Origin of the sequence: Allobosea sp. UC22_33 (genome assembly GCF_042700715.1) — a bacterium.
Lineage (GTDB): Bacteria > Pseudomonadota > Alphaproteobacteria > Rhizobiales > Beijerinckiaceae > Allobosea.
In genome coordinates this window covers 2,817,841-2,928,370 of record NZ_CP170556.1, presented here as the reverse complement: position 1 = coordinate 2,928,370, position 110,530 = coordinate 2,817,841, and the positions used below count along the sequence as shown (strand labels likewise).

Genomic DNA, 110,530 nt, shown 5'->3' with positions numbered 1-110,530 from the left:
GCGCGGCGCATCACCTCGCGCGGATAGACCGGGGTGTGATCGACCGTGCCGGTCTGCTGGACCTCGTCGGCGATCAGGATGTTCTTCTTGTCGAGGAAGAGGATGCGGAACTGCTCGCGCTCCGCGAAGGCCATTGCCATCCGGCAATAGTCGAGCACCGAGGACCAGGAGGAGAGGACCGGCCGCTTGCCGACCGCGCCCTTGGCCATGCGCTTCAGGGCGGCTTCGACGATCTTGAGATCGAGTGCGACGCTTTCGCTGACGCCATCGACCTCCGCGAGACGCGCAGCGGGGGCACCGAGCACTTCAGCGAAGGAGCCGAAGCGCTGGATCAGTTCCTTGGCGAGCGGCTTGACGTCGCGCCGCGGGATCGAGCGAAAGAGCAGCAGCTCCAGCAATTCGTAGTCCGGCAGCGTCTCGGCACCGGCTTCCTCGAAGCGGGTGCGCAGGCGCTCGCGATGCCCGTGATAATGGGGCACCTCGGCAGAAGCGGCAGGCGAGGGCGCTTTGCGCGATCCCTTGCCTGTCCCCTTGCCGATGCCGACGCTCATTTTGCGGCGAGCGGATTGCCGAGGCCGGCGGGCGAGAGCGTGAAGATCTCGCAGCCCTGCTCGGTGACGCCGATCTGGTGCTCGAACTGGGCCGAGAGCGAGCGATCGCGGGTCACGGCGGTCCAGCCGTCCGAGAGCACCTTCACCCCCGACTTGCCAAGATTGATCATCGGCTCGATGGTGAAGACCATGCCGGGCTTCAGCAGCACGCCTTCGCCGGGGCTGCCGTAATGCAGGATGTTCGGCGCATCGTGGAAGAGCTGGCCGATGCCGTGGCCGCAGAAATCACGCACTACCGAGCAGCGCTCGGCCTCGGCATAGCGCTGGATGGCGAAGCCGATATCGCCGGTGGTGGCGCCGGCGCGCACCGCCTTGATGCCGCGCTGCAGGCTCTCATAGGTGATCTCGATCAGGCGCTCGGACTTCCGCGAGATTTCGCCGACGCCGTACATGCGGCTCGAATCGCCGTGCCAGCCATCGACGATCAGCGTGTAGTCGATATTGAGGATATCGCCCTCGCGCAGCGGCTTGTCGTCGGGGATGCCGTGACAGACGACATGGTTGATCGAGGTGCAGATCGACTTGGTGTAACCGCGATAGAACAAAGTCGCCGGATAGGCGCCGTTATCCATGGCGAACTGGAAGGCGAGATCATCGAGGCGCTGCGTGGTGACGCCGGGCTTGACGTAGGAGCCGAGCATGTCGAGGCCCGCAGCCGTCAGCCGGCCGGCCTTGTGCATGGCGGCGAAGGCTTCGGGGCCGTGAATCTTGATGGCGGGCTCGCGCGAACGCGAGCGGCCGATGGTGTCTTCGAAGGTCATTGCGCGCGGAAAACTCCTTGCCCTCTTATCTATTGCGTTTGATGGCGCACGCAAGCCGGTTACCGCGCGGGAGGCCGGCGCGGCGCGTGCATTGCCGCTGGGTCAGCGATGCACGGGTGGTCGTTGCCTCGATGTTGGCGGAATTGTAACTTTTTCGTGGCAACGTATTCGCCGCACCTTTCGTCCGCCCGGCATGCTTCCTCTTGGACATATGAAAGCGTCAGTTTCCCAGGCTCCGGCCGATTCCTCCGATCCGACGCTTAGCGCGCTCGACCAGCTGCTGCTCGATCTCGCGATGGCGCGCGGCATCGACGAGGTGATGGCCGTCGTGCGCCGCAATGCGCGCGGACTGACCGGCGCCGACGGCATCAGCTTCATCCTGCGCGACAACGGCCGCTGCTACTATGCCGACGAGGATGCGGTCGCGCCGCTCTGGAAGGGCCAGCGTTTCCCGATGGATAGCTGCATCTCCGGCTGGGCGATGCGGCATGGCGAGGTCGTCGTCATCGAGGACATCGACGAGGACGAACGGATTCCCCACGAAGCCTACCGCCCGACCTTCGTGCGTAGTCTGGTGATGGTGCCGGTCCGGCAGGACGACCCCGTCGCCGCGATCGGCGCCTATTGGGCGCATCGCCACCGGCCGGCGCCGGAGGTGATCCGGGCGCTCAGGCGGATCGCCAACAGCGCTGCGGTTGCCATGACGAACATCGCGCTGGTGAACTCGCTCTCGGCGGCGCTGGAGGAGGCGGAGCGCGCCAAGGACGCGGTCATCCTGGCCATGGCCTCGCTCGCCGAGACGCGCGACAACGAGACGGCCAACCATGTCCGACGCACGCAGCATTATCTGCGGGTGCTGGCCGAGGGCGCCCGCGAGCGCGGGCTTTTCGTGGGAGAGCTCGACGATGCGACGCTCGACCTCTTGTTCAAGTCGGCGCCGCTGCACGATATCGGCAAGGTCGGCATTCCCGACAGCATTCTGCTCAAGCCCGGCCGGCTCGACGAGGACGAGCGGGCGACGATGCAGACCCATGCCGAGCTCGGGCGCGTCGCCATCGCCGATGCCGAGCGCCATCTCGGCGGCTCCAGCTCCTTCCTGAGGCTCGCCAAGGAGATCGCCCATACGCATCATGAGCGTTGGGACGGGGCCGGTTACCCGCAAGGGCTTGCCGGTCAGGCCATTCCGCTGTCCGGGCGCCTGATGGCGATCGCCGACGTCTACGACGCGCTGGTCACGAAGCGGGTCTACAAGGAGGCGATGACGCATGAGGAGGCGGTCGCGGTGGTGGTGAGCGAGCGCGGCCGGCAGTTCGACCCGCAGCTCGTCGATGTCTTCCAGGACGTCGCGCCCCGGTTCGGCGAGATTCACGCCCGTTTCGCCGACGGCGGCTGATCACGGTCCCGCTCGAAACCGTCCGGCGCCTCTTTCCGTCCAATGACTGGCGCGCGGATGCGCCGAGGTGTATCAGGCTGGCGCAATGGCCATCATCGAACAGAACCTGGGGGAAGAGCGGCCTTTCGGCACCTTCGCTCCCAAAGCCTATCTCGCCCGCATCATCGCCCGGACGCGCGCGGCTTCCGATAGCTTCCTCGGGCGCAAGATCGCCTATGCGCTGCGGCGCCTCGGCCTGCGCTCGCTCGACGGTGCGCCGGTGGACATCGAGTCGCTGGGGGCGAAGATGCGCCTCTATCCGAGCGGCAACGTCTGCGAGAAGCGCGTGCTGTTCACGCCGCAATATTTCGATGCAGTCGAGCGCGAATTGCTGGCCTCGCGGTTGCGCGACGGTTTCACCTTCATCGATATCGGCGCGAATATCGGCGCTTACTCGCTCTTCGTCGCGGCGAGGGCCGGGCGGAGCGCCCGCATCCTCGCGGTGGAACCGCAGCCCGAGATCTTCGCGCGGCTCACCTTCAACATCGCGCAGAACCCGTTCGGGACCGTCAAGGCGGTGGCCTGCGCACTCGCGGACAAGCCGGGCGAGCTGACCCTGTTCATCGACCCGACCAATCGCGGCGAGTCGAGCGTCCGCATCCTCAATTCGAGCGCCGGGACCTCGGTCAGGGTGCCGGCGATGACGCTGCTCTCGCTGGTCGAGGGCGAGGGTTACGAGCGCATCGATGCGATCAAGCTCGATGTCGAAGGTGCCGAGGACCTGATTCTCGAACCCTTCCTGCGCGATGCGCCGCAGGCGCTCTGGCCTGGCTTCATCATCATCGAGGATTCGCGCCAGCGTTGGCAGAGCGACCTTGCAGGCCTGCTCGAGCGCAGCGGCTACAAGCTCATCGCCCAGACACGGCTCAACCTCGTGTTCCAGCGCAATCCGGCCTGAGCGCGCGCCTGCGGCATGGCCGGCGCGCCCACCGCGGCGCTTGAGCGCTTCGCGGGGAAAGCCTAGCTCTTGGCTGAAAGCCAGGAGCGCCGCCATGTCCGCCAACGAATCCAATTCCTCCGCCACCATCGTCACGGCCGCGATCCTGGTGATCGGCGACGAGATCCTGTCCGGGCGGACGAAGGACAAGAATATCGGCTATATCGCCGAATATCTCACCAATATCGGCGTCGAGCTGCGCGAAGTCCGCGTCGTGCCTGATGTTTCCGATGAAATCGTCGCGGCGCTGAACGCGCTGCGCCATCGCTACACCTATGTCTTCACGACCGGCGGGATCGGGCCGACCCATGACGACATCACGGCGGACGCAGTTGCCGCCGCATTCGGCGTGACGATCGACCATGACCCGCGCGCCGTCGCCATGCTGTCCGAGCGGTTCTCGCCGGCGGAGCTCAACGAGGCCCGGATGCGGATGGCGCGCATTCCCGCTGGGGCCGATCTGGTCGCGAATGCGATTTCGAAGGCGCCGGGCTTCCACATCGGTAACGTTTACGTGATGGCCGGTGTGCCGTCGATCATGCAGGCGATGCTCGACGTCATCGGCCCGACATTGCGGACCGGGGCGAAAATGCTGTCCGAGACGGTGCAGACCGGGCTGCGCGAGGGTGATATCGGCGGACCACTTGCCGAGATCGCAAAGGCCCATCCGGCGGTCTCGATCGGCTCCTATCCGTTCTGGTCGGAAACCGGCCCCGATACGAATATCGTCGTCAGGTCCCGCGATGCCGAGAAGCTGCTGGCTGCGATGGCTGCCGTGAAGGCCATGGTGGCCTCGGAAAAGCAAAGGGCGGTTTCCTGATCGTAGTTTATACAACTTATACGATTTTTTATACAACTTCATGGAGAGTTTTTGTTTTCGTTCTTAGGATTATACTCTTCGTTTGATTTTGCGGCGTATTGCCTCGAGGCCATATATCGTTGCTAGAAGATTTTTCTACTATAAGTTGAGTTAAATTCTATATAGCAACCATTCATAAACCGATTGATGCGATATTCGAGGGGTGGCCGGACAGCATTCGGCCTCTCCTGCTGCGCTTCCGCGTCGCGGGCATCCAAAGACGGCTTTCAGGATGACGCCGGCCCGATGACGCCTCATGCGCGGGCCGCGCCGAGGGGGATCTCAGATGCCGCTTTTCTCCGGCCTTTTCTCGAATCGGCACGCTGCGGGGCAGCTCGATGCGATCAACCGCTCGCAGGCGCGGATCGAATTCGATCTCGACGGCAAGATCCTGGACGCCAACGAGAACTTCCTGTCGGCGATGGGTTACACGCTGGCGGAGGTGAAGGGCCAGCATCACAGCCTGTTCGTGACGCCTGAGGAGAAGGCCAGTCCCGCCTACAAGCAATTCTGGGCCGATCTTGGCCGCGGCGAATTCTCGCGAGGGCAGTATCTGCGGCTCGGCAAGGGCGGCAAGGAGATCTGGATCCAGGCGAGCTACAACCCGATCCTGGGTGCGGGTGGCAAGCCGGTCGGCGTCATCAAATACGCCTTCGACGTCACCGAGCAGAAGAACCGTCTGGCCGATCTCGAAGGGCAGCGCGCCGCGATCGACAAGGCGCAGGCGGTGATCGAGTTCGATCTCACCGGCAAGATCCTGACGGCGAACCAGAATTTCCTGAGCGTGCTCGGCTACTCGCTGGCCGAGATCGCCGGGCAGCACCATCGCCTGTTCGTCGATCCGGCAGAGCGCGAGACGCCGGCCTATCGGGCCTTCTGGGAACGCCTCGGCAAGGGCGAATACGATGCCGGCCAGTATCGGCGCATCGGCAAGGGCGGCAAGGAAGTCTGGATCCAGGCAAGCTACAACCCGATCCTCGATGCGCAGGGACGGCCCTACAAGGTCGTCAAGTTCGCCTCCGACATCACCGCCACCTTCAAGGGCAAGCAGCTCGAAGCGGCCGTGCAGGAGACGAGCGCGGTGATCGACCGGGCCAAGGGCAAGGACCTGACCGGGCGCGTGCCGCTCGACGGCAAGACCGGAGAGGTCGCCACGCTCTGTGCCGGCGTCAACGACCTGCTGGATACGCTGGCGGAGGTGGTCGGCAGCGTGCGCGACATCTCGGCGCGCATCGACAATGCCTCGCTCAAGATCACCTCCGACAGCCAGCAACTGGCCGAGCGGACGGAGGCGAACGCTGCGAGCCTGCAGGAGACGGCAGCGACGACCGAAGAGCTCGCCGCATCGGTCAAGCATAGCGCCGGCAATTCGAAGATGGCGGTTCAGCTCGGCAACGAGGCGAGCGAGGTCGCGTCCCGCGGCGGCGCCATCGTGACCGAGGCGGTCGCGGCGATGGGGCGGATCGAGCAGGCCTCGTCGGGAATTTCCGAGATCATCTCGATGATCGACGAGATCGCCTTCCAGACCAACCTGCTGGCGCTCAACGCCGCGGTCGAGGCGGCGCGGGCGGGCGATGCCGGGCGCGGCTTCGCGGTGGTCGCGACCGAGGTGCGTGCGCTTGCCGCCCGCTGCAGCGAATCCGCCAATGGCGTCAAGACGTTGATCGCGAATTCTGCGCAACAGATTCAAGCCGGTGTCGGCCTGGTCAAGGACGCTGGAACGACGCTGGGCGAGATCGTCGGCGCCGCGTCCAAGGTCGCATCGACCGTCAGCGAAATCTCGCAGGCGACGACCGAGCAGGCCAACGGCATCGACGAGATGGCCCGCACCGTCGCCCATATGGACGAGATCACGCAGCAGAATTCGCTGCTCGCCGAGCAGAGCGCCAAGGTCGCCCGCGATCTCCAGCAGGAGACCGCGGCGCTGAGCACGATGGTCTCCGCCTTCCAGCTCGGCGGCGAAGGACACAGGCCGGTGCCGCAGCTCGTCCATTCGGCGCCCGCGGCACCACGGGCGGCGGCGCCGGTGATGCGCGGCCGGCGCGTGGCCGGCGGCGGCACGGCGGATGGCTGGGCGGAATTCTGACGCGCTTTATCGACGTTGAATTGGGGATGTTCGGCGCGTGCCTCTTGTCAGGCGCGCGCCGATAGGCTTTTCGGTCGGAAACGGCGCCTGTCGCGTCGGGCAAGTCCGGAGCGCTGTCCATGGCCGAACCGTCCTCGAACAAGGCTTTCCCGGTTTCCTGGGATCAGTTCCATCGCGATGCCCGAGCGCTGGCGTGGCGCCTCGCCGAGAAGGGGCCGTTCGAGGCGATGGTCTGCATCACCCGCGGCGGGCTGGTGCCGGCGGCGATCATCTGCCGCGAGCTCGGCCTGCGCATGATCGAGACGGTCTGCGTCGCGAGCTATCACGACTACAAGAACCAGACCGAGCTCCAGGTGCTCAAGGACATCGCCCCGAACATCAAGGCGATCGGCGACGGCACCGGCAAGGGCGTGCTGGTGGTCGACGACCTCACCGATACCGGCAAGACGGCGCGCGTCGTGCGCGAGATGCTGCCGAACGCGCATTTCGCCACGGTCTACGCCAAGCCGGCCGGCGTGCCGACGGTCGACACCTTCATCACCGAGGTGAGCCAGGACACCTGGATCTATTTCCCCTGGGATCTCGGGCTCTCCTATGTCGAGCCGATCGCCAAGGGGCACAAGGGCTGAACAGGCGCGTATCCGCCTCAGCCCGTCGAGGGTGAGCGGAACGCGACCAGCATGCCGCTGACGACGATCGCCATGCCGACGAGTTCTATGGGCGAAGGCGTCTCCGCCAGCAGCAGGGCGCTGGCGGCGGCCGTCGCGACCGGGACCAGCGGCAGGAACAGCGTCGCCCTGGCCGCGCCGAGCGTTGCGACCGAGCGGGCGTAGAGATAGAGCGCGATGACGCCGACCAGGACGCCCTGATAAAGCGCCTGGAGCAGGAGTTCGGCGAAGGGCGCCTGCGCCATGTGGATCGGCAGCACCAGCGCCACGATCACGAGCAGCGGCACCGAAAGCAGGCACGAGGCCGCGGTGACCTCGAGCGAGCTCACGCCCCAGCGTCGGGCGAGCAGGCCGAAGATCGCCCATAGGAAGGCGATCAGCACGAAGAGCAGGTCGCCGATCCAGGCATCCGGCCGCGATGGTGCCAGCGCGAGCGCATCGCGCGAGAAGATGCCGATGCCGAGCACGATGATGCCGAGGCCGGCAAGCCGCATCCGTCCGGCGCGTTCGCCGGTGACGAGGAAGATCAGCAGCGCCGTGAAGACCGGGATCAGTCCGGGCGAGATGATCGACGAATGCAGCGCCGGCGCGAAGGAGGCGCCGGCCACCAGGATCAGGCTGTAGAGCGGGCCGATCAGCAGGGCCATCACCCAGGCGCGGGGCCAGCCGAGAGAGCCGACCGGGAAGGGGCGCATATGCCGGAGCGCCCAGGGCAGCAGTACCGCGGCGGCCGAGACGAAGCGCAGGATCGTGACGTCGGCCGGCGTCAGGTCGATCAGCATCGCGTGCCGCGAGACGACCGACTGGACGCCCCAGATGATCGCTGTCAGCAGGCCGCAGAGGATGCCGAGCCATTGTGCGCGGGAGGTCATGAACGGGCGGCTTTCGGCAGGCGCTGCAGGCGGCGGGTGTCGCGGCGCTGCTATGCCCTTCGCGCGCGCGGCCAGCAACCCGCTGCGGTTGCGCTGCCGGAATGCTTCCAGGGCAGGCTGCACGCCTTCCGCCGGCCGCTCTCAGCCCATCGCCGGGTCGTCGCCGGCCAGCAACCGCTCCGCATGGTCGCGGATATCCCCCGGCCATGTCCGGCTGTGTTCGGTGAAGCGCTCGCGGTCTCCGGCGAAGAGGGCGCGCGAGGCTTCCTCGAAGCCTTCGCGGTCGCCCGCCATGGTCGCGATGAAGGCATAAGCGCGTTCTTGTGAAGCCCGCGTCCGGCTGCGGCCACCATCCGCCTTGCGGGCTTCGTCGACAAGGCGACGCAGGGCCTGCGAGGCGCCTCCCGGCTGCAGGGCGAGCCAATCCCAATGGCGCGGCAGCAAGGTGACCTCGCGCGCGACGACGCCGAGCTTGGGGCGGCCCCGGCCGCGTGGTGTATCGTCGGCTGCCGGGGTCGCGTCATCGCTACGAGGCGCATAGCGCGCCGCGATCTCGGCGTCGCTGCCGCGCAGGTCGAGGTCGACAACCTTTCCCGTCGCATCGTCGAAGACGAGGACTTGGGCGGTTGGATCGGCCGCGAGTGCAGTCTGCACGGCGAGCGCGACGGTAGGGAGCGGCCCGCCGGCAATGCGGGTCGCGCCCTGGAACGCAGTATGGGAGGTGGACTCGGACATGGGGGCTCCTTGATCGCGGGCTTATTATCCGGATGAATGACTCAAAGCAATATAATCCGGGTAAAAATATGTAATCCTCCCTTAGGCCTGGAAACGACGCCGTGGCGAATTGGGCCGACTTTGAAACCTGGACCGATCCCACTAGTTTGACCGGCAGAGGAAACGCCGACGGGAGACGCGCCAGACATGGCCGCCACCAGCTTCGACGCCGCGGGCGCGCGGATCACCATCTTCCGCGCCCTGCTTCAGACTATCGCCCACCACGGCAAGGGCCGCATCGCGCTCGAAGACCCCGAGCGCCAGCCGATCACCTATGGCCGGCTCGTGCTCGGCGCGCTGGTGCTGGGGCGCAAGCTCGCGGCGCTGACGGCGCCGAAGGAACAGGTCGGCGTGCTCCTGCCGAACATGCAGGGCATGGCGGTGACGCTGTTCTCGCTTTTCGCCTATGGCAGGGTGCCGGCGCTGCTGAACTTCACGGCCGGCGTCCGCAACCTCGGCGCGGCGGCTGAACTGGCGCAGCTCAAGACCATCGTCACCTCGCGCCGCTTCATCGACCAGGGCAAGCTCGACGACGAGATCGCCGCGCTCGGCGAGGGGCGGCGGGTCGTCTATCTCGAAGATGTCCGCAAGGAGATCACCAGCTTCGACAAGGCGCTCGGCGCCTTGCAGAGCCTCGCGCCGGGGCTGGTCCATCGCTCGTACGAAGCGCAGCCCGACGATATCGCGGTTGTCCTCTTCACCTCCGGCACCGAGGGCAAGCCGAAGGGCGTAGCGCTCAGCCATGCCAATATCGTTTCGAATGCAAGGCAGGTCTTCGCCCATGCCACCGGGGCGATCTCCGAGCGGGACGTGTTCATGAACCCGCTGCCGGCGTTCCATTCCTTCGGACTGACGGCCGGACTGATGGTGCCGCTGCTGCACGGCATGAAGGTCGTGCTCTATCCGAGCCCGCTGCATTACAAGCAGGTGCCGAAGCTGATCGGCGACATGAAGGCGACCTTCCTGCTCGCCACCGACACGTTCCTGCAAGGCTATGCCCGCGCTGCGGAGAAGGATGATCTCGGTAGCGTGCGCTATGTCGTGGCCGGTGCCGAGCGCGTGAAGGCCGAGACCAAGCGGATGTGGGAGCCCTACGGCACCACCATCCTCGAAGGCTATGGCTGCACGGAGTGCTCGCCGGTGCTGGCCGTCAACACGCCCTCTGCGATCCGCGAGGGGACGGTCGGCAAGCTTCTGCCCGGCATCGAGGCGAAGCTGGAGCCGGTCGAAGGCATCCATGAGGGCGGGCGGCTCACCGTGCGCGGACCCAACGTCATGGCCGGCTATCTCGATCCCGAGCAGCCCGGCCGCATCGTCCCGCCGGAGGGTGGCTGGCATGATACCGGTGACATTGTCGTGATCGAGGATGGCTTCGTCGCGATCCGCGGCCGGGCCAAGCGCTTCGCCAAGCTCGGCGGCGAGATGGTCTCGCTCGCGGCGGTCGAGACGATGGTCGCCAAGGTCTGGCCGGACCAGAACCATGTCGTCGTCGCGCTGCCCGATGCGCGCAAGGGCGAGCAACTCGTTCTCGTCACCGAGACACCGCATGCCGATCGCGCCGCACTGCAGGAGGCTGCGAAGCAGCAGGGCTTTCCGGAATTGTGGGTGCCCCGCGCGATCCTGGTGACGCAGGCCATTCCGGTGCTCGGCAACGGCAAGATCGACTATGGGTCGACGCGGGAGCTTGCGGCGTCACGGCGGTCGCTGCTGTGAGACCGCTCCGCTGCCTTGTGGCCACAATCGTCATTCTATTACGCCGGATGATGATTCCGGGTTCCGCCCTGGCGCTGCTGCGCGTCGCCACCCTTGCTCCCGCCCTGTCGCTGACCGGACCTTCCGATCTGGCCGCACAGGCGCAGGCCGCGCTCTATGTGCGCCGCGACGAATGCGTCGAGGCGGGCAAGCTCACGGCGGAGCAATGCGAGTTCGCCTATCGCAACGCCCGTGCCGAGTTCGAGCAGGCGGCCCCCCGCTATGGCTCTCGCGCGGCCTGCGAGCGCAATCACAAGCGCTGCGGCGCGCAGATGATCTCGGCCGGCGGCTGGGAATCCTTCGGCAAGGGCGGAGCGAGCTATGTGCCGCGTTTCATCGGTGTCCGGGTGGCGGGCGAGGGCGCGGCGCGCCGGGCGTTGCCGGTGGTCGAGGGCACGGCCAAGGTCGCTTTCGCCGGGCGCTCCGTGACGGAATTGCAGGACAAGGTCGCAGGACGGCGCGGCATCATTGGCCAGGCCAGCAGCGCCGGTCGCGGTGCGTATGGCCAGGCGGGCTCGGCTCCTTATGTCAAGCGCGGCGACCGTGACGACACGGTGCGCGTGCCGATGGAAGAGAAGGCGATCGGCTCGGATGTGAAGCCTGGGCTCTATGTCGATCCCGACGGCGTCGAATGGTACAAGCCCGCCCGTCGGCATTGAGCGCCAGGGCGGTTGGAACGCGATCCCCAGGCTTGCGCCGGCCGCGCCCGCCCGCTATCGCTGTGCGGCTCGCGGACGTGGCGAAACTGGTAGACGCACGAGACTTAAAATCTTGCGCCTTCAAAGGCTTGCGGGTTCGAGTCCCGCCGTCCGCACCACCTCGGCCACTATGATTCGCGCGTGCGAGATTATGCGCCAGTCGGCGCTCAAGTCTTCCTGAAGATCAGGCTCAGATTGTTCGCGGGCATTTCGACGATCTCCGGCGCGCCGAATCCGCTGGCTGTACCTAGCCCTGCCACAGCGTCGAGCTCGCGCAGGCCCCAGGCCGGGTCGCGGCTGCGCAGGCTTTCGTCGAAGGCGGCGTTGCCCGGTTCCAGCGGCCGGCCCGGCCGGCGATAGGGGCCGTAGAGATAGAGTGGTTGCCCTTGTTTCAGGAGGCGCCCCGCCTGCCGGAACAGCCCCTCCGCCGCTGGCCAGGGTGCGATGTGGATCATGTTGATGCAGAGGATTGCGTCGATTGCTTCGAGCGGCCAATCCGGCGCTGTCGCGTCGATGACAAGCGGCGAGAGGATGTTGCCGAGGCCGGATTCCGCGGTCCAGGCTGCGATGCTGGCGACCGCGTCCGGCGAGGGATCGCTCGGCTGGAAAGTCAGGCCGGGCAGGGCGCCGGCGAAGTGCACGGCATGTTCGCCGGAGCCGGAGGCGATCTCCAGCACGCGCCCGGATGGCGGCAGGACATCGGCCAGGACGGCGAGGATCGCATCGCGGTTGCGCTGGGCCGAAGGCGCGCGCAGGCGAGGATCGGCACCGGCCTGTGCGTCGGCGGTCGGCTGCCAGAAATTGGGCTTGCTCATTATCCGCTCACGAATCTTTCGTCCGGCCCATCGCGTTGGGGCGATGATCCGCTATAAGGGGGCTGGAAGCGGGCCACCAGATGTCGTGGCTTCGCAGCAAGCAGGCTGGTTTTGTTAACCGAAATCCTGATCGTCGTGGCGCTGACGATCGTCAATGGACTCCTCGCCATGTCGGAACTCGCCGTGGTTTCGTCCCGCACGGCGCGCCTCAAGGTTCTCAGCGATCAGGGCAACAAGGGCGCCGCAACCGCGATGCGCCTGGCGGAAGATCCCGGTCGCTTTCTCTCCACCGTCCAGATCGGCATCACCCTCGTCGGCGTGCTCTCGGGCGCCTTTTCGGGTGCGACGCTCGGCGCGCGCCTGTCGGAATGGCTGGGCACGCAAGGCTTCTCCCAATCAGTTTCGGACACGCTCGGCGTCGGCCTCGTCGTCGTTGCGATCACCTATCTCTCCCTGATCCTCGGCGAGCTCGTGCCGAAGCAGGTCGCCCTGCGCGATCCCGAGCGGGTGGCGGCGCGGGTCGCCCCGGCGATGTCGCTGCTTTCCAAGGTCGGCGCGCCGCTCGTGTTCCTGCTCGACATCTCCGGCAAGGCCGTGCTGCGCCTGCTCGGCCAGAAGGGCGAATCGGAGGAGAGGGTCACCGAGGAGGAAGTCCGCACCATCATCGCCGAGGCGGAGACCGCCGGCGTGCTGGAGCGCGACGAACGCGAGATGATCGCCGGCGTGATGCGCCTCGCCGACCGCTCGGCGCGGGCGCTGATGACGCCGCGCCGCGAGGTCGAAGTCATCGACCTCGAAGACAGCGCCGAGGAAATCCGCGAGCAACTGCGCGCGACGCGTCGTTCGCGCCTGCCCGTGCAGGACGGCGAGGCGGACTCGATCGTCGGCGTGGTCGTGGTCAAGGACCTGATCGAGTTCCTTCTGCTGGGAGATATCAAGAATCTGCGGGAGCTGGTGCAGGAAGCCCCGATCGTGATGGATACGGCCGGTTCGCTGCAGATCCTGCGCGAGATCCGTTCAAGCCGCGTGCATATGGCACTGGTCTTCGACGAGTACGGCCATTTCGAGGGTATCATCACGCCCGGCGACGTGCTGGAGGCGATCATCGGCGCCTTCCAGGAAGAGGAGGAGGATGAGCCGGCGATCGTGACGCGGGCCGACGGCTCCTATCTCGTCGCCGGCTGGATGCAGGTCGACGAATTCTCGCACGAGCTCGGCATCCCGATCCCGCGCGACGCCGACTTCCAGACGGTCGCCGGCTTCATCCTGGCCGAGCTGAACCATCTGCCGAATGTCGGCGAGAGCTTCGACAAGGGGCACTGGCGCTTCGAGGTCGTCGATCTCGACGGCCGCCGCATCGACAAGATCCTGGTCAGCCGGATCGAGTGAGGCCGGATATGGCGCGGGAGCCGGAGCATTCTGTACGGCTCCCGACGTTGGCTGAGGCGACCCGCATCTGGGCCAAGATCGGGTTTCTGTCCTTCGGCGGGCCGGCCGGCCAGATCGCCCTGATGCACAAGGAGCTGGTCGAGGAGCGTCGCTGGATCGGCGAGGAGCGCTTCCTGCATGCGCTGAACTACTGCATGCTCCTGCCCGGGCCGGAGGCCCAGCAACTCGCGGTCTATATCGGCTGGCTGATGCACCGGACGATCGGCGGGCTGATCGCCGGCCTGCTGTTCGTCCTGCCCGGCGCGCTGGTGATGCTGGGGCTCAGCATCCTCTATGTCACCTGGCGCCATGTGCCGCTGGTCGACGGCATCTTCTTCGGCGTGAAGGCGGCCGTGCTCGCCGTCGTGATCGAGGCGGGCTTGAGGATCAGCCGCCGGGCGTTGAAGACCGGGGCGATGGTCGGCGTCGCCATCGCGGCTTTCGTCGGCATCTTCCTGTTCAAGCTGCCGTTTCCGCTCATCGTGCTGCTGGCCGGGCTTACGGGCTGGGCCGGCAGCCGTATCCAGCCCGGCTGGTTCGGCAAGGCGAATGCGGGCGGCGCTGCGGATGCCGCGGGAGAGGGACTGCTAGATAGCCTGCTGGCGCGGGGCGAGCTCGACCATGTGAAGCCCTCAGCGAAGCGGGCTGTGAACGTGCTCGTCGTCTGGCTGCCGCTCTGGCTTGGGCCGGTCGCCTTGTTCTGGCTGGTCGCGGGCTCGGCCAGCGTCTGGACGCAGATCGGCGGTTTCTTCAGCGCGATGGCGGTCGTCACCTTCGGCGGGGCCTATGCGGTTCTGGCCTATGTCGCGCAGGCGGCTGTCGAGGGTTTCGGTTGGCTGGCGCCCGGCGAGATGCTCGACGGGCTCGGCCTCGCCGAGACGACGCCGGGACCACTTATCCTCGTGCTCGAATTCGTCGGCTTCCTCGCCGCCTTCCGGGCGCCGGGCGGCCTGCCGCCGCTGGTTGCCGGTGGGCTCGGAGCACTGCTGACCGTCTGGGTGACCTTCGCGCCGTGCTTCCTCTGGATCTTCCTCGGCGCGCCTTATGTCGAGGCTTTACGCGGCAACCGGGCGATTTCGGCTGCGCTCGGGGCGATCACCGCGGCGGTGGTCGGCGTCATCGCCAACCTGGCGCTCTGGTTCGGGCTGCATGTTCTCTTCCGAGAGGTCTCCAGCGTGCCCTTCCTCGGCATGCGCCCGGAGCTGCCGGTCCTGACCTCGCTGGACTGGCGCGCGGCCCTGCTGGCGGCCGGAGCCGCAATCGCGCTGCTGCGCTTCAAGCTCGGGATGATGCCGGTGCTGGCGATCTGTGCGGTCGCCGGCGTCCTGCTGAAGGGCGGGTTCTGAGGCTTAACGCCGCGGCTCGTCCGGCTCGATGATGCGGTACTCGGCGTCGATGACCTCGACGCGATCGGGCTGGCGCGGCTGGCCGGCGAAGGGATTGGCCGGATCGATGCCGGCTGCCTTCAGCTTGGCCCTGAGGCGCCAGACCGCGATCGCGCCGACGATCAGCACGACCGGGATCAGGATGAGCGCGAGGCTCGCGGCCAGCACGAAAAGCGCGATGCCGACGGTGAGGCTCGCCGCCATGGCGAGCCAGGCCTGCCAGCGCGGCATGGCGCGGGTGCGGCCGTTGAGCTGCTCGTAGAGATTGACGCGGATCATCTGGTGTCGGTCCCTTCCTCGGCACAGAGATAGGGAGCGATTGCGGCTTTGACGAGATCAGGCGCGTTCAGGCCGCATCCTGCCAGTCGTAGAGCCAGCCATAGCGATTGCGCAGACCCTCCGGCCCGAGCCGCTTCAGCGCGAAATCGCGGGCGATGCTGAGCGGCCAGCCCATATGGTAGTTGCGGCCATTGCCCCGGCTTTCCTCCTGCACGCGGGCGACGCGCTGGGCACGGGCAGCGGCATAGGCGGCGAAGGCCATCGGCACGCCGGCTGCGCCCTCGCGACTGAGCGTCTCGGCGAGCAGGCGGGCGAGCACCGCGGCATCCTCGATAGCGAGCGAGGCGCCCTGCGCAAGGAAGGGCAGGATCGGGTGCGCGGCGTCGCCGATCAGCGCGATCCGGCCTTTGGCCATGGCGGCGGGCTTGCGATCGAACAATGACCAGACCTGCCAGCTCTCCGCCGCACCGGTGAGCTCACGCAGGGCCGGCGAGGCGCCGGCCAGATGTTCGGTGAGAATGCTGAGGTCGCCATCGCGGGACCAGCCCTCGCGGGCCTCCTTCGCCTGGCGGACGACGACGATGTTGATCTCCTTGCCGCCCGCGACCGGGTAATGCACCGCATGGCGGCCGGAGCCCATGTGCAGCGTCACGCGCGGCTTGTCGCCGGCGCGGGCCGGCACCACGGCGCGCCAGGCCTCGTAGCCGGTGAAGACCGGCGGAGAGGCGTCGCCGGTGAGATCGCGGACGCGCGACCACAGGCCGTCGGCGCCGATCAGCCCGAGGGCGGAGAGCGTTCCGCCGACACCGTCGCGTGCGGCGAGCCCGATCGTGACGCCGTCGGCATCATGGCTGACCTCATCCACGCTGCGGCCGACCATCAGGCGGATATTCGGCATGGCGCGGGCGGCATCGAGCAGCACGGTATGGAGGTCGTTGCGCTTCATCATGCGGAACGGGGTCGGCATGCGCTCGGGGCTGGAAGGCATTTCCAGCACCGGCGCGCCATTCGCCCAGCGCCGGATCATCAAGCCGTGCGAGGTGACGCTGATGCGCTTCAGCGGCAAGGCGAGGTCGAGCGCATCGAGCACGCGGCCGGAATTGGAGGTGACCTGCAGGCCGGCCCCGGTCTCGCCGAAGCCGGTGCGCTTCTCGACGACGGTTGCGGCGATGCCGCGACGCGCCAGCGACAGGGCCATGGTCAGGCCGCCGATGCCGGCGCCGGCGATGACGAAATGAGGAGCGGACACGGGATCGGACGCCTTCAATGACAGAGCTGGAAGACGAGGCGCGGGTGCCCCTCAGAACCCGCGCGCCCGATGCAATCGAGCAGCCTCAGGCCGCCTTGGCCGGATCGGTATAGGCGCATTCCGGCGGGATGCAGGCGGCGCCCTTCAGCGATGGCTCGTATGTGAACAGCGTCGAGCAATAGGGGCAGATGATCTCGTGGTCCGCGCCCATGTCGAGGAAGACATGCGGATGGTCGAAGGGCGGCTTGGCGCCGATGCACATGAACTCATGGGCGCCGACCTTGATGACGGGGACGCCGGGGTCGTTGTGGAAATGCGGGATGCCGGTGGCGGCCATGGTCGTCGCTCTTCGAAGGTCTGGAATTCGGCCGCAACCTATCGCGTGAGCCGCCCCAGCGCCAGAGCCTTTCCGTATTTCTCCGAAACGCGAAAACGCTCTAGCCTTTTGTATTGTCGCATTTTCTTGACGCGAACCGGTGTCCACTTCGCTCGAAAATGCTCCAGTGCGCTGTTGCGCATCAGCGCCCGTCGCGCAGGCAGCCGCGCGCGAGCTCGGTCATCCGCGCGCTTTCCTGCGGCGAGAGCAGGTTGTCGAGCGCCTTCTGCCAGAGCTGCTCGCGCTTGAGCCCGTCGATGGTGCAGGCGCAGACCATCTTGCAGACCTGTTCGGGAACATTGGGGCCGGAGCAGCTGCGCTGGCATTCGTTCCTGAAGGCGCGCTCCTCCGGCGGAGGCGGAGCGATGACCTGAGTCGCCAGCATCAGCGCGCCAATGAAAAGCGGCTGATGGACGAGATAGACCAGCAGGCTGTGCCGCCCGCCCCAGGCGACGATTCGGGTCGCCTTGTTGCCCGGCCGCCAGCCGGCGATCGCGGTGCCCGTGAGGCGCGGCAAGATCAGGCGGGCCAGGACGATGCCGCTCAATACGCAGCCGAACCAGGGGAAGACCGGAACGAAATCGGCCGTGCGGAGCGGCGCCTGCGAGAAACCGAGCCAGGCCGCCCAGGGCTGGTCGAGCAGCGGATGGGCGACGAAGGAGGGCAGGGCGAATGCGACGACCGCGGCGAACGCGACGGCGATGACCGGCAGGCGCAGGAAGGGCAGGGCGAGCAGGCTCGCGACCGCGACATGGTGCAGGATGCCGAAGAAGATAAAATCGCCCGGCATGAACCGCCAGGTGCCGAGCGTGACCAGCGCGGCCGCGCCTGCGACCATGGCGAGGCGCTTGAGATAAGCCGTGCTGTCCAGGCCCTTGCGCGTGGCGAGGACGAGGCTGAAGCCGACGATGGTCAGGAAGGTGCCGGCGATGCCCCGGGCGAACAGCCGCCAGCCCGGCTCTGCCACGATATCGGTCTCGATCAGCCTGAAGGTCGAGAGATCATAGGCGAAATGGTAGACGAACATCGCCATGAGCGCGACGCCGCGGGCGATGTCGACGATGGCGAGGCGTGACGATTCGCGGGGCGTGGGCTGGGTCATGCGGCCATCGTTCATCATGGCGGGCGCTCATAAGCAAGCCGCGCGGTAGCGGGTACCCAAAGCCGCCCGGTCATGGCAGGGAAGGGCGACCGTTCCGATCTTGCGACCCGAGACCCGCATGCAGAGCTTTTCTTCCGACGGCGTGAAGATCGCCTTCATCGACATGGCGCCGACCAGCGACGTGCCGAAGCACCGCACCGTCGTGCTCGTCCACGGCTTCGCCTCCTCGCATGTGATCAACTGGGTCAACACCCAGTGGACGAAGACGCTGACTCATGCCGGCTACCGCGTCGTCGCGCTCGACGATCGCGGCCATGGCGAGAGCGAGAAGCTCTACGACCCCGCCGCCTATTCCTCGCAGGTCATGGCCGAGGATGTGCGCCGGCTGATGGACCATCTCGACATCCCGCGCGCGGCGGTGATGGGCTATTCGATGGGCGCCCGCATCTCGGCGCATCTGGCGCTGGCACATCCCCGCCGGCTGGAAGCGCTGCTGCTCGGCGGGCTCGGCATCCATCTCGTCGAGGGCGTCGGGCTGCCGCTGGGCATCGCCGACGCGATGGAGGCGCCCTCGCTCGATGGGCTGACCGATCCGATGCAGCGGATGTTCCGCGCCTTCGCCGAGCAGACCAAGAGTGATCTCAAGGCGCTTGCGGCTTGCATCCGTGGCTCGCGCCAGACCTTGACCGCCGAGCAGGTGGGCCAAATCGCCATGCCGACCCTGATCAGCGTCGGCACCAAGGACGATGTCTCCGGCTCCGGCCCGGAGCTGGCGAAGCTCATTCCCGGTGCGGAATCCTTCGACATCATCGGGCGCGACCACAATCTCGCCGTCGGCGACAAGAGCCATAAGCAGGCCGTCCTCGACTTCCTCGCGCGTTTGTGAGAACCTCCGCGATGAATAGAGGCAATCTGAAAAAGCGGGCGACGCCAATGTGTTGTCGATCTTCCCTGAAATTCTGATTCCGCTGCCTCGCTTTTCGATTCAACTTCGGTTCGGCTTGAGCTTTTGATACGGACGCCGGCTTCGGGCTAGGCTGTCCTCCCGCCGAACTATCCTTTTCGGAGAATGACCATGCCGTCAGGGCGCTCCGCCGTGGAAGCACGCGATTTCGCCACCGGGCTCGACCGGATCGACCCCGTCTGGACCCGCTTGCGCACCGAAGCGGAAACGGCCGTTGCCACCGAGCCGGCGCTCGGTACGCTGATCGTCGCTTCCGTCCTGAACCAGCCGAGCTTCGAAGCAGCGGTCGCTCATCGCGTTGCGGCGCGGCTCGGCCATCCCGCCGTGACCGCCGACCTGATCGAGCAGGGCTTCGCCGAGGCGATGGCCGGCGACGAGACGATCGGTGCCGGCATGCGCGCAGATGTGATGGCCGTGCTCGACCGCGACCCCGCCTGCTACCGCGTGCTCGAGCCGGTGCTGTTCTTCAAGGGCTTCCATGCCCTGCAATGCCACCGTCTGGCCCATTGGCTCTGGAAACAGGACCGTCGCGATTTCGCGCTCTACCTGCAGGCGCGGGCCTCCGAAGTGTTCCAGACCGACATCAATCCGGCGGCGCAGATCGGCAAGGGCATCTTCCTCGACCATGCGACGGGGCTCGTCGTCGGCGAGACCGCCGTCATCGAGGACGACGTCTCGATGCTGCACGGCGTCACGCTGGGCGGCACCGGCAAGCAGGGCGGCGATCGCCATCCGAAGATCCGCAAGGGCGTGCTGATCGGCGCCGGTGCCAAGATCCTCGGCAATATCGAGGTCGGCCAATGCAGCCGCATCGCGGCGGGCTCGGTCGTGCTCCAGCCCGTGCCGCGCAACAAGACCGTGGCGGGCGTGCCGGCCAAGGTGGTCGGGGAAGCGGGCTGTGCAGAGCCCTCGCGCTCGATGGACCAGACGCTCGCCGGCGATTGCGGCGCCTATATCTGAGCCGCGCCGCCGGCCGAGCCGGCGAGCCAGTCCATGATCTCGGCCCGGCGCGGATGCGCGCCGGCAGCCGTGGCTGTCGCAAGCGTCAGCCGGTCCGGCGTCGGCATCGCCTGCGGGAAGGGCGCGACCAGCCTGCCTGAGGCAAGGTGAGGGGCGACGAGGCTCATCCGCCCTATCAAGACGCCTGAACCGGACAGGCAGGCGTCCAGCGCCAGGCTATAGAGCGAGAAGGCCGGGCCGCGGCTCGGATCGACCTTGGTGCCCGGTGCGGCGAAGGCGAGCCAGCGCGCCCAATCGCTGCGCCAGACGGCATCGTGCAAGAGCGTCTGTGTGGCGAGATCGGCGGGGATCGTGAGCCTCGCGGCGAAAGCGGGCGCGCAGACCGGCTGGATTGCATCGGCGTCAAGCTGAACGGCGTCGCTGGCCGGCGCGCCCTCGCGATAGAACAGCGAGAGATCATAGGGATCGCGCTGCGGATCGGGCGGTTCCTCCATCGCCGAAATCGACATCTGCAAGTCTGGGAACGCGGCCTGCAATGCCGGCAGGCGCGGCGAGAGCCAGAGCTGCGCGACGCAGGGCAAGGCGGCGATGGCGAGCGGGCGATGCGGCTGCGCCTCACGCAGGGCCTGCACGGCCTGCCCTAACATATCGAAGCCGCGTGTCAGGCGCGGCAGGGCCTCGCGCGCCGCATCGGTCAGGGCGACGCCCTGCGGCAGGCGGCGGAACACGGCGAAGCCCAATGTCGCTTCGAGCTGCCTGATCTGCTGGGTGACGGCGCCGGCCGTGACCCCAATCTCGTCGGCCGCCTTGGCGAAACTCTCCAGTCGCGCCGCGGCCTCGAAGGCGCGCAGCGCATTGAGCGACGGCAGGCGCGGGCGCGGCGGCTTGACCGGCAAGGCAGGGCTCCAGGTCTAGGCTGAGAATTCCTCAGTCTGCGAGCGATGAATACTCGTTTGCGCGCGGGTCGGCAAACCGCTGTTATGGCGTCAATGAGGGATCGGACGGTTCGGGAGACGAGCGAGATGACGGCACTGGGCAGGCGCGACTGGGTTCCGCAAGCGAGCGAGGATTATGTACTCAAGGTCGCGGGTGAGACGGCCAACCAGCCGCTCGACGCGATCGCGGCGCGGATCGATGCGCTCGCCGCCGAGAACCGGACCATCCATGAGCGCGACTGCGTCAACCTCAACCCCGCCACCAATGTCATGAATCCGAAGGCCGAGGCGCTGCTCTCGGCAGGGATCGGGGCGCGGCCCTCGCTCGGCTATCCCGGCGACAAATACGAGATGGGGCTGGAGGCGATCGAGCAGATCGAGATCATCGCCGCCGAGCTCGCGGCCGAGGTGTTCGGCGCGACATATGCCGAGATCCGCGTGCCGTCCGGCGCCATTGCCAATCTCTATGCCTTCATGATCGTGGCCAAGGCCGGCGACTGCATCATCGCGCCGCCCGGCGAGATCGGCGGGCATGTCACCCATCACGGCGCCGGCGCGGCCGGGCTCTACGGCATCGTCACGCATCCGGCGCCGATCGATCCGGTGAATTACACCGTCGATGTCGCGAAGCTCAGGGCGGACGCGTTGCGCCTCAAGCCGAAGCTGATCTCGATCGGTGGCAGCCTCAACCTGTTCCCGCATCCGATCCGCGAGATCCGGGCCATCGCCGACGAGATCGGGGCGATCGTGCTGTTCGATGCGGCGCATATGTCCGGCATGATCGCCGGCCATGGCTGGCAGCAGCCGCTGGAGGAGGGCGCTCATCTGATGACGATGAGCACCTACAAGAGCCTTGGCGGGCCGCCTTCCGGCCTGATCGTGACCAACGATGCCGAGATCGCCCGGAAGCTCGACGCCATCGCCTATCCCGGCCTCACCGCCAATTTCGACGCGGCGAAATCGGCCTCGCTCGCCGTCTCGCTGCTCGACTGGAAGGCGCATGGCCGCGCCTATGCGCAGGAGATGGCGAAGACGGCGAAGGCGCTGGCAGAGGCCCTCAGCGAGCGGCAGGTGCCGGTCTTCGCCCGCGACCGGGGCATGACGACCTCGCACCAGTTCGCGATCGAGGCTGCCGCTTACGGCGGCGGGCAGGCGGCGGCGAAGAAGCTGCGCGCGGTCAATATCCTCTCCTGCGGCATCGGCCTGCCGTTGCCGGCGGTCGAGGGCGACGTGAACGGGCTCAGGTTCGGCACACCGGAGATCGTCCGCTTCGGCATGACGGGCGCGGATATGCCCGAACTTGCGGGCTATATCGCCGAAGGCTTGAACGGCTCGCGCCCGGCCAAGGCTGTGGCGAAGGACGTCACGGCTTTCCGGGGGCGGTTCCGGACGCTGCATTTCATGCGCTAGATCGCGACGTGCATCTCTCCCGCCGGTCCGTCACGCCGGAAGGAAGCGCCCCTTGCTCAGCTCGTAGGAACCGAGCGTGAAGCCCAGCGACCAGCTCCGCTGCAACAGGACATGGGCTTCAAAGCCCAGGAGCGTGATGTTCTGGCGGGGGGCGAAGTCGAGGGCAACCGTCGTCGGCTGTCCTAGGACATCGCGCGTTTCGACCCAGGCAATCAGGCCGCCGAACTTGTCGATCTCGAACAGACCGTCGCGCTCGAAGCTGACCTGTGCCCAGTCCGTCGCGGTCTGGCTGGGGCCGAGCAGGCCGGTCTGGGCGCTGTCGACAGCGGCGACGAGCATATCGATGAGCTTGTCGCCGAAGGCCTTGCGGGGGATGCTGCCCTTGGCGGTGAGTGCCTCGTAGATCTTCTTGGCATGTCCGGCATAGGTCTTGGCCGTCGAGATGAACTTCTTGATCGCGTCGATCTGCTGATGGGTCAGGTTGAGGTGCTTGCCGGCATCGGCGAGCTCGCGTTCGAGTTCCTGAAGGCCTTCCGGCAGGCGGGTCATCCATTTGATGATGCTGAGCAGCTCGCAGAAGACCTCGATCGCGCTGATGTCGATCTTGTTGGCGCTGCCCTCGAACTTGTACTTCCTGGTCTTGCCACGCGCGTCCTTGAACTCGAACATCAAGGCGATATCGCTCGGCACGATGAAGTCGATGCTCTTGAAGATAACGAACAGTTCCGGGGCCATGAACTCGGCTTCTCTGAGCGCGATTTCAGCGACCGTTTTGACGAGGCTTTTGACATTGTCGAAGAAGAAGCCGAGCGCGCCCTTCAGCTCCGGGGGAATCTTGGCTTCGATCTCGGATATCTTCTGCTCCAGCAGATTGGCGGGAACCTTGGTGACCTTCAGCTTCGCGTCGATCAGCTGACGGCACAGGATCACCTTGTCTTCCGGGACGACGGTGTGGCGGATCGACATCGACAGCAGTACCGCGCGGAACTGCGCCGACTTGTCTTCCAGCATCTTGGGCGGGATCTTATGAATGAGCGTTCCGAGGCGCCCGCGCTCATCAGCGTCGCCCTCGGCGATCGGAAAGACTTCCATCGTGACGTCGCGGGCAAGTTTCCCCGCTGATTTCTGGGAGTCGAAGGTGGCCTTGACGTAATTTCCGATAGCCTGGGCGCGGCCGGCGGAGAGGATCAGGTTCTTGTCGGCCGTGCCAGTCGCACTCGCCTTGCCGACGGGGCGAAGGTTTGCGCGCTTGTCCTGGAAACCGAGATTTTCGATCTGCTGGATGTAGTAGGGAACAAGAAAATTCTCGATGAATCCAGTGTGCTCGCGATGAAGGTTGGTCTTGCCCACCTCGAAGTTCATGAAGAGCACGGCCTCGTCATTGGACGAGATATAGGCGGTTTCCATTGCCGGCGGCGGCTTGACGCCCTTGGGGATGACGACACCACCCATTACTCGCCTCCATCGTCCATGTGGGATCGAGACCCGCAGCCGGCGATTGCCGGGCTACGGGGCGAGTGAACATCGCGGCATTGCTACCGGCGTCCCCAATCTGGATGAGGCGGAGAAAAAGCTTCGCCGTGCGGGTGAGGCATCTTCAGGAATCGTTGCCGGGCGCGAAGAAGCAGAGCAACTCGCCGGAATCGTCGATGCAGAGATGCCAGCGGCCATCCGGCGATTGCTTGGCCTTGTCCTTCGGGATCTCGAGCCTGAGCGGCTGCTTGCGTTCGCTGGACCACATCGGATGCTTGCCGGGCGCGATCGTGACGACGAAGCCGCCGGTGATTTCCCGCACGGCTTCCGCCTCGATCTGGGCGCAGTCGGAATCGAGGCAGCAATAGAACGGGTAATCCCAGCCGCTCGGAGCCTGATGGGCGAGCGCAACCGGCGCTCCCCCGATCAGGACGGCCGCGATCATCGAGGCAACAACACGCATCGGCCAGCCCTCGGCAGGAAAGCTGCGACCGGAAGGCGGCGAATGCGTGGCGGAGGCCCTGGACGCCTGAACGGAACGGGTTAGGCGCCCGATCCGTCGCCGTAGCGCTGCTCCATCTCCGCGCGCATGGCATCCGCATCGAGCAGCCGCGAGCCGGCCAGCCTGACCGACCGGACCTTCCCGCCTTGACGTTCCAGCGTGACTGTCTCGCCGGGGCTGTGGAAGCCGGAGGCACGGACGATGCGGCCGGTGTCGGGCGCTTCGATGGCGATTTCGGCGGCATCGAGGAAGGGCGTCAGCAAGGCCGGGGCGGCGCAGAGCACGCGATCGGCGACGGGAACGAGATCGGTCGCGCCCCAGAGCGTCCACCAGCGCCCGGCCCAGTCGCGCGTCCCGGCAGAGGGGCCGCCACGCTCGGCGAAGACCTTCAGGATATGGGCGACGCCGTCGAGCCAGGGATGGGCGAGGCCGTCGATCGCATTGGTCAGGACGGAGATCGTCAGGCCCTGCTTCGGGACGATGGCGGTGCGGGTGATGAAGCCCTGGAAGCCGCCGGAATGGCCGACCCAGCGCCAATCGCCTTCGCCACCGGAAATCGTGCCGAGGCCGTAATGGCGGCCGAGGCTGGATTCGTCGTCCGGCCAGAGCCGGCGCGTCATCTCGCGGCGGCTTTTGGCCGAGAGGATGCTGCGCTCGGCATGGGGCGAGAGCTGCGCGAAATAGCGGGCGAGATCGGCGGCGGTCCCGACGAAGCCGGTGGCGGACGCCATGGCATGGCAGTGATTATCGGCCGGGATGATTGCGCGCCGGCCGAGCAATTGTTTGCCGGTATGGCCCTTCGCCATCGGCCGCTGGCCCCAGAATTCGATATCGGCCGCGGTTTCGGCGAGGCCGACCTTGGCGACGACCTCATCGGTGATCCATGTGTTGTAGCTCTGGCCGGTCACGGCCTCGATTACGAGGCCGAGCAGGGCAAAGCCGTGGTTCGAGTACTTGAAGCGCTGCGAGCTGGGGAGGACCGGCGGCTTCGCGAGATCGGCGAGCAGTTCCGCCTTGCTGCAAAAGGGCTTGCGGTCGAGGAACTGGCCGGCATCGGGGCCGTCGCGCGTCAGGCCGGCGCTGTTGGAGAGCACCTGGCCGACAGTGACCTTGGCGATTTCGGGGTGCAAGCCCTCGATCAGGCTGCCGACCTCGTCATCGAGCCGCAGGCGGCCCTCGTCGACGAGGCGCAGGATGCCGGCCGAGGTGAAGCTCTTGGAATGCGAGGCGATGCGGAAGCCGTGGCGCGGCGTCAAGGCTTCGCCGGTGGCGAGGTTCGCGCTGCCGAAGGCGGCCTCCAGAACGACCTTGTCGCCATCGGCGATCGCCACGGCGCAGCCCGGCTGGTCATGGAAGCGGCGCTGGAAATCGAGCCAGGACGCGACATAGTCGAGGGCGGGAGCAAGCCACGGCTTCATGATCTCAGGTCCGTCACGGTTCCAGAAGACCATGAGCATGGCACGATTCCGCCGGTCGCCGACAACCACCGGATGGATGAGGCCTGCCATGTCCGCAGCGGCTGCTTTCGCTTGCCCTTCGTGGCCTGCCGTGGCATCGCTCCCGGCCAATTCGAAAGGACCCAGGACCGTGGACAAGACAGAACTCGCCAAGCTGGAAGGCTTTCTGCGCCGTACCTTCAACAACCACGCGATCAGCGTGCGCGCCCGGATGAAGAAGAACGACTCGGCCGAGGTTTATCTGGGCGAGGAGTACATCGGCATCATCCACGTCGATGACGAGGACGGTGACCGCTCCTTCAACTTCACCATGGCGATCCTCGACGTCGATCTCGAGGACTGAGGTCGCCAAAGCCGCCATGCTCGGGCTTGACCCGAGCATCTCGTGAAAAGAGGTTCCGGCCCTCTTCCTGCCTGAGCTTCTCGGGTCTGCGCTCCGCTTCGCCCGGGAATGACGTTCAGCCCTGCCGGATCAGCCCATCGAGCGTCCGCCTGACGCCGCCGAGCATCACGGCCCAGTCGGCGATGATGGCGCGGGGGAAGCGGATGTTCACGTCCATGCCGCGATGCTGGAAGGTGATGCGGCAGGGTTCATCGAGGCCGGAGCCGGTTTCGACCGGGCAGCGCGCGGCAAAGCCCTTGCCGTCGGGGACGGAGACGTAGAACTCGTCGTTCTCGAAGGGCGAGCCCTTGCGGAAGCCGCGCACCACGAGGCCGCCCGGATTCGACCAGACGGTCGGCGTCAGGAAGCGGGCATAGGTCGCGAGCTGCCGGGCCGGTTCGTTGACCCGGTCGGGTGGGCTCAAGGTGACCAGAAGCCGTTTGCGGTTTTCCGGTACGGCCGGGCCGAGGCTCGGCCAGTCCAGGCGCAGGCGGACCATGCCGACGAGCCGGCTCGTATCGCCATCATCATCGATACCGGTGAGGTCCTTCGGGATCATCAGGGCGACGTCGCCGACGCGGGCCGGTTGCGGGCCGGTCGTGGGATCCTCGCGGCGATGGGTCAGATAGACCGCAAGGGCGGTCGCCAGCACGCCAGCCGTCAGGATCAGCAGCATCGCCTTCAGAAGAGCGCCATCCGCGCGCGGGAGCGGGGCGGCCTGCTGCTGCAGGCGCATGCGCACCATCGAGGTGATATGCGCGGCCTGGTGGCCGGGCCGGTGATAGGGCAGCGATGCGGTCATTCCGGTGCCTTGTGATCAACTGGCACCACTGAATCACCGACGGCTTAATGCGACGTAAACCATAACCGCGCCGGTACGGTTAACCATCGGTAAACTCCGTCCTTCACAGTTCGTAAACCATGCGGCAGGCTCGGGCGTCGTTCCGTCGAGAGTCTGCGTCCGTGGCCATCCAGCCTTCCGCCATCGAGGCGCTCCAGTCCCTGTTCCTCGGCTTTGCCTTCGCCGGGTTGCTGGCGAGCGCGTTCGAGCTGTTCACGGCGCGGCGGGCCGATTTCAAGCTTCTGCAGGCCGGCGGACTTGCCGCTGTCGCCAGCGTGCCGGTGGTGGTCTTTTCCGCGCCCTTCCTGATCCTGCGCAACACGATGCATGGCCGGCAGGGCGCCGGGCGGCCGTTCTCCTTCGTCATGCTCGCGAGCATGACCGCGGCAATCTGGAGCCTGGTCTCGGGCCGCGTCGTACTCGACCTGCTGCATCTGCTCGGCGCTTGACGGCAGGCGCTGCCGGCCTGCAATCCTGAGGGCTCGAACCGTCAGGACAAGCCGATGCCCCTTTATGCGCTCGATGGAACAAGGCCGGAAACCGCGAAGGCGGGGGACTGGTGGCTCGCGCCCGATGCGCATGTGATCGGCCGGGTCCGATTGGCGGCCGGGGTCGGGATCTGGTTCGGCGCGGTGCTGCGTGGCGACAACGAGTGGATCACGATCGGCGAGGGCAGCAATCTTCAGGAAGGCTGCGTGCTCCATACCGACATGGGCTTTCCGCTGACGGTCGGCGCGAATTGCACGATCGGCCATCGTGCCATCCTGCATGGCTGCACGATCGGCGAGAACAGCCTGGTCGGCATGGGCGCGACCGTTCTCAACGGCGCCAAGATCGGCCGCAACAGCCTCGTCGGCGCCAATGCGCTGGTGACGGAGGGCAAGGAATTCCCTGATAACTCGCTGATCGTCGGCTCGCCGGCGCGAGCGGTGCGGACGCTCGACGAGAAGGCGGCGGAGGGGATCACGGCTTCGGCGCGCGCCTATGTCCAGCGCTGGCGGCAGTTCGCTGCCGGGCTCGAACGGCTGGATTGAACCGTAAAAGAAGCGGGCCGGCTTTCCACGGAGGAAAGCCGGCCCCTGGCGAAACCCGATCCTTGGGGACGGGTGGGTGGGGACGTGACCGAGCCTCGCCGTCGTCGTTACCGCAGCCCGAACAGGGCAGCGGCAATCTTCATCAACGCTGCACCGAGGCGACCGTCGGGGTCTGCGCGCCGCCGAGCGAGGTCCAGCCCGTGCGGTACTGGGACTCGCGCTTGACGTAGACGTAGCCGGTCTGGCTCCAGGGCAGGATGGCATTGCGCTTGTTGTCGAGGACGAAGTCGCCGCGATCGGTGCGGATCATCAGCACGGCATGGCCGGCATTCTCCTCGTCGATCACGACGGTGACCAGCATGGCGCGGCGCGGCAGGCCGGCCTCGGCGAGGCGTTTGCGCTTCAGGAGGACATAGTCCTCGCAATCGCCCTTGCCGTCCGTCGGGATATCCCAGCGGTCGACGACGCCCCAGTGATCCTGGTCGGTGATCGCCTCGATTTCGCGATTGGCATTGTTGTTGACCGCGACGATCGTCTTCCAGATCTTCGAATTCAGCTCGATCCGCTCGGCCTCGCGGGTGTCGACGCGGCATTCGGACGGCGTGCGCTTGCAGAAATCCGTCCAGGCGTAGGGCGCACGGGCGTCGCCCGAGGCTTCGGCCGGGAGGCTCGCGACAGGAATGCCGGCGGAGCCTTGGGCCCGAGCCATGTCTGCGCCGGTCATCATGACCATGGCGGCAAGAGCAGTACCAATCAGATTGCGGTGGAGTGAGAGCATGTCGTCCCCTTTCTGTCCCGGGGAGACGATGCGCGGCGGCGAATGGATTCGAGCTGAAATGGAAAGGTGCAATTTTATGTATTCGGCCCCTGCGGTGGCCAAGTAAAGATCAGCCTCAACCTTGTTCGAAGCCGAAAGTAACGATTTGCGTCGATCGTAAAACGGATCGTTAACCCTTAATTGTTCGTTGTGCTGAAAGAACTGATTAACCTACGCATTCGTTGCCGCGCCGGAGGGACCGAAAGGGCGGCTGCAGGTGTCCGAAACGCCATTGCCGCCGGATCGGTGGAACGTTGGCGGCCGATGCGCGATTGTTCCCGATCGAACCATGCGCGGAGGGCTGCGTCGCGATGAGTGCACTGACCATCTGGGCCTATGACTGGGTGCCCGAAGGGCCGCGCGGCTTCGTGCGCGACCTGAGGCTGCGCTGGGCCTGCGAGGAGGCGGGGCTCGCCTACGACGTCCGCACGATTCCGTTCGACGGACGCGAGACCAATCATCTCGCGCGCCAGCCCTTCGGCCAGATTCCGTTCCTGGACGATGGCGCGGTGAAGCTGTTCGAAAGCGGGGCGGGGCTGCTGCATCTGGCGCGGAAGAGCGAGGTGCTGATGCCGCTCGATCCGGTCGGGGAGGCGGAGGCGCTGCAATGGACACTGGCCGCGCTCAACTCGATCGAGATGGTCTCCGTGCCCTGGTGGTTCCTGACGGTCACCGGCGCTGCGGATAATCCGTTGACAGCGTGGATGGGCATGCGCCTGGGCCAGCTCGAACAGGTGCTGAGCGCGCGCGAATGGCTCGCAGCCGGCCGCTTCACCGTCGCGGATCTGCTGATGGCGGATGTGCTGCGGGTCGAGAAGGTTCGCGCCTTCGGCGACCGCCCGGCGAGCGAGGCCTATGTTGCACGCGTCACCGGCCGCCCGGCCTTCCGGAAGGCGCAGGCCGATCAGATCGCCTTGTTCAAGGCCGCCGACGCGAAGCGGCGTGCAGCGACGTGACGCGGAAGACGGCTTGAGCTCGCGATGCGGTCCTCAGAGCTCCAGGTTCTCGTCGAGCAGATCGGCCGAGAGCGGGAAGCGGAACTCGGCGGCATAGCCGCCGTCGAAGCGGCGGACGACGCGGGCGGGCGTCGTGCCCAAGCGAACCGGCGTGTTGATCGGCAGGTCGAGATCGCTGGAGAAGGCGGCGCCCGAGAGCGAGATGTCGATGATGCGGACGATATGCTCGGTGCCGTCATCCATCATCAGGACCGAACGCGGATTGCGCGGCACGATGCGCTCGTGGCGGCGATCCTCGGGCAGGCCGAGCTCTTCGCGATTGGCGAGCCAGGTCAATTGCGCCGTGAATTTCTCGCGCTTGCGGCTGGTCGCGGTGATGGTCATCGCGAAGCCTTCGGCCGTGGTGCGCACGCAGGCGCCCTCGATGCGGCCGAGATGCTCGAGATAGACGATGACGCGCTCGCCGGGCTTGGCCTTGGCTGGCGCCGCGAGATGGACCCCGCCAGGAGAAATGTCGATCGACTGGCAGGGGTATTCCATGCGGTTCGGCAGCATGTAGCGGCCCAACAACACCACTTTCATACGGTAGTGCCGCCTGCGCTCGGCAGGGAAAGCAGCCGCACGGGGCGTTTTGAGGGCGTTCAACATCAATAACCGACCTAGATTCCCCGATGATCCTAGGCGGGTTTCGGTTAACGTAACGTTCCGATCAGGCCCGCCCGCCCGGTAATACCACGAGACGGGGCGGTTCGGCACGGCGTGGCGCGACAGGTGGGCGTGCGGCTGCCGCGGGCCAGAGCATCCTGAGCGAGATCATCCGCATCGATTCGATGGTGTCGAGGCCGAGCCAGTCCGGCGACAGGGCAGGCGAGAGCGCGCCCAGAACGCGGGCATGGGTGCGGCCCCGGTAGCGCAGCGGCAGCAGCAGCAGCTCGAGATAGATCGGCGCGCCGGTCACCGACTTGCCGGAGAGGCCGGCGACCGCACCGGCGCTCTCGTCCATCACCGTCTGGACGAGGCGGCGCATGTCGCCCTGGGCTTCGACATCGGCCCAGAGCGCCGTGAAGGCCCGCCCGCGAAGCTCTTGGCCGATCAGGGCGCAGAGCCGCGTCCCGGCGAGCCGGAAGACCGGGCCGATCGGCTCGTTCTCCAGCACGAAGGTATCGGCAAGGGCATGCCGCAAGGCGCCCGGCTCGATCTCGCCGCGCTCAGGCGCGGCCCGGTCGCCGCGCAACCCGTCCCAATATTCGAAAACCAGACGTGTGCTCGCGTTCTTCATCCTGTGCCCATATCGCCCGTCTGTCTCTCCCTGGAGCGGCCCTGCGTCCGAAGACGACGCGGATCCGTGCGAAAGGAGGACGAATCAATCTCTAGGAAGACCGCTGACGCATTCGCCGTGCCGTCTTGCCACCCCGGGGTGAGTCGGGGGAGGCGGCAGGGCCGTTAGGGTTAATCAAGTGTTGAGATTGTGGATGATCGTTAAAATGCGCATGAATTGGCGCGAAATTCGCCGATGCGCGCAGCATCCGCAGCACGAGGTGGAGGGGGGCGTGAGCCAGCCGTCCGGCACGAACGGGCGGCCTCACAGCCGGCGGAAAAGGGGACGGCGCGAGCCGCTCCCCTTTTCGTTGAGTCGGGCCGGCCTTCCGCTTGCGCCGTGCCGGTGCTTCGGCAAGTGTGACGGCCGCATGGCTTCCCAATATTCTCCCCCGCCGGGGCGCGAGCCCGTCTTCAACCTGCCGTCGGTCGTCGTCTGGCTGCTGGCCGTCCTGGTCCTGATCCAGGCCGGCCGCTCGCTGCTGTCGGATTATGACGACTACGTGCTGATGTCCTGGCTCGCCTTCGTGCCGGCGCGGCTGACGCTGTGGCTCTCGCCGGGGCGGATCGACGATGTCGTCGGTGCGATGGCGCAGCTCACGAGCGGGCAGGACGTGGTCGAGCGCCTGCAACTCGTCAGGCTGCTGCTGGCCGATGGCGGGGTCCGGCTCTGGACCGTCCTGAGCTACGGCTTCCTGCACGGCTCCTGGCTGCATCTTGTTTCCAACGCGGTCTGGCTCGCCGCTTTCGGCAGCCCCGTCGCGCGGCGACTCGGGCCGGGGCGCTTCCTCAACCTGATGGCCCTGGCGACCATTGGCGGCGCGCTGCTGCACTGGTGGTCGCGCGATCTCGACGTTCTGCCGCTTGTCGGCGCGTCTGCCGGTATCTCGGGGGCGACGGCGGCCGCGATCCGCTTCGTCTTCGCGCCGGGCCTGCGCTTCGGAGAGCTGGGCGACGACGCGGTCGTCCGGGCGATCCCGGCCGAGCCATTCGGCCAGCTCTGGCGCAATTCCCGCGCCCTGCTGTTCATAGCGGTCTGGTTCGTGACGAACATCCTGTTCGGCGCCGGCCTCGTGCCGATCTTCGGCGAGGAGACCAGCATCGCCTGGGAGGCCCATATCGGGGGCTTCGTCGTCGGGCTGCTGCTGTTTCCGTTGCTGGACCGGGGACGGCAGTCGCGCTGAAAAGCGGCGCACGGCCTCCCGGCGGGCTCTTTAGAATCATTTTCGGGAACCTTGCCTGCGCCAAGGTCTTCGCCCACACTCTCCATCATTGCGAAGCACTTCCCGAGCCGGCCCGGCATGAAGAGTTTTGCCGGCCCTCGCGAAGTTCCAGCGAAACCGCGCGCCGGCAACGGCGCGCCTGCGAGGAGGGATGGTCCATGAATGTCGAGCAGTTGCTGAGCGGCAAGGGGCACGACGTGATCTCGGTGCAGCCGCATCGGACGCTGGCCGAGGCGATCCGGACCCTCAGCGAGAAGCGCATCGGCGCCGTCGTGGTCATGGGAGCGGACGGAGCGCTGGTGGGCATCCTGTCCGAGCGCGACATCATCCGGGCGCTCGGCGAACTGGGTCCGGGCGCTCTGGAGAGCGCGGTCTCGCGCTCGATGACCTCGAAGGTCGTGACCTGCCGGCCGCAGACCAGCGTCGACGAACTGATGGAGATCATGACGATGGGGCGCTTCCGCCACGTTCCGGTCGTGGAGAGCGGCCGTGTGACCGGCATCGTCTCGATCGGGGACGTGGTGAAGCACCGGGTCGCGGCGATCGAGGCCGAGAGCAAGGCGATGCGCGACTATATCGCGATGGCCTGACGGAGCGTGACGCTGCCGGGGAGCTTCAGCTCTCCGGCGCGATATGATTGGCGGCGACGAGGGTTGCGATATCGTCGAGTGCCCGCCGTGCCGCCTGCCGCCCGAGTTCGATCGTCTCTCCGGCGCGATGGAAGTCGAACAGGCCGATGCGGCCGAGCTTGGGGCCGATCATGATGTCGGGCGGATCGCCCGCCAGCCGCGAGCGCGAGATCCGGTCCTGCGTGATGTTGAAGGCGTCGATCATCACGCCGGCCAGGCCGGGGCGGTTTTCGGCCGGGCGGCCGACGATGTTGCGGACACGCTTGGCGGCGCCGCTGATGCCGTCATACCAGCGCGGCTCGGGCTCGACCCGCAGCTCCGGCACGAGCGGGTCGGGATCGGAACTCTGGTCCTGGATCGTCGTTCCGCGGCCGGTGAGGTCGCTGTTGAGGTTGACGCAGATCACCACATCGGCGCCTAGCGCGCGCGCTGCCGTGACCGGCACCGGATTGACCAGCGCGCCGTCCATCAGCCAGCGGCCGCCGAGCTTTACGGGATCGAAGATGCCGGGCAGGGCATAGGAGGCGGTCAGTGCCTCGACCAGCGGGCCACGGGTCAGCCAGATCTCATGGCCGAAGCCGAGTTCGGTCGCGACCGCGACGAAGCGATGGTCGAGGTCTTCGATCCGGAGGCCGTTGAGATGCTGTTCGAGCAGGCGCTTCAGGCGCCCGCCGGAGATCAGCCCGGCGCCGCCGATATGGAAATCCATCAGGCCGACGATGCGGCGCTTGGTCATGCTGGTGGCGAATTCGCTGAGCTCGGGCAGCTTGCCGGCTGCGAGACAGCCGCCGACCACGGCGCCGATCGAGGTTCCGGCAATGACATCGGGGGCGAAACCGGCCTCGATCAGCACTTCGAGCGCGCCGATATGGGCCCAGCCGCGCGCCGCGCCGCCGCCGAGCGCAAGGCCGATCTTCGGCCTGACCAGGCCCGGCTGTCCCTCGAACGGGCGCATATCGTTCATTGCGGCACCACCTCCGCCGAGACCAAAGGCTCGCCGCGCGACACCATCCCACCGCATGGACTTGTCCCTCCGTGGACGAAGAGGGTCTCAGAAGCCGATGAGCGAAAGATGAACGGCGAGCCTCCGGCGATTATCGCCTCTCTTTGACGGATCCGTGAAGGCATGCCGGCGGCATCGCCGATGTGCATCGGGTTCAGAGGCGGTCCGAGAACCGAGCCCTCATCCTGAGGAGGCCAGCAGGGCCGTCTCGAGGGATGTTCCAGGTGTTTCCGGAGCCTCCTGAAGCATCCTTCGAGACGCCGTTCCTGACGAAACGGCTCCTCAGGATGAGGGCTCGCGGAATCTCCAGGTGGGTTCTCCACTCCGTCAGTCGCAGAGGATGAGCGGTTTCTCCGCCTCGCCCCGCAGCGGCTGGACGCGGTAGAAGCAGGAGCAGCGCCCGGTATGGCAGCAGCCGCCGTCGCCGCCGACCTTCACCTTGATCCAGAGCGCATCCTGGTCGCAATCGATCCGCATCTCGACAATGGTCTGGATCTGGCCGGAGGTCGCGCCCTTGTGCCAGAGTTCCCGGCGCGAGCGCGACCAGTACCAGGCCTCGCCGGTCTCGATCGAGCGCTTGAGCGCTTCGGCATTCATATGGGCGACCATCAGCACCGCGCCGCTATCGGCCTCCGTCGCGACGACGGTGACGAGGCCGTTCGCGTCGAAGCGGGGGCTCAGCGCCGTACCCTCCTCGAGGGCATGCTTGTCGGGCGCGGCGGGGAAGAGGCTCATCTGGGCTCCGGGCAAAGGCAGTCACGCGCCTTGTAGGGGAACGACAAGGCGCGGCCAACCGGGGCCATCAAAGCCCCGGCGACTTCACCATCGTGAAGAAGCGGACCTGCTCGGCCGGATCGTTACGGAAGACGCCGCGATATTGCGTCGTCATCGTCGAGGAGCCCTGCTTCTGCACGCCGCGCATCGACATGCACATATGCTCGGCCTCGACGAGGATGGCGATCCCGCGCGGCTCCAGCACCTCCTCGATCACGTCGGCGATCTGGGCCGTCATGGTCTCCTGCGTCTGCAGGCGGCGGGCATAGACGTCGACGATGCGGGCGAGCTTCGACAGGCCGACAACGCCCTTCGAGGGGTAGTAGCCGATATGCGCCTTGCCGACGAAGGGCACCATGTGGTGCTCGCAATGCGAATAGAACGGGATGTCACGGACGAGGACCATGTCGCTGTAGCCCTCGACCTCCTCGAAGACGCGGTCGAGGATATGGTGCGGATCCTCGGCATAGCCCTTGTAGAATTCCTTGTAGGCCTTCGCGACGCGACGCGGCGTGTCGGTCAGGCCTTCGCGCGACGGATCGTCGCCCGCCCAGAGCAAGAGCGTGCGGACAGCGGCCTCGGCCTCTTCCTGCGTGGGCTTGCGGACCAGAAACTTGTCAGCGGAGGGGCCGATGGCCCCCTCGACGGACAAGGACTTAACCACAGGGATCATGTGGTGCCTCCCGTTGGGACGATGAAGCATCGCGAGCTGCCCCTCAAAGGCTGCAACTCCCGAGGCCGGAACGACAAGTCTGATACCTCGCGGCGGGAGAGGCATTCAGGCTCTCCCATCATACGACGATCGACCCTATATTGGATCTGCGTGCCGGTCATTCCAGACCGGCGAGAGATCGAACCATGCTGGACGACGTCTACAACAAGCGCATCCTCTCGCTTGCCGCCAACATCCCCCTGCTGCAGCGCCTGCCTTCGCCCGATGCCACGGCGCGCGCGCATTCGAAGCTATGCGGCTCGACCGTGACAGTCGATGTCACCATGGCAGGCGATGTCGTCACCGGCTTCGGCCACGAGGTGAAGGCCTGCGCGCTCGGGCAAGCCTCGTCCTCGATCATGGCGCGCCATGTCGTCGGCTCGACGGCGGCGGAATTGCGGGAGGTGCGCGAGCAGGCCCGCGCGATCCTGAAGGAGAATGCCGAGCCGCCCGCGGGCAAATGGGCCGATCTCGGCGTGCTCGTGCCGGTGCGCGACTTCAAGGCGCGGCACGCCTCGACGATGCTGACCTTCGATGCGGTTGTCGATGCGATCGACCAGATCGAGGCCAAGCGACGCGAGGCCGCGGCTTAGAGCATCGGACTGAATATCGTATTCAGTCCGATGCTCTAGCTCTTTGATTTCGCATCGGCTTTTCCCGAAAACCGCGTTCCGCTTTTCGGGCCGATGCTCTAGCGACGCGTCACTTCACGCCGAAGGCGGTGCGGATTTCCGGTATGGTTTCGTCGTAGCGCACCTTGAAGGCCCGGTCCGCGAGCAGGGCCTTGGCAACGGCGCGGCCGACCTTGTCGCCTGCGACAAGGTCGCTCGGATAATGGAAGCCGCAGATCAGCCGGCTTTCGCCATAGCTCTTCACCCGCTCTTCCAGCTTGTCGGACAATTCGGGCGCTGCGGTCTTCAGCAATTCGGCATAGAGTGCCGCGGTCGCTGCGTGTCCGGAGGGGAAGGAGGTGCCTTCCGGGCGGGCGCCGGGGCAGGGCTTGACGCGGACCTTCGCCCAGAGCTGGAACGGGCGCTGGCGGCTGGTCAGGCGATGGACGCTCTTCAGGAGGATGCCGAGCTCGACCTGCGCCTCGCGAAACAGCAGCCGGACCTCGCGATGAGTGCCGTCGACATAGCCCGTGTCCATGCCATTCAGGAAGTTCACCAGCGCGAGGCGCTGGTCGGCGATGGCGGCCTTCTCGCGCTCGGGCGTGCGGCTTGCACTGATCTGCTGCACCTGCTCGAACTCGGCCTTGCCCTCGGGGCTGTTCTGCGCCGGCGGCAGGCCGATGATCTTGGCGATGTCGAGCTTGGCGCCGTCGAGCCAGAGCAGGTAAGGCCGTTGCTGGGCCGAGGCCGGCATGGCGAGGCCGAGACCAAGGGCCAGCCCGGCGCCGAGCAGGGCTTTGCGAACGAGGGCTTGGCGAAAGCGAGCGGCGCGCATCATGTGTCCGGTATCGAGCAAGGGAAGCGGTTCTGATTGTGGCTGAACGAAACGAAGCAGACGATCTATTCCAGCGTCTCTTTGTTAAGCAAAGATGTTCGCTGCTGCGAAGCGTGGCGTTTTTCCCCAGAAAGGCCGCACATTTCGCCATTCGCGGCTATCAACTGAGCCTGTCCATGCTGGTCGGGCGGCATTGCCGGCACTGGCCGAGCTGCTCGGCCTATACCGACGAGGCGATCCTGCGCTACGGGCTGTGGCGCGGCGGCTGGGTCGGGTTTGCCCGTATCTGCCGCTGCAACCCATGGGGCACGAGCGGCGTCGACATCGTCTGCGAGGCATTGCCGCCCGCGGCGAGGTGGTATAGGCCGTGGTCCTATGGCCGCTGGCGCGGAACAAACGTGCCGGCGGCTTTCGATTCCGACGCCGAACCGGCCACGGGCGGCGGAACGCAATCCTCACATTCGTAGCCGGCCTAGTCTTACGGGGCTTGTATCCCCGAGTGAGCAGGATAGCGATCCATGACGATCTCCCTGACATTTCCCGATGGCGCCAAGCGCGAATTCCCCTCCGGCATCACCGGGGCTGAACTTGCCAAGGGCATCTCTCCCTCCCTGCTGAAGCGCACCGTCGCGATGGCGCTCGACGGCACCGTCGTCGACCTCGCCGACCCGATCACTGCCGACGCGAAGATCGAGTTCCTGAACCGGGAAGACCCGCGTTCGCTCGAACTGATCCGGCATGACACCGCCCACGTCCTCGCCGAGGCCGTGCAGGAGCTATTTCCCGGCACGCAGGTGACGATCGGCCCGGTGATCGAGAACGGGTTCTTCTACGATTTCGCCCGCAACGAGCCCTTCACGCCGGAGGACTTCCCGGCGATCGAGAAGAAGATGCGCGAGATCATCGCGCGCGACAAACCCTTCACCAAGGACGTCTGGAGCCGCGACAAGGCCAAGGATTTCTTCGCCAAGAAGGGCGAGGCCTACAAGGTCGAGCTGGTCGATGCGATTCCCGCCGACCAGACTTTGAAGATGTATGCGCAGGGCGACTGGATCGATCTCTGCCGCGGCCCGCACATGACCTCGGTCGGCAAGGTCGGCAACGCCTTCAAGCTGATGAAGACGGCCGGCGCCTATTGGCGCGGCAACTCCGACAACGCGATGCTGACCCGCATCTACGGCACGGCCTTCGCAAAGCAGGAAGAGCTCGACGCCTATCTCAAGCAGCTCGAGGAGGCGGAGAAGCGCGACCACCGCAAGCTCGGCCGGGAGATGGACCTGTTCCATTTCCAGGAGGAGGGACCGGGCGTCGTGTTCTGGCACTCCAAGGGCTGGCGGCTGTTCCAGGAGATCATCGCCTATATGCGCCGGCGCCTCGCCGCCGACTACGAGGAGGTGAATGCGCCGCAGATCCTCGACAAGTCGCTCTGGGAGACCTCGGGCCACTGGGGTTGGTACCAGGACAACATGTTCGCGGTGAAGTCGGCTGCGGCGTTCGAGAACCCCGCCGATGCCGAGCGCGACCATCGCGTCTTCGCGCTGAAGCCGATGAACTGCCCGGGCCATGTGCAGATCTTCAAGCACGGGCTGAAGAGCTATCGCGATCTGCCGATCCGGCTTGCTGAATTCGGCAACGTCCATCGCTACGAGCCCTCGGGCGCGCTGCACGGGCTGATGCGCGTGCGCGGCTTCACGCAGGACGACGCGCATATCTTCTGCACGGAGGAGCAGCTCGCGGCCGAGTGCCTGAAGATCAACGACCTGATCCTGTCGGTCTACGAAGATTTCGGCTTCACCGACGACCTCGTCATCAAGCTCTCGACGCGGCCCGAGAAGCGTGTCGGTTCTGACGCGGTCTGGGACCATGCCGAGCAGGTCATGACCAGCGTGCTGGAGAAGATCGCGGCCCAATCCGGCAACCGGATCAAGACCGAGATCAATCCGGGCGAGGGCGCCTTCTACGGGCCGAAATTCGAGTATGTCCTGCGCGACGCCATCGGCCGCGACTGGCAATGCGGCACGACGCAGGTGGACTTCAACCTGCCGGAGCGTTTCGGCGCCTTCTATATCGGCGCCGATGGCGAGAAGAAGCAGCCGGTGATGGTCCACCGCGCGATCTGCGGCTCGCTGGAGCGTTTCACCGGCATCCTGATCGAGCACCATGCCGGGCATTTCCCGCTCTGGCTGGCGCCCGAGCAGATCGTGGTCTGCCCGATCACCTCGGAGGCCGATGCCTATGCCGAGGAGGTGACGATGGCCCTGATGGGTGCCGGCCTGCGCGCCCGCGCCGACCTGCGCAACGAGAAGATCTCGTACAAGGTGCGCGAGCATTCGCTGGCCAAGGTCCCGGTCATCCTCGCCGTCGGCAAGCGCGAAGCCGAGGAGAAGACCGTGACGGTCCGCCGCCTCGGCAGCCAGGCGCAGACGGTGATGACGCTGTCGGAGGCGGTCGCGGCGCTGAGCGACGAGGCGCTGGCGCCGGATCTGGCGCGCAAGAAGGCCGTGAAGGCGGGCTGATCTCGTCCGCAACAATCGTCATTCCGGGGCGCGCCAAAGGCGCGAGCCCGGAACCCACGACCGGGCGAGCCGCTCGTAACAGAGCGTTGGATGTTTCACCCAGTCGTGGGTTCCGGGTTCTTCACTGCGCGAAGCCCCGGAATGACAACGCTGTTTGAGCTCCCCTAGCGAATCCCAGGCCCGTCGTGGCAGATTGCCGGCGATGCTGACCGGTTCCTATCGCAAACGGCTCGAAGCCGATCTTCCCCGCTGGGTCACTGAGGGCTGGCTCAGTGCCGAGAATGCCGGCGCGATCCGGCGTTCGGTCGCGCGCGAGCAGGGCGGCATCCGCCTGCCGGCCGTGCTCGGCCTGCTCGGCGGCCTCTTGATCGCGGCGAGCGTCGCGGCCTTCGTCGCGGCCGGCTGGGAGGATATCCCGCGCCTCGTCAAGCTCGGCATGATCCTCACGGCCATCGTCATCTGCATCGCCTATGCCTTCCGGCTGGAGCGGCAGGGCTCGCCGCGCGGCGCTGATGCAGCCGTGACCTGCGGCGTGCTGATCTTTGGCGCAGGGCTCGCACTGGTCGGCCAGATGTACCATCTGCCGGCGGATTGGCCGGGCGGGGCTTTGCTGGTTGCGCTCGGCGGCCTGATCGCCGCCTTCCTGATGCGCTCGAACGGCGCGCTGGCGATTGCGCTGATCGCGATCTGCGCCTGGAGCGGCGGGCGCTGGGAGGAAGCGCGCAGCGGCGCCCATCTGGGCTTCTTCATCCTCTATCTGCCGGCCGTGTGGCTCTCGCTGTCGCGCGACAACCGGCTGGTGCATCACCTCGTCGTGCTGGCGGCCGCGGCCTGGCTCGCGATGGCGCCGGGCTACGGGCTGTTCGACCGCTTCGACTACGGGCTCCTGGCCTATGGGCTGGCGCTCGCCGTGTTCTATGTGGCGCTGGGCGCGCTGGCGCTCGACCGGAGCCTGCCGCCGGTGCTGACCGCTTGCCTGCCCTGGGGGCTGCTCGGGCTGGTGCTGGTGCTGAACACGGAATTGATCCGCATCCTCGACCGTGACGAGGCGCGGGCAGGCCACGCCTTCCGCTTCGTCTTCATGGCCTATGCCGTCGCCATTCCCGTGGTCGCCTGTCTGGCAGGCCTCGCGCGAGAGCGGCGCTTCGCCTGGCCCCTGGCGGCCGGGCTCGCCTTTGCGCTGCTGGTGCCGGCCGTGTTCTGGACCGGCATCGTCACCGCAATGGCCGGCAAGATCATCGTCGCGAGCCTCGTGCTGCTGGCCGCGACGGCGTTGGTCGCCGGAGGCGCGGTCGGAGGGATCAGGCGGTTGGTGCTGGCCGGCTCGGTGCTGTTCGGCGTCGCGATCCTCATTCTGCTCTGGCAGACGATCGGCACATTGCTCGACCAGTCGCTGTTCTTCCTCGTCGCGGGCGCGGCCCTGCTGGCGATCGCCTCCGGTGCGCGGCGGCTCTTCGCCCGTCTCAACCCGCCTGAGAAGGAAGCCGCCTGATGCGCGCGCTTTCGGCCGATAGCCTTGTCGCCAAGGTCCCGCTGGTCTGGCGTGCGCTGGCAACCGCGCTGCTGCTCGGGCTCGTCCTGCTCGCGTTGGTCGAGCAGCGAGCGCGCATCCTGCGCGGCGGCACCGAGATCCGGCTGCGGAGCGTGCCGGTCGATCCGCGCGATCTCTTCCGCGGCGATTATGTCATCCTCTCCTATCCGATCAGCACGGTGGAGACCGGTGCGGCCGGCAAGACCGAGTTCGAGCGTGGCGAGCAGGTCTATGTCAGCCTCGGCCGCGACGAGCAGGGCTTTGCCAAAGCGGTCGGTGTCACGCGCGACAGGCCAAAGGCCGGCGACGGCACTGTGGTGATCGCTGGTCGCGTCACCGCGACCTCGACCTGCGCCACTAATGCGGACGGCGTTTTTGATTGCAGTGGCCAGCGCAACCGCCTGCGCATCGCCTATGGGCTGGAGAGCTATTTCGTGCCGCAGGGCGAGGGCAAGGCGATCGAGACCACCGACAAGGCTCGGATCGAGGTCGTGGCCGCTGTCTCGTCATCCGGTGAGGCTGCGATCAAGCGCCTGCTGATCGACGGCAAGCCGGTCTACGCCGAGCCGCCGTATTGAGGCGCAGCAGCCGTTCGCGCTGCCTCGATACGATCTCTTGAAAGCGCAAGTCATCCCGGGCGCAGTGAAGCGGAGATCCGGGATTCATGCCTGAATCTTCATCGGAAGCGCTCCGGCCTGGATCCCGGGTCAAGCCCGGGATGACCCGCGTATTGTCCTTGAACGTAGCTTCCGATGAGACGCTCGGCATCACATTGCCGTGTCGGTGCTCTTTCGTCTCAACCCCGCCGCAAAGCCGCTGATGATCCGCCACACGCGCTTGTGACAACACGCCGCGTGACGCGAATCCTCAGGAGTTATATGAACGGCAGATGAACGGGTTCGACAACGAACATTCATCTTGAGAGTGGCGAGCCGGGAACATGCATCGGCCGCCGGCGTTTCGATCCTGATTTTCCGGCCTGCTGAAGGACTACAGTCCCGTGTCCTCCCTCTCTTCCTTCAGGCGCTTCCTGCTTCTCGGCCGACCGGCCGTGGACGCGGTGCTGGCCGCGCCGGGGCGGGATGCACGGATCGATGTGATCCGCGGGCTCGCCCTGCTGATCATCTTCATCAACCACATGCCGGGGAACGTGGTCTCGGCCTATATGCCGCATAATTTCGGCTTCTCGGACGCGGCCGACATTTTCGTCCTGCTGGCAGGCGTCTCTGCGACGCTGGCCTATGGCGGGCTGATCGAGCAGCGCGGCTTCGCGATCGCAGGGCTGAAGCTCGGAGCGCGGCTGTGGACGCTCTACATCGCCCATCTCGCCGTGTTCATCATCGTCTGCGGCGTCGTCGCCACGGCGGTGACGCGGACGCAGAACCCGCTCTATATCGAGGCGATCAACATCCAGCCCTTCTTCCGCGACACGGTCGAGGCGCTGATCGGCGCGCTAACGCTGACCTACCAGCCGTCCTATCTCGATATCCTGCCGCTCTATATCGTGCTGCTGGCGCTGTTCCCCGTGATCTACTACGCGGTGCGCCTGAGCCCGCTGCTGACGCTGGTCTGCTCGCTGGCGATCTGGCAGATGGCGCTGGCCTTCGAGCTCAACCTGCCCAACGGCAGCGCCGGCGTCTGGTTCTTCAATCCTTTTGCCTGGCAGGTCGTGTTCACGCTCGGCATCATCATCGGGCGAGCGGCGCAGCTCGGTATCCGCGCGCCGCGCCTGGTCTGGCTCGATGTCGCGGCGGTCGCCTTCATCGTCTTCGCCTGGGTGGTGAAAACGTCGAGCGGCAATCCGATCGGAATCGCGGCGTTGAACGACTGGTTCGATTCCGTGCAGCTCGGCTCGGACAAGACCAATCTCGCCTGGACGCGCATCCTGCATATCGGCGCGCTGGCCTGGCTGGCGATCCGCTGGCTGCCGGCGGGAACCGCTATGGCCAAGGCCGCGCCTGGCCGGATGCTCGCCAGTGCGGGGCAGAATTCGCTGCATGTCTTCTGCGCGGGTGTCGTGCTCTCGATCATCGGGCAGATCGTGCTGGCGGAAACATCCTTCGATCTGGGCGTTCAGTTGCTGATATGCGCTGGTGGCGCTACAATTCTGACAGGGTTAGGGATTTTCCTGTCGTGGTACCGTTCGATCACGAAACGCGGCGCAAGCGCCGAGTCTGCCCCGGTCCGTGGCGCACAGCCATCGCGGCTTTCCTTCTCCTCGCGCTGAATTCGGGAGCGAGCGCGGCGCCGCTGCCGCCGCCGCTCGATATCCGCTGCCGGGCGGAGGCGGCGAAAGCCGCCTTCCAGCCGAGCCTGCCGGCAGCACGCAAGGCGCTCCAGGAGACCGGCCGCCTGACCATCGTGGCGCTGGGCTCCTCGGCGACAGCGGGTTCAGGCGCCAGCGCCGACGACAAGAGCTACCCCTCCGTGTTGCAGTCCGAACTGCGCCGGCGCCTGCCCGGCGCCGAGGTCCGGGTCGTCAACAAGGGCGTCGGCGGCCAGTCGGCCTATGACATGCTGCTGCGGATGCAGACCGACGTCATCGACGAGAAGCCGGCGATCGTGATCTGGCAGACCGTGATCAACGATGCCATCCGCGATATCGGCGAGGACAAGCTCGGCAAGATCCTGCGCAAGGGCGTGGGCAAGGCTCGCGCGGCCGGGGTCGAGATGATTCTGATGGACCTGCCCTGGCTGCCGCGTGAGGGCCGCTATCCGCATTACGACGATTACCGCGCCGTGCTGACGAAGACGGCGCAGGACCAGGGCATCTCGCTGTTCCCGCGCTATGCGATGATGAAGGGCTGGTCGAATTCGCGCCAGTTCACGCCGGAGGAACTCGTCGGCATGGATGGCCTGCATCTGGTCGATGCCGGCTATCGCTGCCTGGCGCTGCGGTTGGCCGACGGGATCGTTGCCGGCATCGGCCCGGTCAAGATCGACGCTGCCGGGGGCGTGAAGCCGACGAACTGAGGGGCGAGCCGTCATTCTCGGACGGAGCGCAGCGGAGACCCGAGAATCTCAGGACGAGAAGGAACTGGTTTCCGAGATGCCCGGGTCAGGCCCGGGCATGACGAGGTGACTTACTTCGCGAGCACCTCGATATCGCGGTCGCTGCCCGACTCGACCTTGAAGTCGCGGGAATAGACCTGCCCCTCCTGCCGGGCGATCAGGACATAGTCGCCTTCCGCCAGGATGACCTGCGGGAAGGCGCCGATCGCCTCGCGGATGACGTCGCCGCCCGGAGTCAGCACGCTGAAGGCGGTGCCGGCGAAGGCTTCGCCGCCCGCACTGGCGACGAGCTTCAATGTGACCTTGGCGGCGCGGTGATGCAGCGTCGCATCGGTGACCTTGCCGGTCTCGACCTTCACGTCGGCACGCTGGATCGCGTTGGAATCGCCGTAGGTCGAGACGACGTGATAGGTGCCCTCGGGCAGGCGGATGACTTCGCCGGCCTTGGCGCCGCTGGTGATGAGCCGGCCTTCCGAGTTGCCCTGCAGCGGCACGAAGACCGAGAAGGAGAGCAGCGGAGCCGGGATCGGCGCATCGCCGATCGAGCCGGCCAATGACAGCGCTCCGGCGCTGATCTGGACCTGATCGCGCAGGCCCTGCTGGCCGAGGCTGACCCGCCTGGTGCCGCTGGCGAACCCGTAGCCGGCATGGATGACGTAGTTGCCGGGCGGCAGCGAGAAGGCCGGCTCCGGCTCGGAGGAGCGCGCGACGATCCGCGACGAGGCGCCGTCGCTGCCTTCGCTGAGAACGCGCCAGTTCAGCCCGGAGCGGATCGGCTTGCGGTCGGCGGCGAACTGGGCGGAGACGGACAGGCGTGCCAACCCGTTCGGCGCGACAGGCTGGCCCTGCAGGGGCGCGGGAGGCGGCGTGTCGGCGCCAGGGCCGGGATCGACAGCCTGGGCACCGGCGAAGGTCGGCGCGAGCAGGACGGCCACGGCGACCGCGGCTCCGGCAAGGCGGCGAGCTTTAAAGCCCTCCAATTCAAGCATGCTTTTCGTCCTCGGCGGCTCTGCGGCGATGTATGAGCAGCTCCGCTTGTCCTCATCATGGCGAAGGAATAGGTCAATTCCCAAGCCATAGTCAGGATGTTTCATGACCGATACGCTCTCTCTGCTCAAGCTGCGTCGCTCCGTGCCGCCGCAGTTCCTCACCGCGCCCGGCCCTGATGGCGCCCAGCTCGACGAATTGCTCGCGATCTCCGCGCGCGTGCCGGACCATGGCAAGCTCGCGCCTTGGCGCTTCATCGTCTTCAAGGGCGCGGCCCGCGAGGAGGCGGCGGAGATCGTCGCGCGCGTCTTCCGCGAGAAGAACCCGCAGGCGAGCGAGGATCAGGTTGAATTCGAGCGCAAGCGCTTGCTGCATGCGCCGGTGATCGTCGGTGTGGTCTCGCGGGCGCGCCAGCACGCCAAGATCCCGCTCTGGGAGCAGGAGTTGTCGGCCGGCGCGGTCTGCATGAACATGCTCGTCGCCGCCTATGCCATGGGCTATGCCGGCTCGTGGCTGACCAACTGGTTCTCCTTCGACCGCTCGGTGCTGAATGCGTTCGGGCTGGCCGAGGACGAGCGGATGGCCGGCTTCGTGCACCTGGGCACACCGACCGCGCCGATCACCGATCGCGACCGGCCGGTGATGGCGGATATCGTCAGCTATTACGGGGCCTGATCCGATGATCTATTCGGCCACGCAAGAGGATCTCGGCTTTTCGCATGATCCGTTCAAGGCGATCGTCGCGCCGCGGCCGATCGGCTGGATCACGGCGCTGAGCGCCAAGGGCGAGGTCAATCTCTCGCCCTACAGCTTCTTCAACGCGATCTCGTCGCGGCCGAACATCGTGATGTTCTCCTCGGAGAACAAGAAAGACGCCGTCGCCTTCGTCGAGGAGACCGGCGAGTTCACCTGCTCGCTGGTGACCAAGGCGCTGGCGCATCCGATGAACCTGACCTCGGCGCCATTGCCGCGCGGCGAGAGCGAGTATCCGCATGCGGGGCTGGAAATGGCGCCGTCGCGCTTCGTCAAGCCGCCGCGCGTCGCCGGCACGCCGGCCGCGCTCGAATGCAAGCTGCTCTCGATCCAGCAATTGCAGGATATCGATGGCAACGCGGTGCCGCGTTGGATGGTGCTGGGGCAGGTCGTCGGCATCTTCATCGACGATGCCTTTGTCAAGGACGGGCGTTTCGATACGGCCGGCGCCAACCCGATCGCACGTTGCGGCTATGCCGATTACGCCGAGGTGACGAGCCTGTTCTCGATCACGCGCCCTGCCGGCGGGTAGGGCCGCATCGCACAGGCGTCATTCTCGGGCGGAGCGAAGCATAGACCCGAGAATCTCAAGACGGATAGGCGCCGGAGCCCCTTTCGGCAGGAGATGCTCGGGTCAAGCCCGAGCATGACGCCCTATGAGCAGCGTCAGCTCTGCGCCAGAGGCTTGGCGCTGTAATCCCCGAACTCCGCCAGCGCCTTGTTGATCGCTTCGGCGTCGAGTTTGGTGCCCTCCGGCAGCGTGAGGCGCGGCGGGTCGAGCGTCACGGTCGCGCCGGGCGCGAGCGCCGTCGCGGCGCGTTGGACGCGCGAGGCGCAGCCGCCGCAATGCATCCCTGAAACCTCGAAAACCTGAGTCATTCGAATCGCCTCCGGCTGTTCATTCAGCCAGTTTGCGAGCGCGCGCGACGAGCCGCTGTGCCTTGATCAGATGGGGACGATCCAGCATTTCGCCATCGAGCCCGATGACGCCGGCGCCGGGATTGGCTTCGAACAGCGCGATGATCTGCTGCGCCTTGGCGAGGGCCGCCGGCGAAGGCGCGAAGACCTCGTTGATGATCGGGACCTGTGCCGGGTGGATCGCCATCTTGCCGGTGAAGCCGTCGCGGCGCGAGGCGAGGCATTCGGCGCGGAAGCCGGCATCGTCGCGGAAATTGGTGAAGACGGTGTCGATCGCGTCGACCTGCGCCGCCGTCGCCGCAAAGAGCGTCAGCGCGCGGGCGAGGCGATAGGGATCGGCATAGGAGCCGTCCTCCAGCCGGTTGGTCTCTGCGCCGAGATCGGCCGAGAGGTCTTCCGCGCCCCAGGTCAGCGCCATCAGGCGATGCGAGGAGCGGCTGTAGCTGCCGAGCCCGAAGATGGCCTTGCCGGTCTCGGTGCCGATCGGGAGGATGCGCGTCGTGCCGTCAGGCAGGTTGGACTCGGCCTCGCGTACGGCGATCTTGGCGGCGAGATGACCGACATCGGTGCCGCCCTCCGATTTCGGCAGCATGATCGCATCCGGGCTGCCCGGCATGATCGCATCGAGATCGGCATCGCTCATGCCGGTCGACAAGGCGTTGATGCGGACGATCAGCAGCGGGCGCTTCGGCAGGGGGCGGGTGGCTTCGAGAAAGGCGCGGGTGATCTCGCGCGCCTGCGGCTTGCCGTCGAGCGCGACGGAATCCTCGAGGTCGAGGATCAGCGCGTCCGCGCCGCTCTCCAGGCCCTTCTGCTGCTTCTTCGGGCTGTCGCCCGGCACGAACAGGAGCGAGCGCATGGATCAGACCGCGACCGTCTCGGGGGCGGGGCGCTTGCGCATGAAGGCCTGGCGGCGGCACTGGGCGACCAATGTGCCGTCCTGCTTGTAGGCCTTGTGCACGAACTCGACGATGCCGGCATCGGGGCGCGAGCGCGACTCGCGCTTGGCGGCGATCTCGGTGGTGCAGTTGATGGTGTCGCCCTCGAAGAGCGGAGCCGGGAATAGCACGTCGGTCATGCCGAGATTGCCGATGGTGGTGCCCACCGTGGTGTCGTTGACGGAGATGCCGATCATCAGGCCGAGCGTGAACAGCGAATTCATCAGCGGCTTGCCCCATTCGGTCTCGGTCGCGCAGAAATGCGCATCGATATGAAGGGGTTGCGGGTTCAGCGTCATGTTGGAGAACAGCATGTTGTCCATCTGCGTGACGGTGCGGGTCAGGCCGTGCTCGATCAGCGCGCCGACCTGGAAATCCTCGAAATAGATCCCGCCACGCTTGTGACGCACCAGTTCCGCCATAGACCGCCTCCGTCTTCCAGGATCGCCCTGCGCCCTGCCGGGGCGCGATGGCGATCGGTATCTTTGTCACCGCATCGAAGCTTTCCGAAAAGTGGAATCCACTTTTCGGTTCGATGCGGGCCGGCTGCTGAGCCGTAACCAGAAGTCGTAGAGGGACCTCCGTCGGGAGGGAAGCGGAAAGCGCGGGCGCGCTGCGGCACGCGGCCGGTCTTAACGGTTCGCTTACCATAATGGAGGAGTTTTGGAGGGTGCCCTCGCAATGCGCGTGGGGCCGCCGCCGAAGGTCTCGATGTTCCTCTTCACCACGCCGCAAAGCCAGAGCCGCGAAACGCAGCCAGCGAACCCGGTCGTCAGCGCCATTCGACAGGGCGCGGAGCGGACGGGGGCGGGGTTCGACTACCTGCTCAAGACGGCGCAGCGCGAATCCTCGCTGGAGCCGACAGCCAAGGCGAGCACATCGAGCGCCACGGGGCTTTTCCAGTTCATCGAGCAGACCTGGCTGTCCATGGTCAAGCAGGAGGGGCCGAAACAGGGCCTCTCGCAATATGCCGACGCGATCACCGAAAGCGGCGGGCGCCTCAGCGTCTCCGACCCGGCGGCGCGCGAGAAGATACTGCAATTGCGCAACGATCCCCAGGTCGCGGCCGTGATGGCCGGCGCGCTGACCCAGAAAAACCGCGACCAGCTCGCCTCGAGTCTCGGCCGCCAGCCGCAGGCCGGTGAGCTCTACATGGCGCATGTGCTGGGTGCGCGCGGCGCCTCCGACTTGATCCGCGCCGTGGCGAGCGATCCCAGCCGCGTGGCGGCGCGGGATTTCCCGGAGGCGGCCGGCGCCAACCGCTCGATCTTCTATGACAAGGCCGGCCGTGCGCGCAGCGTGCAGGAGGTCTATGGCGTGCTGGCGGCAAGCCATGCCAGCACCCAGGTCGCGGCCAATGTCGCGCAGAACCCGCAAGCGGGGCAGGGCGAGCCTCCGGTGGCCGAGATCGCCGCCGGTTTGCGCGAGGGTCGTGCCAAGGGGCTCGTCGGCCTGTTCTCGACCGGTGGCTCGCGGGACCCTGTCTCGAAGGCCGTCGCCAATCTCTGGACGACACCGCCGCGCGGCGGCACGCGCATGGCCTCGCTCGAAGGCGGCGAGCGCTATTTCCCGCGCTCCGGCCAGGGCGAGACCATGATGTCGGATGCCAATCCGGTTGCGGGCGCAGCTTCCGTCGGGGCATCGGCCAAGGCGGTCAATGCGCCGCTGCCGCCATCGCGTCCGAGCGATCTGTCCCAGCCTGATGTCGCGGCCGCGCAGCCGGCGCGCAAACGCCGGAGCGGGCCGCTCGACCTGTCCTCCTTCATGATTCAGCGGAGCGGGGCATGATCGTTCGGCGCTTCCTGCTCTGGGCCCGGACCGCACCGGCGGAGGCCCGCGCCAGCGGCGCTGCCAGCCTGGCGGCGGCCTATCTGCGTTCCGGCATGTCCGACGAGGACCGGCACGAGGCCGAAACGGCGCTGATGGCCTTGATCGATGACCCCTCGCCATTGGTGCGCCGGGCGATCGCCGAGGAGATGGCGCCCTCGATGCGCACGCCACGCAATCTCGCGCTCAGCCTGATCGCCGAGCAGAGCGATGTCGCGGCGCTCGTCCTGGCGCATTCGCCGGTGCTGACGGAGGCCGATCTGGTCGATGCCGCCGCGGTCGGCGATACGCTCGCCCAGAAGGCCATCGCCATGCGCCGCTGCCTGCCGCTGGGCGTCTGTGCCGCATTGGCTGAAGTTGGCTGCGAGGAGGCGCTGGTGACGCTCGCGGGAAATCGCACGGCCGAGATTCCCGACTTCTCGCTCGAACGCATGATCGAGCGTCATGGCGACAACGGCGCCCTGCGCGAGGCCCTGCTCGAGCGCGCCGACTTGCCCGGCGGCCTGCGGCAGACCATCGCTGCCAAGGTCTCCGACACTTTGGCGAGTTTCGTTTCCGGTTGCGGCTGGCTGACGCCGGAGCGCAGCGCGCGGCTTGCACGCGAATCGACGGAGCGGGTCGCGGTGGCGCTCGCAGCCGGCGGCGAATCAAGCGATGCACCGGCGATCGTCGAGGTGCTCAGGGTCACCGGACGGCTGACCTCGGGGCTGATCCTGCGTTCCCTGCTGAGCGGCGAGCCGGCTTTGGCCGAGGCCGCATTTACCGCGCTATCCGGCCTGCCCGAGGAGCGCGTGGCGGCGCTGCTGCGCGACAAGCGCGGCGCGGGCCTCAAGGCGCTCTGCCGCAAGGCCGGGCTGCCGGCGTTGCTGGAGCCGGCCTTCTCGGCCGCCATCCTCGCGCTCAATGCGCGCGGCTTCGACAGTGGCGGAGCCGGCAACGGCATCGACCGCGCGCTGCTGCGTGCGGTGCTGATCGCCTGCGAGCGGCTGGAAGGACCGGAAGCCGATGGTCTGATGGGCCTGTTGCGCCGCATGGATGCGGAAGCCGCCCGCGAGGAGGCGCGCAGCCTGGCGGATTCGCTGGCGGACGATGCCGCGCTCGCACTGCTGGTCGAGGCGGACCCGTCCTTCCTGATCGAGCTTGCCGAGAGCGATCTGCGCGACGCAGCCTAGTCAGCTCTCAATAGCCGAACTGCTCGCGCAGGATGCGCTCGTCCAGGCTGTGGCCGGGATCATGCAGCATGACGAGATCGACATCGCGGTCGATCTCGATCGAGACGGAGCTGACCTCGTCGATTTGCGTGTGATCGGCGACGGCGCTGACAGGCCGCTTCTCGACTTCCAGCACCTCGATGAAGACCTTGGCATGGTCCGGCAGCAGGGCGCCGCGCCAGCGGCGCGGCCGGAAGGCCGAGATCGGCGTCAGCGCCAGCAGCGGCGCGTCGAGCGGCAGGATCGGGCCATTTGCCGAGAGATTATAGGCGGTCGAGCCGGCCGGCGTCGCCAGCAGGAGGCCATCGGCGGTCAGCTCGGACAGTCGTACCTGGCCGTCGACGGAGATGCGCAGCTTTGCGGCCTGATAGGAACGGCGCAGCAGGGAGACCTCGTTGATCGCCTTGGCCTGCACGGTCGCGCCGCTGCGGTCGATGGCCTGCATCGAGAGCGGATGCACGATGCTGCGCTGGGCTGCGTCCAGCCGCTTGGTCAGGCCGCGCTCCTTGAACTCGTTCATCAGGAAGCCGACCGAGCCGCGATTCATGCCGTAGATCGGCTTGCCGGTTCCCAGGAAGCGGTGGAGCGTCTGCAGCATCAGGCCGTCGCCGCCGAGCGCGACCACGACATCGGCCGCCGCCGGATCGGCATTGCCGTAGCGCTCGACGAGCTTCTCGAGCGCCGCCTGCGCTTCAGGGGTTTCGCTGGCGACGAAGGAGATCGCGCCGAATCGTTCGGTCATAGCGTGTCCTGGACGGCAGGCCCTGCGGTATCCGGGGCAGGCTTAACACGATCGAATGCCGGGCGGCGACCCTGCGGCCGCGATAAAACCCGCCCGATGAAAAAGGCCGGGCTTTGGCCCGGCCTCGACGCGAACCGAGAGGGCGATTGCGCTCAGAGCGCCGCGCTCCACTGCACCGGCACCATCTCGAAGCCGTTGCCGCTCTTGGCGATGTGCCCCGTCGCCGGGAAGGGGGCGTGATAGAAAGCGACCTGCATGCGCTCGGCCGAGACCATGTCGAGCAGCTTGCGCCGCGTCGCCGCCGCTTGCGGGCCATCCATGTCGAACACCGCCGACCAGTCTGGATTGCGCACGAAGAGCGCGGGGTGGTTGGTCGTGTCGGACATGATCATCAGCTTGCCGTTGCCGGAGCTGAGCGCGAAGACCGTGTGGCCGGGCGTGTGGCCGGGGGCGGCGATCGGCGTCAGGCCGGGCAGGAGCTCCTTGCCCGGCTCGAACTGCTTCACATCCTTGGCGATGGGGCCGAAGACGCGGCGCACCCCGGCGAAGGCGCCCTTCATGCCATCGGGCGCGGCGTTCATCCTGGCATCGTCCATCCAGAAGGCCCATTCGGCCGCCGGAACCATGACCTCGGCATTGGGGAACACGGCCGTGCCGTCCTTCAGCCGGAAGCCGTTGATATGGTCGCCGTGGAAATGGCTGAACACGACGCTGGATACGTCCTTCGGATCGAGGCCCGCCGCCTTGAAATTCGCCATCCAGGTGCCGGAGGTCGGCGCGCCCGAATCGCCGTTCCCGGTGTCGATCAGGGTGAGCTTGCCGCCCTGCTGGATCGCCAGCGTGGTGAAGGTGATGTTGAGCGCGTCCTGCGGCAGGAAGGCCTGCTCCATCGCCTTCTTGACGTCGGCGAGCTCGGCATTGCGGACGAAGCCTTCGAGCGGGCGCTTGCCGAAGCCGTCATTGATCGCGGTCAGCGTGATGTCGCCGATCTTGTAGCGGTAGAATCCGGGAGCCTGGTTCACGGTAACTCCTTGTGCCTTGGCCGGGCCGATGCCGGGCAGATCGAGTGTCGCAGCGGCAACGAGAGCGCCGGCGCCGACAAGGGCGGCACGGCGCGAGAATTCTGTGTCCTGCATGGTCTGGTCTCCCCTCGGGTGAGTGGCAGACTAGCGGCGGCCGTCTTGCGTTCAACTGCAAGGGCTTGTCGGCAGGTCAAGTTTCCGTGAGGCCCGATTCCGGTGCGGCAGGATCGCGCCGCGCCAGCGCGCGCAGCATCGCGGCGCAGAGCGCCATCGAACCCATCACGCCCTGGCCGGAGCAATCGGCGACGAGGGCCTGGAAGGCGAGGTTTTCCTCGTTCGCGAGGCAGTGCAGGCTCCAGCTCCAGCCGGGCGCCTTCTGCCGCAGCAGCGAGACGGCGATGTCGATATCCGCGCTGACGGTGCCGAGCGTCTTCCAGAAAGAGCCGTGCTGGTAGATCCCGCCGGCCGGCGTCCGGCGGTTGACCAGCCGCGTCGGCTTGCGCCGGACGACGAAGCCCAAAGCCTCGTAGATATCCGCGTCGAGCTCGCGATCGGGCTTGCTGGAAGCCTCGCACCGGGCCGCGAGCGTCAGGAGTTGAGTCCGGTCGTCCATTCCGGTCCGTAGAAAAAGCAGAAAAGGTGCGCGGCGAGGCCGGCATCGCAAGCTGGGACTTCTAGCCCATGAACGCGCCTGCCGGCCAGCCAGGAATGCGGGCGCTGGCCAATCGCAAATTTCAGGGACCGATGACGACGCCTCTGGCATGGCCGCCCGGCACGCGGCATGAACAGCCGATTCCGATGGGCGCGGGCTCATAGAGCGTGCAGGTCCTGACCGGCGTGCTGCACATTCCGCCCTCTGCGGCCGGCACCACCTCATAAGCAGGATAGACCGGGTAGGCGGGATAGGCGGGGTAAGCCGGATAGGTCGCGATCGCGCCGAGCGTGGCCGCTGCTGCGAGACCCGTGCCCCAATAAGGGTAGCTGCCGCGATATCCGCGATAGGGGGCGTAGCCGGCGCGCCGCCAGCCCCAGCCGCCACCATGCCAGCCGGAGCGGACATGCTGGCGATAAGCCGGAAATGCCGGCCGCATCCCATGCGGCCTCATGCCGATGCCGCGTGCATGGAAGCCGCCATGCCGGAAGCCGGCACCCCCGACATTCGGCTGGGCCGATGCGGCGAGGCCAGTGGTCAGAAGCAGTGGTGCGACGGAAGCCGTGACGAGAAGAAGGCGACGCATGCGAACCTCCCTGGATTCAACCGGGGTTTCGCCCCACCATGAAAACGTGGCGTGAGGCGCGAGGTTCCGGGCGGCTATCTCAATCGTCGAACCGCAGCTTGCTTTTGCAGCGATAGCCGACGAAACACGCTTGGGTATCGGCGCTCGGCACGAAAGCAGGGTCGGTTATTTCATTCACCAGGCAGAAACCGCGATCGCGCACGAAGCGGTCATAGGTGTAGCCTCCCGTGCCGAGAACGATCGCGCCATTGACCTGGACATCGCGCTGGCTTGCCGCGCAGGGACGCGAGACGGTCGAGGGACGTGATTGGGCTGCCGCGATTCCTGCAGGAAGCAGGAGGGCGAGTGCGAGGACGATGGCTTTCATGGAAGCCTCCAGAGCTGGGCCGGAACAGTAACCGTCCGGCTCGCCAAACGTTCCCGGAGGGGCGGATCTGTCAAGCTGGTTCCACGTGCCATCTCGCCGCTCCAGTGCATGGCGCCGCCTCATTCTGGCCTTGGCGCCCGGTTTGTCTCGCCGCTTGCCGATTCACAGTGGAAGGCACCGCCCATGAAACTCGCGTTGATTGCCGTGCTCGGCGCCCTTGTCGCTTTGCCGGCGACGGCACAGCAGCAGCTTCCCCAGCGCAAGCCCGGGCTATGGGAAACGAAATCCACCGGCAACGAGGGCGAAACCACCGCCAAGCAATGCGTCGGGCCGGGAACCGACCAGTCGGTCGTCGGCGGCCTGGCTGCCGGCGCCTGCTCGAAGATGCTGGTGACCAAGACCGCCACGGGATATGCGGTGGAGACCGAATGCACGGTCGGTCAGATCAAGGCTTCCGGCAGCAGCGTCATCACCGGCGATTTCCAGAGTTCCGTTCGGACCGAAGGCATGACGAAGATCAGCGGCATGCCCGGGCAGTCAGGCACGGTGGAGCGCAAGCTCGTGGTCGAGGCGAAGCGCCTCGGCGAGTGCGCGCCCGGCCAGAAGCCCGGCGACATCATCATGCCCGATGGCAAGGTGATCTCGATGCCGCCGGCGAAGCCCGCGCCGTAAGCGCGCCGTCGGGGCAGCAGACAGCCCGTGGGGCGTCTGGCTTGCCATCGACCGAAACCGCGAGGAAGCCGCCCGCCGGGGCGGGAGGCGATGGACATGGTGCCGGCGGAGAGGATCGAACTCCCGACCTTCGGTTTACAAAACCGCTGCACTACCGCTGTGCTACGCCGGCGCCATCGCATCCGGCCTTGAGGCCGGGGCATTCGCCGGGCGGAAGCTCCTCCGGCGATGGGGTTAGCGGTTACCAGCCGATCGCGACGAGGGCAAGCATCTCGGCGACACGAAAGAGACCCGTCTCCACGCCATGAAAAAAGCCCCGGCCGTGGGGCCGGGGCTCGTTCGTCGGGCTGACTGCTTCAGCTCAGTTCTCGTAGGTCATGATGTCGCGATCCTTGGTCTCGGGCACCAGCAGCAAGCCGATCACGAAGGTCGCGAGGGCAAAGACGATCGGGTACCAGAGGCCGTAGAAGATGTCGCCCGTGCCGGCCACCATGGCGAAGGAGGTGGCGGGCAGGAGGCCACCGAACCAGCCGTTGCCGATATGGTAGGGCAGCGACATGCCGGTGTAGCGGATGCGGGTCGGGAAAAGCTCGACCAGCGCCGCCGCGATCGGTCCGTAGACCATCGTGACGTAGATGATCAGCACCGTCAGGATCGCGATGACCGTCAGCGACTGGCCGCCGAAGAGCGCGCCGAAGAAGCCGGTCTTGACGATGCGAGCGTCGTTGGCGGCCGGATAGCCGGCGGCGATGGCTTCCTTGGCGATGTTGGCCGCGAAGCTGGCGTCGATGGCGACGTCCTTGCCGTTGACCACGACCTTGGCGGCGGTGCCCGCCGGGGCCGGGGTCTGGGTATAGACGATGGCCTGCGTCGCAAGCGTGCGGCGGGCGACGTCGCAAGGCTGCGTGAAGGTGCGCACGCCGACCGGGTCGAAGACCGAGCCGCAGGTGGCGGGGTCGGCGACGACCTGGACCTTGACGTTGTCATGGGCCGCGGCGAGGCCCGGGTTCGCCGCCTTGGTCAGCGCGCCGAACAGCGGGAAGTAGGTCAGAGCGGCGATCAGGCAGCCGGCCAGGATGATCGGCTTGCGGCCGATCCTGTCGGAGAGCGAGCCGAAGAAGATGAAGCCGCCCGTGCCGATGATCAGCGCCCAGGCGATCAGCACGTTGGCCGAGTAGAGATCGACCTTCAGGATGCTCTGGATGAAGAACAGCGCGTAGAACTGGCCGGTGTACCAGACGACAGCCTGGCCCATGGTCAAGCCGAACAGGGCGATCAGCGCGATCTTGGCGTTCTTCCACTGGCCGAAGGCCTCGGAGAGCGGCGCCTTCGAGCCGGTGCCCTCTTCCTTCATCTTCTTGAAGGCCGGCGATTCCTGCATCTGGAGGCGAATCCAGACCGAGATCGCGAGCAGGAAGATCGAGAGCAGGAACGGAATGCGCCAGCCCCAGGCGGCGAACTCGGCCTCGCCCATATTGACGCGGATGACCAGGATGACGATCAGCGACAGGAGCAGGCCGAGCGTCGCCGTGGTCTGGATCCACGAGGTGTAGAAGCCGCGACGGCCGACGGGAGCGTGCTCGGCGACATAGACCGCTGCACCGCCATACTCGCCACCGAGCGCGAGGCCCTGGAGCATGCGCAGCGCGATCAGGATGACCGGAGCGATCCAGCCGATGGAATTGTAGCTGGGCAGCAGGCCGACCAGGAAGGTCGAGGCGCCCATGATCACGATCGTGACCAGGAAGGTGTATTTGCGGCCGATGAGATCACCGAGGCGGCCGAAGAACAGCGCGCCGAACGGGCGGACCAGGAAGCCCGCGGCGAAGGCCAGCAGGGCGAAGATCGCGCGGGTGTTGGCGTCGAAGGCCGAGAAGAAATGCGCGCCGATCATGACGGCGAGCGAGCCGTAAAGATAGAAGTCGTACCACTCGAACACCGTGCCGAGCGACGAGGCCAGAATGACCTTCCGTTCCTCCTTGGTCATCGGCCGGGGCGCTGCCCTCGTGCCCGATGCTTGCGATGCCATGCTCATGGCGTTTTCTCCCCTGATGAAGCCCTGAAGCCGGGGCTTGCCCGGCAACTCGTTTCGCGCGGTTCACGTTCTGAATGACGGTGGCCGCGCTGCCGGATGGCGGGTGAGTCCCGTCATTCCAGCTCGCTTCAGAGGATTGCGCGCGGATTGTCGCAGGGGCAATCAGGCACTTGGTCTTGCACCGTTCGTCTATGAGACTATCGGTGAAGGGCGCGCCGCAGGCCGGAAAGGGCTGAAATCTCACCCTTTCGGCCGCGTCTTGCGGCGCTGGCCGGTCAGCGGCGGCTGGCCGCGTAAAGCGCGATAGCGGTCGCGTTCGAGACGTTGAGGCTGGTGATCGTGCCGGGCACCTCGAGCCGCGCGACATGGTCGCAGAGCTCGCGCGAGCGCTGGCGCAGGCCCTTGCCCTCGGCACCCATCACCATGACCAGCGGGCGGCGCAGCGCGACGTCGTCGAGGGCGACCTCGCCGTCCGAATCGAAGCCGACGCGCAGGAAGCCGCGCTTGCCGAGCGTCTCCAGCGCATCGCCGAGATTGCGCACGGCGATCAGCGGCACATGCTCCAGCGCGCCCGAGGCGGATTTGGCGAGCACGCCGGTCGCGGCCGGGGAGTGGCGGATCGTGACGATCACCGCAGCCGCGGCGAAGGCGGCGGCGGAGCGCAGGATGGCGCCGACATTATGCGGGTCGGTGATCTGGTCGAGCGCGAGCACGACCGCGTCGTCCGGCAGGCTGTCGAGATCGGGCGAGGGCAGGGGATCGCAGACGAGATAGAGGCCCTGATGTACCGAATCGGGGGTGAGCAGGCGGTCGATCTCGGAGGGGCGCACGATCTCGGCCTGAAGCGGCAAAGGATCGATTTGCTCCTGCAGGCGGCGCAGGCCATTCTCGGTCGCGAGCAGGCGCCGGTGGCGCCGCTGCGGATTCTTCAGCGCCTCGACGACCGGGTGCACGCCGTAGAGCACGGCCTCGTCGATATCGCCCGGGCGGTGCGGCGGCGGCCCGTCGGCACGGCGGGCGCCCTGTCTGCCCCCGGCGGGCCTGGCATGTTTCGGGCGGAACGGCGGAGCCATCGCTCTCTCCAGTGATTGCCGGATTGCCGTGCCACGATGCGGCCCGCTTGGCCAGCGCGAACAACCCCTTTGCCGACAAATCCACGAGGACGGGAATCATGATGCCAGACGGGACGGACAGGCTGATCGTGATCACCGGAGGGCCGGGCTCGGGCAAGACCAGCCTGATCGAGGCGCTGGCTGCCGGCGGCCATGCCGTGCGGCCGGAGGCCGGACGCGCGATCATCCGCGACCAGCAGGCCATCGGTGGCAGGGGATTGCCCTGGATCGATCCGGCCCTGTTCGCCGAGCTGATGCTGGCAGCCGACCTGCGCGGCCATGCGGAGGCGCTCATGGAACGGGACAACGTGTTCTTCGACCGCGGCCTCCCCGATATCGCGGGATATCTGACCCTCTGCGGCCTGCCGCTGCCACACCACGTTGAGCGGGCGGCGCAGGAATTGCGCTATCGCCGCACCGTCTTCATCGCACCGCCCTGGCGGGACATTTTTGCGCAGGACGCCGAGAGGAAGCAGGACTTCTCCGAGTCCGAGCGAACCTTTGCCGCCATGGCCGAGACCTATCCCCGTTACGGCTATGAGCTGGTCGAACTGCCTCGTGCGAGCGTAGCCGAGCGGGTTGCCTTCGTCCTTGGACATGCGCTTGCCGCAAACTGATCGGCTTTTCTGGAGCCGGGAGCGCGGCTTCACAACGAATTCGCTCCATCGGTCTTTTTGCCGTTGACAGGGCGCGGCCCGGTCACCATAAGTCCGGCCGCGCCTACCGGTCGTCGCGAAAGTGACATGTCGGTGGCCCTGGGCTCACAGAGCCGATCAAGGGCGCAGGCGGGGGGAATGTCCCGAGCGGCAAAGGGGGCGGACTGTAAATCCGCTGGCTATGCCTTCGCAGGTTCGAGTCCTGCTTCCCCCACCACCATCCTTTCCAAGAGTGTGAATTTCCGTTGCTACAGCCGGCTTCGCCTTCGACAGGCGATGCGTCGCCTGCTGAAAGGCTTTTCCTTTTTCAGGCGCTTCCAGGCCGATCCGCCAGAGCGGCCGGTGTGGCCGCCTTGGCGTCCCGGTTCGGGCTCAGCCCTTCACGAAGGCGAGCAGGTCGGCGTTCAGCACCTCGGCATGGGTGGTCAGCATGCCGTGCGGATAGCCCGGATAGACCTTGAGCGTGCCGTTCCTCAGATGCTTGATCGATTCATGCGCGGAGGCGCCGATCGGCACGATCTGGTCGTCGTCGCCATGAGCCACGAGCGTCGGCACCGTGATCGCCTTGAGGTCGCCGGTCTGGTCGGTTTCGGAGAAGGCCTTGATGCCGTCGTAATGGGCCTTGGCGCTGCCCATCATGCCCTGGCGCCACCAGTTCCAGATCACGCCCTGGTCGACCTTCGCGCCCGGCCGGTTGAAGCCGTAGAACGGCCCGGTCGGCACATCCAGGAAGAACTGCGCGCGGTTGTCGGCCAGCGCCTTGCGGAAGCCATCGAAGACCTCGATCGGCAGGCCGCCGGGATTGCCTGATGTCTTGACCATCAGCGGCGGCACGGCCGAGACCAGCACCGCCTTGGCGACGCGGCCCTGTGGCTCGCCGTGCTTCGCGACATAGCGCGCGACCTGGCCACCGCCGGTCGAGTGGCCGATATGGACGGCATTGCGGAGATCGAGATGCTCGACGACGGCCGAGGCGTCGGCGGCATAATGGTCCATGTCATGGCCGTCCCAGACCTGGGCCGAGCGGCCATGGCCGCGCCGGTCGCTGGCGACGACGCGATAGCCCTTCGCCAGGAAGAACAGCATCTGGGCATCCCAGTCGTCGCTGCTCAGCGGCCAGCCATGGTGGAACATGATCGGCTGGGCGTCCTTCGGCCCCCAGTCCTTGTAGAAGATCTCGACGCCGTCCTTGGTTTTGACGAATGACATGGTGAGTGCCTTCCTAAGCGCCGAACACGGGCCTCGTGCCGACGCCGCCGGGCCGCAGGTGGCACCGGACATCGTCGTGATTCCCGCGGTCAGGCCCTGGGTTCCGATACGAGCCCGGTCGCGCGGGGGGCTCCTGCCGATATTGCAGCGTTGTCGCCCGCTGTACACCTGCTGGATTACAGGCTCACGCGCTTGTGGGTCTTGCCGCGGACGCCGGCCCTAAAGCCGCAGGAAGCGCTTGGCGTTGTCGTGGAGCCAGAGCTTCTCGACCTCCTTGCCGAGCGGGAGCGCCCTGATCTCGGAGATGGTGCGCGCGATCGGGCCGAGCGGATAGGCGCTGCCGAAGATGATACGGTCCTTCAGCACCGTGCGGCCATATTGCAGGAGCGGCTCGTAGCCGGAGCCCGCGACCTGCAGGTATTTCGGCCTGATAGCGACGAGGCCGATGCTGACATTCGGGTGGCGCCAGGCGACGCCGATCAGCTCGTGCACCCAGGGAAAGCCCGGCGGAGAGGCGCAGACCCGCAGCTCGGGAAAGTCGACCATCACCTCGTCAAGCAGCGACGGGTGGCCGTAGCGCATCAAGGTCGAGCTCGCGAAATTGATCGAGCAGTGGATGTTCACGGGAATGTCGAGCTCGATGCATTTGGCATAGAGCGGGTACATCCGCCGGTCGTTGATCCCGAGATGGTGCTCGAAGCATTGCAGGTTGAGCCCGCGCAGGCCCAGCACCCGCACGGCATGGTCGAGCTCACGCACTGCCGTCATGCCCTTGTTCGGATCGACCCCGGCGAAGCCGATGAAGCGCGGCCCCTGCTCGCGGCAGAATGCGGCGACATCCTCGTTGCTGATGCGCCAGCCATAGGTCGTCTCGAGGTCGCGCGCCTTGACGCAGACATGGCTAACGCCGGCCTTGTCGTATTCCGCGAGGTAGCCGGCGAGATCCTGCTGGGGCTCGGCCGCGGTTTCGCTGGCGGCATAGACCTGCCGGTAGCGCTTGAGATGCTCGGCTCCCTTCGGGCCGAAGGCAGGAAGCGGCGGGCGGCTGCCGTAGTCGATGATCACGAATGCTGCTCCTTGCCGGAGAGGGCGGGCCAATTCGCAGCCCAGGATTTCAGCGCCTCGATCGCAGCCGCGACCGCCAGAAGCTGGGCTTCCGAATGCCAGCGGCCGACAATCTGCAGGCCGATGGGCAAACCGTCCGGGCTCATGCCGCAGGGGACCGAGAGGGCGGGGTGCCCGCTGGCATTGTAGGGGATGGTGTAGGGATACCAGGCGTCGCGCAGCGGGCCGTGGTCGATGCCGTCGACGACGAGCGGGCCGTCCGATTGCTGGCCGATGGGTAGCGCCGGCGTCGCGACGGTGGGCGTGATGAAGACGTCGGCGCCGTCGAAAAGGCGCTCCACCTGCCGGTAGATCTCGGAGCGGGCGCGCTGGGCATGGGCGAGGCGCGTATAGGTCTGCGCTTCCGGCTGCATGTTGAGGCCGAGGCGGGCGGTGCGGTCCATGCGCTCGCCGTGTTCCTCCAGCAGGGAGCCGAAGCGGGCATGCTGATAGGCGCGCATCAGCACGAGGGCGGAAGGTGTGTCGAAGGCGATATCCTCCGGCATCGCCACGCGCTCGGCGCCGGCCGTCAGCAGGCGCTCGACGGTCTCGCCGACGGCTGCTTCCACCGCCGGGGCAACCCAGCGGTTGAGCGTTCGCGGCGCGTAGCGGAAGCGCAGGCCCTTGAGCGCCGCGACGGGATCGACGGGAAGCCGGACGGGATCGGCCGAGCCGCCGAAGGAGAGCGGATCGCGCCGGTCGGGGCCTTTCATCGCGTTGAACATCAAGGCGACATCGGCGACCGTACGCCCCATCTGGCCGAGGCAGGTCAGAGAGCCGAACAAATCCGTCGTGGTTTCGTGCGGGACGGCGCCCCAGCTCGGCTTCAGGCCGACGACGCCGCAGCAGGAGGCCGGGATGCGGCCGGAACCGGCACCGTCCGAGGTGAGATGGAGCGGGCCGAAGCCCATCGCCGCCGCGATCGCGGCGCCGCCGCTGGAGCCGCCGCAGCTATAATCGGTATTCCAGGGGTTGCGGCTGATGCCCTGGCGCGGGGAATCGGTCAGCACCTTGTGGCCGAATTCCGGGGTGGTCGATTTCGCGAAGGGGATGGCTCCGGCGCGGCGCAGGCGTGCGACGCCCTCGGCATCCGCGTCGGCGACCTGCCCGGCGAAGGCATGCGAGGCGTATTCGAGCGGCATGTCGGCGACGGCGACCAAGTCCTTGACGCTGAAGGGCAAGCCGTGGAGCGGGCCGGGCGCGGCGCCATCCGCGAGCTTGCGGTCGGCCTCGCGGGCGGCGTCGAGCGCGCTGTCCGTCGCTATATGGGAGAAGGCGTTGACCGGCGCGTTGCGTGCCTCGATCTGGCCGAGCACGGAGCGCATCAGCGTCTCGGCCTTGAGCGCGCCGGAGCGCAATTCGGGCAGGAGTTCGGCCGCGCTGCGGCTCCAGAGGGGCATGCTCATCGCCAGATTCCTTCCACCCTGTCGAAGGCGCCGAGACGCAAGTCGGCGACGCCGGCCGTCAAGGCCGTCTTCGCGACTTTCTGCGAGGCGGTGCGCGGGATGTCGTCGACGAAGGCGATGTAGCGGGGGATCTTGAAGGCGGCGAGATTGGCCTCGCAATGCCTGGCGATCCGTCCGATCAGGTCGTCGCTGCCATTGATGCCGTTGGCGGGCAGGACATAGGCCTTGACCTCCTCGCCACGCAGGTCGTCCGGCACGGGGACGACCGCAACCTCCTCGATCTCGTCCATGTTGCGCAGGACGGTCTCGACCTCGCGCGCCGCGATGTTCTCACCGGCCCGCCGCACCATGTCCTTGAGCCGGCCGACGATGTAGAAATATCCCTCTGCATCCTGCCGGAAGAGATCGCCGGTGCGGAACCATTCGCCGAAGAAGCTGTCGCGATTGGCCTCCGGGCGGTTGTAGTAGCCGAGCATCAGGCCGGGGCCCTTCAGCACGAGCTCGCCGATCTCGCCACGCGGGACGTCCTTGCCTTCCTCGTCGACGATGCGGGCCTGCCGGAACGGGGCGGGGATCCCGCAGGAGCCGGAGCCGACCATGTGCAGCGCATCGAGCGGCATGTAGAGCCCGGGGCCGACCTCGGTCATGCCGAAGGCTTCCATGGCGGGCGCATTGAAGCGCTTGCGCAAAGCGGCGTTCACCTCCTTGCGGTGGCCATAGATGTTGGCACGCATCAGCTCCGTGTCGCCGTCCTCGGGCGTCTCGGGCTGCTTGAAGACGATCTCCGGGAACAGGCAGAAATGGATGCGGTGCTCGCGCAGCCAGGCGGCGAAGCGGCTGGCGCTCTGGCGCTTCGCGACGAAGAGCGTGCCGCGCTGGTAGAAGCACAACAGCAGCAGCCATTGCGGGTCCATGTAGAAGAACGGCGTCGAGGCGAGCACGCGGCGGAAGCGCTTGGCGTCGCGAAAGCCGTTCACGAAGGCGGCGCCGAGCCAATAGCGATGCGTCAGCATGCAACCCTTGGGGAAGCCGGTCGTGCCCGAGGTGTACTGGATGTTCATGAGGTCGTCAGGGGCGGGCTCCGGCCCGTCATGCCGTGCGCCCTCGGGAACAGCGGCGACGAGGGCGTCGAGCGTCATTGCGCCCGGCGGCAGCAGGGTCTCCTGCACGTCCTCTGCGGCCATGCGCAGGATGCGGTCGGGACGCGGGAATTTCTCGGCCTCGGCGACCTCCACCGCCTCGCGATATTGCGGGCCGCATTCGTCATGGATGACGAGCGCCTCGGCGCCGGCATCGCCGAGCACATAGGCGAGTTCGCGGCCGGTATAGCGCAGGTTGACCGGCACCATCACGGCGCCGATCCGCGCCAGCGCGAGCCAGACGATCGGCATCTGCGGGCAGTTCGGCAGCATCACGCCGACCTTCATGCCGCGCGTCACGCCGAAGGAGGCGAGCGCGACCGCCATCCGTTCGACGGCCTCGTCGAGCGCCGCATAGGTGATCGTCTCGCCGGTCTCGAAGAAGTTCCAGGCGAGTGCGTCCGGCGTCTCGGCCGCGGCTGCGCGCAGCAGGCTGCCGATATTGCGGGGGAAGGTGAAGCGCTCCATCTCGCGATGCCGCGCCTCCACATCGAGCGCGGCCAGGCGCGCCACATAGGCATCGGCCCAAACGGGTGTCTGAGGGTCGGTGGGCAGGGGCGGCATTGGCATCTCGAAAGGCATGTTCGCGTCGAACAGGTCTGGAAGTTATGTTTTCCGTCGTTGGTCGATTGCGATTGAGAGCGTGGCGGGATTGCGAGACAGTGCCGGTCTCTGGTGTATTTTCCAGTTTTCCGTCTGGCCCGGTTCGCACTATTCCGCTGCAGGCGGAGAGCCGCAAATTTCTTTTTGACTAGAAAACATGCCTGCTGGTTATATTCGATCTGAAGCCAGTGGCGGAGCATTGCATGCGGATCACCCATCGACAGCTCGAGGCCTATATCCAGTTCATGGAGACCGGCAGCGTTACGGCGGCGGCCGAGCGGATGCGGCTGTCGCAGCCGGCGATGAGCAAGATCCTGGCGGGGCTCGAAATCGACCTCGCGCTCACCTTGTTCGAGCGCAAGCGCAAGCGCCTGATCCCGACGCATCAGGCGCAACTGCTCTACAAGGAGGTGCGCCGCCTCTTCGCCTCGCTCAGCGATGTCGAGCGCTTTGCCAAAGACCTGCGCGACCTGCGGTCAGGGGAACTCAGGATCGTTTCGGCGGCCTCGATCGGCCATACGCTGGTCGCGGATGCGCTCGTTGCCTTCGCCGAGGCCAATCCGGCGATCTCGGTCGCGCTCGACGTCTCCAGCGTCGTCGGCAGCGACGTGCTCGGGCAGAATGTCGATATCGGCTTCTCTGTCAGCCATTTCCATCATCCGGACCTGCTGACCGAGCCGCTTTTCCATGCCGATGCGGTCTGCGTGATGCGGCGGGACCATCCGCTGGCGTCGCGCGAGGTGATCGTGCCGCGCGATCTCGAAGGGGCGGAGTTCATCTCCTTCACCCGCAACAGCCGGATGCGGCATCTGACCGACGCGGTGTTCGAGCAGCAGCGGATCACGCGCAAGATGCGGGCGGAGGTGTTCTCATCGGTCGAGGCCAATGCGCTGGTCTCGCGCGGCTTCGGCATCGCCATCGTCGAGCCGATGACGGTGCATCAGGGCTTCTGGCCGGGGTTGGTGGCGCGCCGCTTCGAGCCGACCATCGCCTTCACCTTCAACGCCATCGTCTCGCGCAACCGGCCGGTCTCGCCGCTGACCAAGGCTTTCCTGGCCGAACTCAAGGCGCGGATCGTTGCGCTCGCCAATGGCGAGGATGCGCGCGCGGCGGAGAGCCTGACCGTGCGACTGCCGCAGCGGCGCACGCGCGAGGGCGCGGGATCAGGCGCCGTCGTGGCGGACGAAGAAGGTGAGACCGGCGACACGATCGAGGATGATCACGGCAAGGAAGGTGATCAGCACGCTGATCGTTGAGATCGCCGCCAGCACCGGCGTCGCCGAATCCTGCACGAAGGAGAAGATCTGGACCGGCAGGGTCGAGATGTTCGGCCCGATCAGGAACATGGTCACCGTGACCTCGTCGAAGGAGATGATTCCGGCGAAGAGTAGCGAGGTCAGGATGCCGGACCGGCACATCGGGATGACGATGTCCTTCAGCGCGCGCCATTCGCTTGCGCCCATCACATTGGCGGCGCGGACGAGATCGGGATCGAGGCTGCGCAAGGCGATATGGATCGGCCGGTAGGAGAAGGGCAGCGTCACAATGAGATGGGCGAGCACGATGCCAGGCGCCGTGCCGATCAGCCCGAACTGGGCGACGAGCGCGACCATGGCGACGCCCATCGCGGCATGCGGGAAGAACAGCGGCGAGAAGATCGCCATTTCCAGCCAGGTCGCGAGCTTCGGCGCGTGGCGCTGCGTGTAATAGGCCGCCATGAAATTGACGATGGTGACGATCACCGCCGTTACCGCCGCGATGCCGACGCTGATCGCGAAGGCGCGCGGCCAGCGCGGATCGAACAGCGCATCGCGATGCCAGCGCAGGCTCAGTCCCTCCGGCGGGAACTGGATATAGCTGGTGTCGCTGAAGGAGGCGCCGATGATGATCAGGATCGGCGCCGGCAGCGAGAGCAGCAGCAGGATGCCGGCCCAGGTCGAGAGTTTGGGGTTTGCCGTCATCGCGCTCACTCCAGGGTCCCGATCAGCCGGCGCTCGATGGCTTTCAGCAGGAGCAGCGACAGGAAGCTGATGGCGAGCAGGCAGATCGACCAGGCCGCGGCCTTGTTCAGATTGAAGGTGTACATGACCTCCTGGTAGATCTGCGATCCCACGAACTGGTGCGACATGCCGCCGAGCACGATCGGCGTGACGATCGCGCCGATGCTCGCCAGGAAGATCACGATCAGCGCCGTGAAGGCACCCGGCAGCGACAATGGCAGCACGATGCGCCGGAAAGTCTGGAAGCGGCTCGCGCCGAGGACGCCGGAGGCCTCCTCCAGATTGCTCTCGATCGCCAGGAGCGAGGACAGGATCGAGATCACCGCAAAGGGGATCAGCACATGGGTCAAGCCTATGATGATGCCGAGATCGTTGAACATCAGCGCCAAGGGCTGCTCGATGATCCCGGTCCAGGCCAGCATGCCGTTGATCACGCCCTTGGGGCCGAGCAGCACGAGCCAGCCATAGGTGCGCACGACCAGGCTGACGAGCCAGGGCACGAGCACCACGATCAGCAGCGTGTTGCGCCAGCGCTCCAGCCGCCAGAGCAGGAGCGCGATCGGGTAGGACAGCGCGACCGAGAGGAGCGCGACCGTCAGCGAGGACAGGATCGTCCGCGCGAAGATGACCTGATAGTCGCTGCGGTTGAGGATCTGCCGGAAATAGCGCAGCGACCAGCCATCGGCATCGGCGAAACCGTTCGAGAAGAGCTGGAAGACCGAGGCGAAGAACAGGCCGAGCAGGACGAGGACCGGCAGGAGCAGCAGCGCCTTGGCCGGAGAAGCAGGCTGCGTTTCCGTCATGGCTTCTCTCCGAAGCTCGCGGCGGCAGGCGCTGCCAGCGGCTCGAAGATCTGCGCGTCGGCGGGGTCGAAGGCGACGCGGCAGGGCGAGCCGGTTTCCGGCAGGGCCGCGCCGTCGCTGGCGAGCCGCACCGCGACGAGCCGCTGTTCGCCGCAGCGCAGGACGAAGCGCAGGACCGGCCCCAGCGCCATGCGCTCGACAACGATGCCGGGCAGGGCGATGCGTCCGTCCGCATCGGCGTCCGGCGGCAGGATCGTGATGCGCTCTGGGCGCAGGCCGATCACGCAGGATGTACCGGGGGTGGCGGAGAAGCCGCGCAAGCCAATCGCGGGCAAGGCATGGCGGCCGCCCGGTCCGTCGATCTCGACCGTGTCGGCCGTCACTGACGCGATGCGGCCGGGTATCTCGTTGAGCTCGCCGACGAACTTGGCGACGAAGAGATTGGCGGGCTGCGAATAGATCGCCGGTGGGGTGTCGTATTGCTGGATCGCACCCGCACTCATCACCACGATGCGATCCGACATCAGGGTCGCTTCTTCCTGGTCGTGGGTGACGAAGACGAAGGTGGTGCCGAGCTCGCGCTGGATCTCCTTGAGGGCGACCTGCAACTGCTTGCGGAGCTGCAGGTCGAGCGCCGAGAGCGGCTCGTCGAGCAGCAGGATCGAGGGTTCGAGCACCAGCGAGCGCGCCAATGCCACGCGCTGCTTCTGGCCGCCGGACAATTGCGAGATGCGGCGGTTGCCGAGATGGCCGAGCCCGACGAGATCGAGGAAGGTGCCGACCTTCCGGCGCAGCTCCGCTTCCGGCACATTGCGCACGCGCAGGCCGTAGGCGACGTTCTCCTCCACCGAGAAATGCGGGAACAGGGCGAGGTTCTGGAAGACCATGCCGATCGGCCGGCGCTGCGGCGGCAGGCCCGCCATATCGCGCCCATCGATCGCGATCGATCCGGCGCTGGGCTGGATGAAGCCGGCGATCAGGCGCAGCAGCGTGGTCTTGCCGCAGCCGGACGGACCGAGGAGCGTGACGAAGGTTCCGGCTTCGACCGCGAGATCGAGGCCGGAGAGCACCGTCGTCGCGCCATAGGCCTTGGCGATGCCGGCGACATGGATGGAACCGCGGGCCGCACGGGAGGGCGCGGCCTGCGCGAGGGCTTCAGGCTGGGCAGGGGACATCGATCGAATCCGCCGGGTAAGCGAGTGGGGTGAGGGGCGGGCGCGGCGGATGGTGACCGGGCACTGAGGCTAGCCCGCGCATTGTGTATGGCCGAAATCGGAGGTCATCCCGGCCGGAGCGAAGCGAAGAGCCGGGATCCATGCCTGAACATCGACGACCAGCGCTCCGGCATGGATCCCGGGTCAAGCCCGGGATGACCCGTGTTTCCGCGCAAAATCAGCACCAGGCTCAGCGCTTGCCGGCGGCGATCTGCTCGACCCGGTTGAGCCGATCCTCGTAGTCGCTGACGATGACATTCCAATCGGGAATATACATCTTCTTCATCAGCGCCTCGCGGGTCATGCCGAGATCCTGCTCGTATTCGGGTGGCAGAACGGCCTTGTTATTGGTTGGGATCGAGCCGTTCTGGCCTGAGATCCGGGTCTGCGCCGCGGCATCCAGGAGCTCGTTCAGATAGGTGACGGTCTGCGCCCGTTCTGCGGAACCCTTCGGCACCACGACGACGTAGGGCAGCATCAGCGCGCCCTCCTTGGGGATCGCCAGCTCGATGGTCTTCTGGCCGTCGCGGCGCAGGCTCCAGACGCGCGTCGAATAGAACGGCGCGGCAGTGACCTCGCCGCGCGTCAATAGCGTGTTCATATGGGCGAGCGAGGTATAGGTCGTCAGCGAATTGGCGAAGATCGCCTTCAGCGGCTCGATGCCGGGCTCGATCTTGGCGGCGCCGCCGCCATTGGCATGGGCGAGGATGGTGAGGTCGTAGGAGGTGGCGTAGACCGGGCGCGTGACCGCCAGCTTGCCCTTCCAGCGGGCATCTGTGAGGTCGTTCCAGGACTGGAAGTCCGAGGCCTTGGCCAGCGTGTTATTGAAGGCGATGCCGTAATAGCCGAAATGCGTGGCGAGACCGACGATCTTGCCGTCCTTGTTGCGGACGACGAGTTCCTTCGGCAGGTCGGCGATCGCGGGGATCTCCTTGTCCTCGAAGGCTTCGAGCAGGTTCGACTTTGCGAGGCCGATCGCCTCGAAATAGGTGACCTCGACCACGTTGTACTGCGAGGCGGACGGGGAGCGGACGGCGCCGGCCGTGTTCGGCACCTCGGCCATGCGGGCAGCGATGCCGGTCTTCTGGGTGAACGGAACCTGGAAATAGTCGCGCAGCACGGCCGCGCCGCCGCCGCCCCAGGTCGCATGAATGACCTCGGCCGCGCCCGGGCCGGCGCTGGCCGCCAGCATCGACAATGCGAACACCCATGGCTTCATCGGATGGCTCCCGCTCCTCGTGCAGGCCGTTCTGTGCGGCCTCGATGACGGGAGACTCCAGGGTGCGGACCCGCATTGCAAATTCAAAGGAATCCGAACTTCATTCCAGGAAGTTATGAGTGACGTGAGCTGAGGTAGAGGCGAAGCGAACGGCCTGCTTTCAGCCTCGCGCTTTGTCATTCCGGGGCGCGCCAAGGGCGCGAACCCGGAACCCACGACTGGGTGAGCGCTTGTAGCCCAGTGGTTGGCAGGGCTCGCCCAGTCGTGGGTTCCGGGTTCTTCGCTCACGCGAAGCCCCGGAATGACAACCGTGGGACGAGTGCCTACAGGCCAGCCTCACCCAGCACCAACCGCTTTGTGCGATCGCTGTTGATGATCAGGCGATCGCTCGTGATGCGGACGGTGAAAAGCCAGGGCAGCACCCAGGGGCAGACGCGCCACTGGTCATGAACCTCAGTGCTGACGGGGTGGGCGAAGAAGAAGTCATCGCCATGGGCGACGAGCTTCACGCGCTGGCTGCCTTCCGGCGAGGACAGGGTGAGATGCAATTCCGAGCCGGCCTTGCGGGTCTCGCCGCGGAAAGCGCCGGACCGCGCTTCGAAATGTCTGTCCGCAAAGCGATCGATCGGCGTCGCGGTCGGCGCGATCGGAACGAAGCGGCGGGTGCGGCCGAAGCGCGTGGCCGAGAGTGCGCCATCGGCTTCCCGCTTCAGCGTGAAAGCCGGTATCGAAGCCTGCGGCTGCCAGCCTCCGTCGCCGACGGGCAGGAGCGGCGCGCCGCCCATGTTCATCACCAGATAGGGCTGGCCTTGGCGCAACTCGATCTGGAACGCGTCGTCGCCGGCCTCGTCGCGATAGGTGCCGGCGGGGAGATCGAAGGTCTGCTGCCGCTTTTCGTTGCCGGCACCCAGCAGGTCGCGCGCGATCGAGCGGGCCAGCACATAGGGCGCGCAATCATCGTGGTTGGCGAGAAGGATGATGCCGAGATCGGCCTCCTTGAAGCGGACCGACTCGGAGCGCGCACCGGCGATCCAGCCGCCATGGCCGGTCGCCTCGCCGAGATCGCCATTGTCGCGCACCAGTCCGTAGCCATAGGGCGAGGGCACGCCGTTGATCGTTATGCCGGCATCTTCCATGCGCGCGATCATCTGGGCGTCGCCGATCTTCGGCTGGCGAAGGTTCTGCTGCCAGATGATCATGTCGTGCAGCGTCGAGACCATGCCGCCTTCGCCGCCGATGGCGATGCCCCAGGCGGCCTTCAGCCAGTTGCCATCCGGCCCGCGGCGGTGATGCCCGGCGAGCCGCGGCAGGATCACGTCGTCGCGCGGCATCAGCGCGGTATCGTGCATGCCGAGCGGGCCGGTGATGCGCTCCTTCAGGAGGTCGTTGAAGCTGAGTCCCGAGACATTCTCCAGGATTTCGGAGAGCAGCAGGAAATTGCTGTTGCTGTAGAGCAGGTCGTAGCCCGGCTCGAAATTGAGCTCGCTTTGCCGGCCGACGACGTCGCAGGCGTATCGGCGCGAGGAGGGCGCGAGGATCGGCACACCGCCGATCGTCATCATCTCCAGGATGTCGCGCAGGCCCGAGGTGTTCGAGGCGAGATGGTGCAGGGTGATCGTGCGGCCGTAATCGGGCAGCCAGGGCAGGTGGGTGCGGACGTCGTCCTGAAGGGACAAGCGGCCCTCGCGCTCCAGCGCCAGCAGCAGCCAGGTGGTGAACTGCTTGCTCTGCGAGGCGATGCGCACCACCGAGCGGCTGGAAAGCGGGACGCCGTTGGCGAGGTCGGCCATGCCATAGGCGGCCTCGTGCACGACCTCGCCGCCGGAGAGGACGGCGATCATCATGCCCGGCGAGGTCTCGCTGTTCCAGGCCGCGACATGCGGGGCGATGCGGGCGGCGATGGTGGCGGGATCGAGCGTGAGAGCGGCGCGGGGCATGGCAGGCTTTTAGGCTTGGGGCTGACGTGGAAGCGCCGCGCTCCCCGGGGGAACGCGGCGCTTGAGGCTTAGCGCTTGATCTCGACGTTCCAGAAGGCCGGCCAGGGCGACGGGGTGAAGCCTGTGAGACCCGGCGAGACCGCCGAGAGCGCGCTGAAATTGCCGATCTTCACGATCGGGGCCTGCTCGAAGATCAGCTTCTGCAAATCGACCCAGTGCTTGACGCGGGCGTCCTGACTGGTCGCGCTGTTGAAGGCATCGAGCGCCTTTTCCTTTTCAGGCGTATCCCACCAGCCGCCGGCGGTCTTCGACAGGATGAAGTTCAGCGCGGGCTCGGGCAGGAACGGGCTGTGGGTGATGAAGACCTCCCAAAGCTCCGGCTTCTTGTTGCGCTGGATCATGGTCGCCCAGTCGCTGACCTGGAGATCGACCTTGAAGCCGGCCTGTTCCAGATAGACCTGCGCGACCTGCGCCATCTTGTAGTGGAACTCGTACTGGCGGCTGGTCAGGATGCGGATCGGCTCGCCCTTGTAGCCGGCTTCCTTGAGCAGGGCGCCCGCCTTCTTGTCGTCGGCGATGTTGTAGTTGCCGGCGACGCCGACATCGCTGCGCCAGGCATAGCCTTCCGGGTACATCGCGCCGTCGACGGCGTAGAACTTCTGATCGCCGAAGCCGGCGGCCAGCATGTCGGTCTCGCTGAGGGCCGCCTGAACCGCCCGGCGGATATTCTCGTTCTTGAGCGGGCCTTCCTTGTTGTTCATCACGAAGATCGGCCAGCCGAAATTGTTCAGCAGGGCCGGCTTCGCCTTGCCCTTCTCCAACCGCGCGAAAGCTTCCACGGGCAGCGAGTCGACATAGTCGAACTGGCCTGCGATGGCGGCCTCGACGCGGGTATTGGCGTCCGGCACCGGGACGAAGCGGATCTCGTCGAACTTGGCGATGCGGGCGCCGCCGAAGCCGTCAGCCTTCTCGCTACGCGGCTTGTAGCCGTCGAAGCGGGCGAGCTGAACATACTGGTCCGGCTTGTGCTCCTTGAGCTTGTAGGGGCCGGTGCCGATCACGTCCTTGAGGGGCGTGGCCAAGGCCTCGGCCGGCATGATCGCTGCGGCGGAGTTGTTGAAGGCGAGCAGCGAAAGCAGCGGCGCATAGGGCTGGCTCAGCGTGATCGTGATCTCGCTCGGCCCGGTCGGGGCGACCGACTTGACGTAAAGCGCCGTCTGCTTGCCGCGCGAGGCGACCTCCATCCAGCGCTTCAGCGAGGCGACGACGTCATCAGTGGTCATGTCGCGGCCGTTATGGAACTTGATGCCCTGTCGCAGGGCGATCTTGTAGACCGTGCCGTCGGCGCTGACATTCGGCATCGCCTCGGCCAGAAGCGGCGTGACGTTCCACTTGCTGTCGAAGGTGAACAGTGTCTCGAAGACGTGCTGCGAGATCATGCCGACGAGGTCGGTCGCGCTGATGCCGGGATCGAGCGAGGCGGGCTCGCCGATCACCGCGACATTGACGATACTGCCGGCCTGCTGGGCCTGTCCCGGCGCGACCGATGAAAGTGTGATCGACGTTGCGATCCCCACGAGAGCCAGAAATTTCCTCATCGCCATTTTATTCCGTTATTATGACATATAGGCCATAATAACAAAACATCGGGCCTATGGGCTGTCAAGCGAAGGCTCTCTCAATCTCGGGCAAGGTCCTTTTCGATTCCGACGTTCTCTCAGTGATATTACGATTGATGCTGCGGCTATTGCAGCGCCTTGAAGATCAGTGCGGTATTGAGGCCGCCGAAGGCGAAGGAATTCGACATCGCGGCCGGGATCGGCATTGCGCGGGCCTGGTTCGGCACGCAGTCGATGTCGCATTCCGGGTCGGGGGCGTCGAAATGGGCGGTCGGGGGGCGATGCCGTTCTCGATCGCCATGACCGTCGCGATCGCCTCGAAGGCGCCGGCAGCGCCGAGTCCGTTCCCTGCCAGCAGGGCTTGCCAGAGGCTTTCGGTGTCGCAGCCGGCCGGGGAGACGATGCCGAGCCCCGAGACGACGATCCGCGTCATGCCGCCTGCTTCTTGGCCAGCAGCTTGGCGATCTCGTCGCAGAGCTGGCCGATCGTCTTGACGTCGTTGTTGGCGTTGTAATGGATCTCGATGCCGAAATGATCTTCCAGCTTGAAGATGATCTCGACGAGATCATAGGAGTTGAAGCCGGTATCCTCCAGCAAGGTCTCCGGCCCCCAGCTAGCGTCGGCAATCTTTGCGCGATCGCGCGACGGGTTTTCCACGATGACCTGCTTGAGCATCCCGATCAGGAAATCGATCGTGATTTTCGGCGCCTCACTCGTCATGGCTGAGTGCAATCCTCGTTCGAAACGGCTGCCACACCCTTGCTTGAGTTCAGCCGGGCCGTAAACCACTTATCGGCCCGGATGCACGGCCGACCGGCAGGCGGTTCAGACCGCGACGGCGGCCGTCCGGCTTCCGCCATTCGAACTATGACGCCAGCCGAACGCAGAAAGGGCGGAGCCGCAAGCGACTCCGCCCTTTCTGGCAGATCGATCAGAACCCGCTGCTCAGAAGCGATAGCTCACGCCGGCACGGCCGCTGTGATAGCGCGGCTCCTGGGTGCCGCTGAAGCCGGGGAAGGCGCGCTGCGAGTCGTTCTGCATATGCTCGAACTGGGTGAAGCGGTATTCGACGCGGGCCGACAGCGACTGCGTGAACGCGTATTCGATACCGCCGCCGATCGTATAGCCGGTCGCCGTCTTGCTGAAGCTCTCGGAGGTGCCCGGCCAGTTCCAGTAGGTGCTCTTGATGTCGGCGACGGCGAGACCGCCGGTCGCGTAGAGCAGCGCCGGTCCGATCGCATAGCCGAGGCGCAGGCGCAGCGAGCCTTGGGTGTCGATCTCCGTCTGGCCGCGGCCGCCGGGATTGAACGGGGCAACCGGCGGGTCGGTGAAGCCGCCCTTGACCTTGCCGAATTCGATATCGCCTTCGACACCGGCGACGAACGCGCCGAACTGATAGTTCGCGCCGACATGGGCGCCGCCGACGAAGCCGTCCGGATCGAAACGGTTCTTCAGGCCGACATAGCCCATCGTCGCGGTGAGGAATTCCTTGGTGGTGTCGACGCCCCAGCTGTAGCCGACCTGGCCACCGACATAGAAGCCTGTCCAGGTCATGGCCGGCGGTGTCATCATCGGCAGCGGGCCCTTGCGGGTGCTCAGCAGATCGGCGGCCATTGCCCCGGACGACGCGCTCAGAAGCGTTGCTGCAAGAAGGAAATGGCGGAAGCCACGCATATCGACTGGCCCTCAGATCGCGGACGAGCCGGACAATCCGGCATCCCTAGCTGGCTCTTTCCTGCCACAAATATGGTTAAGGCTTCCTTAGCGGAACGTTCCGGAACGTAAGTCGAGCACCGTATCGTCGGCGCCTGCCGCCCCGGAGGAGGCGAAGCCGCTGGAAGAGCGGCTGATCCCGAAATCTCAGGCTGCGCTCGCCGGGAGCGGCTCTCGCAGGGCTTTCGCTTGTTCCATGACATCGAGCGCGCCGCGGAGCGTCTGCTCGGTCGCGGCGTTCAGTTCCTCGGCTTCGCTGCCGAGGTTGCGCAGGGCGTCCGCCATCGTGCCGACGCCGGCCGCCGTCTCGGTCATGCGCGCGATGATGGCAAGCGTCGCCTCCCGCTGGCTCGTCGCGGCGGCATCGACCACATGGGCGAGCTCCTCGAGCTCATTGATGGAATCGGCGATGGTCGCGACGGCCTCGACGGCTTCGCGGCTGGCCGATTGCATCGCCTGGATCTGGTTGCGCGCGTCGATCGTCGTTGCGCTCGTCTGGGCGGACAGCGCCTTCACCTCGCTGGCGACGACGGCGAAGCCCCGCCCGGCCGAGCCCGCGCGCGCCGCCTCGATCGTCGCGTTGAGGGCGAGCAGGTTGGTCTGGCGGGCGATGTCGCTGATCACGTCGATGAGTGCGCCGATCCGGTGCGAGGCCTGGGTGAGATTGGTGATCGTCCGATTGGCGTTGCGGGCGTTGTCGACCGCCTCGGCTGCGATCTGGCGGGTCTGGGCGACCTGCGAGTTCATATTGGCGGAGGTCTTGATCAGGGTATCGGCTGCCCGGGAGGCGGAATCCATCTCGCTCTCGACGGTCAGGACGGCGGCACCTGTCCATGTCGTCCGCTCGCTGATCGACGCGGCGCGGCCGGTCACCGAGCCGACATCGGCTCGCAGCCGCTCGGATGCGAGCGCGAGCTGGCGCATTCTGTCCGCCGTGCCGGCGTCGAAGGCCGCCTGATGTGCGCGGTCTTGGCGGGCAACCTCCTCGCCGCGCATCTGCGCGGCGCGCGCTTCGGCTCGTCGGCTTTCGGCCAGCCGGTAGTCTTCGACGGCTTCGTGCAGCGGCAGGAGCCAGTCCGGCACGGTATCGGCAGGGAGGTTGGCGCTCGCCTGCTCTGAAGACAGCCGTTCCGCCATTGCCGCCGCTGCGGTGCGCGTCGCTGCTGCGGTGCGGATCAGCGCGCCGATCCCGGTGACGGCGAACAGAGCTGCTGCGGCATGAAGCCAGAAGCTGGCGGAGGGAAGGAGCAGGCCGCCGAGATTGCACAGGCCGCCCAGTGCCAGAAGCGCAAGACTGAAGCGGAGCGGGTGCTTGGACAACCGGGTATCACCATATTCGCGGCATTCGCCACATGTTCCGGCGCCCTGCCAGCCGTTGAAGCATTGCGCCTGCAGGGGGCCTCGGAAGCCTGTAATCGGCGCCCATTAAGAATCCCTTCCGTTGGGTGGGTCGCTGTCTTGCGGGGAGAGACCGCGTCTGCCGCAAAGTAATCGCGCGGCGAGGCTGTGGAGCCTTTGCGGCGGGAAACGCCCAATCTCGCGTTCTCCGCGGCCGGTGCGGCGCAAAAATCGCCGATGAGCCGTGTTGCGTATTCTATCTATCTTTCAGTAACCATTCGCTCGAATCTATAGTTAACGCCTCCGAGAACTACAGTTCTTAGAGCGATGAACCGAAATTTAATTCCTGTCTGCGTATTCGTCGAAGCAGTCGGCAAATAATGCCGCAAGCATAACAACAGGCTCGGGGTTCAGACGATGATGACGGATGAGAAGCTGCCGGGTGCGGCGCTGACAGGAAGCATGCGCGATTTCCGGGTGCCGGGCGGTGCCGACCTGGAGCGGCGCGTCGGCAATTTCTTCAAGTGGCAGAACCTGCGGCGCCAGAACGGCCTGTGGCCGTTTTCCCGTGCGACCGATTTCGGCCCGCGCACCGAGGTCCTGGCCACCGACGACCGTGGCATCAACATGGAAGGCGTGAACTTCGCCTCGCAGGACTATCTCAGCATGTCCTCGCATCCCGCCATCAAGGAGACGGCGCTGGCGGCGATCGAGCGCTACGGCGTCCATAGCGCCGGCTCGGCTGCGCTCGTCGGCAACACCACGCATTCGGTCGCGCTGGAGCGCAAGATCGCCGAGTTCCTGCAGATGGAAGACTGCCTGCTCTATCCGACGGGCTGGGGCGCCGGCTACGGCGTCATCCGCGGGCTGGTGCGCTCCTCCGACCATATCGTGATGGATGCGCTGGCCCATACCTGCCTGCAGGAGGGCGCCAATGCCGCCACCCGCAACATCTACCTGTTCCGCCATCTCGATCTCGCCCATTGCCGGCGCTGGCTGGAGAAGATCCGCTCCACCGATACCGAGAACGGCATCATGGTGGTGACAGAAGGCCTGTTCTCGATGGATTCGGACACGCCCGACATCGCGGCGATGCAGGAACTCTGCAACGAGTTCAACGCCACGCTGATGGTCGACGTCGCGCATGATCTCGGCGCCCTCGGACCGGGCGGCCGCGGCCATATCGGCGCGCAGGACATGCTCGGCAAGGTCGATATCGTGATGGGCTCGTTCTCGAAGACCTTCGCCTCGAACGGCGGCTTCGTCGCGGTCAAGGAGCGGCCGGTCAAGGAATACCTTCGCTTCTACAGCCCGACGACGACGTTCTCGAACGCGATGTCGCCGGTCAATGCCGCGATCGTGCTCAAGGCCTTCGAGATCATCGACACCGACGAGGGCCAGGTTCTGCGCGACGAACTGATGGCCAACGTCCTGGAACTCCGGCGCCAGGTCCGCGCAGCCGGGCTCGATTACTATGGCGATCCTTCGGCCATCGTCGCGGTCAAGATGGGCTCTGAAGGGCTGGCGCGCCTGGTCAGCCGGGAATTGCCGGAGCTCGGCCTGCTCGCCAACCTCGTCGAGTATCCCGCCGTCGGCAAGGGCGCCGCGCGCTTCCGCATGCAGGTCATGGCGAAGCATACGCGCCAGAACGTCACGGACGCGGTGCAGCGCATCGTGGCGGCCAAGGCCAAGGCCGAGATCGCGCTCGCGACGATGGATGCCGGTCGCCCCGCCCTGCGCGCGGTCGCCTGAAGGGAGCCGGCGCAGACGTGCCGGAAACATTGAAGCGCGGAGCGTGACGTACCGTAAGAGTCGTTCAACTTTTACGTTTCATGCTCCCGCCGGAACCAGCGCTGCCTGATTAAGGACTAGATATTTATGAGCCCGAGCCAGAAGGCGAGCGCCATCAACATTCCGTTTGCGGCAATGGCCGAGGGCGGCCAAGCGAGCCCGGCGTCGGCCGGGCGGATTCTCCTGGTCGACGACGTCCTCGACAACCGCATCGTGCTGGGGCGCAGGCTGCAGCGACGGGGCTACGAGATCGTCGAGGCCGATTGCGGCGAAGCCGCGCTGGAGATCCTGGCGCGCGAGAGCTTCGACCTCGTGCTGCTCGACGTTATGATGCCCGGCATCAGCGGCCTGGGTGTTGTCAGCGAGATCCGCAAGACGAAGACCTCGCAGCAATTGCCGGTGATCATGGTCACCGCCAAGTCGCTCACCGATGATGTCGTCGAGGCCCTGCAATACGGTGCGGACGACTACATCACCAAGCCTGTCGATTTCGAGGTCGCACATGCGCGCATCGTCGTACAGGTCAACCGCAAGCGCGCCGCCGACACGATGGAGCAGCGGGTCAGGGAGCGCACCGCCGCCCTCTCGGAAGCGACGACCACCATCACCCGCGAGGTCGAGCAGAAGCGCCAGTCCACCCTGCGCGCCGAGTTCCTCTCGCGCCATGACTCCCTGACCAAGCTGATGAACCGCGCCGCTTTCCTGGAGGCCGCGAGCGCGGCGTCCGAGGCGCATGCCGCGGGCGGTTCGCCTTACGACATCCTGTTCCTCGATCTCGACCGCTTCAAGGTCATCAACGATACCTTCGGGCATGCGGTCGGAGACCTCGCCCTCCGCGGGCTGGCCGAGCGTCTCGAGGCGATCATCTCGCCCAAGGACGCTCTCGCCCGCTTCGGCGGCGACGAGTTCCTCGTGCTCCACCCGTGCGGGCCGGGCGACGAGCCGACCGCGACGCTGGCCGAGCGCATCATCCGCAAGCTGACCGAGCCGCTGGTTGTCGACAACCATGAGGTTGCCGTCGGTGTCAGCATCGGCGTCGCCGCGCCTGCTGGCATGCACGAGCCGGCCGAGACCACGATCGGCCATGCCGATATCGCGATGTATCGCGCCAAGAAGGATGGCGGCGACCGCTTCCGCCTGTTCGATCCCGAGCTCGCCGAGGCGACGCGCCGTCGCTCCGAGCTCGAGCGCGACCTGCGCATCGCGCTGAAGAGCGGGCAGTTCAACATCGTCTACCAGCCGGTGGTCGAACTCAGAGATCACACGATCAGCGGCTTCGAGGCCCTGCTGCGCTGGAATCATCCCAAGCGCGGCGCCATCTCGCCGGCGGAGTTCATCCCGATCGCGGAGGAGACCGGCGTCATCGTCCAGATCGGCGAATGGGTCCTGCGCCAGGCCTGCGCCACCGCGATGACCTGGCCCAACGACGCCAAGGTCGCGGTCAATCTCTCCGCCATCCAGTTCGAGCGCAGCTCCGTCGTCGGGATCGTGATGAGCGCGCTCGCCGCCTCCGGCCTGGCGCCCGAGCGTCTCGAGCTCGAGATCACCGAATCCCTGATCCTGCTCAGTGCGTCCCAGACGCTGGAAGCGCTGCGCCAGTTGCGCAAGCTGGGCGTGCGCATCGTCATGGACGATTTCGGCACCGGCTATTCCAGCCTGAGCTATCTGCGCGATTTCGAGTTCGACAAGATCAAGGTCGACCAGTCCTTCATCCGCTCGCTGCCGACCGATGAGGGCACCCGCGCCATCGTCGCCTCGATTGCCAAGCTCGCTCACACGCTCGGCGTCGCCACCACAGCCGAAGGTGTCGAGACCGAGGAGCAACTCCAGCACGTCAGGACGAACGGAATCGGTCTCGTCCAGGGGTTCTTCTTCGGAAAGCCGATCTCGGCGACCGAAATCGAAGGCGTCTTCGAAGCCCTCGACGGCAACGGCTTCCCGGCAGGCTTTCCGGTCAGCTTCTGAGGACGTCTTTCGGGGCCTTTCGGGGGCGGCGGAGAAGGCTGCCACTGCGCGGCGTGATCGCGCTAAACCCCGCGACCGATCGTCCGGCCTTGAAACCAGGCAGACGACAAGCGCCCCGCGCCGGTCAGGACCGACGCGGGGCGCTGATTGGTGGCTGCGCCTGCCTCAGAACCGGTAGGTGACGCCGGTGTGCACGACCATCGGATCGAGCGTGACCGTGGCCTTGATCGGGACGGGGCCCATGTAGCCTTGCGTCTTCGCGCGCAGGTAGACCTTCTTGACGTCGACGAAGAAGCCCCAGTTGTCGTCCAGCATGTAATTGAAGCCGACCTGGCCAGTGAAGCCGAGAGCGTGGTCGGTCTTGAGACCGGTCACCGCATGATCATGGTCCTTGAAGATGACCATGAGGGCAGGGCCCGCGCCGATATAGGGCTGGAAACGGCCGAGGCCGGTGAAATGGTACTGCGCGGTCAGGGCCATCGGGCCGCCGTCGACCTTGCCGAGTGTGCCGAGGCCTGTGAGCGAGCCGCGCGCCTCGACCTTGTTCAGGGGCGGGTAGCCGGCAGCGAGGCCGATCGCGAAATTCGGCGTGAAATGATAGCCCGCCTCGATTGCGAAGGTATAGGCGTTGGGAACGCGGACATCGGCGCCCGGGATCGGGAAGCCGGCGGCGTGCATCTTGGCGCCTTCGGAATAGAACAGCCCGGCCGGACCGGCATGCAGGAAGAAGCGCTTGAAGGCCGGCTCCTGAAACATGGTAGCAGGTGTCGTGACCGGGCCCCGAAGCAGGTCGGCAGCTTGCGCACCAGAGGCGCCTGCAAGGCCGGCGAGTGCAGCCACGGCAACGAGAGGGAGGCGCATCTGGTCGATCCTGTGGCGGCGAGAACCCTCGGTCACCGAGGTCCCTCGTTGATATTCCATTAGCCTTAACGAAAGGTTAGTGTGGTATCGATCCGCCGCCGCAAACATCAACAGGATATGACAGCAGCGGCAGGGCGGAAGACCCTGCCGCTATACTCCGGATTCAGGTTTGTCGCGTGCACGGACACGAGGCGTCCCTGCGCTTGCGGCAAGCGGCCGGGCGAGCGGTGCGTGAGTCGGGGAGCGGCGCCTTCAGGCCCGGCTCAGGCAGTTCTGGATCTTGCCGACCAGGCGCGGCAGATCGACCGGCTTGGTGTCGAAATCCGAGCAGCCCACCGCTGTGCTGCGAGCCTGGTCGCTGGCCAGCGCATGCGCCGTCAGGGCGATGACGGGGATCCGTGCCGTGGCCGGGGACGCCTTAATCTGCTGGGTTGCTTCCCAGCCATCCATGTCGCCCAGCGCCACGTCCATGAGAATCAGGTCGGGCGCCTCGGCCTTGGCCATGGCCACGCCGCTCGGGCCGTCGGGCGCGCAGAGCACGGTGAATCCCTGCCTCTGCAGGCGCCGGCTCAGCATGTCCCGGTTCATCTCGTTATCTTCGACGAGCAGGATCTTAGGCATGGGCAATGGCCGACCGTGATGGAGGGGTGGAGCGAGCGTTTCCGCCGGGCGCAGGGCCCGCGCGCGAGGAGGCGAGGGCGCGCGCGGCGTCCGTCTGCGCGCTCGGGAGCGTGAGCGTGAAGGTGCAGCCGCTGCCCGGCCGGTTTTCGACGGAAATCTCGCCGCCCGAGAGCCTGGCGATCTTCTGGCTCAGGGCAAGGCCAAGGCGGGCGCCGCCGTACTTGCTGCCGTTCGCATCGCCGGCATCGGTGAACTGCTCGAACAGCACTGGCAGCAGTTCTGGGTCGATGCCGCCGCCGGTATCCTCGACCGTTACGATCAGATCCCCTCGCGCGGAGGTCGCTGCGACGAGGTCGATCCGGCCGTTGCGGGTGAACTTGATGGCGTTGACCAGCAGCTCGGCCAGGACCTGCCGCAGCTTGGAGCGATCGGCGACGAACCGGGCCGGGGCCAGCACGGTGTCGACCGCGATCGCCGTGCCGTTGTCTTGCGCCCGCAGCCGGAAGTCTTCCGCGACGGTCTCGACGAGATCGGCCGGATCGATCGCCTCGAGGTGGAGCTCCATCTTGCCGGCCTCGATCTTGGCGAGGTCGAGAATCTCGTTGACCAGCTTCAGGAGCAGATGGCCGGAGCTCTGAATCCGGCTCAGGTCTTCGGCGGTCTCCTCGTCGCCTTCCTCGCGGACCTCCTCCAGCAGGATCTCGCTGTAACCGATAACGGCATTGAGCGGCGTGCGCAGCTCGTGGCTCATCTTGGCGAGGAATTCCGTGCGGGCGGCGCCGGCGCGCTCGGTTGCCTCGATCGCCTCGCGTAGTTCGGTCGCGGTCTGGAGATGGCCCTGCATCGCGGTTTCCAGCTCGGTCTGCGAGGCGAGGAGGCGGGCATAGAACAGGGCCATCATGGCGACATAAAGCGAGGCGGCGATGGTCGAGACCAGGCCCAGACCCTCCCGCGCCGCGACGTCCAGGCGGCTCGGCATGCCGCCGCCGAGAAACCAGATCGCTCCGAAGACCGCGAAATTGGCGGCGAATAGGCTGAGCGCGATCGCGCGCAGCCTCGGCTCGTCGCCGATATAGAACAGCGCCAGGAGCGGGATCGTCAGCACCCAGGGCAAGGTCGGCGAGGTGACGCCGCCATAGAAATAGCAGCTCCAGAGGATGCAGAAATTCAGATTCTGGATCGAGGCCAGCGCGAGCGCGTTGTAGTGCCCCCACGCCCTCAGCACGAAGGGGAAGAGCCAGAAGGCGGAGATCGACAGCGCCAGCACAAGGACGGGAAATCCCGGATCCCGGTCGAAGACGTAGAGCGCGAGCGGGACGGTGTTGCCGATGAAGGGCCCAAAGATGTGGCTGATGAGAAACATCCGCACTTGCTTGAGCTGCTGGCGGTCCTGGGCGATCTCGGCCGGGATGAACCAGTCGACGAGGTCGTTCAACATCGTCCCGAGGCGGTTTGCGCCTTGTGCCATCGACGTGAAATCCCGGATGCCAGAGAACAGGCGGAGAATGCGGAAACAACCGGCCGGAGCGATCATGCGAACCCGTTCCGCATGAAAGCAATGTCAATGGCGCAAAGGCATTAAGGCGGTGTGAATCCCCACTATTGCAATGAGATGACGCTGAGTCTGATTGTTAACGACCTCATTCTATCCTCGAAGTCGAGACACGTTCCGCGCGTATCGACATCAAGGCACCCAACAGGATGATGAAGTTTATCGACTGGTTCCTCCCGGATGCGGCGAAATTCGACCGCGCGGAGCAGGGCCTCGCGCGTAACTTCGTCTTCACCCATCTGTTCGGCCCGCTGCTGAGCCAGCCGATCGGCATCTTCCTCTACCTGACCGATCCCCATCCCGGCTTGGCCTGCTGGACGATCATCGTCTGCACCTGGCTGTTCTGGCTTCTGCCTTTCGTCCTGAAGCTGACGGGGCGGCTGCAGCTGGCGGCGCTGCTCTCGGTCGAGCTTCTCGCCTTCACGGCGCTGTTCGGCGCCTTCCATTACGGCGGCGTCAGCTCGCCCTTCCTGCCTTGGCTGATCATCAGCCTGCTGCTCGGCTTCTTCTACCTGCACGACCGGCCGCTGCTGGTGCTCGGCCTGTTCGCCTTGAACATCCTGACGTTCTCGGCTGCCTACATGGTCTACGGCTTCCCGACCCTCGTGCCGCTCGACAAGCTGCAGAAGGTCGGCTGGATCTCGATCCTGGCCGCGGCGGTCTACATGTCCTGGATGGCGGCCTATTACGCCAGCATCACCTCGAAGCGTTCCGAGATCGAGCGCGAGACCGAGCGCCATCGCGAGACCGCGCAACGCCTGCAGGCCGCCAAGGAGGCGGCCGACGAGGCGACGCATATGAAGTCGATCTTCGTCGCCAAGATGAGCCATGAATTGCGCACGCCGCTCAATGCCGTGATCGGCTACAGCGAGATGCTGCTGGAGAGCTTCGAGGACCAGGGCCGCAGCGAAAGCAAGATCGCCGATCTGCAGCGCATCAACGCGGCCGGCAAGCATCTGCTGGCGCTGGTCGCCGACGTGCTCGACATGTCGCGGATCGAGACCGAGAGCGACAAGTTCAAGATCACGAGCTTCGATGTCGACTGGCTGGCGGAGGACGTCGTCTCGACGGCCAAGCATATGGTCGAGGAGAACGCCAGCAAGCTCTCCCTGGCCTGCATCGGCAAGCTGGGCGCGATGCAGTCAGACCCCACCAAGGTCCGGCAGGTCCTCCTCAACCTGCTCGGCAACGCCGCCAAGTTCACCGCGAACGGGTCCGTCACGCTGGCGGTGCGGCGGGAGGCCAAGCCGGGCGGCGACTGGATCGAGTTCCAGGTCCGTGACACCGGCATCGGCATAGCGCCGGAGGGGCTTGCCCGCCTGTTCCAGAATTTCGGCCAGGCGACGGCCGGGATCGCCGGCCAGTATGGCGGGACGGGTCTCGGGCTTTCGATCAGCCAGAAGCTCTGCGTGCTGATGGGCGGCAGCATCTCCGTGACGAGCGAGCTCGGCAAGGGCTCCTGCTTCACCGTGCGTCTGCCGGCTACCGCGCGGGTTGCCAGCGAGGCACGCCAATCCGAGGCGGCTCTCACCAGCGCGCCGAAGGTGGCCGCGGCCTGATCCTGCCGGACAGGCTCAGCCCCGCGCCGCTTCCTTGTCGGTCTTCCCCGCGCGCAGCGAGGCGATGACGGTCCAGCCGATGATGCCGATCGTGATCGCGGCCAGCACCGCGGCGATCGGCCGGTCGACCAGGCCGATCAGCCGGCCGTCCGACTTGATCATCGAGTTGATGAAGTATTCCTCCAGCAACGGACCCAGCACGACACCGAGGATCACCGGCGCGACCGGGAAGTCGTTTTCCTCCAGCACGAAGGCCAGCAGGCCGAAGGCGAGCATGACGCCGATGTCGAAGAGCGAATTGTTGATCGCGTAGGAGCCGACGATCGCGAAGAGCAGGATGATCGGCATCAGCACGCGCCGGGGCACGGAGAGCACCCGCGTCGCGATCTTGATTATCGCCCAGCCGAGCGGCAGCATCAGCAGGTTCGCGATCACGAAGACGAGGAACAGGGCGTAGACGTTCTCGGGGTTGTTGACGAAGATCGTCGGGCCCGGCGCCATGTTCTTCATCATCAGCACGCCGATGGCGATGGCGGTGATCGAGTCGCCGGGGATGCCGAAGACCAGAGCCGGAATCCAGGCGCCGGCGAGCGAGGAATTGTTGGAGGCGCCGGCCTCAATCAGCCCCTCGGGATGGCCGGTCCCGAATTTCTCCGGCTCCTTCGAGAAGCGCTTGCTCATCGCATAGGACATCCAGGCGGCCATGTCGGCGCCGCTGCCCGGCTGGATGCCGATGATCGTCCCCAGCGCGCTGCCGCGGATGAGCTGCCAGGGATATTGCTTGGTCAGCCGCCACATGTTGGCGAAGATCGGGCCGATCTTCTTGACCACGACCTGCGGCGCGCTGCTGTCCGAGATCATGTGGCGCATCACCTCCGAGCAGGCGAACATGCCGACCATCATCGGGATCAGCGAGACGCCGCCGAGCATCTCGGTGGAATCGAAGGTGAAGCGCGGCTGGCCGGCCGGGTTGTTCATGCCGACCATCGCGATCATCAAGCCGATGAGCAGCGAGATGCAGGCCTTCAACGGCGTCGACGAGCCGATGAACACGGCGCCGCCCAAGCCGAGCATGACGATCCAGAAGAACTCGACCGAGCCGAAGCCGAGCGCGAAATCGGCGATTGCCGGGGAGGCTACCATCATCACCGCCGTGCCGAACAGGCCGCCGAGCACCGAGAACCACAGGCCGATGCCGAGCGCGAGCTCAGGCTTGCCCTGCAGCGTCATCTTGTAGGAATCGTCGACATAGGCCGCCGAGGCCGGCGTGCCGGGGATGCGCAGCAGGCAGCCCGGAATGTCGCCGGAGAAGATCGCCATGGTCGAGGTGGTGACGATCGCGGCGATGGCCGGGACCGGCGGCATGAAGAAGGTCAGCGGCACCAGCAGCGCCGTCGCCATCGTGGCGGAGAGGCCGGGGATGCAGCCGACGACGAGGCCGTAGATCGCCGAGGCGGTGATGACGAAGAGCACATAGGGATCGAGCACCATCCCCAGCGCGGTCACATAGGCGTCGAGCATGGCGTCACCAGCGGAAGGGTTCGAGCGGTCCCCAGGGCAATTGCACGCCGAGGCCGAGATAGAAGATCGAATGGATGACGAGCGCAGTCGCGAGCGCGAGGCCGATCGCCTGGAGCGGTTTCGTGCCGCCGACGATGAAGAGCACGACGAGGATCACCGAGGCTGTGATGAGGAAGCCGAGAGGCTCCGCGCAGAGCATGTAGAAGACGACCGCGACCGGAACGAGCAGCAGGCGCAGCACCGCCGTGCCGCTGCGGGCCCAGTCGGCGCGGCCGACCAGCGGACCGGCCGCGGTTGCGCGGGCGCCGTTGAGCGCGAGGATCGCGGCGCAGAGCGCCAGCAATCCGGCAAGGATGAGCGGAAAGGCCGAGGGGCCGAGCGGCTGCTCGGACGGGTTCGGCAGGGTCCACGAGGCGAAGGCCACGAGGCCTGACAAGGCGAGGACGACGAGCCCCGCGAAGAGATCGTTGAACTTCATGATGCGTCCGATGTTGCGGCGGCGAAGGGCGCGGCGGCGGCTGCCGCGCCCTTGATCAGGTGGCGATCGCTTGCGACTACTGGCGCAGGCGAAGGCCGAGCGCGCCCATGATCTCGCCGTTGTTCTTGTGCTGGGTCGCGAGGAAGGTGCCGAAGGCCGGACCCTTGGCGAAGGCGTAGCCGAAACCGCGCTCGGCAAGGAAATTCTTGTAGGCGTCGGAATTCGCGACCTTGTCCGTCGCCTCGACGAGGCGAGCGGTCACGTCCGCGGGCAGGCCGGCGGGAGCGGCGAGGCCGCGCCAGGTGCCGCCCTCGTATTCCTTGCCGATCGCCTGCTTGACGGTCGGCACTTTCGGGAAGGCCGAGATCGTCTCCTTCGCCATCACGGCGAGTGCCTTGACGCGGCCGGCATCGAACATCGCCTTGCCTTCCGGCAGCGAGGACGGGACGATCTGGACGCCGCCGGAAGCCAGCTCCTGGAAGCCGGGGGCCGCACCCTGGCTCGGCACCACGGTGACGCTCTTGGGGTTGATGCCCTCGAGCTGCAGCAGGCCGGCGAAGGCGAGGTGATAGGCGGCGCCGGCGGCCATGCCGGAGAGCTTGTAATGGCCGACGGGCTGCTTTTTGATGTCGTCGAGCGCCGCGCGCAGGTCGCCCCAGGGCGAGTTCGCGGCGACGTTGAAGGCGGCCGAGTCGAAATTCACCAGCGCCAGCGGCGTCAGCTTCTCATAGGTGAAGGGGGCCGTATTCGACCAGTAATAGGTCGTGACCTCGGCCGTCGCGAGGCCGATCGTGTAGCCGTCCGGCTTGGCGTTGACGATCTCGGTATGGCCGACCACGCCGCCGCCGCCCGTGCGGTTGACGACGTTCACCGGCTTGCCGAGCTCCTTTTCCAGGCCCGCCGCCAGGATGCGCGCGACCGCGTCCGTGCCGCCGCCTGCCGCCCAGGGCACGACCAGGGTGATCGGCCGCTCGGGCCAGGCGGCGAAGGCGGGGAAGGCGAGCGCCGCGACGGTGGCGGCAAGCAGCATCGTTCTGATCTTCATGACGTTTCTCCCGATTCTGATTTTCTTGGGTCTTCTCCGCCGGCGAGCGCCGGACTGGAAAGCATGTGGTGGCGCGTGTAGCCGAGCACCTGCCGCATCGCCGCGCGCGCGGCGTCGGCATCCCCGGCCGCGATCGCGTCGAGCACGGCGGCGTGGTTCGCGAGGTTCCCGGCAAAGACATCGACGGTGAAGTCGAACATGGCGCTGAGGATCGCATCGATCGCGCCGCGGAAGCTGCGCAGGATCGGGTTGTTGGTCGCGTCGAGAATCGCGAGATGGAAGCGCTTGTCGGCGGCGATCGCCGCCTGCGGGGTGTTCTGGTCCGCTTCCATGGCGGTCAGCGCGGCGCGGATGCGGGCGAGGTCGTCGGGCGTCGCGCGCGCGGCCGCCAGCGCCGCCGCTTCCGGCTCGATGATCGCGCGGGTCTCTTCGAGCGCGAGCAGGAGGTGGCGGTCGAGCCCATCCTCGTTGCGCATCCAGCCGAGCACGTCGGGGTCGAGCAGGGTCCATTCATGGAGCGGGCGCACCTGCGTGCCATGGCGCGGCCGCACGCTGAGCAGGCCCTTGGCGGTCAGGATCTTCACGGCTTCGCGGACGACGCTGCGGCCGGCGCCATAGCGCTCCGCCAGCTCGAATTCCGGCGGCAGCACGGTTCCCGAGGTAATCTCGCCACGCACGATCGCGGCTCCGAGAGCCTGGACCATCGCGCCGATCTTGCCTGGTTTGCTGCGCTTCTGCATGCCCTGCGCCCTTCCGCGAGGCGAAGATTGTCACGGCCGGCGCTTGCGCGCAACCATTCATCTGATGTTTAACATCAGATCATTGAAAGCGAGGGGCGACGATCATGACGACGGGTTTCACCGGGATCCATGCGATCCTCTACGCGCTGTTCGATGCCGGGGAGCGTCTCGACCGGCAGGCGATGCGGCGACAGGTGGAGATCTGCCTCGGCCTCGGCGTGCATGGCATCGCGGCGCTCGGGCTCGCGACCGAGGTCTCGAAGCTCACCGTCACCGAGCGGCGGAGCGTGATGGAATGGGCTTCCGAGGACGTCGCCGGACGCAAGCCGCTGGGCTTCACGATCTACGGTTCCTCCGTCGGCGAGCAGATCGAGCAGGTGAAGGCGGCCGAGGCTGTGAAGGCCGACTGGGTCATCCTGCAGCCGCCGATGGTCGGCAGCTTCGGCGCCGCCGAATATATCCGCTTCTTCGGGCGCGTGGCGGAGGCGACGAACCTGCCCGTCGCGATCCAGAATGCGCCGGCCTATATGGGGCGTGGCCTGTCGGCGGCCGATATCCGCGATCTCGTCGCGCAGCATCCCAACATCGTGCTGGTCAAGGGCGAGGGGCCGGCGACGGATATCGCGCAGCTGATCGAGACCACCGAGAATCGTTTGCCGATCATGAACGGGCGCGGCGGGATCGAGCTGGTCGAGAACCTGCGCGCCGGCTGCGTCGGCATGATCCTGGCGCCTGATGTCATCGACTTCATGGTCCACGCCTATGAGAGCTTCAAGGCCGGGGACGAGGCGGCGGCCGAGCTCGCCTATCGCGACGCGCTGCCGGCCGTCGTCTTCATCATGCAGTCGCTGGAGAGCCTGATCTGCTATGGCAAGCGCGTCTTCGGCGCGCGGGCCGGCATCGCGATCCACGACCGCGCGCCGGCCATGCGGCCGACGGCTTTCGGCGAGGCGCTCGTGCAGAAGCACGTCGCGAAGCTCGGGCGCTTTTCAGGCGCTGGGCCGGATGGGCGCGGCGGCCACCTGCGCCCGGTTTGAGGCGTCCAGGCTCCGGCGGCGTCAGACCTGCTGCCGCCCGCGATAGCGCGCGAAGACGTTCTGGCGACCGGCGGAAAAGATCATGACCTCGTAGGTGTCAGGCTGCTGCCCGGCCACTTCCATGCCGGGCGAGCCGACGGGCATGCCCGCGACCGCGAGGCCCGTCGCCCTGGGACGCTCAGCGAGCAAGCGCTTGATCGCTTCGGCCGGGACATGGCCTTCCACGACATAACCGCCGATCTCGGCGGTATGGCAGGAAGCCAAGGGATCGGGCACGCCGAGCCGCGCCTTCAGCGGGGCGACATCGGGCACCTCGACCACCTCGACCGCGAAGCCAGCCGCCTTCACATGCGTCACCCAGTTGCCGCAGCAGCCGCAATTCGGGTCGCGCGTGACGGTCATCTTCGGGAGCGTCTCAGTCGCGAGAGCCGATTGCGACAGCGCGAGCGCCGCCGCGGCTTGAACAGCGCCTGCGACCACGCTGCGGCGGGAGGGGAGCCGTTGGGTCGTCAAAAGGGCCTCCTTGGCCGGGATGTCAGCGGGCGGGGGCTGGGCCGGGCGTGTAGCCTGCGGCGGTGATGAGAGCGCCGATGCTGGCAAAATCGCCGCCGCCCTGCACCGTGACCAGCTTCGAAGCGGGGTCCGCGGTGACGGTCGCATCAGGAAAAGCGCCCTTGATGGCGTGTTCGATCCTGCCGGCGCAATGGCCGCAGGTCATGTCCTCGACCCTGAGGCTGACGGCGTCGGAGGAGGTCTGGGGTGCCGCCGAGGCGGCGGTCGAATGCTGTTGGCAAGAGCACATGGCGTGTCGTTCCTGACTGTCGATGAGCTCAGCCTGCACCTTCCCTCCATGGCAAGGTCAAGCCCGTTTCGGCCATCATCGCGCCTGCCGTGCAGGGTGGTCGACGACATCAGGGTCGGGCGGCTCGTGGACGTTCTCCCGGATTGGGCGCCGCGGGCCGGCATCATCCATGCCGTCTTCCCCTCGCGGCGAGGATTGCTGCCTTCGGTGCGGGCGCTGCTCGACTTCCTCGCCGCCGACTGTGCGCGCCTTGATCGGGACAGCCGATAGGCGCAAGTCCAGGCCACGGGCACCGCACTGGATTCCCGGCTCCGGCGGCGGCATGCTTCCCGAAGCTCTGATCGAAGCGAGGAGAGGTTCCTTGGACATCACACGCGCCGGATCGCGGCCCTCCGGCAAGGGCCCCTCGGACTGGTTCACCGGAGCGGTCCGCATCGACCCGCTCTGCAATCCCCACGCGGCAGAGCGCGTTCAGGGTGCCGGCGTCACCTTCGAGCCCGGCGCCCGCACGGCCTGGCATACCCATCCGCTTGGCCAGACGGTCATCGTCACCGCCGGTCTCGGCCGGGCGCAATGCTGGGGCGGGCCGATCATGGAGATCCGCCCCGGCGACGTCGTCTGGTTTCCGCCGGGCGAGAAGCACTGGCATGGCGCCTCTCCGGCGACGGCGATGACGCATATCGCGATCCAGGAGGTTCAGGACGGCAAGGTCGTCGACTGGATGGAGCAGGTCTCCGACACGCAGTACGGCGGTTAACGATCAGCCGAGTGCTTGCCGCCCAGCTGGGGAAGGCGGGCATCTAATGCTTTTATTTTGTGGCGAATTGGATCAATGATGCCGGCGTGCGTTTAATGCCTGATTAACTTTACGAGAGAGTTTCATGCGGCCCGAGCGCGTGCGACGGATCCCAGCGCCTGTCCAGGCTGCCAGCCTCGGCCGCCGGTTGCAGGCCGCGAACGACAACGAGCCCGATGTCAGAGAGAGCGTGATCAGCATCCTGATCGGGCGTTCCCTGATTGTCGGCGCCGCGCTGCTGGCCTTGGCCATCGTTGCCGGATGGAGCCTCTGGCTCGGCCGCGCGGTCTGGCGCCACTTCGCCTGACCGGAAGCGAGTTGGGTCGGCTTGCACCGGCTGATCCGTGCGGAGCCGCCGGCAGAGCGCATTGACCCAACGGTAGGTATCGTTAACATTTGTCGCATCGCACCAGATGACTGCAGGCGGAGGCAGGGATTTTGATGCGCTGCGCCGCGATTGCATCGGGACGCCAACCGTAGCCAACTCGGGGCGAGCGTGCAGTCGAGCATCGTTCACGGCAGGGTCGATCGATGCGCTGATCCTGAGCGCGCGGGCGGAGGCGGCGCTCTGTCCGACTTGCTGCGCGACTGCGCCGAGCGGAATCGCAGGGTTTTCCTCTTCGGCGGCGACAGCCGCACGATCTACGCGCTGCGGGGGCGGATCGCGTCAGCCATTCCGGCCGTCCGGATCGCCGGCATCTGCGACGCCGATTTTGCCGGGCCGATCGACCGTGCTGTTCTCGACCATATCGCGGCTGCCGATGCGGATGTGATCATCACCGATCTCCCGGAAGCGCGCTTCCGGTTGTTCTGCGCGCAATGCACCGCGATGGGGATTTACGGAAAGCGGATCAACGTTCCGGGGAGCTTTGCCGATTTCGCCTTGGGCGCGGGGCAGGGCGTGCTCGGCCTCTCCGTTCCGGCACGGCTGCGCCGGCTCGGTGTTGCGGCAAAAGCCGGCCTGCGCTTCGCTCGTATCATTCTGGGGCAGAGCCTGCGTCAATCCCAAGCTGCGCGCGCTGCCGCGGTCCCGCCCGACGCGGTGGCCGGCGCTGATCGCAGGGCGCTTAGCGCGCGTTGGAAAAGGCTTTCCGGCTCAGAACGGTCCGGAACAGGATCCTGATGTCCAGCCAGAACGACCAGTTGTCGATGTACCAGAGGTCATAGGCGACGCGCCTGGCCATCTTGTCGTCGGTATCGGTCTCGCCGCGCAGGCCGTTGACCTGGGCCCAGCCGGTTATGCCGGGCTTGACGTTGTGGCGGCGGGCGTAGTTGGCGATCTTGCGCTCGAACTCGATATCATGTGCCAGCGCGTGGGGGCGCGGCCCGACGAGCGACATGTCGCCGGCGATGACGTTCAGGAGCTGCGGCAGTTCGTCGAGATTGTAGCGCCGCAGCAGATGACCGAGGCGCGTGATCCGGGGATCGTTGCGCTTGGCCTGGACGACGACCTGGCCGTCATCGGTCGTCGTCATCGTGCGGAACTTGAAGATGCGGAAGGCCTGCTGGTTGAAGCCGTAGCGCCGCTGGCGAAACAGGACGGGACCGGGGGAGTCCAGCCGGATCAGCACCGCGATCAGCAGCAGAAGCGGCAGGGTCAGGACGATGCCGCAGGAAGCGGCCACGACGTCGAAGGCGCGCTTGAGGGCGATCTCGACCGCCGAGAGCGGCTGGCGGGTCAGGCGCAGGCTCGACAGGGTGCCGGTGTGGACGACATGCGTCCCACTGAAACGCTCCATGATCGGCTCGGGCGCGAGATGGATCGCGACCGGCAGGTTCATGAAGGCATCGACGCAAGCGGAGATGGTATCCTGCTCGGCCCAGGGTACGGCGATGAAGACCGCATCCGGCCGCTTCGCCCGGCAATTCGCCACCGCGGCTGCCAGATCGGCGGCCAAGGCGGCCGAGCCGGTCGCACCGGAGGATTTCAGGAAGGCGACGTCGGTGACCGCGAAGCCCATGTGCCAGGGCTTGTGCCGCGACACGAAGGACATGATGTTCGCCTCGCGCCCGATCAGGAAGGCGCGCTCGGCGGTGATCCTGCCGGTCCGGCTGCCGGCGGAGACCAGCCTGGCGACCGCCGAACGGGAGAGGGCAATGATCGGAATGCCGGAAAGATAGGTCGCGACGATGACGGCCCGCGAATAGTGGTCCGCGATCTTGGCGAGGAACAGGAGGGCCAGGAAGGCGACCATGGTGATGTTCCAGACGGCGAAGGCCGAGCCGATCTGCCCCCGTGTCGAGAGATAGTTCGCGATCTGGTAGCGGCCGCGCATCAGGTTGACGAAGACGAACAGGGCCGCGAGCATCGCCGCCAGTTCCGGCGTCGAGCGGTCGACGCCCGGCGTACCGACGGTGCCGAGATGGTAGGCGAAGGACACTGCATAGACGAGGCCGGCGACCACAACCGCGTCGCTCGCCGCCACGAGCGGACCCAGCCAAAGGCGCCAGAGCCCCGACTGATTGTCGGGCAGGGCCTGCGGCATGCCGCTCAGATCGTTGACGCTCATGTTAAACCCCGGGCCGCCTGCACATGTCCTGCAACGGCACAATGTGCCGGCGCGGAACCGTGATCGACAAAGGGGTCGCAAACCCCGTGCCGGGGCGGCGTGGGTCAGATTGGCTCGGATTAGGGCAGGTTCGACCGGACGGGCAGTGCCTGCAAGACCTGGTGGGACGGGACTGTCCCGGGATGAATCAGGCCGGCTTGCGGAAGCGCTGTGCCATCGTGTCGAAGGCAGCGGCAAGAATAGTGCCGAGCGTGGCGCCGGCGATCTTCACGATCGCATCATGCGGCAGGCCGTGGCGGGTCTCTTCCAAGGTCTGGAGCCATTCGAGGCCCATGGCGAGGGCGACGATGCTCGCCAGCACGAGCCAGCGCTGCCGCGGGTAGGCGAAAGCGAAGGTGGCGCCGGCGCCGAAATAGGCGAGGAAGCGTTCGACATCCGCTCCCAGCAGCGGAATATGCGGGCGGGCGTTGATTGGCGCCAGCGTCGAGAACAGGATCGCGAGCAAGGCAGCCCAACCCGCGAACACGGCAAGGCGGCGAAGCTTTTCAAGCGGAGGAATCAAGACCGGGCTCCGGGCGAACGGCGAGGCGTGCAGGCAAGATACGGACCAGCACCGGCGAGATCGCGCAAGAGCAGGACGGACGCCGACCTTATGGCGATGCAAAAACGACGAAGCAATGGCAGCAACGAGAGTTTTTAGCCGCCGTCGATGAAGTTTCCTGTCATCGTCGGCGATGCAGTCATCCTATGCGGTGACGCAGCGTCCATTCCAAGGCTAGCATGCCGGCGTGACGGCCTATGGGAGAGACGATGACCGATGTTCTTGCAGCGCCCTCGGCGGCGCGGATCGCGCGTGGCGGGAAGGCGATCTACGGTGTTCCGCTGGGTATCCTGATGCTGGAGGCGCGGTTTCCGCGCATTCCCGGCGATATGGGCAATGGCACGACCTGGCCCTTCCCGGTGCTGTATCGCGTGGTCGGCGGGGCGAGCCCCGAGAAGGTGGTGCTCAAGGGCGCTGCCGGGCTGCTGCCGGATTTCGTCGAGGCGGCGCGCGATCTCGTCCGGCTCGGCGCCGAGGCGATCACCACGAATTGCGGCTTCCTGTCGCTGTTCCAGCGCGAGCTTGCGGCGGCCGTCGGCGTGCCGGTCGCGACCTCCTCGCTGATGCAGGTGCCCTGGGTGCAGGCGACGCTGCCGCCCGGCAAGAGGGTGGGCATCGTCACGGTTTCGGCCGCGTCGCTGACGCCGAAGCATCTGGAGGCGGCCGGCGTGCCGCTCGACACGCCCGTCACCGGTACGGAGAACGGACGCGAGTTCTTCCGCGTCCTTATCAAGGCCGAGAAGGACGACATGGATGTCGAGCTTGCCCGGCAGGACGTGGTGCAGGCCGCGCTCGATCTCGTCGCCCGCCACCCGGAAGTCGGCGCGATCGTGCTCGAATGCACGAACATGCCCCCTTATGCGGCCGATGTGCAGGCGGCGACCGGACTGCCGGTCCACGACATCTACTCGCTGATCAACTGGTTCCACGCCGGATTGCGGCCGCGCCGCTTCGGCTGAGCTTATCCCCGGTCCTTCCGGCCGTCCGATAATCCGCCTCGCTGAAATCCCCGTCCGCGAGGCCCCATGACCGATACGCCCCGTCTTTCGCTGCCGCTGCTCGCCGCCGGGCAGGCGCAGAAGCACGTCACTCATAACGATGCCCTGATCCGGCTCGACGGGCTGATCCATCTCACGGTCGACAGCCGCACGCAGGCGGCTCCGCCGGCTTCTCCAACCGAACTCTCGGCCTATATCGTGCCGGGCGGCGGCACCGGGGCCTTCGCGGGCCGCACCGATCAGGTCGCGCTGTTCGAGGATGGCGGCTGGACTTTCCTCGTGCCGCGCGCCGGCTGGCAGGCCTGGGTGATCGACGAGGCCGAGCACAATCTCTGGACCGGCACGGAATGGCGCCGCGCCAGCCCGCTCAGCGGCCTCGGCGCCGAGCGCTGGGGCGTGAACGCGACCGCCGATACGACCAACCGGCTTGCCGTGGCCTCGGATGCCAGCCTGTTCAACCATGCCGGCAGCGATCACCGATTGAAGATCAACAAGAACGCCGCCGGCAATACCGCGAGCCTGCTGTTCCAGAGCAACTGGTCGGGCCGGGCCGAGTTCGGCCTCGCCGGCGATGACGATTTCCGGGTCAAGGTCAGCGCCGACGGCGCGGCCTGGCATGATGCGCTGGCGATCGATCGCGCTTCGGGAGGCGTCGTCCTCCCAGGTACGCCCTGGGCGGCGGGAACGAACCTTCTGATCAACGGCGACATGGCGATCAACCAGCGCAGTTTTGCCGGTGGCGCACTGACTGCCGGCGCCTATGGTTTCGACCGCTGGAAGGCGGCGACCGGTGGTGCCAATCTTTCGCTCAGCAGCTTCACCATCACCCTGACCTCCGGTGCTGTCGTCCAGCCGGTCGAGCCGGCACCTTGGGGGCTCGCGTCCTTCGCCGGTCTGCCATTGACGCTCTCGGTCGATGACCTGACCGGCGGTAGCCTTACGGTGGCGATCGGCAGCCAGTCCGGCACGATTCCGGCCGGATCGGGACGCCGCTCGCTGACGCTGACACCGGCTGCCGGCGACACCGGCGTGCTGCAGGTGCGGCTCTCGCCGAGCGCGGGCGCCATCAGCTTCGCGCGGATCAAGCTGGAGCATGGGCGGATTGCCACGCACTGGGCAGCGCGTCCGCTCTCGATCGAGCAGATGTTGTGCCGGCGCTACTATCTGAAGCAGGACGGGCAGGTGCTGATCGATGCCTATCAGGCTGCTGCGGCTGCGAGCCGGCAGAGCCTGAGCCTGCCGGTGCCGATGCGGGCGACGCCGAGCGTGGCGGCCACGGTCTCGCTGGAAATCAACGTGCAAGGCACTGACCGCGGTATCATCGCGCAATCGCCCGAGCGGGCCTATGCCTATGTCACCGCGCTGGCGCTCGGACGGGTGAGGGCGGCCTTCGATGCCATTGCTTTCGATGCGGAGCTGTAAGCCTCACTCGCTGACGAGCTTGCGGGCGCGCAGCAGGGCCAGCAGGCCTTCGTCGCGGCGCTCCTCAAGCTGGGCGATCGTGCGCCCTGCCGCTTCCTCCGCGACTCCCGCGATAATCTTGTGCTGGACGTCCGCGTCCAGCGAAGGCGTTCCCAGGGACTGCCAGCGCCGGACCTGGCTCGGCCCGAGATGGGCGAGATAGCCGGCGATGCCGCCTTCGCCGCCGCCGAGATGATAGGTCATGTGCGGGCCCATCAGGGCCCAGCGCAGGCCGGGACCATTGCAGAGCGCGGCGTCGATCTCGGCGACGCTGGCGACGCCCTGCTCGACCAGATGGACGGCCTCGCGATAGAGCGCCGAGGCCAAGCGGTTCGCGACATGGCCCGGCATCTCGCGCTGGAGGATGACCGGGCGCCGGTCCAGGCTGCGATAGAAGGCGGCGGCGCGTGTAACGACGGCCTCGTCCTCGCCGACGATCTCGACCAGCGGCACGAGATGCGGCGGGTTGAAGGGGTGCGCGACGATCACCCGGCGCTTGTCCTTGCAATCCGCGACGAGTGCGCTGCGCAACAGGGCCGAGGTGCTGCTGGCGATGATCACGTCCGGCGGCAGCGCGGCATCGAGCCGGGCGAGCAGCGCGCGCTTGGCTAGTTCGTTCTCCGGCCCATTCTCCTGAACGAAATCAACCTCTTGCAAGGCCTCGTCGAGATCGGCGGTGAACTGGTACTGGCCGGTATTGGCCAGTCCGAGCGCGGCGAGCTGGTTTCGCGCTCGCTCGACCGCATGGCGGAACTTCTCCTCCGCGCCTGGGGCTGGATCATAGGCGGAGACATTCAGCCCGTGGCCCATGGCGAGCGCGGCCCATGAGCTGCCGATCAGGCCGGCGCCGATGACGGCGATGCGCTTGATGTCGCGGATATCCTGCATCAGTGGATCTCGGGTTCCGGCACCTTCGCCGTCCCCTCCAGATAATCGAAATCGCAGCCCTTGTCGGCCTGGCGGATATGGGCCGCCGACATCTTGCCCCAGCCGCGCGGATAATCGCGGTCGGGTGGCGTCCAGACGGCTAGGCGGGCGGCGATCTCGGCCTCGGTCAGATTGACCGAGATGCTGCGCGCCTCGACATCGACGCTGATGATGTCTCCCGTCTGCACCGCCGCGATCGGGCCCTTGATATAGGCCTCCGGCGCGACATGGAGGATGCAGGCGCCATAGCTGGTGCCGGACATGCGGGCATCCGAAATGCGCAGCATGTCGCGCACGCCCTGCTTCAGCAGCTTCTTCGGGATCGGCAGCATGCCCCATTCCGGCATGCCGGGACCGCCGACGGGGCCGCAATTCTTGAGCACCATGATGTGGTCGGCGGTGACGTCGAGGTTCTCGTCGTTCACGGCCTGCATCATCGCATCGTAATGCTCGAAGACCAGCGCCGGGCCGGAATGCCTGAGCAGGCGCGGCTCGGCGGCGGAGGGCTTGATGACGCAGCCATCGGGCGCGAGATTGCCCTTGAGGACGGCGAGGCCGTTGGCTGTCGAGACCGGCTTGTCGAGCGGGCGGATGACGTTGTCGTCATAGACCTGGGCGAGCGCGATGGTCTCCGCGATCGGCTTGCCGGTCACGGTCATCGCATCGGTGTGGAGCTTGCTTTCGAGCTGCTTCAGCAGGGCCGGCAGGCCGCCGGCATAGAAGAAATCCTCCATCAGAAAATCGCCGGAGGGGCGCAGGTTCGCGATGACCGGGACGTTGCGCGAGAAGGCGTCGAAATCATCAGGTGTCAGTGGCACGCCGGCGCGGCCGGCCATGGCGACAAGATGGATGATCGCATTGGTCGAGCCGGCGACGGCCATATGCACGGTCAGCGCGTTCTCGAAGCTCTTGCGGGTGAGGATCTGGTCGGGCGTCAGGTCCTCCCAGACCATCTCGACGATGCGCTTGCCGGCGGCGGCGGCCATGCGGGGATGGGCGGCGTCGGCGGCGGGAATGGCGGAGGCGCCGGGGAGGGTGAGGCCGAGCACCTCGGCATGGCTCATCATCGTCGCGGCGGTGCCCATCACCATGCAGGTGCCGTAGGAGCGGGCGATGCCGCTCTCCATGTCCTTCCACTGGCCGTCGGTGATGTTGCCGGCCTCCTTTTCGGCCCAGTATTTCCAGACATCGGCGCCGGAACCCAGCACCTTGCCGGCCCAGTTGCCGCGCAGCATCGGCCCGGCCGGCACGAAGATGAAGGGCAGGCCGGCGCTGCAGGCACCCATGATCAGGGCCGGCGTGGACTTGTCGCAGCCGCCGAGCAGCACGGCGCCGTCGAGCGGGTGGGAGCGGATCGATTCCTCGGTCTCCATCGCCAGGAAGTTGCGATAGAGCATCGTTGTAGGCTTCTGATATTGCTCGGAAACCGACATGACGGGGATTTCGATCGGGAAGCCGCCGGCCGCCCAGACCGCGCGCTTCACCGCCTCGGCGCGGTCGCGCAGATGGGTGTGGCAGGGGTTGATCTCGGACCAGGTGTTGATGATGCCGATGACCGGCTTGCCCATGAACTCCTCATGGCCGAAGCCCATCTGCAGCGCTCGCGAACGATGGCCGAAGGAGCGCAGGTCGCTCGCGCCGAACCAGCGCCAGCTGCGCAGGGTCTTGGGCGTCTTGCGGGGGCGGGCGGACATGGGCGTTTCCTCGACGAGGTTCTTTGTTGGCTCAATGGCTTGTCATTCCGGGGCGGCTCGCAGAGCCGAACCCGGAATCCACGACTGGGAGGGACAATACCCGCTCGCGATGAAGGGCTCGCCCGGTCGTGGGTTCCGGGTTCATCGCTGCGCGATGCCCCGGAATGACAAAGGTTATTCCGCTGCCGCGCGCTGGCTACCCCAGCTCGACACGATGCCGCGCAGTTCCGCCCGCTCGGCCTCGTTCAGCTCCGGCAGGCCGGGGAGGCGAACCGGGCCGACATCCGTGCCGAGGAGACCCAGCGCTTCCTTCACTACGGTGACATTGGCGCCGTTACCGTATTTGGTGCGCAGCTTCTCGAAGCTGGCGATGGCGTCGACCTCGCGCCGCGCGGTATCGTAATCGCTTGCCTCTAGCGCGCGCCAGACGGCGAGCGAGCGCTCCGGCGCGACATTGATCAGGCCGGAGGTGAAGCCGCGGGCGCCCAGTGCGTAGAAGGGCGCAGCCCAGCCCTCGGCGAGGCCGCAGATCCAGTTGGCGGAGGAGCCCTCCGTCTCGCGCACGCAATCAGCCAGCAGCATCATGTTGTTCGAGGCGAATTTCACGCCGGCGACGTTTGCGTGGGTCGCGACCCTGATCAGGTCCTTCACGCCGATCGCGTCCGAGCGGATATAGGCGACAAGCGGGATCGGCAGCGCCTCGGCGATGGCGAGGATGTAGTCGGCCTGGGATTGCGGGGCGGCGAAGGGATCGAGCGGGTGATGCACCATCGCGGCATCGCAGCCGGCCTTGGCTGCGAGCTTGCCGGTGGCGATGGCTTCACGGAGCGAGCGGCCGATGCCGGCGGTGACCAGCGCCTTGCCGGCGGCGGCCTCGGCGGCTGTCGCGTGCGAGCGCTCCACCTCGGCGGTCGTCATCGGGTAGAACTCGCCGGTATTGCCGGCCGAGACGATGTTGTGAATGCCGGCCTCCGCGATGCGCCGGACGATCCGGCCGGTCAGCGCCCAGTCGGCCTCGCCATCCGCTTTCCAGGCGGTGACATGCACGCCGGAAATGCCGCGCAGCGCGCGGCGCACCTTGTCATTCGTCATAATCCAGTCCCTCCGCATCCGCGCCGAAAACTAGCCTGACATGGGCCTTCGCCGAGCGGACGATGTGACGGCGCATCCTGAGTTCGGCGCGCGCGGGATCGCGCGCCAGAAGCGCCTCGTAGATGTCGCGATGTTCCTCGAAGCCTCTCCGGCGCTCGTCGGCTTGCGAATGCAGCGCGATGCGCTGGGCATGGTCGTACATGCGCTGGCCGTCGAGACGGCGTTCCAGATAGGTGCAGCCGGAGATGCGGTGGATCGCGCGGTGATAGGCCTCGTTCAGCGCGACGAGGTCTTCAAGGTCGCCATGCTCGGTCGCCTGCTCCATATCGGCGATCAGCCTGCCAAGTTCGATGGCGCCGTCCTCGGTCAGGTGGTTGGCGGCGATGTGGGCCATGACGCTTTCGAGCGCGGCGCGACCCAGCGCCATCTCCAGCGCCTGCCGGGGTGAGAACTCGACGAAGACGCCGCGGCGCGCCTCGGTGCGGACCAGCCCCTCGCTCTCCAGCTTGCGGATCGCGTCCTTCACCGGTGTCGTGCTGACCCCGAGCATCTCGGCGAGGTGGCGCTCGTTCAGCCTTTCGCCATTGCGGAAGCGCCCGGCGACGATGGCACGGCGCAGACGCTCGTGGACATGCTCGCGCAGCGAACGCAGCAGATCGGGAGCGACGGGTTCGACGGCAGGCTGCAACATGGTTCTTCCGGGGCGCTGGGTCTGACCGCTTCATCGCGGCAGCGGCTCCAGCGCCTCACCATCAGACAGCACAAAGTCTGAGATGCGGCAATCTGAAATTTCAGATTTCAAGGCCGCGATCCTGTGTTATCGATCAGGATAAGCGCCCGTCATGAGGCGCAAGCGGATTGGCCGCTACCAGGAGGAACGAACCGATGAGCATCACGCGCAGAACCATCATCGCCGCCGCTTGCCTTGCTGCAGCAGGCCCCGCCTTCGCGCAGGGCGATTATCCCGGCAGCAAGGTCGTCACCATCGTCGTGCCCTTCGCGGCCGGCGGCACCACGGACCTGCTCGGGCGCGTCCTGGCTGACCGGCTGGGCCAGCGGCTCGGGGGCAAGTTCATCGTCGAGAACCGGCCCGGTGCTGGCGGGAATACCGGCGTCGCGGCCGTCGCGCGGGCGCCGGCCGATGGCTACACGCTGACCATGGGCACGGTGTCGAGCCACGCGATCAACCCGGCCGTCTATACGAAGCTGCCCTTCGACCACATCAAGGATTTCGCGCCGATCTCGCAGGTGGCGAGCGTGCCGAACATCCTGATGGTCAATATCGACCTGCCGGCCAAGACTGTGCCGGAGTTGATCGACCTTTTGAAGAAGAACCCCGGCAAGTACTCGTTCGGCTCGTCGGGGGCGGGCACCTCGACCCATATGGCGGCGGAGCTGTTCAAGGTCTCGACCGGCACCGACATGGTGCATGTGCCCTATCGCTCGAGCGGGCAGGTGACGCAGGATCTGCTCGGCGGCCAGATCCAGATCACCTTCGACAACATCACCATCGCCTGGCCGCATGTTCAGGAGGGCAAGATCCGCGCGCTCGCCACCGCGACGCCGAAGCGGCTCGCGGTCGCCCCGGACCTGCCGGCGCTGTCGGAATTCATTCCGGGCTATGATGCCAGCTCGTGGCACGGCTTCTTCGCGCCCTCCGGCGTGCCGAAGGAGATCGTCGCCAAGCTCTCGACCGAGACGCAGGCGATCATGCGCGAGCCGGCGGTGATCGAGCAGTTGAAGAAGCTCGGCGTCGACCCAGTCGGGTCGAGCCAGGAGCAGTTCACCGCCCATATAGCCTCCGAGACCAGGCGCTGGGCCGAGGTCGCGCAGAAGGCGAATGTGAAGATCGAGTGAGGGGCTCAACCGTCATGCTCGCCCTTGTTGCGAGCATCCACGTTTCGAAGTCCCGCGACGCGTGAAGACGTGGATGGTCGGGACAAGCCCGACCATGACGGCGCGGTTTCGGTAGTAAAGCCGCGTCAGCGCTGCCCGGCGAAAGCCTTGGCCAGCGCGTCGGCATGCTTGGTCATGAGGCCGAGATCGGAGCCGACGGCGACGAAGCGATAGCCCCATTCGATATAGCGGCGCGCATCGGGCTCGGACGGCGTCAGGATGCCGGCCGGCTTGCCGATCGCGGTCAGGCGCTTCACCGCGTCCTGGATCGCGGCCTGGACCTCGGGATGGCCGGGATTGCCGATATGGCCGAGCGAGGCCGAGAGATCGGCCGGGCCGATGAAAACGCCGTCGACGCCATCGACGGAGGCGATCTCCTCGATCCGGGCGAGCGCCTCGCCGGTCTCGACCTGCACCAGCACGCAGATCTCGCCATCGGCGCGCTTGAGATAGTCCGGCACGCGCCCGTATTGGCTGCCACGGCCGCTGACCGTGATGCCGCGGATGCCGGCCGGCGGATAGCGGCAGGCGGCGACGGCCTTGCGCGCTTCCTCGGCATTCTGGACGAAGGGCACGAGCACGGCCTGCACGCCGATATCGAGGAGGCGCTTCAGCAGCACCGCATCGTTCCAGGCCGGGCGGACGATCGGGGTCGCGGTGCCGCCCTTCAGGGCCTGCAACTGGGTGAGAACGTCGGGTGGCTCGTTCGGAGAGTGCTCGGTATCGACCAGAATCCAGTCGAAGCCGCTCTGGCCGATGATCTCGGACACGATCGGGCTGCAGAGGCTGCTCCACAATCCGATCTGAAGCTCGCCACGCTTCAGCGCGGCCTTGAAGGCGTTGGCAGGCAGATCCACGGCGTTTCCCCTTGGGCAGACTGGTTTGGCGATGCGCCGGCCGGCTGAAACCGGTGGCGCGCGCCACTCTTGTTAGCCCGGACTGGATGATCGGCGGAAGCTGGCGGCAGGTGATGGCGGGGTTGCAGTCTCGGCGTCGAACGCAGCTTCGCGGCGCGCGAATCGCTGCTAGGTTGCGCGGCCCTGGAGACAACCCGCCATGACCACCCCCATGCTGACCGAAGAGATCGCCCAGCGCTTCGCCCGCATCGCGCTTGGCCATGTCCGCCGCGAGTATCCCAACAAGCCCGACCATACGCTGGGCGGGCCGCAGGATGCGCAGACGCCGAGCCAGCTGCATCCGGTGTTCTATGGCAGTTATGACTGGCATTCCTGCGTGCACAGCTACTGGATGCTGGCGCGGCTGCTGCGGCGCTATCCGACGATGCAAGCCGCCGCCGATATCGTCGCGCTGTTCGATGCGCAGCTCGTCCCCGAGAAGATCGCGGTCGAATGCGCCTATCTCGCCCAGCCGACGGCGCGCGGCTTCAAGCGGCCTTATGGCTGGGGCTGGCTGCTCAAGCTTGCGTCCGAGCTGAACGGGCTCGACGACGGACGATGGAGCCGGGCGCTGGAACCGCTCGCCGAGGCCTTCGCCCAGCGCTTCCGCGATTTTCTGCCGATCGCGACCTATCCGGTGCGTGTCGGCACGCATTTCAACACCGCTTTCGGCCTGCGGATGGCGGCCGATTATGCCGATGCGACCGGGGATGGCGCTTTCCTGACCCTGCTGCGCGAGACGGCCCTGCGCTGGTATGGCGCCGACGAGGACTGCCCGGCCTGGGGCGAGCCGAGCGGCGACGATTTCCAGTCCTCAGCGCTGATCGAGGCGGAATGCATGCGCCGCCTGCTGCCGGCGGGCCAGTTCCTGCCCTGGTTCGAGCGATTCCTGCCGCGCATCGCGCAGCAGCAGCCGGCGATTCTGTTCAAGCCGGCGACCGTGACCGACCGGACCGACGGCAAGATCGCGCATCTCGACGGGCTCAATCTCAGCCGCGCCTGGTGCTGGAGCGCGCTGGCTGCAGCGCTGCCGGAGTGGGATGCGCGGCGCCCGGTCATCGCTGACGCGGCGAGGCTGCACCTCGAAACCGGGCTGCCGCATATCGCGGGCGACTATATGGGCGAGCACTGGCTTGCGAGTTTCGCCGTGCTCGCGATCGAGGAGCGGTAGGGTCAGTCAGATCGGTTGAATCGCCGGCGCCACTGTTGTCATTCCCGGGCGCGCCGCAGGCGCGAACCCGGAATCCACGACTGGGTCGGACATCGCGTGTTCGGTTGCCAGCCGCTCACCCGGTCGTGGGTTCCGGGTTCTTCGCTGAGCGAAGCCCCGGAATGACAAGGGGCGGAGTTACTGAGATCAGGTGCCGGCAGGCTGTGACCGATCAAGCCGCGCCCTTCAGCTCCACGTCGCTGCGCCAGCCGAGCGCGGGGGCGACGAGGTTCGCGAAATCGACGGTGATCTGACGGTAGTCGTCGATGCTGAAGTTATAGGGCAGTTCCAGCCGCAGCGTGTCGACGAGCGGCAGGACCGGGTCCGCCGCGAGGCGTTCGATCAGTTCTGCTGCTGTTCCGACGAGATCCGGTGCGAACTGGGTCCGTCGCTCGCCCTGGGGGCCAAGCGTGCGGGCGTTCCGGCTCGCGGCATAGTCGCGATAGCGCTGGCGCGTCGCTGTGTCGGCCCCGTCGAGCGGGACGATGACGCGGCCGACAGCGATGCGGGGCTCGTCTTCGCCCCGCCAATGCGTGCGGAAGGTCTCGATATGACGCTGCTGCGCCTCGAAGAAATCGTCGGTATCCTCAGCCGTATTGATATTGCCGACGAGCAGGTGGAAGCCGTTCTCCGCCGCCCAGCGGGCCGAGCGCAGCGAGCCGCCGCCATACCAGAGCCGCTGGCGCAGGCCCGGTGCATGCGGACGCAGGCGTGGCCGGTGCTCGCCGGCGGCGGAGGTGATGCGGGTATCGGCATCGCCGAGCCATTCGCCGTCGATGTTCTTCGCCAGCCGGGCAACGCGGGCATGCGAGAAATCGATCGTCGCCGGGTCGCCGTCGAAGAGGCGATCGCCCAAGAGCTTGCCGAAGGGCGGCGGGCCGGCGCTGAGGCCGATATTGAGCCGCCCGTCCGAGAGCACGTCGACCAGCGAGAGGTCTTCCGCCAGCCGGAACGGGTTCTCGTAGCCCATCTGGATGACCGCCGTGCCGAGTCCGATCCGGCGCGTACGCTGGGTCGCGGCGGCGAGGAAGGCCGCCGCCGAGGAGACGCCCGGTTCGAGATGGCGCTGGCGTATCCAGGCGCTGTCGAAGCCGATGGCCTCGCCATGCTCGAAGAGTGAGAGCGTGTCTTCGAGCCCGCGGCGGGGATCGGCATCGTCGTAATTGCCGGGCGTCAGGAAGGCGATGTGCCGGATCGAGAGCTTCGTCATGTCAGCCTGTTCGTCTGGTCAGTACTTGGGCAGGCCGGGCGGGTTGGTCTCGGAGCGCTCCACCGCTTCCTCCTCGATGCCCCAACGGGCCAGCGCCTGCCGGTATTGGCCTGACTTGATCAGGTTGTTGGTGGCGAGTGTGAGGGCATCGACGAGACCGCTGCCCTTTCGGGTGGTGATCGCGACATCGGATTTCAGCGGCCAGCCGGCGCTCAGCGTGCCCACGCGCTTGATGTCCTTGTCGCGGGCCGCGATGAAGACGAGCTGTGCATGCGGCTGCACGACGACATCGACCCGGCCGGCGCGCAGCGCGACGAGGCGGGCGGCCTCGTCATCGAAGAGCTGGAGTTCGAGCGGCTTCAGGCCTGCGGCGACGTTCTGCTTGCTCCATTCGACCAGGATGCGCTCCTGATTGGTGCCGCCGCCGACGCTGAGGCTCAGGCCCGCCGCGTCCTTCGGCTCCCTGATGCTGGTAACCTTGCTGTCGGCCCTCACGAAGAAGCCATGCAGGCCGAGGCGATAGGTCGAGAAGTCGAACTTCTCCTTGCGCTGCTCGGTGACGCCGACATTGGAGATGACGGCGTCGTATTTCCCGGAGGCGAGGCCGAGCGGCCAGTCGGCCCAGGCGAGCGGCACGAGGTTGAGCTTGAGGCCGAGGCTATCGGCGATGAGCTGGGCGAAATCCGGATCGGCGCCGACCACCGTCTTGGCGTCGGTCGCATAGGTCGCGAGCGGCGGGCCGCCCGGGCTGATGCCGACGGTGAAGACGCCGGGCTCGGCGAATTTGAAGCCCTTCGGCACGGCGGCGATGGCGGCCGGGTCCTTCTCGGCGCGGATGCGGCCGGGCTGTTCGGGGCCGAGGTCGAAGGGGGCTTGGGCGAGGGCGGGCAGGCTCGTGGCGCCAAGCGCGCCGACGAGCAGCGACAGCAGAGTCCGTCGCGGGATCATGATGGTCTCCAGTTCTCGAAAGTTTCCGCGGTCGTGCGAGGCGCTCACGCCTTCGGCAGGCCAGGCGGGTTGGTGCGCGATTCCTCGATCGCCTCGGCCGAGAGGTTCCAGCGGGCCAGAACCTTGGCGTAGTTGCCGTTCCTGATCTGGGTGTTGAGCGCCTGGGTGATCGCCTCGGCGAGACCTGCGCCCTTGCGGGTAGTCACCGCGATCTCGGCAAGGATCGGCCAGCCGCCGGAGAAATTGCCGGCGAGCCGGGTCTTGTTTTCGCGCGCGGCCTTGTAGCTCAGCAGGGCGTTGGGGCCGAGATAGGCGTCGGCGCGGCCGGATTCGAGCGCGAGATAGAGCACGACATCGTCGTCATAGTACTGGATGTCCACGGGCTTCAGCCCGGCCTTCAGATTGGCTTCGTTCCAGCGCAGCAGGATCTGCTCCTGATTGGTGCCGGCGCCGACGATGATCTTGAGCCCGGCGACGTCGCGCGGCTCGCGGATGACGATCTCGTTGTCCTTCTTCACGTAGAAGCCGAGCAGGTCCTTGCGATAGGTGGAGAAGTCGAACTTCTCCTTGCGCTGCTCGGTGACGGTGACGTTGGAAATCACGGCGTCGAACTTGCCGGAGGTGACGCCGAGCGGCCAGTCGGCCCAGGCGGTCGGGACGATTTCCAGCTTGCGGCCGAGCGCATCGGCGACGAGCTGGGCGATGTCGGGTTCGGCACCGATGATCGTCTTGGTGTCGTCGGCATAGCCGCCGAAGGGGAAGCGCCCGGTATTGTTGGCGACGGTGAAGACGCCGTCCTTCGCGAATTTGGCATCCTTGGCGAGGAGCTTGATCGCGGCCTCGTCGATCTGTGCGCGGGGGCGTCCGGGCTGCTCGGGCGAGAGGTCGATCGCCTGCTGGGCGAAGGCGCGGGCGGGGAGGATGGCGGCCGAAGCGGCGCCGGCGATAAGGCTGAGCGAGTTACGACGCGTGATCATGTTCGTTTTCCTTGTGGGGGTGGCGGGGAAGTCAGAGCACCTTGGCGAGGAATTCGCGGGTGCGGGTGTGGCTGGGATTGCCGAGAACATCGGCCGGGGCGCCGCTCTCGACGATGCGGCCCGCCTCCATGAAGACGACATGGTCGGCGACCTCGCGGGCGAAGCCGATCTCATGGGTGACGATGACCAGCGTCGTGCCGGAGCGGGCGAGTTCCTTGATGACGTCGAGGACTTCGCCGACGAGCTCGGGGTCGAGCGCCGAGGTTGGCTCGTCGAAGAGCAGGACCTTGGGCTTGAGGGCGAGCGCGCGGGCGATGGCGACGCGCTGCTGCTGCCCGCCGGAGAGCTGGCGCGGATAGGCGTTCGCCTTCTCGGCCAAGCCGACCCCGGGCGAGCAGTTCCTGCGCCTCCGTCAAGGCCTGCTCGCGGGAGAGGCCGCGCACGGTCACCGGCGCCTCGGCGATGTTCTCGATCGCGGTGAGATGCGGGAAGAGATTGAAGTTCTGGAAGACCATGCCGACATCGACGCGCCGGGCCAGGATGTCCTTCTCCTTCAGCTCGTAGAGCGTCTCGCCGTCCTGCCGGTAGCCGATCAGTTCGCCGTCGATCGCGATGAAGCCCTCGTCGACGCGCTCCAGATGGTTGATCGAGCGCAGCAGCGTCGACTTGCCCGAGCCGGACTGGCCGATGATCGCAGTGACGCTGCCCGGACGCAGCGACAGGCTGACATCGTCGAGCACCTTGAGCGGGCCGAAGCTCTTCGAGACATGGCTGATGCGGATTTCGCCGCCGCTGCGCAGGGAGAGCGTTGCCAGCGAAGCCGTGCGCGGTGCGGCAGGGGCTTGCGTCGGGGCGGTGAAGCCGGCGGGGGCGATGCGGTTCCGGCCGAGCCAGCGCAGGGCCGTGTCGATCGCGGACGGCGGCGGATTGCGCAGCGCGCCGCGGGCATAGTGCCGCTCGATATGGCGCTGGAAGAAGGAGAGGACGCTGAGGATGACGAGGTACCAGACCGTCGCCACCATCAGCAGCGGGATCACCTCGAGATTGCGCCGGTAGATGACCTGGATGGTGTAGAACAGCTCCGGCAGGGCGAGGATGTAGACTTGGCTGGTGCCCTTCGCGAGGCTGATGATCTCGTTGAAGGCGGTCGGCAGGATCGAGCGCATCGCCTGCGGCAGGACGATCCGCGAGACCTGGCGGTGCTTCGGCAGGCCGAGCGCAGCGGCCGCTTCATGCTGGCCCTGGTCGACGGCGAGGATGCCGCCGCGCACGATCTCGGAGGAGAAGGCGGCGGCGTTGAGGGTGAGCCCGAGCACGGCCGCAAAGAAGGGCGTGATGAGCTGCGTCGTCTGCCAGGAGCCGAAGCTGATATCGGTGAAGGGAATGCCGAGCCAGATCGTGCTGTAGAGATAGCCGAGATTGTTCAGGATCAGCAGCAGCACGATCAGCGGGATCGAGCGGAAGAGCCAGACATAGCCCCAGGACAGCGAGGCAAGCAGCGGCGAGCCGGAGACCCTTGCCAGCGCCAGCAAGGTCCCGAACAGGAAGCCGAAGACCGTGCCGAGCAGCGTCAGGAACAGCGTGCGGCCGAGCCCGACCAGCACGGGTTCGGCGAAGAACCACTCAGCGAACACGTCCCAGCCCCAGCGCGGATTGGAAAGCACCGAATTCACGATCGCGAAGATCACGACGGCGGCGAAGACCGTGCCGATGGTCCGCCCCGGATAGCGTGCCGGGACGATGCGATAGCGGCTGAAATCGCGGTGCGGGGCTGGATTCTGGGCGTGCGCGGGCAAGCCCGCGAAATCGCTGGCGAGGGTCATGGCTGGCTCTTCTTGTTATGGGAGAGGGAGAAGCGGCCCGGTCAGGCTGCGTCGCGGGCGGCGTTAGCCTCGGACGGGCGCGGCAGCGAGGCCGGGAGCACGGAGAGCTCCTTCTCGAAGGGCAGCTTCCGGTAGAACGCGGGATCGGCCGAGACGTCGAAGAGCGGGGTGTAGCCGGTCTCCAGATAGAGGCCCTTGGCCTCGGGCTGGCGGAAGCCGGTGGTCAGGTAGAATTTGCCATAGCCTTGCCGCAGGGCCTGTGCCTCCAATTCGGCGACGATTAGCCGGGCGAGGCCCTGGCGACGGAAGTCGCTATGGGTCCAGATGCGCTTCATCTCGGCCGTGCGTTCGTCGTAGCGCTTGAAGGCCCCGCCCGCGACGGGGCGGCCATCGCGCAGCAGCAGGACGAAATTGCCGTCCGGCGGCGCGAAGAGCTCGGCCGGATAGCGGCTCATCTCGGCGCCTGGAGCCTCGCCGAAATAGGTGCCGTAACGCGTGGCATATTCCCAGGTGAGCTGCTCGACCAAGGGCTGGGCGAGGGGGTGGAGCGGGGTGGTGTAGAAGAATTCATCGGCCATGGCGGGAGCCTTTCCGTGATGGGTGTGAGGCGCTGGCTCAGCTCGCGCGGCGGGCCGGCTGGGCATCCGCGGGGGTGGCGTAGCGGCTCTCGCGGCGGGCTAAGCCGAGATGATCGCGCAGCGTCGTGCCCGGCAGATTGCGGTCGTAGACGCCGCGCTCCTCCAGCACCGGGATCACGAGTTCGACGAAATCGTCGAGCCCCTGGCCGATCACCGGGAAACCGAGCACGAAGCCGTCGGCGGCCTGCGCCTCGACGCGCTCGATCAGCCTGTCGGCGATCTCCTCGGCCGAGCCGATCAGGTCGGTGCGGGGCGTCGCGGCTTCAAGCGCCGCCTCGCGCAATGTCTGGCGCTTCAGGATGGCGTTGCGCTTGATGCGGTCGGTCGTCGAGCGGAAGCTGTTCTTGCCGATATCGCCGAGCTCGGGGAAGGGCGCATCCAGCGGATAGGCGCTGAAATCGTGATGATCGAAATAGCGGCCGATATAGGCCAGAGCGTCCTCGATCGAGACGAGGTTGCGGATCGCCTGGTATTTCTCCTCGGCCTCTGCCGCCGTGCGCCCGACGATCGGCCCGGCGCCGGGGAAGAGTTTTACGTCTTCGGCGCTGCGGCCATGGGCGACGGCGCTGGTCTTGATCGCGCGGTAGAGCGCCTGTGCCTCCTCGATCGGGACATGATTGGCGAAGACGGCGTCGGCATGACGGCCGGCGAGCCCGATGCCGGCTTCGGAGGCGCCGGCCTGGAACAGCACCGGCTGGCCCTGCGGCGAGCGCTGGATGTTGAGCGGGCCCTCGACCTGGAAGAAGCGGCCCTTGTGGTTCAGCGTGTGCAACTTGTCGCGGTCGAAGAAGCGGCTGGCCTCGCGGTCGCGGATGAAGGCGTCGTCGTCCCAGGAATCCCAGAGCCCTTTCGCAACGTCGAGATATTCCTGCGCGATTTCGTAGCGCAGCGAATGCTCGGGATGCGGGCGGCTGTAGTTGCGGCCGGAGCCTTCCAGCGGCGAGGTGACAGCGTTCCAACCCGCGCGGCCGCCCGAGATCAGGTCGAGCGAGGCGAATTGCCGGGCGATCGTGTAGGGGTCGCTATAGGAGGTCGAGACCGTGCCGACGAGGCCGAGCTTCTTCGTCACCGTCGCCAGCGCCGAGAGGATGGTCAGCGGCTCGAAGCGGTTGAGGAAATGC

Annotated in this window: 109 protein-coding genes, 3 tRNA genes and 2 pseudogenes (2 of these 114 running past the window's edge); 46 read left to right on the top strand and 68 right to left on the bottom strand. The window is 66.6% G+C overall.

The features are described 5' to 3' along the window. Together radC and map are read right to left on the bottom strand one after the other, a co-directional pair. On the bottom strand, positions 1-551 hold the 5' portion of the coding sequence (gene radC, locus ACFJGT_RS13930; protein WP_377838543.1) for a DNA repair protein RadC. The gene continues 193 nt to the left of window position 1, outside the view; the window shows 551 of its 744 coding nt (coding positions 1-551); its start codon is at positions 549-551; its stop codon lies off the left edge, out of view. Beyond that, positions 548-1,372, bottom strand: a complete 825-nt coding sequence (map, locus tag ACFJGT_RS13925) for a type I methionyl aminopeptidase (protein ID WP_377838541.1) — start codon at positions 1,370-1,372, stop codon at positions 548-550. Before map ends, radC begins: the two co-directional genes overlap by 4 nt. Positions 1,373-1,583: 211 nt before the next feature. Between map and ACFJGT_RS13920 the strand changes: the two genes are divergently transcribed. From ACFJGT_RS13920 to gpt, 5 genes are all read left to right on the top strand, one after another. Beyond that, on the top strand, positions 1,584-2,765 hold the full coding sequence (locus tag ACFJGT_RS13920) for an HD-GYP domain-containing protein (protein WP_377838540.1): 1,182 nt from the start codon (positions 1,584-1,586) through the stop codon (positions 2,763-2,765). Between the two features lie 85 nt (positions 2,766-2,850). After that, on the top strand, positions 2,851-3,702 hold the full coding sequence (locus ACFJGT_RS13915) for an FkbM family methyltransferase (RefSeq protein ID WP_377838538.1): 852 nt from the start codon (positions 2,851-2,853) through the stop codon (positions 3,700-3,702). A gap of 94 nt (positions 3,703-3,796) precedes the next feature. Next, positions 3,797-4,561 (top strand): competence/damage-inducible protein A, encoded by a 765-nt coding sequence (locus ACFJGT_RS13910; protein WP_377838537.1) that lies wholly within the window; start codon positions 3,797-3,799, stop codon positions 4,559-4,561. 325 nt (positions 4,562-4,886) lie between these two features. Beyond that, positions 4,887-6,686 carry a PAS domain-containing methyl-accepting chemotaxis protein gene (locus ACFJGT_RS13905; protein ID WP_377838536.1) on the top strand — a complete coding sequence of 600 codons (1,800 nt, stop codon included), beginning with the start codon at positions 4,887-4,889 and terminating at the stop codon, positions 6,684-6,686. Between the two features lie 119 nt (positions 6,687-6,805). Further along, a complete protein-coding gene (gene gpt / locus ACFJGT_RS13900; protein ID WP_199092453.1) occupies positions 6,806-7,315 on the top strand; it encodes a xanthine phosphoribosyltransferase in 510 nt (169 codons plus the stop codon). A 17-nt stretch (positions 7,316-7,332) separates the two neighbouring features. On the opposite strand, the gene ACFJGT_RS13895 is transcribed toward gpt, so the two are convergent. Next, complete coding sequence (locus ACFJGT_RS13895; protein ID WP_377838535.1) at positions 7,333-8,226, bottom strand: DMT family transporter; 894 nt, start codon at positions 8,224-8,226, stop codon at positions 7,333-7,335. Positions 8,227-8,367: 141 nt separating this feature from the next. Further along, on the bottom strand, positions 8,368-8,961 hold the full coding sequence (locus tag ACFJGT_RS13890; RefSeq protein WP_377838534.1) for a DUF2239 family protein: 594 nt from the start codon (positions 8,959-8,961) through the stop codon (positions 8,368-8,370). Positions 8,962-9,147: 186 nt separating this feature from the next. On the opposite strand from ACFJGT_RS13890, the gene ACFJGT_RS13885 reads away from it, so the two are divergent. The 3 genes from ACFJGT_RS13885 (at position 9,148) to ACFJGT_RS13875 (ending at position 11,569) form a co-directional block, all read left to right on the top strand. Further along, positions 9,148-10,713: an AMP-binding protein gene (locus ACFJGT_RS13885; RefSeq protein ID WP_377838533.1), complete on the top strand. Its 1,566-nt coding sequence runs from the start codon at positions 9,148-9,150 to the stop codon at positions 10,711-10,713. 50 nt (positions 10,714-10,763) lie between these two features. Beyond that, positions 10,764-11,411: a DUF1190 domain-containing protein gene (locus ACFJGT_RS13880; protein WP_377838532.1), complete on the top strand. Its 648-nt coding sequence runs from the start codon at positions 10,764-10,766 to the stop codon at positions 11,409-11,411. Positions 11,412-11,482: 71 nt separating this feature from the next. Beyond that, a tRNA-Leu gene (locus ACFJGT_RS13875) sits at positions 11,483-11,569 on the top strand. Between the two features lie 48 nt (positions 11,570-11,617). Here the strand turns inward: ACFJGT_RS13875 and ACFJGT_RS13870 are convergent. Further along, positions 11,618-12,265, bottom strand: a complete 648-nt coding sequence (locus ACFJGT_RS13870; protein ID WP_377838531.1) for a DUF938 domain-containing protein — start codon at positions 12,263-12,265, stop codon at positions 11,618-11,620. A 126-nt stretch (positions 12,266-12,391) separates the two neighbouring features. Between ACFJGT_RS13870 and ACFJGT_RS13865 the strand changes: the two genes are divergently transcribed. After that, a complete protein-coding gene (locus tag ACFJGT_RS13865) occupies positions 12,392-13,654 on the top strand; it encodes a hemolysin family protein (protein ID WP_377848982.1) in 1,263 nt (420 codons plus the stop codon). A gap of 8 nt (positions 13,655-13,662) precedes the next feature. After that, on the top strand, positions 13,663-15,039 hold the full coding sequence (chrA, locus tag ACFJGT_RS13860) for a chromate efflux transporter (protein ID WP_377838530.1): 1,377 nt from the start codon (positions 13,663-13,665) through the stop codon (positions 15,037-15,039). Positions 15,040-15,042: 3 nt separating this feature from the next. Here chrA and ACFJGT_RS13855 read toward each other — a convergent pair whose 3' ends face one another. The 4 genes from ACFJGT_RS13855 to ACFJGT_RS13840 form a co-directional block, all read right to left on the bottom strand. After that, positions 15,043-15,357, bottom strand: a complete 315-nt coding sequence (locus ACFJGT_RS13855; protein WP_377838529.1) for a hypothetical protein — start codon at positions 15,355-15,357, stop codon at positions 15,043-15,045. A gap of 67 nt (positions 15,358-15,424) precedes the next feature. After that, positions 15,425-16,606, bottom strand: a complete 1,182-nt coding sequence (locus ACFJGT_RS13850; protein WP_377838527.1) for an FAD-dependent monooxygenase — start codon at positions 16,604-16,606, stop codon at positions 15,425-15,427. Between the two features lie 85 nt (positions 16,607-16,691). Then, positions 16,692-16,943: a zinc-finger domain-containing protein gene (locus ACFJGT_RS13845; protein WP_377838525.1), complete on the bottom strand. Its 252-nt coding sequence runs from the start codon at positions 16,941-16,943 to the stop codon at positions 16,692-16,694. 181 nt (positions 16,944-17,124) lie between these two features. After that, a complete protein-coding gene (locus tag ACFJGT_RS13840) occupies positions 17,125-18,084 on the bottom strand; it encodes a heparan-alpha-glucosaminide N-acetyltransferase (protein ID WP_377838524.1) in 960 nt (319 codons plus the stop codon). A gap of 118 nt (positions 18,085-18,202) precedes the next feature. Between ACFJGT_RS13840 and ACFJGT_RS13835 the strand changes: the two genes are divergently transcribed. Together ACFJGT_RS13835 and cysE are read left to right on the top strand one after the other, a co-directional pair. After that, the gene (locus tag ACFJGT_RS13835) at positions 18,203-18,970 is read left to right on the top strand and encodes an alpha/beta fold hydrolase (RefSeq protein WP_377838523.1); all 768 of its coding nucleotides are present in this window, start codon (positions 18,203-18,205) and stop codon (positions 18,968-18,970) included. 189 nt (positions 18,971-19,159) lie between these two features. Beyond that, complete coding sequence (gene cysE, locus ACFJGT_RS13830) at positions 19,160-20,008, top strand: serine O-acetyltransferase (RefSeq protein ID WP_377838521.1); 849 nt, start codon at positions 19,160-19,162, stop codon at positions 20,006-20,008. On the opposite strand, the gene ACFJGT_RS13825 is transcribed toward cysE, so the two are convergent. Next, on the bottom strand, positions 19,999-20,904 hold the full coding sequence (locus ACFJGT_RS13825) for a LysR substrate-binding domain-containing protein (protein WP_377838519.1): 906 nt from the start codon (positions 20,902-20,904) through the stop codon (positions 19,999-20,001). The genes cysE and ACFJGT_RS13825 overlap by 10 nt on opposite strands. A gap of 126 nt (positions 20,905-21,030) precedes the next feature. On the opposite strand from ACFJGT_RS13825, the gene glyA reads away from it, so the two are divergent. After that, positions 21,031-22,353: a serine hydroxymethyltransferase gene (glyA, locus tag ACFJGT_RS13820; RefSeq protein WP_377838517.1), complete on the top strand. Its 1,323-nt coding sequence runs from the start codon at positions 21,031-21,033 to the stop codon at positions 22,351-22,353. A gap of 30 nt (positions 22,354-22,383) precedes the next feature. Here glyA and ACFJGT_RS13815 read toward each other — a convergent pair whose 3' ends face one another. The 3 genes from ACFJGT_RS13815 to ACFJGT_RS13805 form a co-directional block, all read right to left on the bottom strand. Further along, complete coding sequence (locus tag ACFJGT_RS13815; RefSeq protein ID WP_377838516.1) at positions 22,384-23,805, bottom strand: hypothetical protein; 1,422 nt, start codon at positions 23,803-23,805, stop codon at positions 22,384-22,386. 145 nt (positions 23,806-23,950) lie between these two features. After that, positions 23,951-24,289, bottom strand: coding sequence for a hypothetical protein (locus ACFJGT_RS13810; protein WP_377838515.1), 339 nt, complete (start codon positions 24,287-24,289; stop codon positions 23,951-23,953). Positions 24,290-24,369: 80 nt separating this feature from the next. After that, on the bottom strand, positions 24,370-25,785 hold the full coding sequence (locus ACFJGT_RS13805; protein WP_377838514.1) for a serine hydrolase domain-containing protein: 1,416 nt from the start codon (positions 25,783-25,785) through the stop codon (positions 24,370-24,372). A gap of 130 nt (positions 25,786-25,915) precedes the next feature. Between ACFJGT_RS13805 and ACFJGT_RS13800 the strand changes: the two genes are divergently transcribed. Beyond that, positions 25,916-26,128, top strand: a complete 213-nt coding sequence (locus ACFJGT_RS13800; protein WP_377838513.1) for a DUF3126 family protein — start codon at positions 25,916-25,918, stop codon at positions 26,126-26,128. A gap of 115 nt (positions 26,129-26,243) precedes the next feature. On the opposite strand, the gene ACFJGT_RS13795 is transcribed toward ACFJGT_RS13800, so the two are convergent. Continuing rightward, positions 26,244-26,969 carry a hypothetical protein gene (locus ACFJGT_RS13795; RefSeq protein WP_377838512.1) on the bottom strand — a complete coding sequence of 242 codons (726 nt, stop codon included), beginning with the start codon at positions 26,967-26,969 and terminating at the stop codon, positions 26,244-26,246. A 161-nt stretch (positions 26,970-27,130) separates the two neighbouring features. Between ACFJGT_RS13795 and ACFJGT_RS13790 the strand changes: the two genes are divergently transcribed. Continuing rightward, positions 27,131-27,457 (top strand): DUF6949 family protein, encoded by a 327-nt coding sequence (locus tag ACFJGT_RS13790; protein ID WP_377838511.1) that lies wholly within the window; start codon positions 27,131-27,133, stop codon positions 27,455-27,457. Positions 27,458-27,511: 54 nt separating this feature from the next. Continuing rightward, entirely contained in the window at positions 27,512-28,042 is a 531-nt protein-coding gene (locus ACFJGT_RS13785) for a gamma carbonic anhydrase family protein (RefSeq protein ID WP_377838510.1), read from the top strand. 142 nt (positions 28,043-28,184) lie between these two features. Here the strand turns inward: ACFJGT_RS13785 and ACFJGT_RS13780 are convergent, their stop codons facing one another. After that, on the bottom strand, positions 28,185-28,751 hold the full coding sequence (locus tag ACFJGT_RS13780) for a transglutaminase-like cysteine peptidase (protein WP_377838509.1): 567 nt from the start codon (positions 28,749-28,751) through the stop codon (positions 28,185-28,187). Positions 28,752-29,170: 419 nt separating this feature from the next. Here ACFJGT_RS13780 and ACFJGT_RS13775 point away from each other — a divergent pair, with 419 nt between their 5' ends. After that, on the top strand, positions 29,171-29,815 hold the full coding sequence (locus ACFJGT_RS13775) for a glutathione S-transferase family protein (RefSeq protein WP_377838508.1): 645 nt from the start codon (positions 29,171-29,173) through the stop codon (positions 29,813-29,815). A 33-nt stretch (positions 29,816-29,848) separates the two neighbouring features. Here ACFJGT_RS13775 and ACFJGT_RS13770 read toward each other — a convergent pair whose 3' ends face one another. Both ACFJGT_RS13770 and ACFJGT_RS13765 read right to left on the bottom strand, forming a co-directional pair. Then, complete coding sequence (locus tag ACFJGT_RS13770; RefSeq protein WP_377838507.1) at positions 29,849-30,463, bottom strand: PilZ domain-containing protein; 615 nt, start codon at positions 30,461-30,463, stop codon at positions 29,849-29,851. A gap of 61 nt (positions 30,464-30,524) precedes the next feature. Beyond that, on the bottom strand, positions 30,525-31,094 hold the full coding sequence (locus ACFJGT_RS13765) for a PAS domain-containing protein (RefSeq protein WP_377838506.1): 570 nt from the start codon (positions 31,092-31,094) through the stop codon (positions 30,525-30,527). A 409-nt stretch (positions 31,095-31,503) separates the two neighbouring features. On the opposite strand from ACFJGT_RS13765, the gene ACFJGT_RS13760 reads away from it, so the two are divergent. Then, entirely contained in the window at positions 31,504-32,316 is an 813-nt protein-coding gene (locus tag ACFJGT_RS13760; RefSeq protein WP_377838505.1) for a rhomboid family intramembrane serine protease, read from the top strand. A gap of 197 nt (positions 32,317-32,513) precedes the next feature. Next, complete coding sequence (locus ACFJGT_RS13755; protein ID WP_377838504.1) at positions 32,514-32,945, top strand: CBS domain-containing protein; 432 nt, start codon at positions 32,514-32,516, stop codon at positions 32,943-32,945. Positions 32,946-32,970: 25 nt separating this feature from the next. Here ACFJGT_RS13755 and ACFJGT_RS13750 read toward each other — a convergent pair whose 3' ends face one another. The 3 genes from ACFJGT_RS13750 to folE all read right to left on the bottom strand — a co-directional run bounded on the left by ACFJGT_RS13750 (position 32,971) and on the right by folE (position 35,434). Beyond that, a complete protein-coding gene (locus ACFJGT_RS13750; RefSeq protein ID WP_377838503.1) occupies positions 32,971-33,948 on the bottom strand; it encodes a patatin-like phospholipase family protein in 978 nt (325 codons plus the stop codon). Between the two features lie 366 nt (positions 33,949-34,314). Continuing rightward, positions 34,315-34,722 carry a phosphoribosyl-AMP cyclohydrolase gene (hisI, locus tag ACFJGT_RS13745; RefSeq protein WP_377838502.1) on the bottom strand — a complete coding sequence of 136 codons (408 nt, stop codon included), beginning with the start codon at positions 34,720-34,722 and terminating at the stop codon, positions 34,315-34,317. Between the two features lie 67 nt (positions 34,723-34,789). Then, positions 34,790-35,434: a GTP cyclohydrolase I FolE gene (gene folE / locus ACFJGT_RS13740; RefSeq protein WP_377838501.1), complete on the bottom strand. Its 645-nt coding sequence runs from the start codon at positions 35,432-35,434 to the stop codon at positions 34,790-34,792. Positions 35,435-35,619: 185 nt separating this feature from the next. Between folE and ACFJGT_RS13735 the strand changes: the two genes are divergently transcribed. After that, positions 35,620-36,066: an iron-sulfur cluster assembly scaffold protein gene (locus ACFJGT_RS13735; RefSeq protein ID WP_377838500.1), complete on the top strand. Its 447-nt coding sequence runs from the start codon at positions 35,620-35,622 to the stop codon at positions 36,064-36,066. A 109-nt stretch (positions 36,067-36,175) separates the two neighbouring features. Here ACFJGT_RS13735 and ACFJGT_RS13730 read toward each other — a convergent pair whose 3' ends face one another. Further along, the gene (locus ACFJGT_RS13730) at positions 36,176-36,922 is read right to left on the bottom strand and encodes a phosphatase PAP2 family protein (protein WP_377838499.1); all 747 of its coding nucleotides are present in this window, start codon (positions 36,920-36,922) and stop codon (positions 36,176-36,178) included. Positions 36,923-37,032: 110 nt separating this feature from the next. Between ACFJGT_RS13730 and yidD the strand changes: the two genes are divergently transcribed. The 6 genes from yidD (at position 37,033) to ACFJGT_RS13700 (ending at position 43,939) form a co-directional block, all read left to right on the top strand. After that, positions 37,033-37,386: a membrane protein insertion efficiency factor YidD gene (gene yidD / locus ACFJGT_RS13725; protein ID WP_377848981.1), complete on the top strand. Its 354-nt coding sequence runs from the start codon at positions 37,033-37,035 to the stop codon at positions 37,384-37,386. A gap of 51 nt (positions 37,387-37,437) precedes the next feature. Next, on the top strand, positions 37,438-39,435 hold the full coding sequence (thrS, locus tag ACFJGT_RS13720; RefSeq protein ID WP_377838498.1) for a threonine--tRNA ligase: 1,998 nt from the start codon (positions 37,438-37,440) through the stop codon (positions 39,433-39,435). Between the two features lie 202 nt (positions 39,436-39,637). Further along, positions 39,638-40,927 carry a DUF2157 domain-containing protein gene (locus ACFJGT_RS13715; protein WP_377838497.1) on the top strand — a complete coding sequence of 430 codons (1,290 nt, stop codon included), beginning with the start codon at positions 39,638-39,640 and terminating at the stop codon, positions 40,925-40,927. Continuing rightward, on the top strand, positions 40,927-41,544 hold the full coding sequence (locus ACFJGT_RS13710; RefSeq protein WP_377838496.1) for a GDYXXLXY domain-containing protein: 618 nt from the start codon (positions 40,927-40,929) through the stop codon (positions 41,542-41,544). Before ACFJGT_RS13715 ends, ACFJGT_RS13710 begins: the two co-directional genes overlap by 1 nt. Positions 41,545-41,966: 422 nt before the next feature. Then, positions 41,967-43,193, top strand: a complete 1,227-nt coding sequence (locus tag ACFJGT_RS13705; RefSeq protein WP_377838495.1) for an OpgC family protein — start codon at positions 41,967-41,969, stop codon at positions 43,191-43,193. Continuing rightward, positions 43,100-43,939 carry an SGNH/GDSL hydrolase family protein gene (locus ACFJGT_RS13700; RefSeq protein WP_377838494.1) on the top strand — a complete coding sequence of 280 codons (840 nt, stop codon included), beginning with the start codon at positions 43,100-43,102 and terminating at the stop codon, positions 43,937-43,939. The genes ACFJGT_RS13705 and ACFJGT_RS13700 overlap by 94 nt, the downstream gene beginning before the upstream one ends. Positions 43,940-44,049: 110 nt before the next feature. Here ACFJGT_RS13700 and ACFJGT_RS13695 read toward each other — a convergent pair whose 3' ends face one another. Further along, positions 44,050-44,967, bottom strand: coding sequence for a hypothetical protein (locus ACFJGT_RS13695; protein ID WP_377838493.1), 918 nt, complete (start codon positions 44,965-44,967; stop codon positions 44,050-44,052). A gap of 103 nt (positions 44,968-45,070) precedes the next feature. On the opposite strand from ACFJGT_RS13695, the gene ACFJGT_RS13690 reads away from it, so the two are divergent. Together ACFJGT_RS13690 and ACFJGT_RS13685 are read left to right on the top strand one after the other, a co-directional pair. Beyond that, complete coding sequence (locus ACFJGT_RS13690) at positions 45,071-45,640, top strand: nitroreductase (protein WP_377838492.1); 570 nt, start codon at positions 45,071-45,073, stop codon at positions 45,638-45,640. Positions 45,641-45,644: 4 nt separating this feature from the next. Then, positions 45,645-46,250 carry a flavin reductase family protein gene (locus tag ACFJGT_RS13685; RefSeq protein ID WP_377838491.1) on the top strand — a complete coding sequence of 202 codons (606 nt, stop codon included), beginning with the start codon at positions 45,645-45,647 and terminating at the stop codon, positions 46,248-46,250. A 134-nt stretch (positions 46,251-46,384) separates the two neighbouring features. Here the strand turns inward: ACFJGT_RS13685 and ACFJGT_RS13680 are convergent, their stop codons facing one another. Genes ACFJGT_RS13680 through ACFJGT_RS13670 form a run of 3 tightly spaced genes read right to left on the bottom strand, consistent with a single transcriptional unit; the run spans position 46,385 to position 47,996 of the window. After that, on the bottom strand, positions 46,385-46,597 hold the full coding sequence (locus ACFJGT_RS13680) for a heavy-metal-associated domain-containing protein (protein ID WP_377838490.1): 213 nt from the start codon (positions 46,595-46,597) through the stop codon (positions 46,385-46,387). Between the two features lie 19 nt (positions 46,598-46,616). Then, a complete protein-coding gene (locus tag ACFJGT_RS13675) occupies positions 46,617-47,495 on the bottom strand; it encodes an HpcH/HpaI aldolase/citrate lyase family protein (RefSeq protein ID WP_377838489.1) in 879 nt (292 codons plus the stop codon). A gap of 3 nt (positions 47,496-47,498) precedes the next feature. After that, positions 47,499-47,996: a MaoC family dehydratase gene (locus ACFJGT_RS13670; RefSeq protein WP_377838488.1), complete on the bottom strand. Its 498-nt coding sequence runs from the start codon at positions 47,994-47,996 to the stop codon at positions 47,499-47,501. A 289-nt stretch (positions 47,997-48,285) separates the two neighbouring features. Here ACFJGT_RS13670 and ACFJGT_RS13665 point away from each other — a divergent pair, with 289 nt between their 5' ends. After that, on the top strand, positions 48,286-49,362 hold the full coding sequence (locus ACFJGT_RS13665; RefSeq protein ID WP_377838487.1) for a lytic transglycosylase domain-containing protein: 1,077 nt from the start codon (positions 48,286-48,288) through the stop codon (positions 49,360-49,362). Continuing rightward, entirely contained in the window at positions 49,359-50,573 is a 1,215-nt protein-coding gene (locus tag ACFJGT_RS13660; RefSeq protein ID WP_377838486.1) for a DUF2336 domain-containing protein, read from the top strand. The genes ACFJGT_RS13665 and ACFJGT_RS13660 overlap by 4 nt, the downstream gene beginning before the upstream one ends. Positions 50,574-50,580: 7 nt before the next feature. On the opposite strand, the gene ACFJGT_RS13655 is transcribed toward ACFJGT_RS13660, so the two are convergent. The 5 genes from ACFJGT_RS13655 to ACFJGT_RS13635 all read right to left on the bottom strand — a co-directional run bounded on the left by ACFJGT_RS13655 (position 50,581) and on the right by ACFJGT_RS13635 (position 53,981). Further along, the gene (locus ACFJGT_RS13655; protein WP_377838485.1) at positions 50,581-51,354 is read right to left on the bottom strand and encodes an NAD kinase; all 774 of its coding nucleotides are present in this window, start codon (positions 51,352-51,354) and stop codon (positions 50,581-50,583) included. Positions 51,355-51,506: 152 nt separating this feature from the next. Continuing rightward, positions 51,507-52,490, bottom strand: coding sequence for an MBL fold metallo-hydrolase (locus tag ACFJGT_RS13650; RefSeq protein ID WP_377838484.1), 984 nt, complete (start codon positions 52,488-52,490; stop codon positions 51,507-51,509). A gap of 76 nt (positions 52,491-52,566) precedes the next feature. After that, on the bottom strand, positions 52,567-52,989 hold the full coding sequence (locus ACFJGT_RS13645; protein ID WP_377838483.1) for a hypothetical protein: 423 nt from the start codon (positions 52,987-52,989) through the stop codon (positions 52,567-52,569). A gap of 121 nt (positions 52,990-53,110) precedes the next feature. Further along, positions 53,111-53,614 carry a hypothetical protein gene (locus ACFJGT_RS13640; protein ID WP_377838482.1) on the bottom strand — a complete coding sequence of 168 codons (504 nt, stop codon included), beginning with the start codon at positions 53,612-53,614 and terminating at the stop codon, positions 53,111-53,113. 79 nt (positions 53,615-53,693) lie between these two features. Further along, on the bottom strand, positions 53,694-53,981 hold the full coding sequence (locus tag ACFJGT_RS13635) for a hypothetical protein (RefSeq protein ID WP_377838481.1): 288 nt from the start codon (positions 53,979-53,981) through the stop codon (positions 53,694-53,696). Between the two features lie 183 nt (positions 53,982-54,164). On the opposite strand from ACFJGT_RS13635, the gene ACFJGT_RS13630 reads away from it, so the two are divergent. After that, positions 54,165-54,653 carry a DUF3617 domain-containing protein gene (locus tag ACFJGT_RS13630; RefSeq protein WP_377838480.1) on the top strand — a complete coding sequence of 163 codons (489 nt, stop codon included), beginning with the start codon at positions 54,165-54,167 and terminating at the stop codon, positions 54,651-54,653. Positions 54,654-54,750: 97 nt separating this feature from the next. On the opposite strand, the gene ACFJGT_RS13625 is transcribed toward ACFJGT_RS13630, so the two are convergent. The 3 genes from ACFJGT_RS13625 to rlmB all read right to left on the bottom strand — a co-directional run bounded on the left by ACFJGT_RS13625 (position 54,751) and on the right by rlmB (position 57,761). Next, positions 54,751-54,825: transfer RNA gene (locus tag ACFJGT_RS13625), tRNA-Thr, on the bottom strand. 189 nt (positions 54,826-55,014) lie between these two features. After that, positions 55,015-56,688, bottom strand: coding sequence for an MFS transporter (locus tag ACFJGT_RS13620; protein WP_377838479.1), 1,674 nt, complete (start codon positions 56,686-56,688; stop codon positions 55,015-55,017). 275 nt (positions 56,689-56,963) lie between these two features. Continuing rightward, positions 56,964-57,761 carry a 23S rRNA (guanosine(2251)-2'-O)-methyltransferase RlmB gene (gene rlmB, locus ACFJGT_RS13615; RefSeq protein WP_377838478.1) on the bottom strand — a complete coding sequence of 266 codons (798 nt, stop codon included), beginning with the start codon at positions 57,759-57,761 and terminating at the stop codon, positions 56,964-56,966. A gap of 101 nt (positions 57,762-57,862) precedes the next feature. On the opposite strand from rlmB, the gene ACFJGT_RS13610 reads away from it, so the two are divergent. Both ACFJGT_RS13610 and ACFJGT_RS13605 read left to right on the top strand, forming a co-directional pair. Further along, positions 57,863-58,417: an AAA family ATPase gene (locus tag ACFJGT_RS13610; protein ID WP_377848980.1), complete on the top strand. Its 555-nt coding sequence runs from the start codon at positions 57,863-57,865 to the stop codon at positions 58,415-58,417. A 171-nt stretch (positions 58,418-58,588) separates the two neighbouring features. Then, positions 58,589-58,673: transfer RNA gene (locus ACFJGT_RS13605), tRNA-Tyr, on the top strand. Positions 58,674-58,828: 155 nt separating this feature from the next. Here the strand turns inward: ACFJGT_RS13605 and ACFJGT_RS13600 are convergent. The 4 genes from ACFJGT_RS13600 to ACFJGT_RS13585 all read right to left on the bottom strand — a co-directional run bounded on the left by ACFJGT_RS13600 (position 58,829) and on the right by ACFJGT_RS13585 (position 63,878). Next, on the bottom strand, positions 58,829-59,665 hold the full coding sequence (locus tag ACFJGT_RS13600; RefSeq protein ID WP_377838477.1) for an alpha/beta fold hydrolase: 837 nt from the start codon (positions 59,663-59,665) through the stop codon (positions 58,829-58,831). 219 nt (positions 59,666-59,884) lie between these two features. Then, positions 59,885-60,730 (bottom strand): amidohydrolase family protein, encoded by an 846-nt coding sequence (locus ACFJGT_RS13595; RefSeq protein ID WP_377838476.1) that lies wholly within the window; start codon positions 60,728-60,730, stop codon positions 59,885-59,887. Further along, a complete protein-coding gene (locus tag ACFJGT_RS13590) occupies positions 60,727-62,175 on the bottom strand; it encodes an amidase (protein ID WP_377838475.1) in 1,449 nt (482 codons plus the stop codon). Before ACFJGT_RS13590 ends, ACFJGT_RS13595 begins: the two co-directional genes overlap by 4 nt. Then, complete coding sequence (locus ACFJGT_RS13585) at positions 62,172-63,878, bottom strand: class I adenylate-forming enzyme family protein (protein ID WP_377838474.1); 1,707 nt, start codon at positions 63,876-63,878, stop codon at positions 62,172-62,174. The genes ACFJGT_RS13590 and ACFJGT_RS13585 overlap by 4 nt, the downstream gene beginning before the upstream one ends. A gap of 242 nt (positions 63,879-64,120) precedes the next feature. On the opposite strand from ACFJGT_RS13585, the gene ACFJGT_RS13580 reads away from it, so the two are divergent. Further along, complete coding sequence (locus ACFJGT_RS13580) at positions 64,121-65,173, top strand: LysR substrate-binding domain-containing protein (protein WP_377838473.1); 1,053 nt, start codon at positions 64,121-64,123, stop codon at positions 65,171-65,173. On the opposite strand, the gene ACFJGT_RS13575 is transcribed toward ACFJGT_RS13580, so the two are convergent. The 9 genes from ACFJGT_RS13575 to ACFJGT_RS13535 form a co-directional block, all read right to left on the bottom strand. After that, positions 65,081-65,878 (bottom strand): ABC transporter permease, encoded by a 798-nt coding sequence (locus ACFJGT_RS13575; protein ID WP_377838472.1) that lies wholly within the window; start codon positions 65,876-65,878, stop codon positions 65,081-65,083. The genes ACFJGT_RS13580 and ACFJGT_RS13575 overlap by 93 nt on opposite strands. Before the next feature lie 5 nt (positions 65,879-65,883). Further along, positions 65,884-66,720, bottom strand: coding sequence for an ABC transporter permease (locus ACFJGT_RS13570; RefSeq protein ID WP_336814272.1), 837 nt, complete (start codon positions 66,718-66,720; stop codon positions 65,884-65,886). Further along, the gene (locus ACFJGT_RS13565; RefSeq protein WP_377838471.1) at positions 66,717-67,895 is read right to left on the bottom strand and encodes an ABC transporter ATP-binding protein; all 1,179 of its coding nucleotides are present in this window, start codon (positions 67,893-67,895) and stop codon (positions 66,717-66,719) included. Before ACFJGT_RS13565 ends, ACFJGT_RS13570 begins: the two co-directional genes overlap by 4 nt. Positions 67,896-68,124: 229 nt before the next feature. Further along, on the bottom strand, positions 68,125-69,153 hold the full coding sequence (locus ACFJGT_RS13560) for an extracellular solute-binding protein (protein WP_377838470.1): 1,029 nt from the start codon (positions 69,151-69,153) through the stop codon (positions 68,125-68,127). Between the two features lie 323 nt (positions 69,154-69,476). Continuing rightward, a complete protein-coding gene (locus ACFJGT_RS13555) occupies positions 69,477-71,090 on the bottom strand; it encodes a serine hydrolase domain-containing protein (protein WP_377838469.1) in 1,614 nt (537 codons plus the stop codon). Positions 71,091-71,158: 68 nt separating this feature from the next. Then, entirely contained in the window at positions 71,159-72,688 is a 1,530-nt protein-coding gene (locus tag ACFJGT_RS13550; protein WP_377838468.1) for an ABC transporter substrate-binding protein, read from the bottom strand. Between the two features lie 450 nt (positions 72,689-73,138). Then, entirely contained in the window at positions 73,139-73,429 is a 291-nt protein-coding gene (locus ACFJGT_RS13545; RefSeq protein WP_377838467.1) for an acyl carrier protein, read from the bottom strand. 225 nt (positions 73,430-73,654) lie between these two features. Further along, positions 73,655-74,323, bottom strand: coding sequence for an outer membrane protein (locus ACFJGT_RS13540; RefSeq protein WP_377838466.1), 669 nt, complete (start codon positions 74,321-74,323; stop codon positions 73,655-73,657). Positions 74,324-74,569: 246 nt separating this feature from the next. Beyond that, positions 74,570-75,742, bottom strand: a complete 1,173-nt coding sequence (locus tag ACFJGT_RS13535; protein ID WP_377838465.1) for a methyl-accepting chemotaxis protein — start codon at positions 75,740-75,742, stop codon at positions 74,570-74,572. A gap of 435 nt (positions 75,743-76,177) precedes the next feature. On the opposite strand from ACFJGT_RS13535, the gene ACFJGT_RS13530 reads away from it, so the two are divergent. Both ACFJGT_RS13530 and ACFJGT_RS13525 read left to right on the top strand, forming a co-directional pair. Then, positions 76,178-77,512, top strand: a complete 1,335-nt coding sequence (locus ACFJGT_RS13530; protein WP_377838464.1) for an aminotransferase class I/II-fold pyridoxal phosphate-dependent enzyme — start codon at positions 76,178-76,180, stop codon at positions 77,510-77,512. 126 nt (positions 77,513-77,638) lie between these two features. After that, positions 77,639-79,516, top strand: coding sequence for a putative bifunctional diguanylate cyclase/phosphodiesterase (locus tag ACFJGT_RS13525; protein ID WP_377838463.1), 1,878 nt, complete (start codon positions 77,639-77,641; stop codon positions 79,514-79,516). Between the two features lie 165 nt (positions 79,517-79,681). Here the strand turns inward: ACFJGT_RS13525 and ACFJGT_RS13520 are convergent, their stop codons facing one another. The 3 genes from ACFJGT_RS13520 to ACFJGT_RS13510 form a co-directional block, all read right to left on the bottom strand. Continuing rightward, on the bottom strand, positions 79,682-80,377 hold the full coding sequence (locus ACFJGT_RS13520) for an OmpW family protein (protein WP_377838462.1): 696 nt from the start codon (positions 80,375-80,377) through the stop codon (positions 79,682-79,684). Positions 80,378-80,629: 252 nt separating this feature from the next. Beyond that, positions 80,630-80,998 carry a response regulator gene (locus ACFJGT_RS13515; RefSeq protein ID WP_377838461.1) on the bottom strand — a complete coding sequence of 123 codons (369 nt, stop codon included), beginning with the start codon at positions 80,996-80,998 and terminating at the stop codon, positions 80,630-80,632. Next, the gene (locus ACFJGT_RS13510) at positions 80,991-82,466 is read right to left on the bottom strand and encodes a sensor histidine kinase (RefSeq protein WP_377838460.1); all 1,476 of its coding nucleotides are present in this window, start codon (positions 82,464-82,466) and stop codon (positions 80,991-80,993) included. The genes ACFJGT_RS13515 and ACFJGT_RS13510 overlap by 8 nt, the downstream gene beginning before the upstream one ends. 233 nt (positions 82,467-82,699) lie before the next feature. Here ACFJGT_RS13510 and ACFJGT_RS13505 point away from each other — a divergent pair, with 233 nt between their 5' ends. Next, complete coding sequence (locus ACFJGT_RS13505) at positions 82,700-84,109, top strand: sensor histidine kinase (RefSeq protein ID WP_377838459.1); 1,410 nt, start codon at positions 82,700-82,702, stop codon at positions 84,107-84,109. Positions 84,110-84,124: 15 nt separating this feature from the next. Here the strand turns inward: ACFJGT_RS13505 and ACFJGT_RS13500 are convergent, their stop codons facing one another. The 4 genes from ACFJGT_RS13500 to ACFJGT_RS13485 all read right to left on the bottom strand — a co-directional run bounded on the left by ACFJGT_RS13500 (position 84,125) and on the right by ACFJGT_RS13485 (position 87,893). Then, a complete protein-coding gene (locus ACFJGT_RS13500) occupies positions 84,125-85,630 on the bottom strand; it encodes a tripartite tricarboxylate transporter permease (protein WP_377838458.1) in 1,506 nt (501 codons plus the stop codon). A gap of 4 nt (positions 85,631-85,634) precedes the next feature. After that, positions 85,635-86,108, bottom strand: coding sequence for a tripartite tricarboxylate transporter TctB family protein (locus tag ACFJGT_RS13495; protein ID WP_377838457.1), 474 nt, complete (start codon positions 86,106-86,108; stop codon positions 85,635-85,637). A gap of 76 nt (positions 86,109-86,184) precedes the next feature. Next, positions 86,185-87,153 carry a tripartite tricarboxylate transporter substrate binding protein gene (locus tag ACFJGT_RS13490; RefSeq protein WP_377838456.1) on the bottom strand — a complete coding sequence of 323 codons (969 nt, stop codon included), beginning with the start codon at positions 87,151-87,153 and terminating at the stop codon, positions 86,185-86,187. Then, complete coding sequence (locus ACFJGT_RS13485) at positions 87,150-87,893, bottom strand: FadR/GntR family transcriptional regulator (RefSeq protein ID WP_377838455.1); 744 nt, start codon at positions 87,891-87,893, stop codon at positions 87,150-87,152. The genes ACFJGT_RS13490 and ACFJGT_RS13485 overlap by 4 nt, the downstream gene beginning before the upstream one ends. Before the next feature lie 104 nt (positions 87,894-87,997). Here ACFJGT_RS13485 and ACFJGT_RS13480 point away from each other — a divergent pair, with 104 nt between their 5' ends. Then, the gene (locus ACFJGT_RS13480; RefSeq protein ID WP_377838454.1) at positions 87,998-88,930 is read left to right on the top strand and encodes a dihydrodipicolinate synthase family protein; all 933 of its coding nucleotides are present in this window, start codon (positions 87,998-88,000) and stop codon (positions 88,928-88,930) included. A gap of 21 nt (positions 88,931-88,951) precedes the next feature. On the opposite strand, the gene ACFJGT_RS13475 is transcribed toward ACFJGT_RS13480, so the two are convergent. Beyond that, entirely contained in the window at positions 88,952-89,443 is a 492-nt protein-coding gene (locus ACFJGT_RS13475) for a DUF411 domain-containing protein (protein ID WP_377838453.1), read from the bottom strand. Between the two features lie 22 nt (positions 89,444-89,465). Then, complete coding sequence (locus tag ACFJGT_RS13470; protein ID WP_377838452.1) at positions 89,466-89,771, bottom strand: heavy-metal-associated domain-containing protein; 306 nt, start codon at positions 89,769-89,771, stop codon at positions 89,466-89,468. Between the two features lie 66 nt (positions 89,772-89,837). Between ACFJGT_RS13470 and ACFJGT_RS13465 the strand changes: the two are divergent. The 4 genes and pseudogenes from ACFJGT_RS13465 to ACFJGT_RS13450 all read left to right on the top strand — a co-directional run. Further along, positions 89,838-90,002: pseudogene (locus ACFJGT_RS13465) on the top strand (LysR family transcriptional regulator); the annotation flags it as partial. Positions 90,003-90,093: 91 nt separating this feature from the next. After that, positions 90,094-90,489 carry a cupin domain-containing protein gene (locus tag ACFJGT_RS13460; protein ID WP_377838451.1) on the top strand — a complete coding sequence of 132 codons (396 nt, stop codon included), beginning with the start codon at positions 90,094-90,096 and terminating at the stop codon, positions 90,487-90,489. Positions 90,490-90,613: 124 nt separating this feature from the next. Then, on the top strand, positions 90,614-90,835 hold the full coding sequence (locus ACFJGT_RS13455; RefSeq protein WP_377838450.1) for a hypothetical protein: 222 nt from the start codon (positions 90,614-90,616) through the stop codon (positions 90,833-90,835). Positions 90,836-91,024: 189 nt separating this feature from the next. Beyond that, a complete protein-coding gene (locus ACFJGT_RS13450) occupies positions 91,025-91,651 on the top strand; it encodes a WecB/TagA/CpsF family glycosyltransferase (protein ID WP_377838449.1) in 627 nt (208 codons plus the stop codon). Here the strand turns inward: ACFJGT_RS13450 and ACFJGT_RS13445 are convergent. Both ACFJGT_RS13445 and ACFJGT_RS13440 read right to left on the bottom strand, forming a co-directional pair. Beyond that, on the bottom strand, positions 91,596-93,038 hold the full coding sequence (locus ACFJGT_RS13445) for an undecaprenyl-phosphate glucose phosphotransferase (protein ID WP_377838448.1): 1,443 nt from the start codon (positions 93,036-93,038) through the stop codon (positions 91,596-91,598). The two genes, ACFJGT_RS13450 and ACFJGT_RS13445, sit on opposite strands and share 56 nt — an antisense overlap. A gap of 187 nt (positions 93,039-93,225) precedes the next feature. Beyond that, the gene (locus tag ACFJGT_RS13440; RefSeq protein ID WP_377838447.1) at positions 93,226-93,600 is read right to left on the bottom strand and encodes a VanZ family protein; all 375 of its coding nucleotides are present in this window, start codon (positions 93,598-93,600) and stop codon (positions 93,226-93,228) included. A 248-nt stretch (positions 93,601-93,848) separates the two neighbouring features. Between ACFJGT_RS13440 and ACFJGT_RS13435 the strand changes: the two genes are divergently transcribed. Together ACFJGT_RS13435 and ACFJGT_RS13430 are read left to right on the top strand one after the other, a co-directional pair. After that, positions 93,849-94,598, top strand: coding sequence for an aspartate/glutamate racemase family protein (locus ACFJGT_RS13435; RefSeq protein WP_377838446.1), 750 nt, complete (start codon positions 93,849-93,851; stop codon positions 94,596-94,598). A 66-nt stretch (positions 94,599-94,664) separates the two neighbouring features. Then, positions 94,665-96,059, top strand: coding sequence for a DUF2793 domain-containing protein (locus ACFJGT_RS13430; protein ID WP_377838445.1), 1,395 nt, complete (start codon positions 94,665-94,667; stop codon positions 96,057-96,059). A 3-nt stretch (positions 96,060-96,062) separates the two neighbouring features. On the opposite strand, the gene ACFJGT_RS13425 is transcribed toward ACFJGT_RS13430, so the two are convergent. The 4 genes from ACFJGT_RS13425 to ACFJGT_RS13410 all read right to left on the bottom strand — a co-directional run bounded on the left by ACFJGT_RS13425 (position 96,063) and on the right by ACFJGT_RS13410 (position 100,502). Further along, the gene (locus ACFJGT_RS13425) at positions 96,063-96,986 is read right to left on the bottom strand and encodes a 3-hydroxyacyl-CoA dehydrogenase NAD-binding domain-containing protein (RefSeq protein WP_377838444.1); all 924 of its coding nucleotides are present in this window, start codon (positions 96,984-96,986) and stop codon (positions 96,063-96,065) included. Continuing rightward, entirely contained in the window at positions 96,986-98,719 is a 1,734-nt protein-coding gene (gene araD, locus ACFJGT_RS13420) for an L-arabinonate dehydratase (protein WP_377838443.1), read from the bottom strand. The genes ACFJGT_RS13425 and araD overlap by 1 nt, the downstream gene beginning before the upstream one ends. A gap of 174 nt (positions 98,720-98,893) precedes the next feature. Further along, positions 98,894-99,811, bottom strand: a complete 918-nt coding sequence (locus ACFJGT_RS13415; RefSeq protein ID WP_377838442.1) for a dihydrodipicolinate synthase family protein — start codon at positions 99,809-99,811, stop codon at positions 98,894-98,896. Further along, positions 99,801-100,502, bottom strand: a complete 702-nt coding sequence (locus ACFJGT_RS13410; RefSeq protein ID WP_377838441.1) for a GntR family transcriptional regulator — start codon at positions 100,500-100,502, stop codon at positions 99,801-99,803. Before ACFJGT_RS13410 ends, ACFJGT_RS13415 begins: the two co-directional genes overlap by 11 nt. Before the next feature lie 194 nt (positions 100,503-100,696). Between ACFJGT_RS13410 and ACFJGT_RS13405 the strand changes: the two genes are divergently transcribed. Continuing rightward, on the top strand, positions 100,697-101,668 hold the full coding sequence (locus tag ACFJGT_RS13405) for a Bug family tripartite tricarboxylate transporter substrate binding protein (RefSeq protein ID WP_377838440.1): 972 nt from the start codon (positions 100,697-100,699) through the stop codon (positions 101,666-101,668). A 125-nt stretch (positions 101,669-101,793) separates the two neighbouring features. On the opposite strand, the gene ACFJGT_RS13400 is transcribed toward ACFJGT_RS13405, so the two are convergent. Next, the gene (locus tag ACFJGT_RS13400; RefSeq protein ID WP_377838439.1) at positions 101,794-102,564 is read right to left on the bottom strand and encodes an HpcH/HpaI aldolase/citrate lyase family protein; all 771 of its coding nucleotides are present in this window, start codon (positions 102,562-102,564) and stop codon (positions 101,794-101,796) included. Between the two features lie 199 nt (positions 102,565-102,763). Here ACFJGT_RS13400 and ACFJGT_RS13395 point away from each other — a divergent pair, with 199 nt between their 5' ends. Continuing rightward, positions 102,764-103,774: a DUF2891 domain-containing protein gene (locus ACFJGT_RS13395; protein ID WP_377838438.1), complete on the top strand. Its 1,011-nt coding sequence runs from the start codon at positions 102,764-102,766 to the stop codon at positions 103,772-103,774. 211 nt (positions 103,775-103,985) lie between these two features. Here ACFJGT_RS13395 and ACFJGT_RS13390 read toward each other — a convergent pair whose 3' ends face one another. The 6 genes and pseudogenes from ACFJGT_RS13390 to ACFJGT_RS13365 form a co-directional block, all read right to left on the bottom strand. After that, positions 103,986-105,023, bottom strand: a complete 1,038-nt coding sequence (locus ACFJGT_RS13390; protein WP_377838437.1) for an LLM class flavin-dependent oxidoreductase — start codon at positions 105,021-105,023, stop codon at positions 103,986-103,988. An 18-nt stretch (positions 105,024-105,041) separates the two neighbouring features. After that, entirely contained in the window at positions 105,042-105,971 is a 930-nt protein-coding gene (locus ACFJGT_RS13385) for an ABC transporter substrate-binding protein (protein ID WP_377838436.1), read from the bottom strand. A gap of 44 nt (positions 105,972-106,015) precedes the next feature. Next, positions 106,016-106,948: an ABC transporter substrate-binding protein gene (locus tag ACFJGT_RS13380; protein ID WP_377838435.1), complete on the bottom strand. Its 933-nt coding sequence runs from the start codon at positions 106,946-106,948 to the stop codon at positions 106,016-106,018. Positions 106,949-106,979: 31 nt separating this feature from the next. After that, positions 106,980-108,771: pseudogene (locus tag ACFJGT_RS13375) on the bottom strand (amino acid ABC transporter permease/ATP-binding protein). Positions 108,772-108,812: 41 nt separating this feature from the next. After that, entirely contained in the window at positions 108,813-109,349 is a 537-nt protein-coding gene (locus tag ACFJGT_RS13370; RefSeq protein ID WP_377838434.1) for a GNAT family N-acetyltransferase, read from the bottom strand. Positions 109,350-109,386: 37 nt separating this feature from the next. Beyond that, positions 109,387-110,530, bottom strand: partial view of an LLM class flavin-dependent oxidoreductase gene (locus tag ACFJGT_RS13365; RefSeq protein ID WP_377838433.1) — the 3' portion only. 200 nt of this gene lie beyond the right edge of the window; the window shows 1,144 of its 1,344 coding nt (coding positions 201-1,344); its start codon lies off the right edge, out of view — the gene reads right to left on this strand; the stop codon is at positions 109,387-109,389.

Coding starts and splice junctions, on each gene's coding strand:
- map (WP_377838541.1), bottom strand. CDS start 1,372: ATGACCTTCGAAGACACCATCGGCCGCTCGCGTTCGCGCGAGCCCGCC.
- ACFJGT_RS13920 (WP_377838540.1), top strand. CDS start 1,584: ATGAAAGCGTCAGTTTCCCAGGCTCCGGCCGATTCCTCCGATCCGACG.
- ACFJGT_RS13915 (WP_377838538.1), top strand. CDS start 2,851: ATGGCCATCATCGAACAGAACCTGGGGGAAGAGCGGCCTTTCGGCACC.
- ACFJGT_RS13910 (WP_377838537.1), top strand. CDS start 3,797: ATGTCCGCCAACGAATCCAATTCCTCCGCCACCATCGTCACGGCCGCG.
- ACFJGT_RS13905 (WP_377838536.1), top strand. CDS start 4,887: ATGCCGCTTTTCTCCGGCCTTTTCTCGAATCGGCACGCTGCGGGGCAG.
- gpt (WP_199092453.1), top strand. CDS start 6,806: ATGGCCGAACCGTCCTCGAACAAGGCTTTCCCGGTTTCCTGGGATCAG.
- ACFJGT_RS13895 (WP_377838535.1), bottom strand. CDS start 8,226: ATGACCTCCCGCGCACAATGGCTCGGCATCCTCTGCGGCCTGCTGACA.
- ACFJGT_RS13890 (WP_377838534.1), bottom strand. CDS start 8,961: ATGTCCGAGTCCACCTCCCATACTGCGTTCCAGGGCGCGACCCGCATT.
- ACFJGT_RS13885 (WP_377838533.1), top strand. CDS start 9,148: ATGGCCGCCACCAGCTTCGACGCCGCGGGCGCGCGGATCACCATCTTC.
- ACFJGT_RS13880 (WP_377838532.1), top strand. CDS start 10,764: ATGATTCCGGGTTCCGCCCTGGCGCTGCTGCGCGTCGCCACCCTTGCT.
- ACFJGT_RS13870 (WP_377838531.1), bottom strand. CDS start 12,265: ATGAGCAAGCCCAATTTCTGGCAGCCGACCGCCGACGCACAGGCCGGT.
- chrA (WP_377838530.1), top strand. CDS start 13,663: ATGGCGCGGGAGCCGGAGCATTCTGTACGGCTCCCGACGTTGGCTGAG.
- ACFJGT_RS13855 (WP_377838529.1), bottom strand. CDS start 15,357: ATGATCCGCGTCAATCTCTACGAGCAGCTCAACGGCCGCACCCGCGCC.
- ACFJGT_RS13845 (WP_377838525.1), bottom strand. CDS start 16,943: ATGGCCGCCACCGGCATCCCGCATTTCCACAACGACCCCGGCGTCCCC.
- ACFJGT_RS13840 (WP_377838524.1), bottom strand. CDS start 18,084: ATGACCCAGCCCACGCCCCGCGAATCGTCACGCCTCGCCATCGTCGAC.
- ACFJGT_RS13835 (WP_377838523.1), top strand. CDS start 18,203: ATGCAGAGCTTTTCTTCCGACGGCGTGAAGATCGCCTTCATCGACATG.
- cysE (WP_377838521.1), top strand. CDS start 19,160: ATGCCGTCAGGGCGCTCCGCCGTGGAAGCACGCGATTTCGCCACCGGG.
- glyA (WP_377838517.1), top strand. CDS start 21,031: ATGACGGCACTGGGCAGGCGCGACTGGGTTCCGCAAGCGAGCGAGGAT.
- ACFJGT_RS13815 (WP_377838516.1), bottom strand. CDS start 23,805: ATGGGTGGTGTCGTCATCCCCAAGGGCGTCAAGCCGCCGCCGGCAATG.
- ACFJGT_RS13810 (WP_377838515.1), bottom strand. CDS start 24,289: ATGCGTGTTGTTGCCTCGATGATCGCGGCCGTCCTGATCGGGGGAGCG.
- ACFJGT_RS13805 (WP_377838514.1), bottom strand. CDS start 25,785: ATGCTCATGGTCTTCTGGAACCGTGACGGACCTGAGATCATGAAGCCG.
- ACFJGT_RS13795 (WP_377838512.1), bottom strand. CDS start 26,969: ATGACCGCATCGCTGCCCTATCACCGGCCCGGCCACCAGGCCGCGCAT.
- ACFJGT_RS13785 (WP_377838510.1), top strand. CDS start 27,512: ATGCCCCTTTATGCGCTCGATGGAACAAGGCCGGAAACCGCGAAGGCG.
- ACFJGT_RS13780 (WP_377838509.1), bottom strand. CDS start 28,751: ATGGCTCGGGCCCAAGGCTCCGCCGGCATTCCTGTCGCGAGCCTCCCG.
- ACFJGT_RS13775 (WP_377838508.1), top strand. CDS start 29,171: ATGAGTGCACTGACCATCTGGGCCTATGACTGGGTGCCCGAAGGGCCG.
- ACFJGT_RS13770 (WP_377838507.1), bottom strand. CDS start 30,463: ATGTTGAACGCCCTCAAAACGCCCCGTGCGGCTGCTTTCCCTGCCGAG.
- ACFJGT_RS13765 (WP_377838506.1), bottom strand. CDS start 31,094: ATGAAGAACGCGAGCACACGTCTGGTTTTCGAATATTGGGACGGGTTG.
- ACFJGT_RS13760 (WP_377838505.1), top strand. CDS start 31,504: ATGGCTTCCCAATATTCTCCCCCGCCGGGGCGCGAGCCCGTCTTCAAC.
- ACFJGT_RS13755 (WP_377838504.1), top strand. CDS start 32,514: ATGAATGTCGAGCAGTTGCTGAGCGGCAAGGGGCACGACGTGATCTCG.
- ACFJGT_RS13750 (WP_377838503.1), bottom strand. CDS start 33,948: ATGAACGATATGCGCCCGTTCGAGGGACAGCCGGGCCTGGTCAGGCCG.
- hisI (WP_377838502.1), bottom strand. CDS start 34,722: ATGAGCCTCTTCCCCGCCGCGCCCGACAAGCATGCCCTCGAGGAGGGT.
- folE (WP_377838501.1), bottom strand. CDS start 35,434: ATGATCCCTGTGGTTAAGTCCTTGTCCGTCGAGGGGGCCATCGGCCCC.
- ACFJGT_RS13735 (WP_377838500.1), top strand. CDS start 35,620: ATGCTGGACGACGTCTACAACAAGCGCATCCTCTCGCTTGCCGCCAAC.
- ACFJGT_RS13730 (WP_377838499.1), bottom strand. CDS start 36,922: ATGATGCGCGCCGCTCGCTTTCGCCAAGCCCTCGTTCGCAAAGCCCTG.
- thrS (WP_377838498.1), top strand. CDS start 37,438: ATGACGATCTCCCTGACATTTCCCGATGGCGCCAAGCGCGAATTCCCC.
- ACFJGT_RS13715 (WP_377838497.1), top strand. CDS start 39,638: ATGCTGACCGGTTCCTATCGCAAACGGCTCGAAGCCGATCTTCCCCGC.
- ACFJGT_RS13710 (WP_377838496.1), top strand. CDS start 40,927: ATGCGCGCGCTTTCGGCCGATAGCCTTGTCGCCAAGGTCCCGCTGGTC.
- ACFJGT_RS13695 (WP_377838493.1), bottom strand. CDS start 44,967: ATGCTTGAATTGGAGGGCTTTAAAGCTCGCCGCCTTGCCGGAGCCGCG.
- ACFJGT_RS13690 (WP_377838492.1), top strand. CDS start 45,071: ATGACCGATACGCTCTCTCTGCTCAAGCTGCGTCGCTCCGTGCCGCCG.
- ACFJGT_RS13685 (WP_377838491.1), top strand. CDS start 45,645: ATGATCTATTCGGCCACGCAAGAGGATCTCGGCTTTTCGCATGATCCG.
- ACFJGT_RS13680 (WP_377838490.1), bottom strand. CDS start 46,597: ATGACTCAGGTTTTCGAGGTTTCAGGGATGCATTGCGGCGGCTGCGCC.
- ACFJGT_RS13675 (WP_377838489.1), bottom strand. CDS start 47,495: ATGCGCTCGCTCCTGTTCGTGCCGGGCGACAGCCCGAAGAAGCAGCAG.
- ACFJGT_RS13670 (WP_377838488.1), bottom strand. CDS start 47,996: ATGGCGGAACTGGTGCGTCACAAGCGTGGCGGGATCTATTTCGAGGAT.
- ACFJGT_RS13665 (WP_377838487.1), top strand. CDS start 48,286: ATGTTCCTCTTCACCACGCCGCAAAGCCAGAGCCGCGAAACGCAGCCA.
- ACFJGT_RS13660 (WP_377838486.1), top strand. CDS start 49,359: ATGATCGTTCGGCGCTTCCTGCTCTGGGCCCGGACCGCACCGGCGGAG.
- ACFJGT_RS13655 (WP_377838485.1), bottom strand. CDS start 51,354: ATGACCGAACGATTCGGCGCGATCTCCTTCGTCGCCAGCGAAACCCCT.
- ACFJGT_RS13650 (WP_377838484.1), bottom strand. CDS start 52,490: ATGCAGGACACAGAATTCTCGCGCCGTGCCGCCCTTGTCGGCGCCGGC.
- ACFJGT_RS13645 (WP_377838483.1), bottom strand. CDS start 52,989: ATGGACGACCGGACTCAACTCCTGACGCTCGCGGCCCGGTGCGAGGCT.
- ACFJGT_RS13640 (WP_377838482.1), bottom strand. CDS start 53,614: ATGCGTCGCCTTCTTCTCGTCACGGCTTCCGTCGCACCACTGCTTCTG.
- ACFJGT_RS13635 (WP_377838481.1), bottom strand. CDS start 53,981: ATGAAAGCCATCGTCCTCGCACTCGCCCTCCTGCTTCCTGCAGGAATC.
- ACFJGT_RS13630 (WP_377838480.1), top strand. CDS start 54,165: ATGAAACTCGCGTTGATTGCCGTGCTCGGCGCCCTTGTCGCTTTGCCG.
- ACFJGT_RS13620 (WP_377838479.1), bottom strand. CDS start 56,688: ATGAGCATGGCATCGCAAGCATCGGGCACGAGGGCAGCGCCCCGGCCG.
- rlmB (WP_377838478.1), bottom strand. CDS start 57,761: ATGGCTCCGCCGTTCCGCCCGAAACATGCCAGGCCCGCCGGGGGCAGA.
- ACFJGT_RS13610 (WP_377848980.1), top strand. CDS start 57,863: ATGCCAGACGGGACGGACAGGCTGATCGTGATCACCGGAGGGCCGGGC.
- ACFJGT_RS13600 (WP_377838477.1), bottom strand. CDS start 59,665: ATGTCATTCGTCAAAACCAAGGACGGCGTCGAGATCTTCTACAAGGAC.
- ACFJGT_RS13590 (WP_377838475.1), bottom strand. CDS start 62,175: ATGAGCATGCCCCTCTGGAGCCGCAGCGCGGCCGAACTCCTGCCCGAA.
- ACFJGT_RS13585 (WP_377838474.1), bottom strand. CDS start 63,878: ATGCCGCCCCTGCCCACCGACCCTCAGACACCCGTTTGGGCCGATGCC.
- ACFJGT_RS13580 (WP_377838473.1), top strand. CDS start 64,121: ATGCGGATCACCCATCGACAGCTCGAGGCCTATATCCAGTTCATGGAG.
- ACFJGT_RS13575 (WP_377838472.1), bottom strand. CDS start 65,878: ATGACGGCAAACCCCAAACTCTCGACCTGGGCCGGCATCCTGCTGCTG.
- ACFJGT_RS13570 (WP_336814272.1), bottom strand. CDS start 66,720: ATGACGGAAACGCAGCCTGCTTCTCCGGCCAAGGCGCTGCTGCTCCTG.
- ACFJGT_RS13565 (WP_377838471.1), bottom strand. CDS start 67,895: ATGTCCCCTGCCCAGCCTGAAGCCCTCGCGCAGGCCGCGCCCTCCCGT.
- ACFJGT_RS13560 (WP_377838470.1), bottom strand. CDS start 69,153: ATGAAGCCATGGGTGTTCGCATTGTCGATGCTGGCGGCCAGCGCCGGC.
- ACFJGT_RS13555 (WP_377838469.1), bottom strand. CDS start 71,090: ATGCCCCGCGCCGCTCTCACGCTCGATCCCGCCACCATCGCCGCCCGC.
- ACFJGT_RS13550 (WP_377838468.1), bottom strand. CDS start 72,688: ATGAGGAAATTTCTGGCTCTCGTGGGGATCGCAACGTCGATCACACTT.
- ACFJGT_RS13545 (WP_377838467.1), bottom strand. CDS start 73,429: ATGACGAGTGAGGCGCCGAAAATCACGATCGATTTCCTGATCGGGATG.
- ACFJGT_RS13540 (WP_377838466.1), bottom strand. CDS start 74,323: ATGGCCGCCGATCTGCTGAGCACCCGCAAGGGCCCGCTGCCGATGATG.
- ACFJGT_RS13530 (WP_377838464.1), top strand. CDS start 76,178: ATGATGACGGATGAGAAGCTGCCGGGTGCGGCGCTGACAGGAAGCATG.
- ACFJGT_RS13525 (WP_377838463.1), top strand. CDS start 77,639: ATGAGCCCGAGCCAGAAGGCGAGCGCCATCAACATTCCGTTTGCGGCA.
- ACFJGT_RS13520 (WP_377838462.1), bottom strand. CDS start 80,377: ATGCGCCTCCCTCTCGTTGCCGTGGCTGCACTCGCCGGCCTTGCAGGC.
- ACFJGT_RS13515 (WP_377838461.1), bottom strand. CDS start 80,998: ATGCCTAAGATCCTGCTCGTCGAAGATAACGAGATGAACCGGGACATG.
- ACFJGT_RS13510 (WP_377838460.1), bottom strand. CDS start 82,466: ATGGCACAAGGCGCAAACCGCCTCGGGACGATGTTGAACGACCTCGTC.
- ACFJGT_RS13505 (WP_377838459.1), top strand. CDS start 82,700: ATGATGAAGTTTATCGACTGGTTCCTCCCGGATGCGGCGAAATTCGAC.
- ACFJGT_RS13500 (WP_377838458.1), bottom strand. CDS start 85,630: ATGCTCGACGCCTATGTGACCGCGCTGGGGATGGTGCTCGATCCCTAT.
- ACFJGT_RS13495 (WP_377838457.1), bottom strand. CDS start 86,108: ATGAAGTTCAACGATCTCTTCGCGGGGCTCGTCGTCCTCGCCTTGTCA.
- ACFJGT_RS13490 (WP_377838456.1), bottom strand. CDS start 87,153: ATGAAGATCAGAACGATGCTGCTTGCCGCCACCGTCGCGGCGCTCGCC.
- ACFJGT_RS13485 (WP_377838455.1), bottom strand. CDS start 87,893: ATGCAGAAGCGCAGCAAACCAGGCAAGATCGGCGCGATGGTCCAGGCT.
- ACFJGT_RS13480 (WP_377838454.1), top strand. CDS start 87,998: ATGACGACGGGTTTCACCGGGATCCATGCGATCCTCTACGCGCTGTTC.
- ACFJGT_RS13455 (WP_377838450.1), top strand. CDS start 90,614: ATGCGGCCCGAGCGCGTGCGACGGATCCCAGCGCCTGTCCAGGCTGCC.
- ACFJGT_RS13445 (WP_377838448.1), bottom strand. CDS start 93,038: ATGAGCGTCAACGATCTGAGCGGCATGCCGCAGGCCCTGCCCGACAAT.
- ACFJGT_RS13435 (WP_377838446.1), top strand. CDS start 93,849: ATGACCGATGTTCTTGCAGCGCCCTCGGCGGCGCGGATCGCGCGTGGC.
- ACFJGT_RS13430 (WP_377838445.1), top strand. CDS start 94,665: ATGACCGATACGCCCCGTCTTTCGCTGCCGCTGCTCGCCGCCGGGCAG.
- ACFJGT_RS13425 (WP_377838444.1), bottom strand. CDS start 96,986: ATGCAGGATATCCGCGACATCAAGCGCATCGCCGTCATCGGCGCCGGC.
- araD (WP_377838443.1), bottom strand. CDS start 98,719: ATGTCCGCCCGCCCCCGCAAGACGCCCAAGACCCTGCGCAGCTGGCGC.
- ACFJGT_RS13415 (WP_377838442.1), bottom strand. CDS start 99,811: ATGACGAATGACAAGGTGCGCCGCGCGCTGCGCGGCATTTCCGGCGTG.
- ACFJGT_RS13410 (WP_377838441.1), bottom strand. CDS start 100,502: ATGTTGCAGCCTGCCGTCGAACCCGTCGCTCCCGATCTGCTGCGTTCG.
- ACFJGT_RS13405 (WP_377838440.1), top strand. CDS start 100,697: ATGAGCATCACGCGCAGAACCATCATCGCCGCCGCTTGCCTTGCTGCA.
- ACFJGT_RS13395 (WP_377838438.1), top strand. CDS start 102,764: ATGACCACCCCCATGCTGACCGAAGAGATCGCCCAGCGCTTCGCCCGC.
- ACFJGT_RS13390 (WP_377838437.1), bottom strand. CDS start 105,023: ATGACGAAGCTCTCGATCCGGCACATCGCCTTCCTGACGCCCGGCAAT.
- ACFJGT_RS13385 (WP_377838436.1), bottom strand. CDS start 105,971: ATGATCCCGCGACGGACTCTGCTGTCGCTGCTCGTCGGCGCGCTTGGC.
- ACFJGT_RS13380 (WP_377838435.1), bottom strand. CDS start 106,948: ATGATCACGCGTCGTAACTCGCTCAGCCTTATCGCCGGCGCCGCTTCG.
- ACFJGT_RS13370 (WP_377838434.1), bottom strand. CDS start 109,349: ATGGCCGATGAATTCTTCTACACCACCCCGCTCCACCCCCTCGCCCAG.